The organism is Burkholderia sp. JP2-270, from assembly GCF_003233675.1.
Taxonomy (GTDB): Bacteria; Pseudomonadota; Gammaproteobacteria; order Burkholderiales; family Burkholderiaceae; genus Burkholderia; species Burkholderia pyrrocinia_C.
Window position 1 is genome coordinate 796190 of the sequence record NZ_CP029824.1, and the last position, 114719, is coordinate 910908.

101 protein-coding genes, 3 tRNA genes, 3 rRNA genes and 2 pseudogenes (2 of these 109 running past the window's edge) are annotated in these 114719 nt (G+C 65.1%); 61 read left to right on the forward strand and 48 right to left on the reverse strand.

Translation table 11 applies throughout. From position 1 onward, the window contains the following. From DM992_RS03790 to DM992_RS03810, 5 genes are all read left to right on the forward strand, one after another. On the forward strand, positions 1-335 hold the 3' portion of the coding sequence (locus DM992_RS03790) for a sensor histidine kinase (RefSeq protein WP_111017790.1). Its footprint begins 1033 nt before the window's first position; only the last 335 of its 1368 coding nucleotides appear in the window; its start codon lies beyond the left edge, outside the window; its stop codon occupies positions 333-335. Positions 336-347: 12 nt separating this feature from the next. Continuing rightward, a complete protein-coding gene (locus DM992_RS03795; RefSeq protein WP_072442557.1) occupies positions 348-1025 on the forward strand; it encodes a response regulator in 678 nt (225 codons plus the stop codon). Between the two features lie 271 nt (positions 1026-1296). Beyond that, positions 1297-2427: a porin gene (locus DM992_RS03800; protein WP_105390337.1), complete on the forward strand. Its 1131-nt coding sequence runs from the start codon at positions 1297-1299 to the stop codon at positions 2425-2427. A 312-nt stretch (positions 2428-2739) separates the two neighbouring features. Further along, positions 2740-4758 carry a site-specific DNA-methyltransferase gene (locus DM992_RS03805; protein ID WP_111015734.1) on the forward strand — a complete coding sequence of 673 codons (2019 nt, stop codon included), beginning with the start codon at positions 2740-2742 and terminating at the stop codon, positions 4756-4758. Further along, positions 4758-7784 carry a DEAD/DEAH box helicase family protein gene (locus DM992_RS03810; RefSeq protein ID WP_111015735.1) on the forward strand — a complete coding sequence of 1009 codons (3027 nt, stop codon included), beginning with the start codon at positions 4758-4760 and terminating at the stop codon, positions 7782-7784. Before DM992_RS03805 ends, DM992_RS03810 begins: the two co-directional genes overlap by 1 nt. 375 nt (positions 7785-8159) lie before the next feature. Here DM992_RS03810 and DM992_RS03815 read toward each other — a convergent pair whose 3' ends face one another. The 5 genes from DM992_RS03815 to egtB form a co-directional block, all read right to left on the reverse strand. Then, positions 8160-8522, reverse strand: a complete 363-nt coding sequence (locus tag DM992_RS03815; RefSeq protein ID WP_111015737.1) for a hypothetical protein — start codon at positions 8520-8522, stop codon at positions 8160-8162. Between the two features lie 203 nt (positions 8523-8725). Then, positions 8726-8980: a hypothetical protein gene (locus DM992_RS03820; protein WP_111015739.1), complete on the reverse strand. Its 255-nt coding sequence runs from the start codon at positions 8978-8980 to the stop codon at positions 8726-8728. 37 nt (positions 8981-9017) lie between these two features. After that, positions 9018-9335, reverse strand: coding sequence for a hypothetical protein (locus tag DM992_RS03825; protein ID WP_034183773.1), 318 nt, complete (start codon positions 9333-9335; stop codon positions 9018-9020). Between the two features lie 305 nt (positions 9336-9640). Next, complete coding sequence (gene egtD / locus DM992_RS03830; protein WP_111015741.1) at positions 9641-10654, reverse strand: L-histidine N(alpha)-methyltransferase; 1014 nt, start codon at positions 10652-10654, stop codon at positions 9641-9643. Further along, positions 10638-11870, reverse strand: a complete 1233-nt coding sequence (gene egtB, locus DM992_RS03835) for an ergothioneine biosynthesis protein EgtB (RefSeq protein WP_111015743.1) — start codon at positions 11868-11870, stop codon at positions 10638-10640. Before egtB ends, egtD begins: the two co-directional genes overlap by 17 nt. A 546-nt stretch (positions 11871-12416) precedes the next feature. Between egtB and DM992_RS03840 the strand changes: the two genes are divergently transcribed. Both DM992_RS03840 and DM992_RS03845 read left to right on the forward strand, forming a co-directional pair. Continuing rightward, positions 12417-12893, forward strand: coding sequence for a carboxymuconolactone decarboxylase family protein (locus DM992_RS03840; protein ID WP_111015745.1), 477 nt, complete (start codon positions 12417-12419; stop codon positions 12891-12893). After that, complete coding sequence (locus tag DM992_RS03845; protein ID WP_111015747.1) at positions 12893-13774, forward strand: sigma-70 family RNA polymerase sigma factor; 882 nt, start codon at positions 12893-12895, stop codon at positions 13772-13774. The genes DM992_RS03840 and DM992_RS03845 overlap by 1 nt, the downstream gene beginning before the upstream one ends. Positions 13775-13892: 118 nt before the next feature. Here the strand turns inward: DM992_RS03845 and DM992_RS03850 are convergent, their stop codons facing one another. Further along, entirely contained in the window at positions 13893-14408 is a 516-nt protein-coding gene (locus tag DM992_RS03850; protein WP_111015749.1) for a DUF2628 domain-containing protein, read from the reverse strand. Positions 14409-14714: 306 nt separating this feature from the next. Continuing rightward, positions 14715-14791 (reverse strand) — tRNA-Val (locus DM992_RS03855). A gap of 564 nt (positions 14792-15355) precedes the next feature. Between DM992_RS03855 and DM992_RS03860 the strand changes: the two genes are divergently transcribed. Together DM992_RS03860 and DM992_RS03865 are read left to right on the forward strand one after the other, a co-directional pair. Continuing rightward, positions 15356-15637 (forward strand): hypothetical protein, encoded by a 282-nt coding sequence (locus DM992_RS03860; protein ID WP_111015751.1) that lies wholly within the window; start codon positions 15356-15358, stop codon positions 15635-15637. After that, entirely contained in the window at positions 15618-15944 is a 327-nt protein-coding gene (locus tag DM992_RS03865) for a hypothetical protein (RefSeq protein ID WP_111015753.1), read from the forward strand. Before DM992_RS03860 ends, DM992_RS03865 begins: the two co-directional genes overlap by 20 nt. 53 nt (positions 15945-15997) lie before the next feature. Here the strand turns inward: DM992_RS03865 and DM992_RS03870 are convergent, their stop codons facing one another. From DM992_RS03870 to DM992_RS03880, 3 genes are all read right to left on the reverse strand, one after another. Beyond that, positions 15998-16192 (reverse strand): hypothetical protein, encoded by a 195-nt coding sequence (locus tag DM992_RS03870; RefSeq protein WP_111015755.1) that lies wholly within the window; start codon positions 16190-16192, stop codon positions 15998-16000. Between the two features lie 566 nt (positions 16193-16758). Continuing rightward, positions 16759-17517: an anti-sigma factor gene (locus tag DM992_RS03875; RefSeq protein ID WP_111015757.1), complete on the reverse strand. Its 759-nt coding sequence runs from the start codon at positions 17515-17517 to the stop codon at positions 16759-16761. After that, positions 17514-18035 (reverse strand): sigma-70 family RNA polymerase sigma factor, encoded by a 522-nt coding sequence (locus DM992_RS03880; protein WP_034183763.1) that lies wholly within the window; start codon positions 18033-18035, stop codon positions 17514-17516. The genes DM992_RS03875 and DM992_RS03880 overlap by 4 nt, the downstream gene beginning before the upstream one ends. A 157-nt stretch (positions 18036-18192) precedes the next feature. Between DM992_RS03880 and DM992_RS03885 the strand changes: the two genes are divergently transcribed. The 5 genes from DM992_RS03885 (at position 18193) to rrf (ending at position 25489) form a co-directional block, all read left to right on the forward strand. After that, positions 18193-19281, forward strand: coding sequence for a catalase family peroxidase (locus DM992_RS03885; RefSeq protein ID WP_111015759.1), 1089 nt, complete (start codon positions 18193-18195; stop codon positions 19279-19281). Next, the gene (locus tag DM992_RS03890) at positions 19281-19811 is read left to right on the forward strand and encodes a cytochrome b (protein ID WP_204356100.1); all 531 of its coding nucleotides are present in this window, start codon (positions 19281-19283) and stop codon (positions 19809-19811) included. The genes DM992_RS03885 and DM992_RS03890 overlap by 1 nt, the downstream gene beginning before the upstream one ends. Positions 19812-20386: 575 nt before the next feature. Beyond that, a 16S ribosomal RNA gene (locus DM992_RS03900) occupies positions 20387-21919 on the forward strand. A 393-nt stretch (positions 21920-22312) separates the two neighbouring features. Continuing rightward, a 23S ribosomal RNA gene (locus tag DM992_RS03910) occupies positions 22313-25194 on the forward strand. A gap of 182 nt (positions 25195-25376) precedes the next feature. Beyond that, positions 25377-25489: ribosomal RNA gene (gene rrf, locus DM992_RS03915) — 5S ribosomal RNA — on the forward strand. The 16S, 23S and 5S rRNA genes sit together here, the layout of an rRNA operon. A 931-nt stretch (positions 25490-26420) precedes the next feature. On the opposite strand, the gene DM992_RS41470 is transcribed toward rrf, so the two are convergent. From DM992_RS41470 to dnaA, 6 genes are all read right to left on the reverse strand, one after another. Continuing rightward, entirely contained in the window at positions 26421-27086 is a 666-nt protein-coding gene (locus DM992_RS41470; RefSeq protein ID WP_162631582.1) for a hypothetical protein, read from the reverse strand. 214 nt (positions 27087-27300) lie between these two features. Further along, positions 27301-27945, reverse strand: a complete 645-nt coding sequence (locus DM992_RS03920) for a hypothetical protein (RefSeq protein WP_111015763.1) — start codon at positions 27943-27945, stop codon at positions 27301-27303. 240 nt (positions 27946-28185) lie between these two features. Further along, positions 28186-29306, reverse strand: a protein-coding gene (locus DM992_RS03925; RefSeq protein ID WP_111015765.1) for an IS3-like element IS407 family transposase whose coding sequence is annotated in 2 segments (ribosomal slippage) — positions 28186-29048 and positions 29048-29306 — 1122 coding nt in all. Because the reading frame shifts where the segments join, the coding sequence is not laid out codon by codon here. 259 nt (positions 29307-29565) lie between these two features. Continuing rightward, entirely contained in the window at positions 29566-32040 is a 2475-nt protein-coding gene (gene gyrB / locus DM992_RS03930; RefSeq protein ID WP_111015766.1) for a DNA topoisomerase (ATP-hydrolyzing) subunit B, read from the reverse strand. A gap of 193 nt (positions 32041-32233) precedes the next feature. Beyond that, positions 32234-33340, reverse strand: a complete 1107-nt coding sequence (dnaN, locus tag DM992_RS03935; protein WP_059605245.1) for a DNA polymerase III subunit beta — start codon at positions 33338-33340, stop codon at positions 32234-32236. A 169-nt stretch (positions 33341-33509) separates the two neighbouring features. Continuing rightward, the gene (gene dnaA / locus DM992_RS03940; protein WP_239511308.1) at positions 33510-35087 is read right to left on the reverse strand and encodes a chromosomal replication initiator protein DnaA; all 1578 of its coding nucleotides are present in this window, start codon (positions 35085-35087) and stop codon (positions 33510-33512) included. Positions 35088-35508: 421 nt separating this feature from the next. On the opposite strand from dnaA, the gene rpmH reads away from it, so the two are divergent. The 4 genes from rpmH to yidC all read left to right on the forward strand — a co-directional run bounded on the left by rpmH (position 35509) and on the right by yidC (position 38135). Next, positions 35509-35643 carry a 50S ribosomal protein L34 gene (gene rpmH, locus DM992_RS03945; protein ID WP_004198824.1) on the forward strand — a complete coding sequence of 45 codons (135 nt, stop codon included), beginning with the start codon at positions 35509-35511 and terminating at the stop codon, positions 35641-35643. Between the two features lie 15 nt (positions 35644-35658). After that, positions 35659-36120 carry a ribonuclease P protein component gene (gene rnpA / locus DM992_RS03950; protein ID WP_021157986.1) on the forward strand — a complete coding sequence of 154 codons (462 nt, stop codon included), beginning with the start codon at positions 35659-35661 and terminating at the stop codon, positions 36118-36120. Positions 36121-36195: 75 nt separating this feature from the next. After that, positions 36196-36462, forward strand: coding sequence for a membrane protein insertion efficiency factor YidD (gene yidD / locus DM992_RS03955; RefSeq protein WP_009694594.1), 267 nt, complete (start codon positions 36196-36198; stop codon positions 36460-36462). A gap of 8 nt (positions 36463-36470) precedes the next feature. Next, complete coding sequence (gene yidC, locus DM992_RS03960) at positions 36471-38135, forward strand: membrane protein insertase YidC (protein WP_111015770.1); 1665 nt, start codon at positions 36471-36473, stop codon at positions 38133-38135. Positions 38136-38260: 125 nt separating this feature from the next. Here yidC and DM992_RS03965 read toward each other — a convergent pair whose 3' ends face one another. After that, entirely contained in the window at positions 38261-38695 is a 435-nt protein-coding gene (locus tag DM992_RS03965; RefSeq protein WP_111015772.1) for a transcriptional regulator, read from the reverse strand. Positions 38696-39033: 338 nt separating this feature from the next. Between DM992_RS03965 and mnmE the strand changes: the two genes are divergently transcribed. Next, positions 39034-40428 (forward strand): tRNA uridine-5-carboxymethylaminomethyl(34) synthesis GTPase MnmE, encoded by a 1395-nt coding sequence (mnmE, locus tag DM992_RS03970; protein ID WP_111015774.1) that lies wholly within the window; start codon positions 39034-39036, stop codon positions 40426-40428. Positions 40429-40937: 509 nt separating this feature from the next. On the opposite strand, the pseudogene DM992_RS41475 reads toward mnmE, so the two are convergent. Then, positions 40938-41795, reverse strand: a pseudogene (locus tag DM992_RS41475) (DUF6402 family protein). Positions 41796-42712: 917 nt separating this feature from the next. Between DM992_RS41475 and DM992_RS41480 the strand changes: the two are divergent. After that, positions 42713-43129: a DUF6402 family protein gene (locus DM992_RS41480; RefSeq protein ID WP_162631584.1), complete on the forward strand. Its 417-nt coding sequence runs from the start codon at positions 42713-42715 to the stop codon at positions 43127-43129. A 523-nt stretch (positions 43130-43652) separates the two neighbouring features. Then, positions 43653-43820 carry a hypothetical protein gene (locus DM992_RS41485; protein ID WP_162631559.1) on the forward strand — a complete coding sequence of 56 codons (168 nt, stop codon included), beginning with the start codon at positions 43653-43655 and terminating at the stop codon, positions 43818-43820. Positions 43821-43893: 73 nt separating this feature from the next. Here DM992_RS41485 and DM992_RS43350 read toward each other — a convergent pair whose 3' ends face one another. The 4 genes from DM992_RS43350 to DM992_RS42225 form a co-directional block, all read right to left on the reverse strand. Continuing rightward, positions 43894-44016 (reverse strand): hypothetical protein, encoded by a 123-nt coding sequence (locus DM992_RS43350; protein WP_256260617.1) that lies wholly within the window; start codon positions 44014-44016, stop codon positions 43894-43896. A 151-nt stretch (positions 44017-44167) separates the two neighbouring features. Continuing rightward, entirely contained in the window at positions 44168-45526 is a 1359-nt protein-coding gene (locus tag DM992_RS03985) for a sensor domain-containing diguanylate cyclase (RefSeq protein WP_111015780.1), read from the reverse strand. A 110-nt stretch (positions 45527-45636) separates the two neighbouring features. After that, positions 45637-45885: a DUF2795 domain-containing protein gene (locus tag DM992_RS03990; RefSeq protein WP_034179394.1), complete on the reverse strand. Its 249-nt coding sequence runs from the start codon at positions 45883-45885 to the stop codon at positions 45637-45639. Positions 45886-46000: 115 nt separating this feature from the next. Continuing rightward, the gene (locus DM992_RS42225) at positions 46001-46171 is read right to left on the reverse strand and encodes a hypothetical protein (RefSeq protein WP_006489933.1); all 171 of its coding nucleotides are present in this window, start codon (positions 46169-46171) and stop codon (positions 46001-46003) included. 150 nt (positions 46172-46321) lie between these two features. On the opposite strand from DM992_RS42225, the gene speG reads away from it, so the two are divergent. From speG to DM992_RS04005, 3 genes are all read left to right on the forward strand, one after another. Beyond that, on the forward strand, positions 46322-46864 hold the full coding sequence (gene speG, locus DM992_RS03995) for a spermidine N1-acetyltransferase (RefSeq protein WP_034179469.1): 543 nt from the start codon (positions 46322-46324) through the stop codon (positions 46862-46864). Between the two features lie 502 nt (positions 46865-47366). Then, positions 47367-47714: a hypothetical protein gene (locus tag DM992_RS04000; RefSeq protein ID WP_034179393.1), complete on the forward strand. Its 348-nt coding sequence runs from the start codon at positions 47367-47369 to the stop codon at positions 47712-47714. 181 nt (positions 47715-47895) lie between these two features. Next, positions 47896-48450, forward strand: coding sequence for a YaeQ family protein (locus DM992_RS04005; RefSeq protein WP_085043242.1), 555 nt, complete (start codon positions 47896-47898; stop codon positions 48448-48450). 21 nt (positions 48451-48471) lie between these two features. Here the strand turns inward: DM992_RS04005 and DM992_RS04010 are convergent, their stop codons facing one another. Next, entirely contained in the window at positions 48472-48885 is a 414-nt protein-coding gene (locus DM992_RS04010; RefSeq protein WP_034179392.1) for a VOC family protein, read from the reverse strand. Between the two features lie 431 nt (positions 48886-49316). On the opposite strand from DM992_RS04010, the gene ada reads away from it, so the two are divergent. The 3 genes from ada (at position 49317) to gshA (ending at position 53430) form a co-directional block, all read left to right on the forward strand. Beyond that, on the forward strand, positions 49317-50408 hold the full coding sequence (ada, locus tag DM992_RS04020) for a bifunctional DNA-binding transcriptional regulator/O6-methylguanine-DNA methyltransferase Ada (RefSeq protein WP_111015782.1): 1092 nt from the start codon (positions 49317-49319) through the stop codon (positions 50406-50408). Then, complete coding sequence (locus DM992_RS04025) at positions 50405-51364, forward strand: AlkA N-terminal domain-containing protein (RefSeq protein ID WP_111015784.1); 960 nt, start codon at positions 50405-50407, stop codon at positions 51362-51364. Before ada ends, DM992_RS04025 begins: the two co-directional genes overlap by 4 nt. A 452-nt stretch (positions 51365-51816) precedes the next feature. Continuing rightward, the gene (gene gshA, locus DM992_RS04035) at positions 51817-53430 is read left to right on the forward strand and encodes a glutamate--cysteine ligase (RefSeq protein ID WP_162631585.1); all 1614 of its coding nucleotides are present in this window, start codon (positions 51817-51819) and stop codon (positions 53428-53430) included. Positions 53431-53516: 86 nt separating this feature from the next. Here gshA and DM992_RS04040 read toward each other — a convergent pair whose 3' ends face one another. Next, a complete protein-coding gene (locus DM992_RS04040; protein WP_111015787.1) occupies positions 53517-53828 on the reverse strand; it encodes a DUF4148 domain-containing protein in 312 nt (103 codons plus the stop codon). Positions 53829-54266: 438 nt separating this feature from the next. Here DM992_RS04040 and DM992_RS04045 point away from each other — a divergent pair, with 438 nt between their 5' ends. Then, positions 54267-55907 (forward strand): L-lactate permease, encoded by a 1641-nt coding sequence (locus DM992_RS04045; RefSeq protein WP_111015789.1) that lies wholly within the window; start codon positions 54267-54269, stop codon positions 55905-55907. A 114-nt stretch (positions 55908-56021) separates the two neighbouring features. On the opposite strand, the gene DM992_RS04050 is transcribed toward DM992_RS04045, so the two are convergent. Continuing rightward, entirely contained in the window at positions 56022-56906 is an 885-nt protein-coding gene (locus DM992_RS04050; RefSeq protein ID WP_111015791.1) for a LysR family transcriptional regulator, read from the reverse strand. Between the two features lie 232 nt (positions 56907-57138). On the opposite strand from DM992_RS04050, the gene DM992_RS04055 reads away from it, so the two are divergent. Both DM992_RS04055 and DM992_RS04060 read left to right on the forward strand, forming a co-directional pair. Next, a complete protein-coding gene (locus DM992_RS04055) occupies positions 57139-59310 on the forward strand; it encodes a phospholipase C, phosphocholine-specific (RefSeq protein ID WP_111015793.1) in 2172 nt (723 codons plus the stop codon). A 195-nt stretch (positions 59311-59505) separates the two neighbouring features. Continuing rightward, a complete protein-coding gene (locus DM992_RS04060; protein ID WP_111015795.1) occupies positions 59506-60234 on the forward strand; it encodes a phosphonate utilization associated transcriptional regulator in 729 nt (242 codons plus the stop codon). 85 nt (positions 60235-60319) lie between these two features. Here DM992_RS04060 and DM992_RS04065 read toward each other — a convergent pair whose 3' ends face one another. Continuing rightward, on the reverse strand, positions 60320-61708 hold the full coding sequence (locus DM992_RS04065; RefSeq protein ID WP_111017792.1) for an FAD-dependent oxidoreductase: 1389 nt from the start codon (positions 61706-61708) through the stop codon (positions 60320-60322). Between the two features lie 11 nt (positions 61709-61719). Further along, positions 61720-61969: pseudogene (locus DM992_RS04070) on the reverse strand (hypothetical protein); the annotation flags it as partial. A 200-nt stretch (positions 61970-62169) separates the two neighbouring features. On the opposite strand from DM992_RS04070, the gene phnA reads away from it, so the two are divergent. Beyond that, positions 62170-63408, forward strand: a complete 1239-nt coding sequence (gene phnA / locus DM992_RS04075) for a phosphonoacetate hydrolase (protein ID WP_111017793.1) — start codon at positions 62170-62172, stop codon at positions 63406-63408. Positions 63409-63437: 29 nt separating this feature from the next. After that, complete coding sequence (phnY, locus tag DM992_RS04080) at positions 63438-64892, forward strand: phosphonoacetaldehyde dehydrogenase (protein WP_111015797.1); 1455 nt, start codon at positions 63438-63440, stop codon at positions 64890-64892. A gap of 89 nt (positions 64893-64981) precedes the next feature. Here the strand turns inward: phnY and DM992_RS04085 are convergent, their stop codons facing one another. After that, a complete protein-coding gene (locus DM992_RS04085) occupies positions 64982-65260 on the reverse strand; it encodes a hypothetical protein (protein WP_111015799.1) in 279 nt (92 codons plus the stop codon). A gap of 324 nt (positions 65261-65584) precedes the next feature. Between DM992_RS04085 and DM992_RS04090 the strand changes: the two genes are divergently transcribed. Genes DM992_RS04090 through DM992_RS04100 form a run of 3 tightly spaced genes read left to right on the forward strand, consistent with a single transcriptional unit; the run spans position 65585 to position 67817 of the window. After that, positions 65585-66367: an amino acid ABC transporter substrate-binding protein gene (locus DM992_RS04090; RefSeq protein ID WP_111015801.1), complete on the forward strand. Its 783-nt coding sequence runs from the start codon at positions 65585-65587 to the stop codon at positions 66365-66367. Between the two features lie 14 nt (positions 66368-66381). Next, entirely contained in the window at positions 66382-67062 is a 681-nt protein-coding gene (locus DM992_RS04095) for an amino acid ABC transporter permease (protein ID WP_111015803.1), read from the forward strand. Then, the gene (locus DM992_RS04100; protein WP_111015805.1) at positions 67059-67817 is read left to right on the forward strand and encodes an amino acid ABC transporter ATP-binding protein; all 759 of its coding nucleotides are present in this window, start codon (positions 67059-67061) and stop codon (positions 67815-67817) included. The genes DM992_RS04095 and DM992_RS04100 overlap by 4 nt, the downstream gene beginning before the upstream one ends. 24 nt (positions 67818-67841) lie before the next feature. Here DM992_RS04100 and DM992_RS04105 read toward each other — a convergent pair whose 3' ends face one another. After that, on the reverse strand, positions 67842-68657 hold the full coding sequence (locus DM992_RS04105) for an alpha/beta hydrolase (RefSeq protein ID WP_111017794.1): 816 nt from the start codon (positions 68655-68657) through the stop codon (positions 67842-67844). 81 nt (positions 68658-68738) lie between these two features. On the opposite strand from DM992_RS04105, the gene DM992_RS04110 reads away from it, so the two are divergent. After that, the gene (locus DM992_RS04110) at positions 68739-69353 is read left to right on the forward strand and encodes a CGNR zinc finger domain-containing protein (protein ID WP_111015807.1); all 615 of its coding nucleotides are present in this window, start codon (positions 68739-68741) and stop codon (positions 69351-69353) included. A 49-nt stretch (positions 69354-69402) separates the two neighbouring features. Here DM992_RS04110 and DM992_RS04115 read toward each other — a convergent pair whose 3' ends face one another. Beyond that, positions 69403-70452: a DUF3592 domain-containing protein gene (locus DM992_RS04115; protein WP_111015809.1), complete on the reverse strand. Its 1050-nt coding sequence runs from the start codon at positions 70450-70452 to the stop codon at positions 69403-69405. A 188-nt stretch (positions 70453-70640) separates the two neighbouring features. Beyond that, a tRNA-Lys gene (locus DM992_RS04120) sits at positions 70641-70716 on the reverse strand. 190 nt (positions 70717-70906) lie between these two features. On the opposite strand from DM992_RS04120, the gene DM992_RS04125 reads away from it, so the two are divergent. Together DM992_RS04125 and DM992_RS04130 are read left to right on the forward strand one after the other, a co-directional pair. Beyond that, positions 70907-71311, forward strand: coding sequence for a PaaI family thioesterase (locus DM992_RS04125; protein WP_044847342.1), 405 nt, complete (start codon positions 70907-70909; stop codon positions 71309-71311). Between the two features lie 8 nt (positions 71312-71319). Continuing rightward, positions 71320-72186: a patatin-like phospholipase family protein gene (locus DM992_RS04130; RefSeq protein WP_111015811.1), complete on the forward strand. Its 867-nt coding sequence runs from the start codon at positions 71320-71322 to the stop codon at positions 72184-72186. Positions 72187-72234: 48 nt separating this feature from the next. On the opposite strand, the gene DM992_RS04135 is transcribed toward DM992_RS04130, so the two are convergent. Next, complete coding sequence (locus tag DM992_RS04135) at positions 72235-73248, reverse strand: D-2-hydroxyacid dehydrogenase family protein (protein ID WP_111017795.1); 1014 nt, start codon at positions 73246-73248, stop codon at positions 72235-72237. A 425-nt stretch (positions 73249-73673) separates the two neighbouring features. Between DM992_RS04135 and DM992_RS04140 the strand changes: the two genes are divergently transcribed. Next, positions 73674-74723, forward strand: coding sequence for a LysR family transcriptional regulator (locus tag DM992_RS04140; RefSeq protein ID WP_111015813.1), 1050 nt, complete (start codon positions 73674-73676; stop codon positions 74721-74723). A 127-nt stretch (positions 74724-74850) separates the two neighbouring features. On the opposite strand, the gene DM992_RS04145 is transcribed toward DM992_RS04140, so the two are convergent. The 3 genes from DM992_RS04145 to dprA form a co-directional block, all read right to left on the reverse strand. Next, positions 74851-77475 carry a DNA topoisomerase III gene (locus DM992_RS04145; protein ID WP_111015815.1) on the reverse strand — a complete coding sequence of 875 codons (2625 nt, stop codon included), beginning with the start codon at positions 77473-77475 and terminating at the stop codon, positions 74851-74853. Positions 77476-77668: 193 nt separating this feature from the next. Continuing rightward, entirely contained in the window at positions 77669-78049 is a 381-nt protein-coding gene (locus DM992_RS04150) for a thioredoxin family protein (RefSeq protein WP_111015817.1), read from the reverse strand. 36 nt (positions 78050-78085) lie between these two features. Next, a complete protein-coding gene (dprA, locus tag DM992_RS04155) occupies positions 78086-79414 on the reverse strand; it encodes a DNA-processing protein DprA (RefSeq protein ID WP_239511309.1) in 1329 nt (442 codons plus the stop codon). A gap of 184 nt (positions 79415-79598) precedes the next feature. Between dprA and def the strand changes: the two genes are divergently transcribed. The 14 genes from def to DM992_RS04225 all read left to right on the forward strand — a co-directional run bounded on the left by def (position 79599) and on the right by DM992_RS04225 (position 92401). After that, positions 79599-80102 carry a peptide deformylase gene (def, locus tag DM992_RS04160; protein WP_059534915.1) on the forward strand — a complete coding sequence of 168 codons (504 nt, stop codon included), beginning with the start codon at positions 79599-79601 and terminating at the stop codon, positions 80100-80102. Positions 80103-80136: 34 nt separating this feature from the next. Continuing rightward, positions 80137-81120 carry a methionyl-tRNA formyltransferase gene (gene fmt, locus DM992_RS04165; RefSeq protein ID WP_111015819.1) on the forward strand — a complete coding sequence of 328 codons (984 nt, stop codon included), beginning with the start codon at positions 80137-80139 and terminating at the stop codon, positions 81118-81120. Positions 81121-81245: 125 nt separating this feature from the next. Further along, positions 81246-81881 (forward strand): LysE family translocator, encoded by a 636-nt coding sequence (locus DM992_RS04170; protein ID WP_111015821.1) that lies wholly within the window; start codon positions 81246-81248, stop codon positions 81879-81881. Between the two features lie 100 nt (positions 81882-81981). Beyond that, entirely contained in the window at positions 81982-82839 is an 858-nt protein-coding gene (gene htpX, locus DM992_RS04175) for a zinc metalloprotease HtpX (RefSeq protein ID WP_111015823.1), read from the forward strand. A gap of 220 nt (positions 82840-83059) precedes the next feature. Further along, positions 83060-84451, forward strand: a complete 1392-nt coding sequence (gene rsmB, locus DM992_RS04180; protein WP_111017797.1) for a 16S rRNA (cytosine(967)-C(5))-methyltransferase RsmB — start codon at positions 83060-83062, stop codon at positions 84449-84451. Then, positions 84448-85038 carry a DUF4390 domain-containing protein gene (locus tag DM992_RS04185; protein WP_034179354.1) on the forward strand — a complete coding sequence of 197 codons (591 nt, stop codon included), beginning with the start codon at positions 84448-84450 and terminating at the stop codon, positions 85036-85038. The genes rsmB and DM992_RS04185 overlap by 4 nt, the downstream gene beginning before the upstream one ends. Then, complete coding sequence (esaS, locus tag DM992_RS04190; RefSeq protein WP_111015825.1) at positions 85028-87442, forward strand: sensor histidine kinase EsaS; 2415 nt, start codon at positions 85028-85030, stop codon at positions 87440-87442. The genes DM992_RS04185 and esaS overlap by 11 nt, the downstream gene beginning before the upstream one ends. Beyond that, the gene (gene esaR, locus DM992_RS04195) at positions 87443-88144 is read left to right on the forward strand and encodes a response regulator transcription factor EsaR (protein ID WP_111015827.1); all 702 of its coding nucleotides are present in this window, start codon (positions 87443-87445) and stop codon (positions 88142-88144) included. 60 nt (positions 88145-88204) lie between these two features. Continuing rightward, positions 88205-88280, forward strand: a tRNA-Phe gene (locus DM992_RS04200). A 337-nt stretch (positions 88281-88617) separates the two neighbouring features. Then, a complete protein-coding gene (gene queC, locus DM992_RS04205) occupies positions 88618-89352 on the forward strand; it encodes a 7-cyano-7-deazaguanine synthase QueC (RefSeq protein ID WP_111015829.1) in 735 nt (244 codons plus the stop codon). Between the two features lie 74 nt (positions 89353-89426). Further along, positions 89427-90059 (forward strand): 7-carboxy-7-deazaguanine synthase, encoded by a 633-nt coding sequence (queE, locus tag DM992_RS04210; RefSeq protein ID WP_111015831.1) that lies wholly within the window; start codon positions 89427-89429, stop codon positions 90057-90059. Positions 90060-90077: 18 nt separating this feature from the next. Next, a complete protein-coding gene (gene queD / locus DM992_RS04215) occupies positions 90078-90530 on the forward strand; it encodes a 6-carboxytetrahydropterin synthase QueD (protein WP_006477472.1) in 453 nt (150 codons plus the stop codon). 312 nt (positions 90531-90842) lie between these two features. Further along, positions 90843-91628: an aldolase/citrate lyase family protein gene (locus DM992_RS04220; protein ID WP_111015833.1), complete on the forward strand. Its 786-nt coding sequence runs from the start codon at positions 90843-90845 to the stop codon at positions 91626-91628. Further along, entirely contained in the window at positions 91625-92401 is a 777-nt protein-coding gene (locus DM992_RS04225; protein WP_111015835.1) for a tetratricopeptide repeat protein, read from the forward strand. Before DM992_RS04220 ends, DM992_RS04225 begins: the two co-directional genes overlap by 4 nt. A 96-nt stretch (positions 92402-92497) precedes the next feature. Here DM992_RS04225 and rodA read toward each other — a convergent pair whose 3' ends face one another. The 5 genes from rodA to DM992_RS04250 all read right to left on the reverse strand — a co-directional run bounded on the left by rodA (position 92498) and on the right by DM992_RS04250 (position 98792). Next, positions 92498-93646 carry a rod shape-determining protein RodA gene (gene rodA, locus DM992_RS04230; RefSeq protein ID WP_111015837.1) on the reverse strand — a complete coding sequence of 383 codons (1149 nt, stop codon included), beginning with the start codon at positions 93644-93646 and terminating at the stop codon, positions 92498-92500. 11 nt (positions 93647-93657) lie between these two features. After that, positions 93658-95943, reverse strand: coding sequence for a penicillin-binding protein 2 (gene mrdA / locus DM992_RS04235; protein ID WP_111015839.1), 2286 nt, complete (start codon positions 95941-95943; stop codon positions 93658-93660). Between the two features lie 103 nt (positions 95944-96046). Further along, a complete protein-coding gene (gene mreD / locus DM992_RS04240) occupies positions 96047-96559 on the reverse strand; it encodes a rod shape-determining protein MreD (RefSeq protein ID WP_009687274.1) in 513 nt (170 codons plus the stop codon). After that, complete coding sequence (mreC, locus tag DM992_RS04245) at positions 96556-97623, reverse strand: rod shape-determining protein MreC (protein WP_111015841.1); 1068 nt, start codon at positions 97621-97623, stop codon at positions 96556-96558. Before mreC ends, mreD begins: the two co-directional genes overlap by 4 nt. Positions 97624-97748: 125 nt before the next feature. Further along, entirely contained in the window at positions 97749-98792 is a 1044-nt protein-coding gene (locus tag DM992_RS04250; protein WP_004189550.1) for a rod shape-determining protein, read from the reverse strand. A 367-nt stretch (positions 98793-99159) separates the two neighbouring features. Here DM992_RS04250 and gatC point away from each other — a divergent pair, with 367 nt between their 5' ends. From gatC to DM992_RS04275, 5 genes are all read left to right on the forward strand, one after another. Beyond that, positions 99160-99459, forward strand: a complete 300-nt coding sequence (gene gatC, locus DM992_RS04255) for an Asp-tRNA(Asn)/Glu-tRNA(Gln) amidotransferase subunit GatC (protein WP_006477478.1) — start codon at positions 99160-99162, stop codon at positions 99457-99459. A 65-nt stretch (positions 99460-99524) separates the two neighbouring features. After that, positions 99525-101015 (forward strand): Asp-tRNA(Asn)/Glu-tRNA(Gln) amidotransferase subunit GatA, encoded by a 1491-nt coding sequence (gene gatA / locus DM992_RS04260; RefSeq protein ID WP_111015843.1) that lies wholly within the window; start codon positions 99525-99527, stop codon positions 101013-101015. Positions 101016-101020: 5 nt separating this feature from the next. Continuing rightward, positions 101021-102493 carry an Asp-tRNA(Asn)/Glu-tRNA(Gln) amidotransferase subunit GatB gene (gatB, locus tag DM992_RS04265; RefSeq protein ID WP_111015845.1) on the forward strand — a complete coding sequence of 491 codons (1473 nt, stop codon included), beginning with the start codon at positions 101021-101023 and terminating at the stop codon, positions 102491-102493. A 118-nt stretch (positions 102494-102611) separates the two neighbouring features. Then, entirely contained in the window at positions 102612-103451 is an 840-nt protein-coding gene (locus DM992_RS04270) for a polyphosphate kinase 2 family protein (RefSeq protein WP_111015847.1), read from the forward strand. 40 nt (positions 103452-103491) lie between these two features. Beyond that, positions 103492-104265, forward strand: coding sequence for an exodeoxyribonuclease III (locus tag DM992_RS04275; protein ID WP_034179341.1), 774 nt, complete (start codon positions 103492-103494; stop codon positions 104263-104265). Between the two features lie 132 nt (positions 104266-104397). Here DM992_RS04275 and DM992_RS04280 read toward each other — a convergent pair whose 3' ends face one another. Further along, the gene (locus tag DM992_RS04280) at positions 104398-105450 is read right to left on the reverse strand and encodes an NAD(P)-dependent alcohol dehydrogenase (protein WP_111015849.1); all 1053 of its coding nucleotides are present in this window, start codon (positions 105448-105450) and stop codon (positions 104398-104400) included. A gap of 228 nt (positions 105451-105678) precedes the next feature. Between DM992_RS04280 and DM992_RS04285 the strand changes: the two genes are divergently transcribed. Further along, a complete protein-coding gene (locus DM992_RS04285) occupies positions 105679-106647 on the forward strand; it encodes an AraC family transcriptional regulator (RefSeq protein WP_111015851.1) in 969 nt (322 codons plus the stop codon). A 20-nt stretch (positions 106648-106667) separates the two neighbouring features. Here the strand turns inward: DM992_RS04285 and DM992_RS04290 are convergent, their stop codons facing one another. From DM992_RS04290 to argB, 7 genes are all read right to left on the reverse strand, one after another. Further along, the gene (locus DM992_RS04290) at positions 106668-107720 is read right to left on the reverse strand and encodes a M48 family metallopeptidase (protein ID WP_111017798.1); all 1053 of its coding nucleotides are present in this window, start codon (positions 107718-107720) and stop codon (positions 106668-106670) included. Continuing rightward, positions 107710-109131: an AmpG family muropeptide MFS transporter gene (locus DM992_RS04295; RefSeq protein ID WP_111015852.1), complete on the reverse strand. Its 1422-nt coding sequence runs from the start codon at positions 109129-109131 to the stop codon at positions 107710-107712. Before DM992_RS04295 ends, DM992_RS04290 begins: the two co-directional genes overlap by 11 nt. A 96-nt stretch (positions 109132-109227) precedes the next feature. Then, the gene (metW, locus tag DM992_RS04300) at positions 109228-109836 is read right to left on the reverse strand and encodes a methionine biosynthesis protein MetW (RefSeq protein WP_111015854.1); all 609 of its coding nucleotides are present in this window, start codon (positions 109834-109836) and stop codon (positions 109228-109230) included. Next, complete coding sequence (locus tag DM992_RS04305) at positions 109833-110978, reverse strand: homoserine O-acetyltransferase (RefSeq protein WP_111015856.1); 1146 nt, start codon at positions 110976-110978, stop codon at positions 109833-109835. Before DM992_RS04305 ends, metW begins: the two co-directional genes overlap by 4 nt. Before the next feature lie 368 nt (positions 110979-111346). Next, the gene (gene slmA / locus DM992_RS04315; RefSeq protein WP_111015858.1) at positions 111347-112012 is read right to left on the reverse strand and encodes a nucleoid occlusion factor SlmA; all 666 of its coding nucleotides are present in this window, start codon (positions 112010-112012) and stop codon (positions 111347-111349) included. Further along, entirely contained in the window at positions 111979-112770 is a 792-nt protein-coding gene (locus tag DM992_RS04320) for a pyrimidine 5'-nucleotidase (RefSeq protein ID WP_111015860.1), read from the reverse strand. The genes slmA and DM992_RS04320 overlap by 34 nt, the downstream gene beginning before the upstream one ends. Next, positions 112767-113666 carry an acetylglutamate kinase gene (gene argB, locus DM992_RS04325; RefSeq protein ID WP_006490510.1) on the reverse strand — a complete coding sequence of 300 codons (900 nt, stop codon included), beginning with the start codon at positions 113664-113666 and terminating at the stop codon, positions 112767-112769. The genes DM992_RS04320 and argB overlap by 4 nt, the downstream gene beginning before the upstream one ends. A gap of 293 nt (positions 113667-113959) precedes the next feature. Here argB and DM992_RS04335 point away from each other — a divergent pair, with 293 nt between their 5' ends. Then, on the forward strand, positions 113960-114184 hold the full coding sequence (locus tag DM992_RS04335) for a cysteine-rich CWC family protein (RefSeq protein ID WP_111015863.1): 225 nt from the start codon (positions 113960-113962) through the stop codon (positions 114182-114184). 91 nt (positions 114185-114275) lie between these two features. Further along, positions 114276-114719: the 5' end (the start) of an ATP-binding protein gene (locus tag DM992_RS04340; protein ID WP_111015864.1), read on the forward strand. 975 nt of this gene lie beyond the right edge of the window; the window shows 444 of its 1419 coding nt (coding positions 1-444); it begins with the start codon at positions 114276-114278; its stop codon lies beyond the right edge, outside the window.

A 114719-nucleotide genomic window follows, 5' to 3' on the forward strand; every position in this document is an offset into this window, starting at 1 on the left:
CGGGCAGCGACAGCCTGCTGACCGCGCTGGTGATGAACCTCGTCGACAACGCGGTGCGCTACACGCAGCCGGGCGGCTGCGTGACGGTCGCCGCGCGGCGCGATGGCGACGCGATCGTGCTCGACGTGGTCGACAACGGCCCCGGCATTCCGGCCGAAGCGCGGCCGCACGTGTTCAAGCGCTTCTACCGCGTGTCGTCCGACACCGAGGGCTCGGGCCTCGGGCTCGCGATCGTCCGCGAGATCGCGCAGGCGCACGGCGGCAGCGCGTCGCTCGCGCCGGGGCCCGGCAATCGCGGTATCGTCGTGACTGTACGGCTGCCCGCCTATGATTGACGAGATGTCCCCATGAAACTCCTGCTGGTCGAAGACAACGCCGAACTCGCGCACTGGATCGTGAACCTGCTGCGCGGCGAGGATTTCGCGGTCGACAGTGTCGGCGACGGCGAGCGCGCCGACACGGTGCTGAAGACCGAACGCTACGACGCGGTGCTGCTCGACATGCGGTTGCCCGGCATCAGCGGCAAGGAAGTGCTCGCGCGGCTGCGGCGCCGCAACGACAACGTGCCGGTGCTGATGCTGACCGCGCACGGCTCGGTCGACGACAAGGTCGACTGCTTCGGCGCGGGCGCCGACGATTACGTCGTGAAGCCGTTCGAGTCGCGCGAGCTGGTTGCGCGGATTCGCGCGCTGATCCGCAGGCAGGCCGGCGTCGGCACGACGCAGCTCGTGTGCGGCGATCTCGTCTATGCGTTCGGCACGCGCGAATTCCGCTGCGGCGAAACCGTGCTCGCGCTGCGCCGCCGCGAGCATGCAATCCTCGAAACGCTGATGCTGCAGCAGAACAAGACGGTGTCGAAGGCGCGGCTGATGGACAGCGTGTTCGCGCTCGACGACGAGCCGAGCGCCGACGCGATCGACATCTACATCCACCGGCTGCGCAAGCATCTCGCGGGCAGCACGGCCGAGATCATCACGCTGCGCGGGCTCGGTTACATCCTGCGCGCGAAAAGCGCGCACGACTGACGGGCGTTCTTCCTCGTCCCCGAACATCGATTCGTAGCACGAAACGTCTCCGGAAACCCGGCTGGCTCGTCTCCGCACGCCTGCACCATCCGCGATTGTTGCGCGTTCGGTGTTTTCACCGATCCGATTCTTGCGTCGGGGAAAGCGTCGTGAAGGATTGCCCCCTCTACGATGCTACGCGTCGGCCCTCTCGCTGTGGCCGGCAAGAGTCGGCATACATTGCGTACTGCCAACGACCGGATTTCAATGCGGCAGCTCGGAGGAGACGATCTTGAAACGAAAAACCCTTGCCCTTTCCATCGCGGCGGCAGGCCTGTGCGCCGGCACCCAAGCGCATGCGCAGTCGAGCGTGCAGCTCTACGGCCTGATGGACCTGAGCTTTCCGACCTACCGGACCCACGCCGACGCGAACGGCAAGCACGTGATCGGCATGGGCAACGAAGGCGAGCCGTGGTTCAGCGGCAGCCGCTGGGGCCTGCGAGGCGCCGAAGACATCGGCGGCGGCACGAAGATCATCTTCCGCCTCGAAAGCGAATTCGTGGTCGCGAACGGCCAGATGGAAGACGAAGGCCAGATCTTCGACCGCGACGCGTGGGTCGGTGTCGAGGACGAACGTTTCGGCAAGCTGACGGCCGGCTTCCAGAACACCATCGCGCGCGACTCGGCGGCGATCTACGGCGACCCGTACGGCTCCGCGAAGCTGTCGACCGAGGAAGGCGGCTGGACCAACTCGAACAACTTCAAGCAGATGATCTTCTACGCGGCCGGCCCCACCGGCACGCGCTACAACAACGGCATCGCGTGGAAGAAGCTGTTCGGCAACGGCATCTTCGCGAGCGCCGGCTACCAGTTCAGCAACTCGACGCAGTTCGCGACCGGCTCCGCGTACCAGGTCGCGCTCGGCTACAACGGCGGCCCGTTCAACGTGTCGGGCTTCTACAACCACGTGAATCACGGCGGCTTCAGGAACCAGACGTTCTCGGTCGGCGGCAACTACACGTTCGACATCGTGCGCCTGAATGCAGGCTACTTCCGCTACAACGGCGACCAGGGCTCGCTCGGCCAGCGCCACGACGATTCGTGGACGGTGTCGATGAAGATCGCGCCGAAGGGCGCGCTCGACTACGAGCTCGGCTACCAGCAGATGCGCGTCAAGAACGCCGCGAACAACGCGGACGGCTTCACGCCGAACGCGAACCTCGGCGCGTTCAGCCTGACCAACGGCGTCGCCAACGGCTTCAAGGAGACGATCTACGGGTCGGTGTTCTACCACCTGAGCAAGCGCACCGAGGTGTACCTGGCCGGCGACTACATGAAGCTGCATGGCGGCTACACGGCGGCGTCGACGTTCGGCGCGAAGAACCAGCTCGAACTGACTTCGGGCATCCGTACGCGTTTTTGACCTCGAGCGGGGCCCATCAGGCCCCGCCGTACCCTCCGGCCGGGATTCTCCATGCGGGCACGCCGGCGCTTTGCGCCGACCGCGCCCTTTTTTCGTCCTTTCCGCGGTGCCGCCGGCCGGCTGTGCGACAACCGGCCGGAAACCGCTTGCGGCCCGTCCGGCGGGCGATCGCGGCCGATGCACGCGCGCTCGGCCTACATCGGCGCTTGACCTGCGCCGACCGACTCGCTAGCGTTTCGGGTTTGCCCGGGCGGCCATTGCCGCCGGTGCCGTGAGCGCGCCCGACGTCCTGGCGCGCGCGGCCGGGCTCCGATGGAAAAGACGATGCAGAAACTCGATGCGGCCAGCCCGCAGGCGATGTCGACGGATTTCACCGCCGACAACGTCGCGCGCCTGAAGGCGCTGTTCCCCGAACTCGTGACCGAAGGCCCCGACGGCGCGTCGGTCGACGTCGACGTGCTGAAGGCGCTGATCGGCGAGCGCACGGTCGGCGACGCCGACGAGCGCTACGGCTTCCATTGGCACGGCAAGCGCAGCGCGCGCCAGGCCGCGCTGACGCCGTCGACGGGCACGCTGCGCCCCTGCCCCGACGACAGCGTCGCATGGGACGACACGCGCCATCTCGTGATCGAGGGCGACAACCTCGACGTGATGAAGCTGCTGCACAAGAGCTACGCGGGCAAGGTGAAGCTCGTCTACATCGACCCGCCGTACAACACGGGCAGCGATTTCGTCTATCCGGACGACTTCAGCGACAGCATCCGCCACTACCTGGCGATGACCGGGCAGACCCAGGGCGGCGCAAAGCGCAGCACCAACACCGAGGCGAACGGCCGGTTCCACACCGACTGGCTGAACATGATGTATCCGCGCCTGAAGCTCGCGCATGCGCTGTTGTCCGACGAAGGGCTGATCGCCGTGCACATCGACGAGCACGAAGTGCATGCGCTGGTGCTGATGCTGCGCGAGATCTTCGGCGAGGAGAACGAGCTCGGCGTCGCCGTATGGGACAAGCGCAACCCGAAGGGCGACGCGCGCGGCGTCGCGTACCAGCACGAATCGCTGGTGCTGTTCGCGCGCAATGCCGAGACGCTGCTCGAACAGGCGCCGCTCAAGCGCCCGAAGCGCAATGCGCAGCGCATGCTCGACGCCGCGCACGACGCGGTGTACCGCAGCGGCAACGCGAAGGATGCGCAGAAGGCATACCGCGCGTGGATGAAGGCGCAGACCAACCTGTCCGGCGGCGAAGTGATGTACGACCGGCTGTCGGAAGACGGGCGCGTGTACCGCCTCGTGTCGATGGCGTGGCCGAACAAGAAGAAGGCGCCGGAAGAATATTTCACGCCGCTGATCCACCCGGTCACCGGCAAGCCGTGCGCGATGCCGGCGCGCGGCTGGCGCAACCCGCCCGCAACGATGCAGGCGCTGATCGAGCGCGGCCAGATCGAATTCGGCGCGGACGAAAGCACGCAGCCGCAGCGGATCTACTACCTCGACGAGAACATGTACGAGAACGTGCCGTCGGTGCTGCCGTTCGCCGGCTCCGATGACGCGCTGCTGAAGACGCTCGGAATCCCGTTCGACCAGCCGAAGCCGGTCGATTTCGCGGCGGCCGTGATCGGCTGGTGCACGCGCGGCGACGACATCGTGCTCGACTGCTTCGCGGGCTCCGGCTCGACCGGCCACGCGGTGATGCAGGTGAACGCGACCGACGGCGGCGCACGCCGCTACGTGCTCGTGCAACTGCCCGAAGCGCTCGACCGCCGCGACAAGACGCAGCAGAGCGCCGCCGATTTCTGCACGAAGCTGAAGAAGCCCGCGACGCTCGCCGAAATCACCAAGGAGCGCCTGCGCCGCGCCGCGCAGCAGGTCGCGCGCGACTATCCGGAAAGCTATGGCGACCTCGGCTTCCGCGTGTATCGGCTCGACACGACCAACGTGATCGAATGGGACCCGCGCCGCGACGATTTCGACCATGCGCTGTTCGCATCCGTCGAGCACGTGAAGACCGGCCGCACCGAGGACGACCTGCTTGCCGAGCTGACGCTGAAGCTCGGCCTCGACCTGTGCACGCCGGTCGAGCATCACCAGATCGCCGGCAAGGCCGTGCACCTTATCGGCCGCTCGATCGTCGCGTGCTTCGACGCGCGCATCTCGCGCGACGACGCAGGCCCGCTCGCCGACGGCATCATCGAGTTGCTCGACGCGACCGGCGCGTCGCATGACGTGACGTGCCTGTTCCGCGACAGCGGCTTCGTCGACGACGTCGCGAAGCTCAATCTCGCCGCGCTGCTCGAACAGCACGGCGTGAAGCGCGTGCGGAGCCTGTGATGCGGCTGCATTTCGAAGCGGATCTCGACTACCAGCGCGACGCGATCGATGCCGTCTGCGACCTGTTTCGCGGCCAGGAATCGTATCGCGGCGACTTCAGCGTGCTCGCGAACGCGGCGCCCGGCACTACGGCGGCGGCTCAAGGCTCGCTCGGCTTCGCGGTATCCGAACAGGGCGTCGGCAACCGGCTGTCGCTGACCGACGACGCGCTCGCACGCAATCTGGCCGATGTGCAGTTGCGCGGCGGGCTGCCGCCGTCCGGCCTGCCCGGCTCGCGCGACTTCACCGTCGAGATGGAGACCGGCACCGGCAAGACCTACGTGTACCTGCGCACGATCTTCGAGCTGAACCGCCGCTACGGCTTCACGAAATTCGTGATCGTCGTGCCGTCGATCGCGATCAAGGAAGGCGTGCACAAGACGCTCTCGATCACCGAGGATCACTTCCGCGCGCTGTACGCGGGCGTGCCGTACGACTACTTCCTGTACGACTCCGCGAAGCTCGGCCAGGTGCGCCACTTCGCGGCGAGCGCGGCGATCCAGATCATGGTGATGACGGTTGCCGCGATCAACAAGAAGGAAATCAACAACCTCTACAAGGACAGCGAAAAGACCGGCGGCGAGAAGCCGATCGACCTGATCCGCGCGACGCGGCCGATCGTGATCGTCGACGAGCCGCAGAGCGTCGACGGCGGGCTCGAAGGGCGCGGCCGCGAAGCACTGGCCGCGATGGCGCCGCTCTGCACGCTGCGCTATTCGGCGACGCACGTCGACCGTCACCACATGGTGTACCGGCTCGACGCGGTCGACGCGTACGAGCGCAAGCTCGTCAAGCAGATCGAGATCGCGTCGGCGATCGTCGAGGATGCGCACAACAAGCCGTACGTGCGGCTCGTCGGCGTGTCGAACCGGCGCGGCGCGATCAGCGCGCGCGTCGAGCTCGACGTCGCGACGGCGGCCGGCGTGAAGCGCCAGATCGTGTCGGCCACCGACGGCGACGATCTCGAACGCCTGACCAGGCGCGCGCTGTACGCGGGGCTGCGGATCGGCGAAGTGCATGCGCTGAAGGGCGCCGAATACGTCGAGCTGCGCCATCCGGAAGGCGAGGCGTTCCTGTCGCTCGGCGAGGCGTTCGGCGACATCGACACGCTCGCCGTGCAGCGCGAGATGATCCGCCGCACGATCCGTGAGCATCTCGACAAGGAGCTGCGCCTCGCGGAGCGCGGCGTGAAGGTGCTGTCGCTGTTCTTCGTCGATTCGGTCGAGCGCTATCGCCGCTACGACGAGAACGGGATGCCCGTGAAGGGCGACTACGCGCTGATCTTCGAAGAGGAATATGCGCGCGCGGCGCGCGTGCCGGCCTACCGGGCGCTGTTCGACGGTGTCGACGTCGCGCTCGAAGTCGGGCGCGCGCACAACGGCTACTTCTCGATCGACCGCAAGGGCGGCTGGACCGACACGAGCGAGAGCAGCGCCGCGGCCCGCGAGAACGCCGAGCGCGCGTACGGCCTCATCATGCGCGAGAAGGAAGCGCTGCTGTCGTTCGACACGCCGCTGAAGTTCATCTTCTCGCACTCGGCGCTGAAGGAAGGCTGGGACAACCCGAACGTGTTCCAGATCTGCACGCTGCGCGACATCCAGACCGAACGCGAGCGCCGCCAGACGCTCGGCCGCGGGCTGCGCCTCGCCGTCGACCAGGACGGCGAACGGGTGCGCGACGCGGGCGTGAACACGCTCACCGTGATCGCGACCGAAAGCTACGAGTCGTTCGCGGAGAACCTGCAGAAGGAAATCGAAGCCGATACGGGCATCCGTTTCGGGATCGTCGAGCAGCACCAGTTCGCGGCGCTGCCCGTGCAGGAAGGCGACGGGCCCGCGCATGCGCTCGGCATCGAGCTGTCGCGCGTGCTGTGGAACCATCTGCACGAACAGGGCTACGTCGACGCGCAGGGCAAGGTGCTCGACCGGCTGAAGGATGCGCTGCGCCAGAGCGCGCTCGTGCTGCCCGACGCGTTCGAGATGCTGCGCGCGCCGATCGTCGCGACGCTGCGCAAGCTGTCGGGCCGCTTCGCGGTGCGCAACGCGGACGAGCGCCGCGCGATCGCGCTGCGGCGCGATGCGTCGGGCAAGGCCGTGGTGTTCGGCGAGGATTTCCGCGCGCTGTGGGACCGTATCCGTCATCGCACCGTGTACCGCGTCGAGTTCGACAACGCGAAGCTCGTGCGCGACTGCGCAGCTGCGTTGCACGACGCGCCGGACATCGCGCGCGCGCGGCTGCAGTGGCGCAAGGCCGAGATCGACATCGGCAAGGCCGGCATCGAGGCGATCGAGGTCGCCGGCGCCGGCACGGTGCTGATCGACGAAGGCGAGCTGCCGCTGCCCGACCTGCTCACCGAACTGCAGGACCGCACGCAACTGACGCGCCGTTCGCTCGCGACGATCCTGGCCGACAGCGGCCGGCTCGACGATTTCCGCGTGAATCCGCAGCAGTTCATCGCGGTCGCGGCCGATGCGATCAACCGCTGCAAGCGGCTCGCGCTCGTCGCGGGCATCGCGTACCGCAAGCTCGGCGAGCGCCACGTGCATGCGCTCGAGTCGTTCGAGAGCGAGGCGCTGACCGGCTATCTGCGCAACCTGCGGCCCGATGCGCGGAAGTCGATCCACGAAGCGGTCGTGTGCGAGACGGATGCGGAGCGCGCGTTCGCCGATGCGCTCGAAGCGCACGACGGCGTGAAGCTGTACGCGAAGCTGCCCGCGTGGTTCCGCGTGCCGACGCCGCTCGGCAGCTATCACCCGGACTGGGCCGTGCTCGCGGAACAGGACGGCGGCGAGCGGCTGTACTTCGTCGTCGATACGCCAAATGCGGACGGCAACGTGCCGAGCGAGCACGAGCGCGCGAAGCTCGCGTGCGGCGAAGCGCATTTCCGTGCGCTGGTGGACGGAGACGACGCGGCGCGCTTCGTGCGCGTCAGGCAGGCGGACGCGTTGTTCGAACCTGCGGCACCGCTGGCGGGCGCCGGGCGCTGAAACGAAGGACGGCGATGAAGCCGCCCCGGACTGCTGACGAACCCCACGTTTTTCGGAGCGTGGGGTTTTGTTTTTCCGGGAACGGGCTCGGAGGGTCGCGCAGAGCGAGCAGATCGATCTGCTGCGCAAACGGCTCACGAGGCGGGTTTTTTCATGGATCGGGCTGTGCGCCGGCAACCGTGCAATGCCCGCTACCGGCGTCGATTTCCCGTTTGTTATCCGCGTGAAAGGGATTCGTATTCTCGCGCGTTTGCGGCGCGGTTACGGCTGGTTGCAAATCGGGTCGGCACGATGTTTTCGCGCGACAGCGTCGTGGCGTTGCCGCCATGAAAAAAGGGCGCCGAAGCGCCCTTCCATTGCATTTGCGTGCCGTGCTTACAGCGTGCGGCCGAATGCGTTGCGATGCGAATGATGCGTGGACGTCGACGCATGCGCGGTATGGCCATGCTTATGACCGTGGCCCGGCTGCACGCCGGCGCGATCGGCGATCGTATCGGAGCGGTCGGCCGCGCGCGCCAGGCCCTTGTCGCGGTCGCCCGCATGAATGCTGTTCGAGTTGCTGAGCGCCGAACTGCTCATGTGACCGCCGGACATGCCGCCCGCGTTGCCACCGGAGCCGCCTGCGCCATGACCGCCACCGTTGCCACCGCCATTGCCGCCGGCGGCCGCATGCGCGGACACCGTGCCGAGCGCGAGCAGCGCGGCCGTCAGTACGGACAGATATCGTCGAGTTTTCATCTTGTACTCCCTGGAGCGCGTTTGTGTGATTGCATTCTAGGAACGCGCACGATTCGCGCCACACCACGTTGTAAATGATCGTAACGATGCGCGTGGCATGCATTCATCAGATCAACCCGGGTGGCGCCCCATCCTGTCATGCGTGAACGGGAAACGAAGCAGGCAGGCGCGGCGCCACAGCGCCGCCCCGGTAACGATTGCGCTTACTGCGCCGGCTGCATGCCCTGCGCGGCAGCCTTGTGTTGCGCGGCCTGCTCTTGCGCGTGCTTCTTCGCCATGTGGTGGCCGACGATACAGCCGCCGACCGCACCGACGACGGCGTGGTGCCCGGCGTAGTGGCCGGCAACGCCGCCGACCACCGCGCCCTTCATGCAGCCCGCCGCATGCGCGCTGCCGATCGTTGCGAACGCAACGACGGCGGCGGTTGCGCACAGCCTGATATGTCGACTGGGCATCATGTGTTCACCCTCCTCTTGTCGTAATCAGTCGAATCGCTCAATCCCAGCGGCCGCCGCGCCAGCCGCCACGATCGCGCCACTCGTGCTCTCGCCATTCACGGCGACGCCACTCGTGTTCGCGCCATTCGCGCTCACGCCAGCCGTCGCCGCGCCAACCATCGCGCCAACCGTCGCCGCGATAGCCGACCGGCGCATACATGACCGGCGGAGGCGGAGCCACGTAGACGGGCGCCGGCGCCGCGTAGACGCCCGGCACGCCGATGCCGACCGACAGGTCGACGTGGGCCGATGCGACGCCCGAAGCTGCCAGCGCCGCTACACCGAGAACTGCACCGAGAATAAGTTTCTTGCTCATCTCGCGACTCCCTGCACGTGTCGTGCTTCATGTGAATACGGTTCGGAGTCTAGGCACGGTGCGCCGACACAGGTGAAACGGGTATGCGAGACCGGTAACGGGCGTTTACGGCCATCCGCAAAGCCTTGCGGGACAAGGGAGAGGCTGCATTCCAGGCACCGTTGCAACGGCGCATCGATCCGGTAAAAAGGGGATTTTCGGCACGAAACCGGGCGATCGGAACGCGACGAAGTGCACCGGAGTGCTCGGTGTGCCCGCAGTACGAACCGCCCGCACCGTGCGCGAGCGGTTCGCCGGAGCGGGCGTTACGCGCGGATATCGTCGACGCTGCGCAGCCAGTGCACGCTGAACAGGTTGTCCGCGTCGGTCCACACGGTATCGGGCTCGAATCCTGCACGGCGCGCGATCGCATGGAAGCCGTCGATCGTGAACTTGTGCGAGTTCTCCGTGTGGATGCGCTCGCCGGCCTCGAAGCGGAACGCGTGGCCGCGCACGTGCACCGTCTGCGCGATGTCGCTGACCAGATGCATCTCGATGCGCTGACGCTCGCGATCGTAGAACGCGCAATGCGAGAACGCGTCGAGATCGAAGTCCGCGCCGAGCTCGGTGTTCGCGCGCACGAGCAGGTTCAGGTTGAACTGCGCAGTCACGCCCTGCGCGTCGTTGTACGCGTGATGCAACGTGCGCTCGTCCTTCACGAGATCGGCGCCAACCAGCAAGCCGCCGCCGCGCAGCAGCCGCGCGGCATCGCGCAGGAACGCGTCGGCCTCTTCCGGCGAGAAGTTGCCGATCGTCGAGCCGGGAAAGAAGCCGATGCGCCGCCGCGGCGTCGCGCTCAGCTCGGCCAGCTGCTCGGCCTTCGTGTAGTCGGCCGCGATCGGCGCGACGTCGAGCCACGGATAGGCCGACCGCAGCCGTGCAGCCGCGCCGTGCAGGTAGTCGGCCGAGATGTCGACCGGCACGTAGCGCGCCGGCGCATTCGCGTAATTGCCCGCGAACGCATCGAGCAGCACGCGGATCTTCTCGAGCGAGCCCGCGCCAAATTCGACGATGTCCGCATGCGGGCCGACGCGCCGCACGATCTCCGCCGCGCGATCGCGCAGGATGCCGAGCTCGGTGCGTGTCGGGTAGTACTCGGGCAGCTCGCAAATGCGGTCGAACAGCGCGGAGCCGGCCGCATCGTAGAAGTATTTCGGCGAAATGCTGCGCGGCGTGCACGACAGTCCGTCGATCAGGTCGCGCTCGAACGCGCTGGGCCGCGAATCGCGGGCGGGTTGCTGGCCACCGCTCTTGGCCGTCAGGTCAGACGTCTCGCGCAAGTCGCACTCCCGTGAATTGCCAGCGCGCGGCCGGCGGAAAGAAATTGCGGTACGTCGGCCGTTCGTGCCCGGGCGGCGTCGCGATGCTGCTGCCGCGCAGGACCTGCTGGCCGACCATGAACTTGCCGTTGTATTCGGCCGCGACACCCGCGAGCGGCCGAAAGCCCGGATACGGCTCGTAGGACGAACGCGTCCATTGCCACACATGCCCGAGCATCTGCCTGATGCCGTTCGCGGCGAACGCGGCTTCCCATTCGAATTCGGTCGGCAGCCGCGCGCCGGCCCATTCCGCATACGCGGCCGCTTCGTAGAAGCTCACGTGACACACCGGTGCGTCAGGCGCGAGCGGTTCGACGCCGTGCAGGCCGAACGTGCGTCGTACGCGCGTGGCGGCCGCGTCGTCGTCGTCGGGCATCCAGTACGCGGGCCCTTGCCACCCTTCCCGCTGCACCGTGGCCCAGCCGTCGGACAGCCAGTATTCGGGGCGCGCGTAGCCGCCGTCGGCGACGAACGCCGCGAATTCCGCATTCGTCACGAGCCGGTTCGCGATCTCGTATGGCCGTATGAGCGCTGTATGGCGCGGCCGTTCGTTGTCGAACGAGAACGCATCGCCGTCGTGGCCGATCTCGACGAGCCCGCCGGGCTGGTGCAGCCAGTGCTGCGCACCGGCATCGCCCGCGGCCAATGCGCTCCCTTCGATTCGGTCGACCCCGTTGCGCGGCCGGAACGCCGGCTTCAGCGGGTTGCACGAGAACGCATGCAGCATGTCCGTGACGATCAGCTCCTGGTGCTGCTGCTCGTGATGCAGGCCGAGCTCGATCTCGGGCGCGATCGCGTCGAGCAGCTCCACGTCCGCACCGGCCAGCGCGCGCAGCATCGCTGCGTCGACGTGCTGCCGGTACGCGTGCACCTCGTCGAGCGACGGCCGCGTGAGCAGCCCGCGCTGCGGCCGCGGATGGCGCGGGCCGAGCGCTTCGTAATAGGAATTGAAGAGGAACTGGAAGGCGTCGTTGAACGGCGCGTAGCCGGGCACGCGGCGCATCAGCACGACGGTTTCGAAGAACCAGGTCGTATGCGCGAGGTGCCATTTCGTCGGGCTCGCGTCAGGCATCGACTGCACGGCCTGGTCTTCGGCGGACAGCGTCGCGGTCAACGCGACGCTATGGGCGCGCACGTCCTGGAAACGGCGCTGAAGCTGTGATGCAAGGAGGCTCATCGGTTTACCGTTCACGTCGCGATTCGCTGCGTTGCGTTGCCGGAAAAGGGAAAGCCTTGCGCGTGATGCGCGCGGCTGACGTGCGACCTGCTGCTGCGTCGTCGGGCAGCCGGCGCGCGCGCCGGGCCGCTGATGCGGCGTCACTTCATCTGCCCGTGCAGAACAGTATGGTCCAGAAATGTGAATGCTGCGAATCGGGATGCGGATGAAACGCGATCGAAAGATAACTGAAAGCATTGACCGTGCGCGTGTCGCACGCGTGACAGACCGTCGATGCGTGCCGGAGCGCGGCGTTGCGGGGGTGCGCAACGTGCATGCCGGCTGTTGCAGCTACTGACGGCCCATGACATCCGTGCCGCGATCGTGATGGCCCGGCAACGCGTGGGGCTCTCGTCTGACAAACGCCTTCACGTCGTTCGTTCGTGGTCGTCGGCGCCCTGCTGCCCCGCGTTCCCGCGCGCTTCTAAAAATTTTTTGCGTCGATGTCACACGCGCGGTGGGCTCGCTCGTCATATCGCCGGAACCCACACGAAAGGAGAAGGAACCATGACTGCGAAACTCAATCCGTTTGCCGCTGCGCCCGCGCTGATGAAGAACTGGATGACCGTGTCGGTCGCCGCCGCCGGGAGCCTCGAGCCGACGCTGATCGAGCTGGTCAAGATCCGCGCATCGCAGATCAACGCGTGCGCGAACTGCATTAACATGCACACCGCCGAGGCGCGCGAGCAAGGCGAGACCGAGCAGCGCATCTACCTGCTGTCCGCGTGGCGCGAAGCGCCCTGCTACACCGACCGCGAACGCGCGGCGCTCGGCTGGACCGACGCGCTCACGCGGCTGTCCGAGGGCCACGCTGCGCACGAAGCGGCCTATGCGGCGCTGAACGACCACTTCAGCCAGGAGGAACAGGTGAAACTCACGCTGATGATCAACGTGATCAACGGCTGGAACCGGCTCGCGGTCGGCTTCGGGCTGTGGATCGAGCCGGCCGACGCGAAGGCCGCTGCCGCGAAGATGGTGGCCTGATGACGAACCTCGATCCGGCCAAGAGCAGCGCCGAAGAGCGGGCCGACGCGGCCGCGAGCTTCGACCCGCTGCGCCGCACGCTGATCCGCGTCGCGTACCGGATGCTCGGTTCCGTCGCGGACGCCGAGGACACGGTGCAGGAGGCGTTCATCCGCTGGATGGACGTCGACCGCACCGAAGTGCGCGTGCCCGAGGCGTTCCTGCGCCGCATGGTGATGCGCATGTGCCTCGACCAGCTGAAGTCCGCGCGGCGCCAGCGCGAGACCTATATCGGCCCGTGGCTGCCCGAGCCGGTCGTCGAGGAAGACGAACAGGAAGACGTCACGCTGCCGCTGATGCTCGCGCTCGAACGGCTCTCGCCGCTCGAACGCGCGGCGTTCCTGCTGCACGACGTATTCGGCCTCGAGTTCGATGAAGTTGCGACGACGATCCAGCGCGACCCGGCCGCGTGCCGGCAGCTCGCCGCGCGGGCCCGCACGCACGTGCGCGAGGCGCGGCCGCGGTTTCATGTCGAGAAGCAGCGCGGGATCGAATTGGCCGAGGCGTTCTTCGCGGCATCGCGCAGCGGCGACATGCGCGCGCTCGGCGCGATGCTCGCCGAGGACGTGAGCCTGCATTCGGACGGCGGCGGCAAGCGTACGGCCGCAGGCAAGCCGGTGTTCGGCTTCGAGCACGTGATGAAGGTTCACGAATACCTGGCCGGGCTGTTCGCCACGCATGCGTCGAAGCTCGTGCGGGCCGGGTTCATCAACGGGCTGCCGGGTTTCGTTACGCTGGAATCGGATGGTGAGCTGCAGACGACGGCGCTCGAGATCGAGGACGGGAAGATCGTCGCGATCTATGTCGTGCGGAATCCTGACAAGTTGAAGCATTTGCATTGAGTGTGGCGCGGGGGCGCATCGCGTATCGTGCGCGATGGCGCCCGCGCTTCTCGCCCGCCTCTTCCTGCTTCTCCGCCCTGCTTCTCCGCCCTGCTTTGCCGATCGTCGGTTGTCGCTGTTACTGCGTCGCGACCACGACGTTGTGGATCATGACCATCAGTAAACCGAGCAGCGGCGTCGCGATGGCGAACCCGGTCGCCGCAAGCCAGTTCGTGCCGCCTTGCGCCTCCAGCAGCGCGAGAAACGATGGGTTCGACGTCGCGTTCAGGCGCAGCTTTTCGATGTTGCGTTCGACGTGCGTCTTGTAAATGCCGTTCCCGCACCAGCCGAGCGCAACTGCGATCCCGATGGTGACCGGATCGAGCGTGCTCGATTCGAAGTATTTAGGGAAGTACAGCAACTCGACCAGCGTGATGCCGAGCGTGACGCCCAGCACGGCGGCCGCCTGCCAATACATGCATCGATACGCCATCCAGACCGGGCCCAGGAAACAGGCTGCCCAGTTCCAGGACTGCCGGTTCTTGCGCGATGCGGCGATCTCCCATTTCCGCTCGAACCACGCGGCTTTCTTGCCGACGTAAGCGGCGATTTCGTCGTTGCTCGCAGACGATGCGGTGGTCGTGACCTCGGACATGATCGTTTACTCTCGGTCGCGCGGATCGCGCGTTGTTGTTTTGATGCGGTTTGGGTGCGCTGGAAATCGAGCGGCTTGCGCTGCAGCGCGCTTCGATGCGCACACGATTCTACTCGGTGCGTATTGCGGGTCGGGATGCCGGTGAGGATGCGATGCCGTGGATCGCGCAACGCATCGGGGCGACATGCATTGTTTCGGCCGGAAAAAGAAAAACGCCACGCGAAGTTGCCGCGTGGCGTTTGTATGTTTGGCGAGCCGCATTGCCTGTAGGCAATTTGCGCTGCCAGACCCCTTCATTTTGTTCGTTGGTAGGCTCGATTGGATTCGAACCAACGACCCCCACCATGTCAAGGTGGTGCTCTAACCAACTGAGCTACGAGCCTAAGAAGCCGCGAATTATAGAGACGGTTTTCGCAGAGCACAAGCCCCTTCGTGAAAATTTTTTGAATCGAGAGACGTGTGGTCTTGCTGGTTGCTGCGCGTGCCTGATGCCTGGTGTCACAGCGAAACACGTCGGCGCCGCGAGGTTATCCACACGCCCCTCTGGATAACCGTCCTGCAAGCCTCTGGATTCACAGTGGAGCGATTGAGGATATGTCGTCGCGGCTGTGAATCAACGAAAAGTTGTTCTGTGCTCCGCGGAGCTGTTCACGTGACGCGCCCATGGTTATGCATCCTGCTTCGTGTTGAAAATTCAGTGCGTTACGGAGGTTATCCACTGTGAGGCACAGGGCTTGTTAACTATCACTACGTATGTATACGAACCCTGTTAACACCTTTGGATAAGCACAGTCCGGAGACTGTGATCCGCTCAGGATATGCACTGCGTGCGGTGAATGGATGAACGAAGCAACAGGCTGTGGGGGCATGCGACGGATATGCGACTGCCATGTCTGTAGAATCGCCAGCATTCAGGATGCAACGGCCTGGCGGACAGGTTCACGGCGATGACCGATTCTTCGTTGACCCGGCTCGACGCGCTCGATATCGATGCCGTCGTACACCGATTGCAGCAATTCCCGGGCGACATCGTGTTCGAGCAGCGCGTGTCGATACCCGAAGCCGATGTCTTGTGCTGCCGCTACAAAGGCGAGCGATTCAACGTGAAGTTCGATCTGGACTACGGGGTGTTTGTCGATCGTGTCGGCGAGTTGTCCGGTGAAGACATCGCAGAGATCGTCAGATGGCTCACTCTGGGCGAGGCGATCGATGAAGACACCCGTCAATGAGACGCTTGTGATGGATATTGCCGGCCATGTCGCTGTTGTCGTGACGGATGTGGCGGCCGTCGTCGAGGCGCTTGTGCGGCTGGGTTTCGCTCGACATCCCGATCGCTGGGAACGCGCGATCGTGGACGATGACGATCGCCGTTCGCTCGTTGCCGCGCTTGTTGATCTCGACGCATTGTTTTCCGCAGGCCGCGACTGGAGCCCGCAAGCGCTCGTCGAGTATTACCGCGAGATCGGTGTCGTGCGACGTGGGTACCGTTCGATTGCGTGGCGCAGTCCGGAGCAATACGTCATCGAACAGCATTGATGCGATGCTCATATCACGGCAATACCGATGATGTGCTCGTGACGCGAACGTGCTCAGCCTTCGTGTGTGGATAACCGGCGCGCGAAACGATTCGGAACGCTGTGCGCCAGGTTGGTGAGCGTGCGTTCGGATCGCAAGCTGGGCTCGGATTCCGGCGAACTCGAATGACTGCTGATCGCGTTGTTTTCCAAGACGTAATCGAGCGCTGAAAGTCCGTCACCGTTCTTGCCGCTGTCGGCAGGCGGCATGTGGACAACCTGCACGCCAATCCACTCGAATCTCTGTGCATCGGACGAGTGAGATCTTGTTTTCGACAAGGAGGATCACACCGAATGCCTTGGTTGGCGGGCTTTTTGTCCGAATCGATCGGATGACGTGGAGAATTCGCGGGCGACGCCCCAAGGTTGAATGCGTTGTGGATATCCGGGAACCAACGAACTCGAAACCCAGTGCATTCAACCGGTGAGAGCAATCGAACCCGGCGCAGGCATTCGGTTCACCGCCAGGGTTGTGGATATCGAAGCCCCAAAACAACCCGAAATGCTGTGCCGACCAAAGGTGAGCGATTCGATCGAAGACAGTCCGCGGCATCGTCACGATCGATGTGGATATCCCGCTCCACGACGACTCTAAACCCTGTGATTTTAAAGGTGAGGGCGTCGACCGCGTGTCGATGTGGACAACCAACCAGCAAAGTCACTCGAAACGCTGTGCATTCGAGCGGTGAGCGTGAGCACGCTCAAGCCAGTCGAGCGGCGTCATTAGAGGCGCTGGCAGTCGTCGAGGCCCCCCAGCGCGGCGCGCATCGTACCACTCAAGTCTGCTGATCGAGCGCCTGCGCGACTGCTTTTTCCCCAAGACTCCCGGCCGGCCCGACTACCGCATAGTTGAGCCCGTTCGCCGACCCATACCGCGCCAGCAACGCGCCGTCCACGCGTTGCCCGGCCGGCAGCAGCCGATGTGCCGATTCCGCCGGCCGGAGATAGAAGCTCAGCGTTCGCCCGGCACCGTCCTCATAGAGCACCATCGCAGCCGTGCCCCCACTGTCCGTCGTGAACAACCGTCCGCCGACCGGCCTGAACCCCGCCGCGCTCAAATCCGGCAGCTTCGCCGACGCGCCGACGCGCCGGGTGAGCCACCCCTGCAAATCGCCCGCACCCGTCGGCCGATAATCGACCTTTGCGGTTTGATCGACCACCATCATCTTGTAAGCCTCGACCGCATCGCTCATCGGCGCGACAGCCGGCGCCGCGTTCCACCCGCGCGCCTGCCACCCGCCGAACGTCCCGAGCCCGACGCAGAACACGAACGAAGCCGCCATCGCAAACCGCATTCGCGTGCGTTCCGCGCGCCGTGCCCGAATCGCGGCCGGATCGAGCGCCGGGTTGTCCGCCGGCATCCGCACGCTCTCCAGCGCCGCCCTCAACCGCTGCGCATCCTGCTGCCATTGCTTCACCTGTTCCGCACGCTCCGGATGCAGCGCGAGATAACGCTCGACCGCGGCGCGCGCATTGTCGTCGAGCTGGCCGTCGACATAGGCCTGAAGGTCGTGTTCGTTCGGAGGGGTGTTCATTTTTTCATCAAGCGCAAAGAAGGAGCGGGAAGCTCGCCGTCGCTGAGCTGGCGCAGCGCCTGGCGCGCGCGGGAGAGCCGCGACATCACGGTGCCGATCGGCACGTCGAGCAGGTCGGCGACTTCCTGATAGGTGAAGCCCTCGACCGCGACGAGCAGCAGCAGGCTGCGCTGCTCGTCGGAGAGCCGGCCGAATGCTTCGAGCGTCGCGCGCGCCGCGAATTCGCGTTCGGCGGACGGCCAGTGCGCTTCGTCGTCATCCCGGATGCGGCCGAGCAGCCACGCGTAGCGCTTCGCGCTGCGTTTGCCGTCGAGAAACTGCCGGTAAAGGATCGTGAAGAGCCAGCTGCGCAGCGACGCGTCGTCGCGGCGGCTCGTCCAGCGCGACAGCGCGCGCTCGAGCGTCGACTGGACGAGATCGTCGGCCGCGTGGACGTCGCGCGCCAGCCAGAGCGCGAAGCGTCGCAGCCTGGGGAGGAGTTCGCGCAACGCTTCGTCGTCGAGGGCGGTGGAGGGCATGGCCGGGCCGGTTGGCGAAGGGGTCGAGATGCCGCGTAGGACGTCGGTCCGCGTCGATTATTCCACCAAGCATAGGAAAAAATTTTTCGTGGAATAAAGCGGCGCGGGTGGCGTCCTACGCGGGTTCGACAATAATCTGACGATCGGGAGTGCATCCATGAAGCAATCTTCCTCTTCTTCGCCGCAGCGCGAGCCCGGGCGCGGGTGGTGGCGCTGGGCCGCGATCGGCGGCGCGGTGGCCGGCGTGGCTGTCGCGTTCGGGTATGCCGGCGGGTGGTTCGCGCCGGCGCGTCTGACCCCGCAGCGGCTCGTCGACGCGTTGCAGACCAACAGCGGCATCCATCCGGGCTACCGGCGCAATCACGCGAAGGGCGTGTGCGTGACCGGTTACTTCGAAGGCAACGGGGCCGCGAGCGCGTATTCGGTCGCGCCGTTCTTCAAGGCGGTGCGCACGCCGGTGGTCGGGCGGTTCGCACTGCCGGGCGGGAATCCATATGCGCCCGACAGCAGCGTGCCGATCCGCAGCCTCGCGCTGAAGCTCACCGCGCCCGACGGCGAGCAATGGCGGACCGGGATGAACGCGATGCCCGTGTTTCCGGTGGCGACGCCGCAGGTGTTTTATCAGCTGACGGTGGCGACCCGGCCCGATCCGAAGACGGGCAAGCCCGATCCGGCGAAGGCGAAGGCGTTTTTCGGCGCACATCCGGAGACGGCCGCGTTCCTGCAGTGGGTGAAGGGTGCGAAACCGAGCGCGAGTTACGTCACCGAGAGCTATTACGGGCTGAACGCGTTTTACTTCGTCGACGCGGCGGGCAAGCGGCAGGCGGTGAGGTGGCGCGTCGTGCCGGAGCAGACGGCCGGCGCCGGGGACGTCGCGACGGCCGCGGATCCGAACGTGTTGCAGCAGGACGTGACGCAGCGCATTGCGGCGGGTGCGCAGAAGTGGAAGCTGCTGGTCACCCTGGCGGAGCCCGGCGATCCGGTGGACGACGCGACGAAGGTCTGGCCCGCGCAGCGGACGACGATCGATGCGGGCACGCTCGTGCTCGATCGCGTGGAGGCGCAGGACAGCGGGCCGTGCCGCGACGTGAATTACGACCCGACGGTGCTGCCGCAGGGGATTCAGGTGTCGGGGGATCCGTTGCTGGCGGCGCGCTCGGCGGCTTATGCGGATTCGTATCTGCGGCGGACCAGTGAAGAGGCTGGCGTGGCGGGGGTGGCCAAGTTGAGTTCGGAGGGGCGGTGATGAAGATTTCTACGACGTTTAGTCTGCCGGCGAGGGTGCTGCATTGGGTGATGGCCGCGATGATCGTCGCGATGCTGTTCATCGGGGTGGGGATGGTTTCGTCCGTCTCCGAGCGGCATGCGGTTCTGGTGGCGATTCATAAGCCGTTGGGTGTCGCCGTGCTGGTGCTGGTTTGCGTGCGGATCGTGGTGCGGTTTTTGTCGAAGCCGCCGGCGTTGCCTGAGGATCTGCCGTGGTGGCAGAAGGTTGCCGCACATGGGTCGCATCTCGTGCTGTATGCGCTGATGGTTGCGATGCCGCTGATCGGGTGGGCGATGCTTTCGGCGGGCGGGTATCCGGTGACGCTGGGCGATGGCGTGCAGTTGCCGGCTCTGGTTTCGGCTGATCCCGTGACGTTTGCGTGGCTCAGGGTCGCGCATCGGGTGCTGGCTTACCTGTTCTTCGCTACGTTCCTCGCGCACTTCGCGGCCGCCCTGTATCACGGGTTGATTCGTAGGGATGGCGTGGTGAGGGCGATGGTGGGGCGGTGAGCGACGGAGGGTTTGGTTCGATACGGCGGGACTGTTCACGGGCGACCGAGGCGACTCCTGCCGTGTCGCTTATATATGACCACCAGGGAGGCTCAGCGGCCCCCGGCACTGCATGTCAAAAATATTTCACAAAGGGGGTTGCGGAGATCGGGGCAGGTGCTTAGAATCTCGCCTCTTTCGCGCTAACGGAAACACGGCGCGGGGGAAGAAGGGAAGCGGTGCTGTTGAGGTCGGTTATAGCGACCCTGGCGCACACGAAATTAAATCGCAGTCGTCGTAACGAAGTAGTTAAAAAAAGTTATTGACGAGTTTTAAAAAAACGGTTAATAATCTCGCTTCTCTGCTGCTGAAAACGCAGCGCTGCTGAGAAACGCGAAGTTTCTCGCAGAAATGCTCTTTAAAAATTAACAGCCGATAAGTGTGGGCGCTTGATGGAAGCGAGCTGATCCTCGGATCAGATAGCGAAAGTATCAAGAGTCTCACACTAAAGTAAGTCAGGTTTATGAAGTGATTCATATTCCTGTCAGCTTTGAGTGAGCGACCGGTTCGAAAGAACCGAAAACAGTAACAGGTTTAAACTGAAGAGTTTGATCCTGGCTCAGATTGAACGCTGGCGGCATGCCTTACACATGCAAGTCGAACGGCAGCACGGGTGCTTGCACCTGGTGGCGAGTGGCGAACGGGTGAGTAATACATCGGAACATGTCCTGTAGTGGGGGATAGCCCGGCGAAAGCCGGATTAATACCGCATACGATCTACGGATGAAAGCGGGGGACCTTCGGGCCTCGCGCTATAGGGTTGGCCGATGGCTGATTAGCTAGTTGGTGGGGTAAAGGCCTACCAAGGCGACGATCAGTAGCTGGTCTGAGAGGACGACCAGCCACACTGGGACTGAGACACGGCCCAGACTCCTACGGGAGGCAGCAGTGGGGAATTTTGGACAATGGGCGAAAGCCTGATCCAGCAATGCCGCGTGTGTGAAGAAGGCCTTCGGGTTGTAAAGCACTTTTGTCCGGAAAGAAATCCTTGGCTCTAATACAGTCGGGGGATGACGGTACCGGAAGAATAAGCACCGGCTAACTACGTGCCAGCAGCCGCGGTAATACGTAGGGTGCGAGCGTTAATCGGAATTACTGGGCGTAAAGCGTGCGCAGGCGGTTTGCTAAGACCGATGTGAAATCCCCGGGCTCAACCTGGGAACTGCATTGGTGACTGGCAGGCTAGAGTATGGCAGAGGGGGGTAGAATTCCACGTGTAGCAGTGAAATGCGTAGAGATGTGGAGGAATACCGATGGCGAAGGCAGCCCCCTGGGCCAATACTGACGCTCATGCACGAAAGCGTGGGGAGCAAACAGGATTAGATACCCTGGTAGTCCACGCCCTAAACGATGTCAACTAGTTGTTGGGGATTCATTTCCTTAGTAACGTAGCTAACGCGTGAAGTTGACCGCCTGGGGAGTACGGTCGCAAGATTAAAACTCAAAGGAATTGACGGGGACCCGCACAAGCGGTGGATGATGTGGATTAATTCGATGCAACGCGAAAAACCTTACCTACCCTTGACATGGTCGGAATCCTGCTGAGAGGCGGGAGTGCTCGAAAGAGAACCGGCGCACAGGTGCTGCATGGCTGTCGTCAGCTCGTGTCGTGAGATGTTGGGTTAAGTCCCGCAACGAGCGCAACCCTTGTCCTTAGTTGCTACGCAAGAGCACTCTAAGGAGACTGCCGGTGACAAACCGGAGGAAGGTGGGGATGACGTCAAGTCCTCATGGCCCTTATGGGTAGGGCTTCACACGTCATACAATGGTCGGAACAGAGGGTTGCCAACCCGCGAGGGGGAGCTAATCCCAGAAAACCGATCGTAGTCCGGATTGCACTCTGCAACTCGAGTGCATGAAGCTGGAATCGCTAGTAATCGCGGATCAGCATGCCGCGGTGAATACGTTCCCGGGTCTTGTACACACCGCCCGTCACACCATGGGAGTGGGTTTTACCAGAAGTGGCTAGTCTAACCGCAAGGAGGACGGTCACCACGGTAGGATTCATGACTGGGGTGAAGTCGTAACAAGGTAGCCGTATCGGAAGGTGCGGCTGGATCACCTCCTTTCCCGAGCTTCTCGCAAAATTGAGCGCTCACGCTTATCGGCTGTTGATAAAGACAGGCTAGCTGTCTGCGGTTAAACCGGTTAAAATGCCGGCCGCTTTCAATAATCTTCAATGACAAACATTCGAATGAAGTTTGGTTCGAGTTTTTCTCATTGGCGATTGAGCCAGTCAGAGTGATACGTAGTAGGTATCGGCTGTCGTTCTTTAACAATCTGGAAGAAGTAAGTAATTTGGATAGCGGAAGCGTCTTGAGATGGACGTGGAAGTTATCCGGGTTGTGATTGTATCGATGTATCTCAAGATGATTCGAACTCTAAGTTTGACTCAATTTGGAATACGGCACAACGCGAGAACTCAACCTGTAGCGACTGTCGACGAGACAGACTCGTTATAGGGTCAAGCGAACAAGTGCATGTGGTGGATGCCTTGGCGATCACAGGCGATGAAGGACGCGGTAGCCTGCGAAAAGCTACGGGGAGCTGGCAAACGAGCTTTGATCCGTAGATGTCCGAATGGGGAAACCCGGCCCTTTTGGGTCATCCTGGACTGAATACATAGGTCCAGTGAAGCGAACGCGGTGAACTGAAACATCTAAGTAACCGCAGGAAAAGAAATCAACCGAGATTCCCAAAGTAGTGGCGAGCGAAATGGGATGAGCCTTGCACTCTTTATTTGTATTGTTAGCCGAACGCTCTGGAAAGTGCGGCCATAGCAGGTGATAGCCCTGTAGGCGAAAACAGTATGAAAGAACTAGGTGTGCGACAAGTAGGGCGGGACACGTGAAATCCTGTCTGAAGATGGGGGGACCATCCTCCAAGGCTAAATACTCGTGATCGACCGATAGTGAACCAGTACCGTGAGGGAAAGGCGAAAAGAACCCCGGGAGGGGAGTGAAATAGATCCTGAAACCGCATGCATACAAACAGTCGGAGCCTCGTAAGGGGTGACGGCGTACCTTTTGTATAATGGGTCAGCGACTTACGTTCAGTAGCAAGCTTAACCGTATAGGGCAGGCGTAGCGAAAGCGAGTCCGAATAGGGCGTTCAGTTGCTGGGCGTAGACCCGAAACCAAGTGATCTATCCATGGCCAGGATGAAGGTGCGGTAACACGTACTGGAGGTCCGAACCCACTAACGTTGAAAAGTTAGGGGATGAGCTGTGGATAGGGGTGAAAGGCTAAACAAACTTGGAAATAGCTGGTTCTCTCCGAAAACTATTTAGGTAGTGCCTCGTGTCTCACCTTCGGGGGTAGAGCACTGTCATGGTTGGGGGGTCTATTGCAGATTACCCCGCCATAGCAAACTCCGAATACCGAAGAGTGCAATCACGGGAGACAGACATCGGGTGCTAACGTCCGGTGTCAAGAGGGAAACAACCCAGACCGCCAGCTAAGGTCCCCAAATATAGCTAAGTGGGAAACGAAGTGGGAAGGCTAAAACAGTCAGGAGGTTGGCTTAGAAGCAGCCACCCTTTAAAGAAAGCGTAATAGCTCACTGATCGAGTCGTCCTGCGCGGAAGATGTAACGGGGCTAAGCTATATACCGAAGCTGCGGATGCGTGCTTTGCACGCATGGTAGGAGAGCGTTCCGTAAGCCTGCGAAGGTGCGTTGAAAAGCGTGCTGGAGGTATCGGAAGTGCGAATGCTGACATGAGTAGCGATAAAGGGGGTGAAAGGCCCCCTCGCCGTAAGCCCAAGGTTTCCTACGCAACGTTCATCGGCGTAGGGTGAGTCGGCCCCTAAGGCGAGGCAGAAATGCGTAGCTGATGGGAAGCAGGTCAATATTCCTGCACCATTGTTAGATGCGATGGGGGGACGGATCGCGGAAGGTTGTCCGGGTGTTGGAAGTCCCGGTCGCTGCATTGGAGAAGGCGCTTAGGCAAATCCGGGCGCGTAATTCAAGGGTGTGGCGCGAGCTCCTTAGGGAGCGAAGCAATTGGAAGTGGTTCCAAGAAAAGCCTCTAAGCTTCAGTCTAACGATGACCGTACCGCAAACCGACACAGGTGGGCGAGATGAGTATTCTAAGGCGCTTGAGAGAACTCGGGAGAAGGAACTCGGCAAATTGGTACCGTAACTTCGGGATAAGGTACGCCCTTGTAGCTTGACTGGCCTGCGCCAGGAGGGTGAAGGGGTTGCAATAAACTGGTGGCTGCGACTGTTTAATAAAAACACAGCACTCTGCAAACACGAAAGTGGACGTATAGGGTGTGACGCCTGCCCGGTGCCGGAAGATTAAATGATGGGGTGCAAGCTCTTGATTGAAGTCCCGGTAAACGGCGGCCGTAACTATAACGGTCCTAAGGTAGCGAAATTCCTTGTCGGGTAAGTTCCGACCTGCACGAATGGCGTAACGATGGCCACACTGTCTCCTCCCGAGACTCAGCGAAGTTGAAGTGTTTGTGATGATGCAATCTACCCGCGGCTAGACGGAAAGACCCCATGAACCTTTACTGTAGCTTTGCATTGGACTTTGAACCGATCTGTGTAGGATAGGTGGGAGGCTATGAAACCGGAACGCTAGTTTCGGTGGAGCCGTCCTTGAAATACCACCCTGGTTTGTTTGAGGTTCTAACCTTGGCCCGTGATCCGGGTCGGGGACAGTGCATGGTAGGCAGTTTGACTGGGGCGGTCTCCTCCCAAAGCGTAACGGAGGAGTACGAAGGTACGCTAGGTACGGTCGGAAATCGTGCTGATAGTGCAATGGCATAAGCGTGCTTAACTGCGAGACCGACAAGTCGAGCAGGTGCGAAAGCAGGTCATAGTGATCCGGTGGTTCTGTATGGAAGGGCCATCGCTCAACGGATAAAAGGTACTCTGGGGATAACAGGCTGATACCGCCCAAGAGTTCATATCGACGGCGGTGTTTGGCACCTCGATGTCGGCTCATCTCATCCTGGGGCTGTAGCCGGTCCCAAGGGTATGGCTGTTCGCCATTTAAAGAGGTACGTGAGCTGGGTTTAAAACGTCGTGAGACAGTTTGGTCCCTATCTGCCGTGGGCGTTGGATATTTGAAGGGGGCTGCTCCTAGTACGAGAGGACCGGAGTGGACGAACCTCTGGTGTACCGGTTGTCACGCCAGTGGCATCGCCGGGTAGCTATGTTCGGAAGAGATAACCGCTGAAAGCATCTAAGCGGGAAACTCGCCTTAAGATGAGATATCCCTGGGGACTAGATCCCCTTGAAGGGTCGTTCGAGACCAGGACGTTGATAGGTCAGGTGTGTAAGCGCAGTAATGCGTTCAGCTAACTGATACTAATTGCCCGTAAGGCTTGATCCTATAACAAGTCTGTCTCGATAGCCGTTAGCGCTTCAGCGCTTACGGATATCGAGCGTCGAGTGCGAGGCACTCGACGTACGACGGTTGAAGTGCCGCGTACGTGTGAGATACAACCTCACAACCCAAGATTACTGCTTCTTCCCGATTGGTCGCGCTGCGAAGCAACGCGACAACCCTCTTTGCCTGATGACCATAGCGAGTCGGTCCCACCCCTTCCCATCCCGAACAGGACCGTGAAACGACTCTACGCCGATGATAGTGCGGATTCCCGTGTGAAAGTAGGTAATCGTCAGGCTCCCTAAGCCAAAAACCCCCGCCCAAAAGGCGGGGGTTTTTGCATTTCAGCGACGGAAATGTGCGCGGAGTATTCGGCATGACTGCATGTCGTGCTGCACGCACTGAGGCTTGTAATGCCGTCGGATGCGGAGAGGACGGAACGCAACTTTTCGTCTGTTGTGACGATTGTTGAAGTTATCCCTGATCAATTCCCCGCCATAGTTTAACTCACACGAATTAAGCGCTCATGTACCGCATTCTTTGAGTGCGTGCTGGCTATGAAAGTGCGACGAGATGCAGCGTGCGTGGCGCCATGATCGAGGCAATCCGCCAAAGGGGTTGGCCATAGCGTTAACGTGTCGACCGCGAAGTAGTGTCGCCGCGTCCGATGCGCTACGCCGCCAGGTGTATTCCCGATCGACTTGTTTGGACCGAAGGTACAAGCGAGCTTTTCCGGGACGAGCAAGGACGCGATTGCGAGTTACTGGGATTATTTGCAGTCCGACAACAATGCGGCATAAAATATCGTTTCGCCGATACATTGGATGGACCGCACGTTGTCAATCGGCCTTCGTACCGCACAGTCTCGTCCTGCGAGAGCGTCTATGTAACGTCAGTTCACGAGAGCTTATTGACGGTAATTTGATCCACACAGATTGAGGTGGAAGTCAGAAGAAATAGAAGTCACAAAGTGCGAGGCCGCCGACGAGACGTCAGGAATTTCACGAATGAATTTCGAATATAGGTGGTGGCGGAAACACTGAACCCGAGACACTTACAGACGGAAGTGGTGCGCTTTTATGGCCTGAATGTGAATTGCGTGTCGACGTGGTGGTGAGGTCAGGAGCGAGCTAGGACGTTCGCGCTCGCGCCAGTCGAATTATTTCTTCGTGTTCAGAAGGCGTTGCCGTTTGATGTCGGACTACTCAGATCGGCCAGATTGCAGAGGGCTACTTTGTGACGACTGCTGCGGAACCCATGATTCCATTCGTTATCGCACCCACTGCCTGTCCGGTTAATTGCGCATAATGTAACGACTGAGGTGTAGGGTGATACGAGTCTATGACTGTGGGAAGGTCTGAAAATTTTAATTCTAATGTGACGGTCGCCCAGTCGACCAGAGGCTTGGGCACCATTGAGGGATAGGTTGCCTCTGCCATCAGGATGTCCCGTGAGATCGTCTGCAGTTGATCAAACGCAGACCTCGACTTGATAAGCTCTGAACGCAGCACGTCAGAAGCCATGGTTTGCCAGTCTGGAGTGGCTGCAGCCTCAGCTGACGACGCTCTTGCAGCCTCGTGATTCAGATAATTTTTCGTTGTTGTCGAGTGCGTCAGAAGCCATACAAAATCATCGAGTATCTGAACGCGGTAGTCGGATAAACTCGTGAGGACAGTAAGCCGAAGTTGTTCGGCACGCAGTGCACTAGCCTGCTGGCGCGCATAGTACTGGTTAAAGAGAGCAACTACCACGACGATGCACGATGCCAGTGCTGAAATTCTAATGGCCTTAAGAATGCGCGGATTGTGACCGTCCTTTAGACGATCTTTGTGCAAGCTGGCAAAGCATGCGAGAATCGCTGATATCGCAGAGATGATTAGTAGTATGGTAGGCATCTTATTCTTGAGAATTTAGAAGTCTCGGATAGATTCGGGTGCGATTTTTCTGACACAAACATCTGATTCTGATGTAGAAAATAGTCTGTTTTAAAATTAGAAAAATTAAGCATGACGTGTTCATGCGAAAACGCAGTCGAGCGCTCCGGAGAGTCGCCACGTGAGGCGCTGTGTTGGGATATTGAAGCTGGCCTGCCTAATAGAGTTGTGAGTGTTACTTCGGAAGGAAGAGGTCCAAGTAGACCTTGACGATTCCAGCGCATACGGACGCATATATAAAGCCGAGCACTTGGACGGACAGTTCGAAGTGCGCGAAGGTGAAAAAGTTGTCCGTTACGTACTTCCGTTGAAGCACCAATCGCTTGAGCAAGCGTTTCGGTAAATCAAAAATGAGTTCACCCAGTTTAAGGTCGCGCCAAACCTTCACTGCTGCGATGGGGGCGGCGATAAGAAGCATGCCCAGCATGACGTTGGCAACGATTGGGTCAGGGCGATGACGGAGTGGTGCGACTTCCGTCGCGTAGGTTTGGAATACCCCGCTCAGAAACGCAATGCCGAAGTAGAGCAACCCGAGGACTGTCGTGCCGGTGCTGCCAAGAAAGACAACTGCCCCGAGGAGACGCTTCCGTACGGTCTCGCTGTACTTCCGGAAGGAGCGTTGACTCCGAAGGATAATGAGTGGCGTAAATCCCGCGAATGCTCCGATCGCCCAATCGATGGCGGTTACGCCTGTCTTCGTAACGAACAAGGCAAGAACGATGGCCAACATCCTCGTGAACAGCTCCCAGCCAAGCTTTCGGTCCTCGCTCATGAGGCCCCAGTACTCTTCAGTGATGCCTTGTTTTACGATTGCGGTCATTGGTCGCTGCTCCAGTTTTCACGACGTAAGTACTTCGTTGACAGGACGTCGTAAGTCTACATCGATGGCCTCCGATGCCTGGCGATGTCGATCGCTTAACCATCGGGAACTACCCTCCAGCAGCCGTTCGGCGCGGCAGGTCAGCCCGTAGTGATGTAACAGGTCATTGACCGTTTCGATATGCCCGACGAGGTGACCTGCCCCCTTCAATAGAGCCAATGGGCTTCTAGCAAAGTCCCTTTAAACCAGCTCCTGGAAAGCGGCAGGAGCATCCGCGGTTGCCCGATGTTTCGCCGCAAACTCTGACGGCGCAAGGTAGTTCAGTGCGCTGTGCGGCCTTTGCTCGTTGTAGTCCTGACGCCATGCCGCGATGACAGCCCGAGCGTGCGCGAGCGTCGTGAACCAGTGCTCGTTAAGGCATTCGTCGCGGAACTTGCCGTTGAACGATTCGATGTACGCATTCTGCGTTGGCTTGCCCGCCTGAATCAACTTCAGCGTGACGCCGTTCGCATACGCCCACTGGTCAAGCGCGCGGCTCGTAAATTCGGGTCCCTGGTCTGTTCGCACCGCCTTGGGATAGCCACGGAAGCGAGCTGCACGGTCCAATGCCCGAGCGACATACAAACCTGAGATGCCATGGTCGACGACGATGTCGACAGCCTCTTTCGTGAAGTCGTCGACGACGGTCAGGCACTTCACGCGCCGGCCGTTGGAAAGCGCATCCATCACGAAATCGATTGACCACACCTCATTGGGCGCGCCCGGCAATGCCAGTTGCTCGCGTTCAATCATTACGCCGTGGCGCTTGCGACGGCGTCGCACAGCCAGCCCTGCCTCACGGTACAGACGATAGATGCGCTTGTGATTGGCGTGCGTGCCTTCGCGTTCCACCAGGGCGTGCAGTCGGCGATAGCCGAATCGACGACGTTCGTGCGCCAACTCCACCAGACGCGCCGCTAACACCTCATTCTCGTGGTCCGGCTTCGCGTCGTAATGCAGCACGCTGCGAGAAAGCCCGACAAGCCGGCAGGCGCGGCGCTCGGAGATGTTGACCTTCTCCCGAATCGCCGACACTGCTTCGCGTTTGGCTTGCGGGCTCAGGGCTTTCCCTTGACGACGACCTTCAACGCTTCCATATCGAGCATTGCTTCGGCCAGCAGTTTCTTCAGCCGGGCATTCTCCACCTCGAGGTCCTTGAGCCGGCGGGCTTCCGAGACTTCCATGCCGCCGAACTTTGCGCGCCACGTGTAGAACGACGCGTCACTGAACCCGTGCTTCCTGCACAGTTCCTTGACCGGCATGCCGGCTTCAGCTTCCTTCAGAAACCCGATGATTTGCTGTTCCGTAAAGCGCTTCTTCATGTTCGTCTTCTTCTCCGAAAACGAACTTGACTAGACTCCGGCTGGCCCTGTTTGTAGGGGGCAGGTCAGAGGCGCAACGCGTTCAACACGTGAACCGCACCGAATTTTGTGGAGGCTCGTTTGTGGTGCCAAGAAATTAAAAAGCCCGGAGGACATGGGGAGTCGACCGGGCTACAGCAGTGACCAAGTTTTCACGAACACTGAGGAATTTTTTTCATCTCAGTGATACGTTTTTCACGATCTCTGACGACCTACAGAGTTAGACATCAATATTCCCCGCCCGCAACGCATTGCTCTCAATAAACGCCCGCCGCGGCTCAACCTCATCCCCCATCAGCGTAGTAAAGATCCCATCCGCAGCAATCGCGTCCTCGATCTGCACACGCAGCAGTCGCCGCACCGTCGGATCCATCGTCGTTTCCCACAGCTGCCCGGGGTTCATTTCGCCCAGCCCCTTATACCGCTGCTTCGACACGTTCCGCTCGGCATCCGCAAGCAGCCACTTCATCGCGCTCTTGAAGTCGGTAACAGCCATGCTGCGCTCACCACGCTTGATAACAGCACCTTCCCCAATAAGCCCCGTGAACGTATTCGCGGTGGCCACGAGCTGCTGATAATCCGCCGTGTGCTGGAATTCCTGATCGATGACCGAAACCCGCACGTTCCCGTGATGGGTGCGTTCGACATGCAGCGACCGCTGTTCGCGCACCGGATCATACGAAGGCACCACGCGCACTTCGTTCTTCAAAGCGTCGTCATGCAACGCAGCGTGCAGCGCCTTCGCCGAAGCCTCCGTCGAAGCCTCATTGGAGAGGTCGATCGCAACCCCGTCCATGATCGCTTCCAGCGCGGCCGGGTCATACAACCGGCTCAACCGGTCGATCACGCTCTTCGACAGCAGATACGACCGCGCCAGCTCCCCAAGCGCATCGCCGGAAATCACGGCCGCATTCTCGCCGGGCACCAGCTCCGAGCCTTGCAGCGCCAACCGCAGCATGTGCGCATTGAGCTCGGTATCGTCCTTCAGATACCGCTCGTCCTTGCCCGCCTTGATCTTGTAAAGCGGCGGCTGCGCGATATACACATACCCGCGCTCGATCATGTCCGGCATTTGCCGATAGAGGAACGTGAGCAGCAGCGTCCGGATGTGCGCACCGTCGACGTCCGCGTCGGTCATGATGATGATGCGGTGATAGCGCAGCTTGTCGAGGTTGTAATCGTCCTTGCCGATGCCGCAGCCGAGCGCGGTCACGAGCGTGACGATCTGCTCCGACGACAGCAGCTTGTCGTAACGCGCCTTCTCGACGTTCAGCACCTTGCCGCGCAGCGGCAGGATTGCCTGGAACTTGCGGTCACGCCCTTGCTTGGCCGAGCCGCCTGCCGAGTCGCCCTCGACGATGTAGATTTCGCACTTCGCCGGGTCTTTCTCCTGGCAGTCCGCGAGCTTGCCCGGCAGGCCGACGCCGTCGAGCACGCCCTTGCGTCGCGTCATCTCACGCGCCTTGCGCGCAGCATCGCGCGCACGCGCGGCTTCGACGATCTTCCCGCAAATGATCTTCGCGTCGAGCGGCGTTTCGAGCAGGAACTCTTCCAGTGCCTTCGCGACGACTTCTTCAACCGGCGCCCGCACTTCGGACGAAACCAGCTTGTCCTTCGTCTGCGAGCTGAACTTCGGCTCCGGCACCTTCACCGACAGCACGCACGACAAGCCTTCGCGCATGTCGTCGCCGGTCGTCTCGACCTTGGCCTTCTTCGCGATTTCGTTATCGGTGATGTACTTGTTGATGACGCGCGTCATCGCGGCCCGCAGGCCGGTCAGGTGCGTGCCGCCGTCGCGCTGCGGAATGTTGTTCGTGAAGCACAGCACGTTCTCGTTGTAGCTGTCGTTCCACTGCATCGCGACTTCGACGCCCACGCCATCCTTCTCGCCGTTGGCGAAGAAAATCGTCGGGTGCAGGTTGGTCTTCGTCTTGTTGATGTATTCGACGAAGCCCTTCACACCGCCGGCGAACGCGAAATCGTCTTCCTTGCCCGAACGCAGGTCGGTCAGGCGAATCCGCACGCCGTTGTTCAGGAACGAAAGCTCGCGCATCCGCTTCGCGAGGATGTCGTAGTGATATTCGACCGTGCCGAAAATGGTCGGATCGGCCATGAAGTGCACTTCGGTGCCGCGGTTCTCGGTATCGCCGGTCACCAGCATCGGCGACACTTCCACGCCGTCCATCATCTCGAGCACGCGATCCTGCGCGATGCCGCGATGGAACTCCATGAAACGCTTCTTGCCGCCGCGGCGCACGGTGAGGCGCAGCCAGCTCGACAGCGCGTTCACGCACGACACGCCCACGCCGTGCAGGCCGCCGGACACCTTGTAGCTGTTCTGGTCGAACTTGCCGCCGGCGTGCAGCTCGGTCATCACGATCTCGGCGGCGCTGCGCTTCGGCTCGTGCTTGTCGTTCATCTTCACGTCGGTCGGAATCCCGCGGCCGTTGTCGGTCACGGAAATCGAGTTGTCGGCGTGAATCGTCACGTGGATGTCGTTGCAGTACCCGGCCAACGCTTCGTCGATCGAGTTGTCGAGCACCTCGAACACGAGGTGATGCAGACCGGTGCCGTCCGACGTGTCGCCGATGTACATCCCGGGGCGCTTGCGCACCGCTTCCAGACCTTCGAGGATCTGGATCGACGAGGCGCCGTAGCTGCTGTTATCGGGTTGCGAATTGTGCTGTTCACTCATGGATATCTTCCGGTTCTGCGAGGCCACTCTAGTGGCGGCGCGGTGCGTTTCAGCGAAGGAAATCGCCGGGCCGCTCCAGTTTCCTGGCTCGTCCACGGTGCCGGTCAGGCACCGAAAGGACGGGTTGTCGGTTCGCCATAAAAACGCCAAAGGGGCTTGCCGCCCCCTGGTGTGTGTCTTGATGTCGCGCGCGTCAGATGCGCATCGGCATCACGACATACTTGAACTCGTCGTTCTCGGGCACCGTGATCAGCGCGCTCGAGCTGGCGTCGCCGAGGCTCACCTGCACGGTGTCGACCTTCAGGTTCGCGAGCACGTCGAGCAGATACGTGACGTTGAAGCCGATGTCGACGGTGTCGCCCTGGTACGCGATTTCCAGTTCTTCCTGCGCCTCTTCCTGGTCGGCGTTGGTCGACATGATCTTCAGCTGGCCCGGCGCGATGATGCAGCGCACGCCCTTGAACTTGTCCGAGGTCAGGATCGCCGCACGTTGCAGCGAGCGCTGCAGTTCTTCACGGCCGATCTCGAACGTGTTCTTGTGCGCCTTCGGGATCACGCGCTGGAAGTCGGGGAACTTGCCCTCGACGAGTTTCGACACGAGCTCGACCTGGCCGAACGTGAACTTGGCCTGGGTTTGCGCGATGTCGATGGTGACGGTGTCGTCGATGTCCTCGAGCAGGCGCTGCAGCTCGAGAATCGTCTTGCGCGGGACGATCACTTCCTGGCGGCCGAACGTGCCGCCTTCGATCTTCATCGACGAGAACGCGAGGCGGTGGCCGTCGGTGGCCACGGCCATCAGCTGGTCGCCGTCGACGACGAGCAGCATGCCGTTCAGGTAGTAGCGGATGTCCTGCTGCGCCATCGCGAAGTGCACCATGCCGAGCAGCTGGCGGAACGACTTCTGCGGGACGGTGAGGGTCGCGCCGAAATCCTTCGCCTGCGCGACGGTCGGGAACTCGTCGGCCGCGAGCGTCTGCAGTGCGAAACGGCTCTTGCCCGATTGAACGGTGAGGCGCTTGTCGGCGAGCGACAGCGTGACCTGGCCGTCAGGCATCGCGCGCAGGATGTCGAGCAGCTTGCGGGCCGCGACGGTGGTGGCCACCTGGTCGCCGCCGACGCCGAAATCGGCGCGCGTGGTGATCTGCAGCTCCAGGTCGGTCGACAGGAATGAAACGTCCGGGCCGTTCTTGGTGATCAGCAGGTTGGCGAGGATCGGCAACGTATGGCGGCGTTCGACGATGCCGCTGACCGTTTGCAGCGGCCTGAGGAGGGTGTCTCGTTCGGTCTTGACCAGTTGCATAGAGTTCCTTCGTTGAGTAACGGCCTGCAGCGCAGCAGCCACGCAGCGCCCCGCCGGCCGGGCTCTTGGCCCGCCACCGCCGGGGCGGTCAAACCAGTATTGTGCCTCAAAACCGAACCGCCCCCCTTAAATTGGGGCGGAGGCCGAATTATCAAGCGCGCCCGCGCGCTCAGCCTTTCAGCGTCTGTTCCAGCACGTGCAGCTCGTGGTTGAGCTGCGCGTCCTTGCTGCGCTCGTCGGCGATCTTGCGCACGGCGTGCAGCACGGTGGTGTGATCGCGCCCGCCGAACAGCTCGCCGATTTCCGGCAGGCTCTTCTGCGTGAGTTCCTTCGCCAGGTACATCGCGATCTGCCGCGGCCGCGCGATGTTCGCCGGACGCTTCTTCGAATACATGTCGGCGACCTTGATGTTGTAGAAGTCGGCGACGGTCTTCTGGATGTTCTCGACCGAAATCTGCCGGTTCTGCACGGTCAGCAAGTCCTTCAGCGCTTCCTTGGTCAGCTCGATCGAGATCTCGCGGCCGTGGAACTTCGAATACGCGAGGATCTTGCGCAGCGCGCCTTCGAGTTCGCGCACGTTCGAGCGCAGGTGCTTCGCGACGAAGAACGCGACGTCTTCCGACAGGTTCACGCCTTCCGACTGCGCCTTGCGCATCAGGATCGCGACGCGCATTTCCAGCTCGGGCGGCTCGATCGCGACGGTGAGGCCGGAGTCGAAGCGCGAGATCAGGCGATCGTCGATCCCCGAGATTTCCTTCGGATACGTATCGCTGGTGATGATCACCTGCGCCTTGTTCGCGACCAGCGCCTCGAACGCATAGAAGAATTCCTCTTGCGTGCGCGACTTGCCGGAGAAGAACTGGATATCGTCGATCAGCAGCAGGTCGAGCGAATGGTAGTAGCGCTTGAAGTCGTCGAACGCCTTGCGCTGGTATGCCTTCACCACGTCGGACACGTATTGCTCGGCGTGGATGTAGCGGATCCGCGCGCCGGCCTTGTCGAGCAGCAGCTGGTTGCCGATCGCGTGGATCAGGTGGGTCTTGCCGAGGCCGACGCCGCCGTACAGGAACAGCGGGTTGTACGAGATGCCCGGGTTGTCCGCCACCTGGATCGCGGCGGCACGTGCCAACTGGTTCGCCTTGCCGGTCACGAAGTTGTCGAACGTGAGCACGGGGTTCAGCTTCGAGCGCTCGTACATCGAATCGGCTTCGCCGCCGTTGGCGGGCGCGGCACCAGGGCCCGGGCGCCACGTGCGGCGGCCGGCGGCCGCTTCGTGCGCGGGCAGGCTCGGCAGGTCGATGTCGGCGTCGTCGGCGTTCAGGTGGTGCGCGGCGGCCGCCGACGGCGTCATCGGCACGTCGGCCGGCGCGGCGGGCGCAGCTGCGGCATGCGCGGTCAGGTTGGCGGCGATCGCGGCTACCGTGGCGGCCGGGCCGCCCGGCTGCAGCGGCGCGCGCGGGGCGGCCGACGCGGCGCCGGCAGCGGCGCTGCGCATGCCGGCCTTCGGATCGAGGACGAACTGGACTTCGATCGGCGCGTTCCAGAAATCCCGGGCCAGATCGGAGATCCGGCCCGAAAACTGGCTCTTGACCCAGTCCAGCTTGAAGCGGTTCGGCGCGGCGATGGACAGCGTGTTCGCCGACGCATCGAAGGCCACCGGGGCCAAGGGTTTGATCCACGTCACGTACTGCTGGGGCGTCAGCTCGCGCTCCAGCAGTGCGGAACAGTGTTGCCAGAAATCGTTCATCAAGTAGCTGTCGTTTTTTGCATGCACAGCGCGGCTCGCCGGCGCCCTTGTCGCGATGGCGCAACAAGGCCCGAAGCGGTCGTGCGAGCGTGCCTCGGACGCCTGCGTCACAGTCGTGCAGAGGCAGGCGGGAGCCGGGGCGGCGTGCGGGATTCTTGGAGATAAGGCGAGATTCTAACGCCAAACGCGGCCACAGCGGGACTTATCCACAGGCCGGATTTGTGGGTCGCGGGGCCGGATCGGCGCGAGCCGGCACAGGCGCGTGACTCGTAAAGTATTGACCGTCAAGAGAAAAACGGTTTAAATAGCGGGTTCCGCGAAAACCAATCCTGTATTCCCGGCGATTGCGTTCGCCCGAATGCCTCCGGTTAAGGGCACGCGGTCCCCTGAATTTCGACATTCTCGAACAAGTGAGAACATCATGAAACGTACTTACCAACCGTCCGTGACGCGCCGCAAGCGCACCCATGGCTTCCGTGTCCGCATGAAGACGGCAGGTGGCCGCAAGGTCATCAACGCTCGCCGCGCGAAGGGCCGCAAGCGCCTCGCCATCTAAGGCAGGTTGCGCGCTGTGTCCGCCGTCCGCAGTCCTGCGGAAGGTGCCGTCGAGCCGGGTGCGAATCCGTCGCAGACGAAAGCCGCCTTCCCGAAAGCTGCGCGACTTCTGAAAACGGATGAATTTTCATCCGTTTTTCGTTTGCGCCCCTGGCGGCGTTCCGCGCACTTCGTGATTTACGGCAAGCCGACCGGTCAGCCCGCGCGTCTGGGGCTCGTCGTCGGCAAGAAGTATGCGCCGCGTGCAGTCACGCGTAACCTCGTGAAGCGGCTGGCGCGCGACGCGTTTCGCTTGCGCCGGGCCGAATTCGCCGGTTACGACCTGCTGCTGCGGCAGCACACGCGCTTCGACAAGAAAGCGCTGCCGAGCGCGGCTTCCGCCCCGCTCGCGGCGATGTGTGCGGCCGAAATCCGCGAACTGCTCGACAGGGCAGTCCGGGAAATCGCCCGCCGTGCGTCGAAGCCCGCGTCCGAGTGACGCATCCGTGCCCGGTGCGGCGTTCGCGCCTGCCCGGCCGGTTTTGACGCGGCGCCGAACGGCGCCGCCCAAGGTATGGAAACGGTCTTGATCGCGTTGCTGCGCTTCTACAAGGTTGCCGTGAGCCCCCTGCTCGGCAACCGTTGCCGTTTTTATCCTTCCTGTTCGGATTACGCGCGCGAGGCAATCCAGTATCATGGCGCCGCGCGCGGCACGTATCTCGCCGTCAGGCGCGTGTGCCGATGCCATCCGTTTTCCGCGGGCGGCATCGACCTCGTCCCGCCGCCCAACTCCGACACTCGCGCTCGCGGCGAAGCCGACGCGCGGTCCCATCGACTCTGAGACAACGCATGGATATCAAACGCACCGTCCTATGGGTGATCTTCTTCATGTCAGCTGTCATGCTGTACGACAACTGGCAGCGTTCCCATGGACGCCCGTCGATGTTCTTCCCGAGCGCCACGCAGACGGCCCCCGCGGCCGCTGCCGGCGGCGCATCGGGCACGGGCGCGACGACGACCGCAGGTGAAGTGCCTGCCGCCGCAGCCGGCGCCGCACCGTCGACGACGGCTCCGGCCGCCCAGGCGCAGCTCGTGAAGTTCTCGACCGACGTGTACGACGGCGAAATCGACACGCGCGGCGGCACGCTCGCGAAGCTGACGCTGAAGAAGCAGGGCGACGGCAAGCAGCCCGACCTGTACATCACGCTGTTCGACCACACGGCCGGCCACACGTACCTCGCGCGCTCGGGCCTGCTCGGCGGCGACTTCCCGAACCACAACGACGTCTACACGCAGGTGAACGCCGGCTCGACGTCGCTGACGGGCGACCAGAACACGCTGAAGCTGTCGTTCGAATCGCCGGTGAAGGGCGGCGTGAAGGTCATCAAGACCTACACGTTCACGCGCGGCAGCTACGTGATCGGCGTCGATACCAAGATCGACAACGTCGGCACGGCGCCCGTCACGCCGACGGTCTACATGGAACTCGTCCGCGACAATACGGCGGTCGAAACGCCGATGTTCTCGCACACGTTCCTCGGGCCGGCGGTCTACACGGACGCGAAGCACTTCCAGAAGATCAACTTCAGCGACCTCGACAAGAACAAGGCCGACTACGTGACCTCCGCCGACAACGGCTGGGTCGCGATGGTGCAGCACTACTTCGCGTCGGCATGGATTCCGCAGCAGGGCACGAAGCGCGACATCTACGCTGAGAAGATCGATCCGGCGCTGTACCGCGTCGGCGTGAAGCAGCCGGTCGCCGCGATCGCGCCGGGCCAGTCGGCCGACGTGCAGGCGCGCCTGTTCGCCGGTCCGGAAGAAGAGCGCATGCTCGAAGGCATCGCGCCGGGCCTGGAGCTCGTGAAGGACTACGGCTGGGTAACGATCATCGCGAAGCCGCTGTTCTGGCTGCTCGAGAAGATCCACGGCTACGTCGGCAACTGGGGCTGGGCGATCGTGCTGCTGACGGTGCTGATCAAGGCCGTGTTCTTCCCGCTGTCGGCCGCGAGCTACAAGTCGATGGCGCGCATGAAGGAAATCACGCCGCGCATGCAGGCGCTGCGCGAACGCTTCAAGAGCGATCCGCAGAAGATGAACTCCGCGCTGATGGAGCTGTACAAGACCGAGAAGGTCAATCCGTTCGGCGGCTGCCTGCCGGTCGTGATCCAGATCCCGGTGTTCATCTCGCTGTACTGGGTGCTGCTCGCGTCGGTCGAAATGCGCGGCGCGCCGTGGATTCTGTGGATTCATGACCTGTCGCAGCGCGATCCGTTCTTCATCCTGCCGGTGCTGATGGCCGTGTCGATGTTCGTGCAGACGAGCCTGAACCCGACGCCGCCGGACCCTGTCCAGGCGAAGATGATGAAGTTCATGCCGATCGCGTTCTCGGTCATGTTCTTCTTCTTCCCGGCCGGCCTCGTGCTGTACTACGTCGTGAACAACGTGCTGTCGATCGCGCAGCAGTACTACATCACGCGCAAGCTCGGCGGGGTCAAGAAGAAACCGGCCTGACGCCCGTCGCACCCGCGGGCGGCGAGCCGCCCGCGATGCACGCAAAAAAGCCGCATGGTTCGCCCATGCGGCTTTTTTGTTTCTCGGCGGCGGTGCGCGGTGTGCGATGCGCGTGCCGTTCCCCGTCAGGATTTCTTCGCTTCGATTTTCGGTTCGCCGTAGAACTGCTCGACCAGTTCCTGAACGAGGTAGCGGTGATGCGGGGACAGTGCCTCGATCTTCGACGCGAGTTCGATCGTTTCGGGCGTCGGCGGATAGCGTTCGTCGCGCGGCAGCGGTTGCGGCGTCGGGTGTTCGATCACGCTCGGCGACGGCCCGTAGTGCAGCCAGTGCAGTTCGACGCGCAGCCATTCGGCGAGCGTTTCGAGTTTGTCCGACGTCGGAATCGTGCGGCCCGTCAGCCACTTGTGCGCGGTTTGCGGCGAAACGGGATGCGTTCCGCGGTGGCGCAGATTGAACTTGTTCGCAAGCTCCGTCGCGCCGGTAACCTTCTCCGGACTGCGCCGCAGGGCGAATTTCAGGCGTTCCGAGAACGCGGCTTTTTCTTCGGATGTCGGCATGGGGGAGATTGTGCAATTCCACCGACGTCTTTCAGACAACCATGTGGGATAAACGTATCTTATTCGGACTAATCACGTAATTGCGCAGGATGAGCAGCGGAATTGAGGGACGCAGTGTCAGCCGGCTCCGGCAGGCATACTCATCCGAAACGGTGGCTGTGTCATCGCGCTGGATTGATACTCGACTTATCCCTGGTGGGATAAATTCGGGCGAGTCAGAATCCCGCGCGGCGTCCGGTGGCGTATGAGCCGGCACGCTACAATGCCGGCGTTCCGATGCCCGAACTGTTGTGCGGGCGCACCACTCATTGCCTGATCACCCGATTCATCCGATTCCCATGCTCGCTACCGATTCCGATCCGATCGTCGCCATTGCCACTGCTGCCGGCCGGGGCGGCATCGGCGTCGTCCGCGTGTCGTTCGGGCGCGGCGGCGAGGCGGCCGCGCTGCCGCTGATCGACGCGTTGTGCGGGCAGAAGCTCGCGCCGCGCCATGCGAGCTACGTGCCGTTCCTGGACGAGCACGGCGCGCCGCTCGACCGCGGGATCGCACTGTATTTCCCTGCGCCGCATTCGTACACCGGCGAGCACGTGCTCGAACTACAGGGGCATGGCGGGCCGATCGTGATGCAACTGCTGCTGCAGCGCTGCCTGGATGCGGGGCGCGGCTTTGGCTTGCGGCTTGCGGAGCCGGGCGAGTTCACGCGACGCGCGTTCCTGAACGACAAGCTCGACCTCGCGCAGGCCGAGGCCGTTGCTGACTTGATCGAGGCAAGCACCGAGGCCGCCGCGCGGTCGGCCGGCCGTTCGCTCGATGGCGCGTTCTCGCGGCAGATCCATGCGCTCGTCGAAGACGTGATCACGCTGCGGATGCTGGTCGAGGCGACGCTCGATTTTCCGGAAGAGGAAATCGACTTCCTGGAGGCCGCCGACGCACGCGGCAAGCTCGCGAAGATCCGTGCGCAGCTCGCGCACGTGCTTGGCGATGCGCGGCAGGGGGCGCTGCTGCGCGAGGGGCTGTCGGTCGTGCTTGCCGGGCAGCCGAACGTCGGCAAGTCGTCGCTGCTGAACGCGCTGGCCGGCGCGGAACTGGCGATCGTCACGCCGATCGCGGGCACGACGCGCGACAAGGTCGCGCAGACGATCCAGGTCGAAGGAATTCCGCTGCACATCATCGATACGGCCGGGTTGCGCGAGACGGAGGATGAAGTCGAGCGGATCGGGATTGCGCGCACGTGGAGCGAGATCGAGCGCGCGGACGTCGTGCTGCATCTGCTCGATTCGCGCACGGGGCTGACTCCGGATGACCAGGTGATCGCCGCGCGGTTTCCGGGCAGCGTGCCGGTGGTGCGCGTGCTGAACAAGACGGACCTGACCGGCGTGCCGGCCTGCGTCGAGCATCCGGCCGCGGAAGGCGATCTGACCGAGGTGCATCTGTCGGCGAAGCGCGGCGACGGGATCGATATGCTGCGTGCGGAGCTGCTGCGAATTGCAGGATGGCAGGCGGGGGCCGAAGGCGTGTATCTGGCGCGCGAGCGGCATCTGATCGCGCTGCGAGCGGCGCAGGAGCATCTGGCGCAGGCAGCGGATCATGCGGAGCAACGGGCGCAGTCGCTGGATCTGTTTGCCGAAGAACTTCGGCTCGCGCAGGAGCAGCTCAACGCGATTACCGGGGAGTTCACTTCCGATGATCTGCTGGGGGTGATTTTCAGCAGGTTTTGTATCGGGAAATGAGCGGTCGCAAAAAGTTGCAGGCCGAGAATGGTCTGCCGTTGCCTGGACGGCCGTCGGCGTGGCGATCATCAAGCGGGCAGGTGCAGAGTCGTTTTACAAGCGTGGACGCACTGCTAATAGTCTGTCGATAAGCGATGGAGGCAGCGATATATAAACAGAGTTATCGCCGCCGTCACCCCTTGAAAAGGATACGTATACGTCACTATAGCTATGCCAGGAAATTTCCGGAACAGGCGTGCTAAACGTATGTTGAGCCAGCAATTTTCCGGTTTGCGCACTGTATACGCGACCAGCGTACTGGGAATTTCCACCCGGAACCCGGGTTAGCAGGCATAGATTGGCAATATATATTTCGTCCGGAGATGTCGACATTCTGCATTCTTCTCCGCGCGGCGTACGATCAAGAGCAAAGAAGCCAATCAATGCAATGAAGGGTAGTGTACGGATAAATTTTGAAAAAATGGCCACGATTTTTGATGGTTTTATATTCAGTTTGTTGCGCGTTGCGATCATAAGTGAATTTTTGTCGGAGGGGAAATTGGAACGTATTTCTTGTCGGAATAGATGACAAAATCCCCGCCTCTGCGATGTACCTCAGCCCATTTTCGAAAGTCGCTGTTATGCACTGGATAGTAGACATTTCATTTGATAAGTGGGTTGCCTCTGGCCACGGCATATTTAACATACGGAATATACTCTGAATTCAAAAATGTAGCGGCTGCGTTGTATGGAACGACAATGACATCACTGGTGCTCCAGTGACCCAAATATTGAGATAATTCACCGAATTTGTCTGTGAATGTATAGTTGTCTTTCACATACACCCACACTCCGGTGACTTCTGCTGTTGTTTTTCGTGAATTCACATCCCACGAAAAGCGTACGCTTCCGAGTGCTGCATATATGTTGAACGAGCCGAGCGCGCCGGATAGATCATCCGGGACGCCATTGGTGCGAAGGCGCGCATCCAATTGAGTGCGTATTTTTTGCTCAAATGTGCCATCGACTCTTGAGTATTGAAATTGAAATCGACGGTGCATCTCACGCAGATCATCCCCGCAAATATCATCCGTATAGAGCCTTGTTGCGCAATCTTTGTACGGAATCAGAATTTTGTAGAGTCCGTCCCTGGACTTCGGCGATCGAATGGCCTCGTTTACAAGACGGTCAAATTGCTCCTTTGCGCGTGGAAAGCGAAGGATCCAATTCAATTTAACGGTAGACGTATCGTACATATCGGCAGCATAAGGTTGCCCGTCTTGATTGATTTCGACCTGCTCGGCCGAAGTGGTTGGCGAATAATTTAATCTTCCAGAAAACCACCTGTCCATAAGCGCAGCCGATACTGGGAGATGTAACCTGCGCATTGCCCCGGGGATCTCTTGGATGTCGAATGGTGGCGCAGCTGGGTCTTTTTCAGCTTTACCGCTACGGGCTTCGGCGGATTAGGGGTATTGATCCATGCTTGGAGGCGAGATAGAGCTCTCCCAGCTCGTTCCAAATCATCGACCATTTTATCCAGCGAATCGCGCTTGGAAGGCGCTGGCGCGGGTTTGGGTGCACTCGTCTTTGGCTTTGACTGCATTGGGAGCGGTGGCGGGGATTTGTCCATAGATAACGCAGTATTTGGAATAATCGTGCATCCATCCACGCCATCACAAAGCTTCCATTTCCAAAAAATTTATTGATTGTGAAGTAAGGGATATTCCCTTTGTTTGATGGCATGGTAAATATGGTTCCATTGGTATCAGGTGGCGTGCAAAATATCTACGACGCTAGCGCAACTCTCTCGCAAGAATCAATCGGACAAATCCGAAAAATTTCGCTTAAACTGTTGCTAACATTCTTCGGCTCAACCTATCGATTGTGCGTTTAGTGTTTTCTCCGGAGAAGGGGGGATTTATCGCGCTCGTATATCACTGATGCTTGGAGGCCTGGGGCCTCTGGTCGGTGCCATAATGCAAGCAATGAGTAGCGCGTGCCGCTCTCCCCCGCGTCACTGGTGAAATGTGACGGCCCATTCTTTGCTATATGCAATATATTGAGATCGGGGCGGAGGGTTGTTCGGATTCGCCGCGCGCATCCTTGTGATATCAAATCGACTCTGTAATCTTGAAATGATTTCACTCACTCGGAAGTGGCGGGAGCGCTTACCCTTAATGAGTTATATTTCGAATGAAACATGTTGGATCATAAGCACTACGTTCCAGCATTGAAATGACGTCAAGGAGAGCTCAGTCAAAAAATTGATACATTCATTGCTCAGCGAGTGCGTAGTGGTGGAATGCCAAATGATCTGACTGGCGCACTTGGTTCATTTGGTTTTTGTGCTGCAATCGATTGTGCGCGCTTCAATCAAGATGGTAGTCATGTGACGATCACCTATATTATGATTTGCATCAATGGAAATTACACATTCACCACAGAAAAGGGCCAGCCGTCGCAGTATCTCGGACATTGGAACCGAAACGGTGCCGTCATCGCGCCAGCTTCAGTGGCCGCTGGGGCGGTGGGCATCCCATGGATAGATTATCCCATTGCGGTTGGCGACATGCGAGTACCAGGGAACGTTTATTACCCTGTTCGGAACAACTCCTTTCGTCAATGGCAGCAGCGCTATCGTCGTGGTGGTGATTTCGTTATTTTTTCCGACTACCGGTACGTCAGGTTGTGGGAACCTATTAAACTTCGATTTGCATGAGCGCGACCATCAACGAAGCCGGTATCGCCCTGATGGTAATTCTTCTGGCTGTAATATTGCCCGTCGTCGCGCTTGCTTTTCTGGTGCGATTGCTGCTTCGATCTTATCCAGGCCAGGCGATTGGGGGGGCGCTATTGCGGAGGAGGTCGGGATTTTGATTCGACGAACCTTCGCGGTAATTTCTATCGTTGTTGTCCTTGGCATCACTTGGAGCTACTGGAAGGATGCACAACTGCGTGCGATTTGCGATCCGAGTCAGCGAAACAGCGAGCGCTCTCCGCATGGCGGTTATTGGGCTCGATACTGCTATTTCGGAGATACGATCGTTCTTCGACTGTACGATGAGGGAGGTGAGCGCCTTATTGTCGAGCGAACGTATCGGGACACATCGGGCATACCCGTTAAGCTCCATTGGGGAAAGGAGGCATTGATGTACCGCGAAGAGCGAGATCTCGGTGAAATCAGTTTACCGCCGACCTTTCTTGACACGATGCTTGCGCGACTCCCGTAGCAGATCACGTCGATGTCGACGATTCACGAACTGCTGGGCGACCCGTACCAACTGGAGGATGCCGAGCGCAACCTGATCGAAGACGCTGAAAAGGATGCGCGCCTCGAGCGTCTTCACTACGAAATGCTCGCCGCGCTACAGGTATTTCTGATGCATGCCGAGCTGACCACGCCGGCCTGATTGCGTGGCGGTCCGGATCGTCGATCCCGCATCGGCACGCATGCCGATCGACGCATCCGGAAGCTCACCCGCCTCAATCCCAATGCCGATGATGATGGTAATACCCGCCACCACCGTAATACCCGCCGTCCGGCACGACGATACAGCCGCTCAGCAACACGGCGACGCCGGCAATCAGCAAAAGGGTTTTCTTCATGGCGCTCACCTGCTCGGGTTCGATATGAAACCGAGCATAACGAGCGCCCGCAACACGGGCTGTAAGCATTGGTATCCCTGCCCCGCTTTGCGTAACGGCGCATTATTCCGGTCAAAATGACCGTAACAACTGCCCCAAACAGCAGACGTATTCAGGCGACGACGACCCTGTTTCGCCCCGCATCCTTCGCAAGATACAGCGCGGCGTCGGCGGCTTCGATCAACGCGTCGGGTGTCGACAGATCGTCGGCCGATACGGTCGCGCAGCCGACGCTGACGCTCACGCGCCCTGCCGGCGAAGCAGGCATCGCTAGATCGAGCCGCAACACGGCTTCGCGCGCCTCTTCTGCAACGACCCGCGCACCGCGCGCACCCGTATTCGGCAGCACGATCGCGAATTCCTCGCCGCCGTAGCGCGCGACGATATCCGCTGGCCGCCTCACCGCGCCGGCCAGCGCATTCGCGACCGCGATCAGGCACGCATCGCCCTTCACGTGACCGAACGCGTCGTTGTATGCCTTGAAGCGATCGACGTCGACCATCAGCAGCGACAGCGGTTCGCCTTGGCGCCGCGCCTGCAGGAACAGCGTGTGGAAATGATCGTTGAAGTGGCTGCGGTTGAACGCGCCCGTCAGCCCGTCGCGCGCGGATGAGCGGATCAGCATCGCATGCGCCTCGAACAACTGCTGGTACAGCATCGTCACTTCCCATGCGAGCACGCATACGAGCACGCCGGGCGTGAACATGCTGAACACGCGCGCGACATACCAGCCGACCGTGAAGCGGTTCGTGGTCAGCAGGTTCAGCGTCGTGTCGGTGAGGCACGCGAGCACCGCGATCGCGAGCCACAGGTCGAGCGTCGTGCGCAGCCGTCCGCTGGCCAGCACGGCCACGAGCGCAAGCGCATTGAGTATCCACACGACGAGTGCGACGCCGTTGAAGGGCAGCACGGCCGCGTCGCCGGGCGGATGGAACGCGGGCGGCAGCGACACGTTCAGCGCGAGCGCGCACAGCAGCGCGGCCGCGATGGCCGGCCCGCCGACGAGCGCGATCGTCCACCGGCGCGTCTGCTTCGCGCTGACCGGTGCGCGCGTCAGCCGCTCGCGCGCGAGCAGCGCGACCATCACGAAGCACGGGAAGCCCGCATGCCAGAAGATCCACATCCACGCGGCGCTTTGCGGGCGCGCGCCGAGCAGGCCATGCGGCGCGAATACGCCGGGAAAGGTGAGCAACTGCAGCGCGACGGCGAGCGCGGTGAACGCATAGGCGCCGCCGAGCGCGCCGAGCACGGGCTGGCGCGTCACGGTGAACTGCGCACCGAGGAAGAACGCGGCGATGCTCGCGGTCGTGAACACGGTGAGCGCGCACATCGGCATGAACGGTTCGACGGCCGGCAGCGTGACGTTCGCGTGCGGCGCGGCGATTCCGAGCGCGAGCAGGATGACGAGCGCCGTCAGCGCGCCGAACCAGAGCTGACGACGCGTCGTGTGCTGGATCAGGATGCCTTCCATGGAGTCCCCCGGACACGCGTGCGCAAACGCCCGGTCTTGCGCCAGGCGGCGCGCATCCCGGCCGCGGTGCGACCGGTGCGGCCCGATCCTATCGCGTTATTGGCGCGCGCTCAAATGCCGAGCCCCGGGCCGAAGTTGCCGGCGACCCAGTGCGTGACGGCGTCGACGTCCGCGTAGTCCTGTTCGGGCAGGCCGTCGAGCATCGACAGCACCTCGTTGCTGGCGCCGGCGTCGCGCGCGGCATCGACGATCGCATCCTTGTTCGCCGGGTAGCGGACGGCCGCGAGCACGTCGGCGATCTGCAGGTCGATCGTTTCGTTGGGAATATCGTGCGGAGGGAGGGCGGGCTTGTCGTTCACGTCGGTGTCTCGCGGGTTGGGCGGGAATCGGATCGAAGCGGAATAAGGGCGCACCACGCAGTGTCCGACCCGGGGCGGCCCGGCCGGCGCGTGCCGCGGAGCGACGGCGATCGGCTCAATGCCCGCGTCGCACGCGGCGCCACGGATGCTTCCAGTCGATGTGCGGGGCGTTTTCGTCGCGCGGATGCTGGCGCCGATGTTCCTGCCAAAGCTCGTCGGAAAACAGCGCCGCGACGATCACGAGCGGCAGCACGAGAAAAATACCGAGTATGACTTGCTCGATCACGATAGCCTCCTTGCGGTGGCAGGAACCCCTGCTCACATTCTAGGCTCTGAACTTCACCCGCGTTCAACTTCTTACAGTGCGGAGCGGGCCCGAACGCGGCCGCGCCGCGCGGGCGTTCCGCACGTGCGCCGGCATCAAAAAGGACATGACATGCAACTTCAGAACGATACCAACACGCTTGCGCTGCGGCCGCTGGAGCGCCAGGACCTGCGCTTCGTCCACGAGCTGAACAACGACGCGAAGATCATGCGCTACTGGTTCGAGGAGCCGTACGAAACCTTCTCGGAACTGTCGCAACTGTACGACCGCCACGTGCACGACCAGCGCGAGCGCCGTTTCGTCGCGGTCGATGCGCAAGGCGAACTGGTCGGTCTCGTCGAATTGATCGAGCTCGACTACATCCATCGCCGCGGCGAGTTTCAGATCATCATCGCGCCGCAATGCCAGGGGCGCGGCTATGCAGGCCAGGCGACGCGCCTCGCGATCAAGTACGCATTCAACGTACTGAACATGCGCAAGCTGTACCTGATCGTCGATACGACGAATGCGGCGGCGATTCACGTGTACGAAAAATGCGGATTTCAGCACGAGGCCGAATTGAAGGAAGAATTTTTCGGCAACGGTGCGTATCACAACGCTTATCGCATGTGCATCTTCCAGCGCGATTATTTCGAGCGCCAGCAATCGGCCTGAATAAAGCAGGGTAAACACGCTGACGAAAGACGCCCGCTGCACGGCCTCCGTGGGCGCAGGATGCATGCGGGGAAACACGGATAAATACGGATGCGCTTATGCCTGGCATTTTTCTTGTATCAGGTAAATGCGATTCCGCGCTGCGGTAAAGTCGGATCGTTTCGGATGACTTTATGTGCAGCGCATCAAAATGATCCGGATATCGAAATGGATTATCCAAACCGTTCAATCGCCGCATTGTAACTTTGCTGAAAGTCTTGCCGGGTAATGCTTTCCGTCCGGCGCCGCGGGCCCGTCCGCCACGCGGCAGGCTTGGCCCCGCGCGCGCATCGCGCGGAAAACGGGCTGCGCACGGGGTGCGACAATCCGCCGCTATTGCGGTCGCACAACAAATGTGCTTGCTATCGCTTGCCGGTCTTCTAAAGTGAAAAACGCGGGCTCACGATCACCTTTAAACACATAGCTAACCCAAGCCTGGTGCCCGCAAGCCTGGAGACAAAAAATGATGAAGCGTACCGGTATCCTTTTCGCCCTCGTCGGCGCATTTTGCGCGGTGTCGATTGCCCAGGCCGGCGGCGATTCGGCCGTCAAGCCGAAGCAGGAAATCCAGCTGACGAAGAATGCCTGGGGCTGCCTGTCGAAAGACAATCTGGATTCCGTACTGAATCACGAGCGCGACGGCAAGTCGCAGGCGAAGCAGCAGTATTTCGACGACTACCGCTGCCTGTCGGTGCCGGAAGGCCAGCGCTTCCGCGTGGTGTCGGTCGACCAGGGCGACGTGCAGTTCGTCAGCGCCGACAACAGCGACCAGCAGGGTCTCTGGGCCGATTCGCGCTTCGTCAAGCAATAACCCGCGCAGTCGCACGACGCGCGAGCGCGCCGGCCGGATGAGGCCGGCGGCGCGAACCGAACACGGCCCGGCCCATGCCGGGCCGTTGCGCTGTGGGGGCGCACATGACACGCGCCTGACGGCGCGCATTCGGTATCATCACGGCCCGACCGAACCGAATGCCCGCCCGGGCCGCATCCGCATGGCGCTGAAATCCACGATCTACAAAGCCGAACTGCAAATCGCCGACATGGATCGGCATTACTACGCCGATCACGCGCTGACGGTGGCGCGCCATCCGTCGGAAACCGACGACCGGATGATGGTGCGCATCGTCGCGTTTGCGCTGTTCGCGCACGAGCGGCTCGAATTCTGCAAGGGGCTGTCGGACGTCGACGAGCCCGATCTGTGGCAGAAGGACCTGACGGGCGCGATCGACGTGTGGATCGAGGCCGGCCAGCCCGACGAACGGCGCATTTCGAAGGCGGCCGGCCGCGCCGGGCAGGTCACGGTGATCGCGTACGGCGGCAAGACGTCGGATATCTGGTGGCAGGGCGTGCGCAGCAAGGTCGAGCGGCTGCGCAACGTGCAGGTGCTGTCGCTCGCCGACGGCGTCGCGGCCGCGCTCGGGCAGCTCGCGGAGCGCACGATGCGCCTGCAGTGCACGGTGCAGGACGGCGCGGCGTGGATCTCGAGCGCCGACCACGATCCGGTCGCGGTCGAATGGACGGTGCTGAAGGCGCGCGCGGACGCGTGACGGCCCGCGCACCGGCCGTGCTCAGCCGATCGCGGCCGGCGGCCCCTTGAATTCCAGCATGTTGCCTTCGGGATCGAACAGGTAGATCGACGGCCCGTAGCCGCCGGCGCCGTAGCGCTCCGCGGGGGCGCCCGGCCGCGCGCCATGCGCGGCGAAATGCGCGATCAGCGCGTCGGGGTCGAACGGCTCGACGCGCAGACACAGGTGATCGAGGTTGCGTCCCGTGCCGGGCGGGCCGCTGTCGGGACGGTCGATCGGGCCGCCGACCGACAGCAGGTCGATCAGCGCATCGCCGGCGCGCAACTGCACGAGGCCCAGATCGGGCTGTTCCTTCTCCACGTGGCAGCCGACGGCGTCGCAGTAAAAGCGCGTCATCGCGGCCATGTCGGTCACGCGCAGCACGATGTGATCGATCGCGCGGATGGTGGGTTTCATGGCAAAGACTCCCTTCGCAGTCGACGAGCATCGAGTGTAGACGCAACGCGCCTGCGGCGCCGGCCGGAACGCGGCACAATCGACAGACGAAAAAAAGCCCGTTCACGCAGAGCGGAACGGGCTTAATCCATATCAGGAGGAGACATGGAGGAGACAGTTCCAACTATACACACGGCGATGGTGCGACGCAATATTCAGAATGCAAAAAAACGTCAGGACGGCGGTTTGTCGCATCCGCACTGCAGCAAATTGGTGACGGGACGATGACGAAAACCGCTCCGGATCAGCCGGAGCGGGCGTTTTGTCCGATTTCTTTGGGGGTGATCCGCACCCGGTTCGCCGGCGCGAATCACAGAGCAAGATTCAGGGCGCGACGGCACGTGCCGATGTCTAGAGTAGGCACCATCTACACTAAAGAGTGCGAGGTTCAGATGAAAACCGCCTATCCGACCGACGATGCCCGCTGGGGCGCCGTGACCGAGCGCGATCCGCATGCGGACGGCGCGTTCTTCTATGCCGTGAGCACGACCGGCGTGTTTTGCCGCCCGACCTGCGCGTCGCGGCTGCCGCGCCGCGAGCATGTGTCCTTCTTCGTCGATCCGGCGGCCGCGCGTGCGGCAGGTTTCCGGCCCTGCAAGCGGTGCCAGCCGGAAGGGCTGCCGCGCGAGCTCGAGATCGTCAACCGCGCGTGCGCGGTGCTCGACGCGCATGCCGAGCGGCTCACGCTGCAGCAACTGAGCGACGCCGTGCACGTGAGCCCGTTCCACCTTCAGCGGCTCTTCAAGCGCGTGGTCGGCGTGTCGCCGCGGCAGTACCAGGCCGCGCAGCGCGGCGCCGCGCTGCGGCAGGCGCTGCAAAGCGGGCAGCCGGTCACGCGGGCGGCCGTCGATGCGGGCTTCAACTCACCGTCGCGGCTCTATGCGTCGGTGCCGCGCGAGCTCGGGATGGCGCCGTCCGCGTTCCGCCGCCAGGGCGCCGGCCTGCGGATCGACTATGCGACCGCGTCGACGTCGCTCGGCACGGTGCTCGTTGCCGCGACCGAACAGGGCATCTGCCGGATCGCGTTCGGCGACGAACCGGCGTTGCTGGTCGGAGAGCTGAAGGACGCGTTCGCGCGCGCCGAACTGGTCGAATCGTCCGCGCGGCTCGCGCCGTTCGTCACGCAGATCCGCGCGTACCTGGACGGCACGCGGCACGCATTCGACCTGCCGCTCGACATCGCGCCGACCGCGTTCCAGCAGCGCGTGTGGGAAGCGCTGACGCATATTCCGTACGGCGAAACGCGCAGCTACTCGGAGATCGCCGAGGCGCTCGGCTCGCCGCGCGCGGTGCGCGCCGTCGCGTCCGCGTGCGCGTCGAACCCGGTCGCGCTCGCGATCCCGTGCCACCGCGTCGTGCAAAAGGGCGGCGCGCTCGCCGGGTATCGCTGGGGCGTGCGCCGCAAGGCGACGCTGCTCGCGGCCGAGGCGCGTCATGCGCATCACGATGAAAACGAAGCTGTGACGGAGGGAAGTGCGGTTTGAGCGTCGCGAAAACAACGATCACGTCAATCGTGAACGGCGGCCATGTGCCGCCGTCCGCGCAGATGGAACTGCGCTTCAACGCGCCCTACGACTGGGCGCGCGTGCTGCGCTTCTTCAGCGGGCGCGCGATTCCGGGCGTCGAGCAGGTTGCGGACGGCGTGTATCGCCGCATCGTCGACCTGCATGGCGACTCGGGCCGGCTCACCGTCACGAAACATCCGCGCAAGCATTGCCTGATCGCGACGGTCGAAGGGGCGGTCGCGCGTCATGTCGACGATGCATTCGCCGCGCGCGTCGCGACGATGTTCGACCTCGGCGCCGATCCGGCCGTGATCGGCGGCGGGCTCGCGCGCGATCCGTGGTTCGCGCCGCTCGTCGAGGCCGCGCCAGGGCTGCGCGTGCCGGGCGCGTGGTCGGGGTTCGAGCTGGCAGTGCGCGCGATCGTCGGCCAGCAGGTGAGCGTGAAGGCCGCGACGACGATCGTCGGCCGGCTCGTCGAACGCGCCGGCGAGCGCGTGGTGCATATCGACGACGGCGCGCCCGCATGGCGTTTCCCGACGCCCGACGCGCTGGCCGCATGCGATCTCGACAAGATCGGGATGCCCGGCAAGCGCGTTGCCGCGCTGACGGGCGTGGCGCGCGCGGTGGCGGCCGGCGACGTGCCGGTCGATCGCGCGCATGCCGACCTCGCGACGCTGCGCGGCGCGTGGCTCGATCTGCCCGGCATCGGCCCGTGGACCGTCGAATACATCGCGATGCGCGCGTGGCGCGACCCGGACGCGTGGCCGGCATCCGATCTCGTGCTGATGCAGTCGATCGCCGCGCGCGATCCGTCGCTCGACCGGCTGGCGAGCCAGAAGCGCCGCACCGAAGGCTGGCGGCCGTGGCGCGCGTATGCGGCGCTGCATTTGTGGAACGAAGTGGCCGACCGGGCGGGCGGCGCGCGCGGCGGGTGATGGTGGCGGCCCGCGTCGGGTGCGACCGGACGAGGCCGCGATGCAACCCGTTGAGCAGGCCGTGCCGCCGTTCGTCGGCTGCGGGCCGCCACGACGATTCGGCGAATCCGGTGCCTGCCGGATGCCGGGCGCGCAACGCGCGCGCACGCCGCTTTCGCCGGCCCGTTCGGCGGCACGGTTGCACCTGCCGCCGCCTGTCCGCACCTCACGATCCGTCGGACGAATTCACGTGACCGACGTGCCGATCGGTGCTGCGTGAAACCGGTGGCACGAGCCGCGACGGCCGCGATCGGCCCGTCCGGCGGCCCGCTCCGGCCCGCGAGCCATGCCCGCGGCCACCTCAAGCGCGTGTTCCGGCGAGATGTTAAAGTGCCCGCTACCAACGAAGCGACCAACAATCCAGCCGGCCGCGCGCGGCGTTCTGCGCGCGGCCGTCACGCACTTGCGTCTCCATGTCGAACACCATGACTCACCGCCAGTCCGAACTGCTGCTGAATCGCCTCGAAGCACTGAGCTCGGGCCCGACGCGGCAGCATCTGCCCGACGGCCTGCGCGGCATCGAAAAGGAAAGCCTGCGCGTGACGCGCGACGGGATGATCGCGTTCACGCCGCATCCGCGCGCGCTCGGTTCGGCACTCACGCACCCGGCGCTGACGACCGACTACTCCGAAGCGCTGATCGAGCTGATCACGCCCGCGGAACGCGACGCCGCGATCACGCTCGAACGCCTCGACGAGCTGCATCGCTACGTCTATGCGTCGCTCGGCGACGAGATGCTGTGGAACGACTCGATGCCGGGCCTGCTGCCGGCCGACGACCAGATTCCGATCGCCGACTACGGTACGTCGAACATCGGCCGCCTGAAGACGGTGTACCGGCGCGGCCTCGCGTACCGCTACGGCCGCACGATGCAGTGCATCGCCGGCATCCACTACAACTACTCGCTGCACGAGGAAGTGTGGCGGCGCCTGCACGCGGAAGAAGGGTCGACTGCCACGCTCGTCGATTACCAGTCGGAGCGCTATCTTGCGCAGATCCGCAACTTCCGCCGCCGCAGCTGGCTGCTGATGTACCTGTTCGGCGCGTCGCCCGCGCTCGACACGAAGTTCCTGCGCGGCAAGCCGCACAAGCTCGATACGTTCGACGCCGATACGCTGTACCAGCCGTATGCGACCAGCCTGCGGATGAGCGATCTCGGCTACTCGAACACGACGGCCCAGGCCGCGCTGCACGTCGACTACAACACGCTGCCCGGCTATCTCGACGCGCTGTCGAAGGCCGTGAGCGAGCCGTATCCCGAATACGAGGCGATCGGCACGCATCGCGACGGCGAGTGGATCCAGATCAACACGAACGTGCTGCAGATCGAGAACGAGTTCTACTCGACGATCCGGCCGAAGCGCGTCACGTATTCGGGCGAACGCCCGCTGCATGCGCTCGCATCGCGCGGCGTGCAGTACATCGAGGTGCGCTGCCTCGACATCGATCCGTTCGAGCCGACCGGCATCGCACTGGAGACCGCGCGCTTCATCGACGCGTTCCTGCTCGCATGCGCGCTCGACGACAGCGCGCCGCTCGACTGCGACGCGTACAAGGAAGCGAACGCGAACTTCGGCAGCGTGACGATGGAAGGCCGCAAGCCGGGGCTCATGCTGTCGCGCGACGGGCAGCCGATCACGCTGCAGGCGTGGGCGGACGACCTGATGGCCGATATCGAAACCGTCGGCCGCCGTCTCGACGAAATCCGCGGCGGCGACGAGCATGCGCGTGCGATCGCCGCGCAGCGCGAGAAGCTCGCCGATCCGGAGCGCACGCCGTCCGCGCGCGTGCTGCGCACGATGCGCGAGAACGGGCAGTCGTTCCTCGCGTTCGCGCTGGCGCAGAGCGAAGCGCATGCCGCGTATTTCCGCGCGCATCCGCCGTCGGCCGATACGCTGCGCACCGAGCAGGCGCTCGCCGCGAAGTCGCTGGCCGAGCAGGCCGAGCTCGAAGCGAAGGAGGCCGGATCGTTCGACGCGTTCGTCGCGGCCTATCGCGCGTATACGCTGAACCGCTTCAGCGTCTGAGGATCGCGCGCGGCCGCGTGCGTTGGCGTGCCGGCCGGCGCTGGTCGCGCCGCGCCGTTATCCGTTCAATCCGGTTCGGTCGGCAATCAGTGATGCGCGTACGTGCCGCGATCGATCGCGTGCGGCAGCGCCGGCTTGTCCGATTCCACATGCGCCCGGCCGTCGTTGCCGTAGCCGGCATCGTCGCCGCGCGCCTGCGCGGCGCGCCGCATGATCGCCTGCATGTTCTCCGGAAAGTCGGGACTGCTCGCGAGGCTCGTCCGGTAGCCGGCGGCCTCCAGTTCCGCGAGTTCCTGGCGGACCTCCGCGCGCGTCAGCGTCGATGCGGCCTGCGCGTGGGCGGCGAAAGCCGCGCCGATCAGCAGGAATGCGCATGCCGCCTGTTTCATCGTCTTCATCGTGTTCACTCCGTGAGGTTCCGGTGCCGCGCCGTCGTCGGCGCGGGCGGAATCGATGCGGCCAGTCTAGGCTTCGGACGCCAAACGAAACATCCCGCCGGCCGGTAGTCTCCTTTGTCGCGCGCGCAACATTGCACAGGTGATGACGTCGCGCGCTCCGGTGGGCCGTTCGCGACAGGTTTCCTGTCGGGTGCGACAGCGGCCCGCCAACTGCCGGTCATCGTGCGGCGGATGGTCCGGATCGGGGCGCTGCATTTCGGGCTTGTCCCCCTTGTACAAGCGCCGTGCGCCTCCTAACCTCTTTTAAGCGACCGATCGGTTGGCCGTGCAACGTCGTTGCGTGCACAAGTGCCAGATCGTTGTCGCGACTGCAGAACGTCGCTTTGCACCGAATCCGGGGGCGCTGACGCGCCAACCCGGGTCGCCTTTGGAGACACGATGAATCCCACCGACGCCCTACCGCCCGGCATCGTCTTCGCGCAGCCGCTGACGCCGGTCGCCAACTCGCTGTTCCTGTCCTTCCTCGTCGCCGTGATCCCGATCGCAGTTGCGCTGATCGCGCTCGGCGTGCTGCGCCGCCCCGCGTGGCAGGCGTCGCTCGCCGGGCTCGTCGCCGGTCTCGCGGTCGCGATCGGCGCGTGGGGCATGCCGGCCGGGCTCGCGTTCAACGCGGTCGGCGCGGGCATGGCGCTCGCGGTCGTGCCCGTGATGTGGATCGTCTTCAACGCGCTGCTGCTGTACAACATCGCGGTGAAATCGGGCCGCTTCGACCAGTTCCGGCAGTGGATGCTCGACAACCTGCCCGACGACCGCCGCCTCGTGCTGCTCGTCGTCGCGTTCTCGTTCGGCTGCCTGCTCGAAGGGATCTCCGGATTCGGCACGCCGGTCGCGATCACGAGCGCACTGTTGATCGCGCTCGGCTTCCCCGCGCTCGAAGCGCTCACCTACACGCTGCTGTTCAACACGGCACCGGTCGCGTTCGGCGCGCTCGGCGTGCCGATCACCGTGCTCGGCGCGGTGACGTCGCTGCCGCCCGCGACGCTCGCGCAGATGGTCGGCCGCCAGCTGCCGTTCTTCGCGCTGCTGCTGCCGTTCTACGTGGTCGGCGCGTATGGCGGGCTGCGTTCGATCAAGCAGCTGTGGCCCGCGCTGCTCGTGTCGGGCGGCAGCTTCGCGCTCGCGCAGTTCGTCACGTCGAACTTCCTCGGCTACCAGCTCACCGACGTGCTGTCGTCGCTCACATCGCTGATCGTCACGATCGGCTTCCTGCAGTTGTGGAAGCCGCATCCCGATCCGCAATACGCGCTCGCGCGCAGCGTGCCCGCGGCAGCCGGCGCCGCGCGCGCTGGCTTCGGCGGCTGGCTGCCGTGGCTCGTCGTGTCGGTGGTCGTGATCGTGTGGGTGCATGCGAACATCGCGGCGATCGGCGACGTGAAGATCAAGTGGCCGGGCCTGCACAATGCGGTGTTCGTGTCGCTGTACCACAAGCCGTATGCGGCGATCTGGGATTTCCAGCCGCTCGGCACGGGCACCGCGATCCTGCTCTCCGCGATCGTCACGGCCGTGCTGACGCGCACCGGTGCCGGCGCGTTCCTCGAATGCGTGGTCAAGACGTGGCGGCAGACGTGGATCGCGATCGTCACGGTGATGATGATCGTCGGGCTGGCGTACCTGCTGAACTACTCGGGGATCAGCTACACGCTCGGCACCGGCGTCGCGTCGACGGGCGCGCTGTTCCCGCTGGTGTCCGCATCGCTCGGCTGGATCGCCGTGTTCCTGTCCGGCAGCGACACGTCGGGCAATGCGCTGTTCGGCAACCTGCAGGTCGTGGCCGCCAGGCAGCTCGGCTTCGATCCGGTGCTGATGGCCGCGACCAACTCGTCGGGCGGCGTGATGGGCAAGATGATCTCGCCGCAGAACATCGCGACGGGCGTGTCGACGACGGACCTGAAGGGGCAGGAAGGCGTCGTGTTCGCGCGCACCTTCTGGCACAGCGTGATCCTCACCCTGCTGCTCGGCGTGCTCGTGTTCTTGCAGCAGCACGTGTTCACGTGGATGATTCCGGCGCTGCCGAAGTGAAGCGTGGCTGGACGCGAGAAGGACGGCACGAGGAAATAACGACGGAAGGCACGACGAAAAGCGCCGGGAAATGCGCAAAAACGGTGAACGCGCGACCACTCAGCGCGCGTTCGCCTACCGCGTCGTGTCGCGCGTTGCGTGCTCCGCGGGCAGGATGCACGCGAGGAACGCGTCGATCGCCGGGCTCTGGCGGCGCGCCTTCAGGTAGTACACGTACTCGTCGATCGTCGTGTCGATGCCGCGCAGCGCGATCACGCGCAGGTCCGGATGGCGCTCGGCCTCGCCGAGCGGAAACAGGCTTCCGCCCACGCCATGCAGGATCGCCTCGCGGATCGCTTCGCGGCTGCCGATCTCGGCGACCGACGCGGTCGCGACGCCGGCCGTCGCGAGGATCGTCTCCGTGCAGCGGCGCGTGACCGAGCCTTCCTCGCGAATCAGCAGCCGCACGTCGGCGAGCTGCACCGGGTCGATCGCGTCGAAACGTGCGAGCGGATGGGTGCGATACACGACGAGCACGAGCGGATCGGTCGAGATCACCTTGCGTTCGAGGCCGTCGGCGTCGTTGCGCTGCGACGAGACGGCGAGATCGATGCGGAATTCCTGCAGCGCCTGCAGGATTTCCTCGGAGTTGCCGATCCGGCAGGTGAGCGCGATCGACGGATGCGCGTTCGAGAACCGGCCGACCGCGTCCATGATGTAGTACGGGCCCGTCGCGCCGATCCGCAGGTGGCCTTCGAACAGGCCGCCGACGTTGCGCAGCATGATGTCGGCCTGCGCCTCGAGCGCGATCATCTTCTCGACGAGCGGCAACAGCTCGATGCCGGTCTCGGTGACTTCGAGCTTGCGGCCGCTGCGGTAGAACAACTCGACGCCGTACACCTGCTCGACCTGCCGGATCTGCGCGGCAATCGTCGGCTGGCTCACACCCAGGTGGCGTGCGGCGCGCGTGATGCTGCCCTGCCGGACGGTCGCGTGGAACGCCTTCAGCTGATCGAACACGACTCGGCTTCTCCCCCCTCTTCATCGCGCGTCAGCGTAGCGCGTGCGTGTGTCGGCTGCATGAAAGGCGCGTCGTATGCCGCTTCGAAAAAAAGCTGGGGGTAACCGCAAGAAACCTGCTGGAACCGGTCACGGCCGGGACATGCCGGTGCGGGGTAATAACGGCAACGCACCGACCGCCGGCCCCCGCTCGACCGGCGACCCCACTCCTACCGACCACAGGGTCCTCTTCATGTCCTCGAACAATCGACGCGATTTCCTGCGCCTCGCCGCGCAATCGGCCGGCGCGATGGCCGCCTACGCGGGCTTCCCGCCCGCGATCCGCAATGCGCTGGCGATGCCGGCCGCCTATCGTACCGGCACGATCCGCGACGTCGAACACGTCGTGATCTTCATGCAGGAAAACCGTTCGTTCGACCATTACTTCGGCGGGCTGCGCGGCGTGCGCGGCTTCAACGACCCGCGCCCGCACCTGCTGCCGAGCGGCGCACCGGTGTGGCAGCAGCCGCCGGCGTCGGTGTTCACGAAGAACTACCATTCGCGCGGCCTCGACCCGTCGGCGCCGTACGTGCTGCCGTTCTACCTCGACCCGAAGCAGACGACCGAATTTCAGCCGGGTACCAACCACGGCTGGAGCAGCGGCCACCTTGCCTGGAACAACGGCCAGTGGGACCAGTGGGTGAACCAGAAGCAGGACGTGCTGACGATGGGCTACCTGAAGCGCCAGGATCTCACGTACCACTACGCATTGGCCGACGCGTTCACGATCTGCGATTCGTACTTCTGCTCCGCGCACGCCGACACGGCGCCGAACCGCATCTACCTGTGGACCGGCACGGTCGACCCGCGCAACATCTACGGCAACCCGCCGAACGGCCCGGGCATCGGCGAGCGCGACGACGTGAACGGCTACACGTGGACGACCTATGCCGAGCGCCTCGAGAACGCCAAGATCAGCTGGAAGGTGTACCAGGGCGGCACGGGCATCCCGGGCGACCCGACCGACAACTACACCGACAACTCGCTGATGTTCTTCAAGCGCTTCCAGGTGAAGGAAGGCGCGAGCGGCCCGCTGGTCGACAAGGGCGCGTCGGACCACACGCTTGCCGAGCTGAAGGCCGACGTTCAGGCGAACCGGCTGCCGCAGGTGTCGTGGATCGTGTCGCCGTACAAGTACAGCGAGCACCCGCAGGCATCGCCGACCGACGGCGCGTTCTACATCAACATGGTGCTCGAGGCGCTGACGTCGAACCCCGAGGTGTGGGCGAAGACGGTGTTCATCCTCAACTACGACGAGAACGACGGGCTGTTCGACCACGTCGTGCCGCCGGTGCCGCCGGTGACGAGCGGCGTGGGCGGCCAGGGCATCGTGTCGTCGAACCTGCTGTCGAACCTCGGCGACGAGCTGCTCGACCTGAACAAGTACCCGGGCGAGATGAGCCCGCTCGTGCCGGGTGCCGACCCGGGCGGCATCCAGCCGATCGGCCTCGGGCCGCGCGTGCCGCTGATCATCATCTCGCCGTGGACGAAGGGCGGCTGGGTCTGCTCGGAAACGTTCGACCATACGTCGGTGCTGCGTTTCCTCGAAGCGCGCTTCGGCGTGAAGGAGCCGAACATCAGCGCGTGGCGCCGGTCGATCTGCGGCGACCTCACGTCGGCATTCGACTTCTCCGCGCGCCCCGACACGCGCACGGTGAGCTTCACGGTGCCGCAGCATATCGCGACGGCCGGCCACGCGTACCAGGTGCCCGCGCAGCAGTCGATGCCGGCGCAGGAGCCCGGCACGCGTCCCGCGCGGGCGCTGCCGTACGAGCTGTACGTGCACAGCCGCGTGAGCGGACACGACGACAGCGTGTCGCTCGACTTCGCGAACTCGGGCGACGCGGGCGCGGCGTTCTACGTGTACGACCGCCGCAACCCGGCGACGCCGCCGCGTCGTTATGCGGTGTCCGCGCACGACCGCTTCGTCGATACGTGGAGCACGTCGGCCGCGCACGGCGAGTACCATCTCGCCGCATACGGCCCGAACGGCTATCTGTGCGAGTTCCAGGGCAACACGCGGCTCGCCGCGGACGGCCGCCACGCGAACCCCGAGGCGAAGATCGGCTACGACGTGCGCAACCGCCACGTATACCTGCAACTGCGCAACAGCGGGCGCGCGACGTGCCGCGTGACGGTCGACAACGCTTACAGCCATGCGCATGCGCGCACCTACACGCTGGAGCCGGGCGAGCGCGTCGAGGATCACTTCGAGCTGTCGTCGAGCCACGGCTGGTACGATCTGACGATCACCGCGACGACGCTGCGCGGTGGCGACGACAAGGTCGTGCGCCGCTTCGCGGGCCACGTAGAAACGGGCCGGCCGAGCCACAGCGATCCGGGGCCGGTGAAGCATACGGCCTGACGGTCGGCACACGTCGCGCGGTTCGGGCGAGCTTCGCCCGCCGTGCGACGGGCGCCTGCCGGATGCATCCCGGCAGGTGGAATTGGTTTTTGGAAACTGAAGACTGTTGACGATGTGTCGGGCCGAGGGTATAGAAGGAGCATTCGCCGATATGGCGCCCTCGTTTTCACCCGCAGCCCCGCTGCCTGCCCGACCATGACTGCCCCGAACACGCTCAGTGCCATCGAACTCCTGCAAAGCCAGTCGCTCGCGATGATCGTCCAGGACATGCTCGAGCGCGCGATCGTCTCCGGCGAATACGTACCCGGCGAGAAGCTCAACGAAGTCGAGATCGCGACGAAGCTGAACGTGTCGCGCGGCCCGGTGCGCGAAGCGTTCCGCGCGCTGGAGCAGGCCGGACTGCTGCGCAACGAGAAGAACCGCGGCGTGACCGTGCGCGTCGTGCCGCTGCGCGAGGCCGAGGAGATCTACGAAGTGCGCGCGATGCTCGACGAGTCGGTCGCGCGCGCGCTCGCGAAGCGCATCTCGCCCGACACGCTGAAAGTGCTGAAGGGCATTATCCAGTCGATGAAGGGCGCCGCGAAGTCGCACGACGTCACGCGCTATACCGAGCTGAACGTGCAGTTCCACGACGCGATGGTCGTGGGCGTCGGCAATACGCACCTGACCGATACCTACCGCCGGCTCGTGCGTCAGCTCGGGCTGCTGCGCCAGGCCGCGATCGAGGCCGAGGAAGATGCGATCGCGGTGTCGGCGGCCGAGCACGACAAGATCGTGCAGGCGCTCGCGAGCGGCGACGAGGAGAAGGCCGTCGCGCTGGTGCGCGAACACGTCGCGCATGGCCTTGCGCGGATGCGCCGCACGCATGAGCAGGGGCTGCCGGTAGCGGGCAAGGCGGCGCGGGAGAAAACTGTGCGCGCGTAACGCAGCCGCACGAATCGCCGGATAAAAAGCAAAGGGGCGCCTCGCAGCGTCCCTTTTTCATTGCGACGTTACCGTCAACGCATCGTCACGCCTTGTCGGCCTTCCCGGCCGCGCTCGCGAACTTCGCGAGCCACGTATCGATGGCCGACGGCTGCCGGTTCTCGTCCTCCGCGCGCTCCTTGCGGCGGATCGCATTGCGCACGACGTGCGCGCCGACATAGCGGATCGGCTCCGGCGGGAAATGGCCGAGCGGGCCGCGCGCGATCGGGCTACGCGTCCACGCGTTGTCGAGGCCGAGTACGAGCGACGACAGGATCTGCCCGCCCATGTAGGTCGGCCCGACGCCGTTGCCCGAATAGCCGAAACCGTAGAACACGTTCGGCGCGCCGTCGAGGCGGCCGAAGAACGGGAAGCCTGTCACCGAGCGGTCCGACGGGCCGTTCCAGCTCGCGGTGACCGGCACGCCCGCGAGCGACGGGAAGAACTCGCGCAGGCTTTGCGTGAGCTGCGCCTCGTACGGCGAGCGCCGGTCGAACACCGGTGCGATGCGGCTGCGCCACGAGAACGTGTTGCCGCCCTTGCCGAGCATCAGCCGCCCGTCGGCCGTCGTGCGGTAGTAGTAGACGAAGATTCGCGAATCGAGCACCGACACGCCGTCCACGAGCCCGGTCTTCTCGAGCAGTTCCGGGCATTTCTCGGTGATGACCATGTCGCTCGACACGACCGCGATCGTGCGCTCGAACTGCGGGAAGCGGCTCGCCATCCACGCGTTGATCGCGAACACGAGCTGGCCCGCCGTGACGCTGCCGGACGGCGTGCGCACGACGGCCGGCTGCCCGGGCGTGAAGTCGAGCATCGGCGTGCGTTCATGGATCCGGATGCCCATCGCGAGCGCCACGCGGCGCAGCCCGCGCACGAGTTTGCCGGGATGCACGGTCGCGGCGATCGGCGAGTAGACGCCGTCGAGATTGCGCGCGGAGCCCGAGCGGCGTGCGACTTCGGCGGGCGGCAGCGGCTCGTAGCTGTGGATGCCGCATGCGGCGAGCGCGTCGAGCACCGGCGCGAGCGTGCCGACCTGCGCGTGTGACGTCGCGGTGTACAGCGTGCCGTCGAGCCGCAATTCGGCGTCGATGCCGTGCGCGCGGCAGAAATCAGCGATGTGCCGGACGGCGGCTTCCGATGCCTTCACGAGCCGGATCGCCTCGGCTTCGCCGAACAGGCGCCGCAGCGTCAGGAATTTCGCGGACCACGTGAGCAGGCAGCCGCCGTTGCGGCCGCTCGCGCCGGCGCCGCACAGGTCGGATTCGAGGATCGCGATGTCGAGCGCCGGGTTCTGCTGCTTCGCCTGGATCGCGGTCCAGAGCCCGGTGAAGCCGCCGCCGACGATGCAGACGTCGGCCTGCGTTGCGCCCTGCAGCGCGGGGGCGAGATCGCCGTCGTTGAATAGCGCTTGTTCGATCCAGAAGGGTCGCATCGGATGGTTCTTCAATAAGGGTCGGGTGTCTGCACGGCCGGAAAACTCGCCGCCGCTCCGGCCGACACACGGCTCGCGCCCATCGCCCGCAGCGTGTCGGCGATCGCGACGACGGCGCCCGGAATGCCGGCCTCGTCGACGTCGCCGAGCAGCCGACGCGGAACGTCTCGACTTCGGTCAGCTTGCCCGGATACGGAATGTAGCCGTGCTTTTTGACCTCCTGATAAACCGCTTGAAGTCGTAGTTCGGTTCATCTTCGGACCTTGACTGAGACGCCGCGGCACGCGGTGGATGAGTTGAGACCAGCCCTCTTTTCACTGCGCCACTTTGCTTTCTGTTCTCTGCATGTTGTTGACAATCTACAAATCATCAACTTTAATGTCAAGCATCGAAAACACCTCCCTTCGGCGCGGTGCGGGCGCCGGCGGCTCAACCGCGTCGAACTGAAAGGAATGAACGTCATGACTGGAACGCCTGTTTCCGTGGAAGTGAACGGCCGCCGCTACAACTGGATGAGCCGGCCCGTGGTGGTCGTCTGCGTCGATGGCTGCGCATACGAATATCTGGAAGAAGCGGCCGGGGCCGGCGTCGCGCCGTTCCTGCGCACGCTGCTGAAGCCCGGCACGGCGCTCAAGGGCGAATGCGTGGTGCCGAGCTTCACGAACCCGAACAACCTGTCGATCGTCACCGGCGTGCCGCCGGCGATCCACGGGATCAGCGGCAACTACTTCTACGATCGCGACACCGGCGCCGAGGTGCTGATGAACGATCCGAAGTACCTGGTCGCGCCCACCGTGCTCGCGACCTTCGCCGAACAGGGCGCGCGCGTCGCGGTCGTCACCGCGAAGGACAAGCTGCGCCGCCTGCTCGGCAAGGGGCTGGAGGGCATCTGCTTCTCGTCGGAAAAGGCCGACGAAGCGAGCCTCGAGGAAAACGGCATCGACCACGTGCTGGAGCTCGTCGGCAAGCCGGTGCCGAGCGTTTACAGCGCGGATCTGTCGGAATTCGTGTTCGCGGCCGGCGTGCGCCTGCTCGAGACGCGGCCGATCGACCTGATGTACCTGTCGACGACCGACTACGTGCAGCACAAGTGCGCACCCGGCACGCCCGGCGCGAACGCGTTCTACGCAATGATGGACAAGTACCTGCGGCGCCTCGACGCGCTCGGCGCGATCGTCGCGATCACGGCCGACCACGGGATGAACGCGAAGCACGACGCCACCACCGGCGAGCCGAACGTGATCTATCTGCAGGAACGGTTCGACGAATGGCTCGGCCACGACGCGGCGCGCGTGATCCTGCCGATCACCGATCCATACGTCGTGCACCACGGCGCGCTCGGCTCGTTCGCGACCGTCTACGTGCCGGCGTCGGCCGATGCCGATGCGCTGCGCGCGCGTCTTGCGGCGGTGGACGGCATCGAGCTCGTGCTGACGGGCGCCGAGGGTTGCGCGCGCTTCGAGCTGCCGCCGGCGCGGATGGGCGACCTGATCGTGATCTCGAAGCAGGACGTCGTGCTCGGCACGCGCCGCATCAAGCATGACCTGTCGGGCCTCGACGTGCCGCTGCGCTCGCACGGAGGGATCTCCGAGCAGATCGTGCCGCTGATCTTCAGCAAGCCGGTCGCCGCCGACGTCACGGGCCGCGCGCGGCTGCGCAACTTCGACATCATCGATATCGCGCTCAACCATCTGCAGTGATGCGCACGCATCCGCAAGGGGACACTCTCATGAACGCCATTGCAGCCTCGACGGCCGTCCGCGAGATTCGTCGCGAAGCACTGCGAATCGATGGCGAACGGATTCAACGGGACGCGGTGATCGACGTGCGCAACCCGTACGACGGCTCGCTGGTCGGCACGGTGCCGAAGGCGACGCCGGAAGACGTGCGGCGCGCGTTCGCGGTCGCGCGCGCGTATCGGCCGACGCTCACGCGCCACGATCGCGCGGCGATCCTGCGCCGCGCGGCCGACATCGTGCGCTCGCGCACCGCCGGGATCGCGGCGCTGATCACGGCCGAGGCCGGGTTGTGCATCAAGGATTCGACGTACGAAGCGGGCCGCGTGGCCGACGTGCTGACGTTCGGCGCCGGTGAAGTGCTGAAGGACGACGGGCAGATCTTCTCGTGCGATCTGACGCCGCACGGCAAGAAGCGCCGCGTGTATACGCAGCGCGAACCGCTGCTCGGCGTGATCTCCGCGATCACGCCGTTCAACCACCCGATGAACCAGGTCGCGCACAAGATCGTGCCGTCGGTCGCGACCAACAACCGGATCGTCGTCAAGCCGTCGGAGAAGGTGCCGCTGTCGTGCTACCTGTTCGCCGACATCCTGTATGAAGCCGGCCTGCCGCCGCAGATGCTGCAGGTGCTCACCGGCGATCCGAAGGAGATCGCGGACGAACTGATCACGAACCCGGCGATCGACCTGATCACGTTCACCGGCGGCGTATCGATCGGCAAGTCGATCGCAGCGCGGATGGGTTACCGGCGCGCGGTGCTCGAACTCGGCGGCAACGATCCGATCATCGTGATGGAAGACGCCGATCTCGACGAAGCGAGCACGCTCGCGGTGTCGGGCTCGTACAAGAACTCGGGGCAGCGCTGCACGGCGATCAAGCGGATGCTCGTGCACGAAGCGGTGGCCGATCGTTTCACCGAACTGGTCGTCGAGAAGACGCGCGCGTGGTCGTACGGGAATCCGTCGGATCCGTCGGTCGACATGGGCACCGTGATCGACGAAGCGGCCGCGAAGTTCTGCGAGCAGCAGGTGAACGACGCGATCGCGCGCGGTGCGCGGCTGCTGGTCGGCAACGTGCGCGACGGCGCGCTGTATTCGCCGACGGTGATCGATCGCGTGACGCCCGACATGCCGCTGGTGAAGCATGAAACCTTCGGCCCCGTGTCGCCGATCATGCGCTTTCGCGACATCGACGAAGCGATCCGGATGTCGAACAGTACCGACTATGCGCTGTCGTCGTCGGTCTGCACGAACCGCTTCGACAACATCACGCGCTTCATCACCGAGCTGGAGGTCGGCAGCGTGAACGTGCGCGAGGTGCCGGGCTACCGGCTCGAGCTGACGCCGTTCGGCGGCGTGAAGGATTCGGGGCTCGGCTACAAGGAAGGCGTGCAGGAAGCGATGAAGAGCTTCACGAATACGAAGACGTATTCGCTGCCGTGGTAAGCGGCGCGTGATGCGGACGCGCCGGCTCGAAGGCCGGCGCGCGAAATTTCCCCGGGCGGGACGCGGCCGCGACGGCTGCCACGCGACGGTCAATCGCCTTCGTCGTGGTGGTGATGACGCCAGCCGCGATGCCAGCCGTTGTCATGCCGGTAGTAGCGGTAACGGTAGTCGCCGTAGTACGGGCCGTAATAGACGGGTGCCGGCTCGTACACGACGGGCGGCGGCGGCGCGTAGTAGACAGGCGGCGGCGCTTCGATCACGGGCCCCGGCACGCCGAAATACACGCCGATGTCGGCACGTGCGAACGCGCTTGCCGACAGGCAGGCGGCCGCGATGCCGAGGGCGCAGGACAACAGGATGCGTTTCATTTGCCGTTCCCTCCGTTCGCGGACGGCAAGGCCCGCGAGCAATCGGTTCACCTGTCTTCATGGTATGTAGCGCGTGCCGAATGGGTGATACCGCGTTGTCGTTTCTGTAACCGCCGGTAACGAAACGTCGGACGATTGCCGTGCCGCATCGCGACGGATTTCGTCTGCGCAATGCGTGGCTGGCCGGCGCGTTATTCGACGCGCTCATATCGTTAGCGGATTTGCGTTTTTGCCGGACATCGGCGCGTCGGTAGAATTCGCGGACCTCTCGCGCGGCCGCTCGGGCCGGCGGGTTACTCCCTTCCATCGTTCGGGGTCCGCACCATGAAATTCATCCGCTCCATTCTGCTCGTCGCGCTGCTGCAGGCCGTCGCGGCGACGAGCGCATTCGCCGCCGACGATCTCGCGCAGATCAAGTCGTCCGGCGTGTTCCGGGTCGGCACCGAAGGCACGTACGCGCCGTTCACGTACCACGACGAGACCGGCAAGCTGACGGGCTTCGACGTCGACATCGCCACCGCGATCGCGCAGCGTCTCGGCGTGAAGCCGCAATTCGTCGAAGGAAAGTGGGACGGGCTGATCGCGGGCCTCGACGTGAACCGCTACGACGCGGTCGTCAACGAAGTGTCGATCACCGACGCGCGCAAGGCGAAATACGCTTTCTCGTCGCCGTACATCACGTCGCACGCGGTGCTGATCGTGCGCACGGACAACACGACGATCCGCTCGTTCGACGACCTGAAGGGCAAGAAATCCGCGAACACGCTGACGAGCAATTTCGGCAAGCTCGCGGCCGCCCATGGCGCGGACGTGGTGCCCGTGCAGGGCTTCAACGAATCGATCGACCTGCTGACGTCCGGGCGTGTCGACGCGACGATCAACGATTCGCTGTCGTACCTCGATTTCCGCAAGCACAAGCCCGACGCGAAACTGAAGATTGCGGCGACCGATACGACCGGCGCCGGCGACGCATCGGGCGTGCTGCTGCGCAAAGGCAGCCCCGAGCTGGTGGCCGCGATCGACAAGGCGCTCGCGGACATCAAGTCGGACGGCACCTACGCGAAGATCTCGCAGAAGTACTTCGGCCGCGACGTGTCGCAGCCGTGACGCGAGGCTGAACGATGCCGCCCTGGCTGCACCTGATGGCGGAATCGCTGCGGCCCCTGCTTTATGCGGGGCTCGTGTTCACGGTTCCGCTCACGCTCGCGTCGTTCGCGATCGGCCTGCTGCTCGCGTTCGGCGCGGCACTCGCGCGGCTGTTCGGGCCGCGCTGGGCGCAGGCCGTCGTGCGTTTCTATATCTGGCTGTTTCGCGGCTCGCCGTTGCTCGTGCAACTGTTCGTGATCTTCTACGGGCTGCCGAGCGTCGGCATCGTGCTCGATCCGCTGACGGCCGCCGTGATCGGCTTCTCGCTGAATGTCGGCGCGTACAACGCCGAGGTGATCCGCGGCGTGATCGAATCGATCCCGAAGGGGCAGTGGGAAGCCGCGTACTCGATGGCGATGACGCGCGCGCAGGCGCTGCGCCGCGCGATCCTGCCGCAGGCCGTGCGCGTCGCGCTGCCCGCGCTGTCGAATTCGTTCATCTCGCTCGTGAAGGACACGTCGCTCGCGGCCGTGCTGACCGTGCCCGAGATCTTCCAGGCCGCGCAGCGCATCGCGGCCGTGACCTACGAGCCGCTGATCCTCTATACCGAAGCCGCGCTGATCTACCTGCTGTTCAGTTCGGTGCTCTCTACGCTGCAACGTCGCCTCGAAATCCGTTTCGGCCGTCATGCGTTGTTCCAGGCGGAGTTGCGATGATTCGTCTCGAACGCATCGACAAGTCGTTCGGCGCGCATCGCGTGCTGAGCGCGATCGACCTCGCATTGCAGCCGGGCAGCGTGACCGCGCTGATCGGGCCGTCCGGCAGCGGCAAGAGCACGCTGCTGCGCTGCGTGAACCTGCTCGAAGTGCCCGAAGCGGGCGCGCTCACGGTGGGCGACGCGCGCGTCGACTTTGCACCGGCGCGCCGGCCGTCGCGCGACGCCGTGTTCGCGGTGCGCCGGCAGACCGGCATGGTGTTCCAGAACTTCCAGTTGTTTCCGCACCTGAGCGTCGTGCAGAACGTGATGGAAGGGCTCGTGGCCGTGCAGCGCTGGCCGCGCGAGCGCGCACGCGAACGGGCGCTCGCGCTGCTCGACAAGGTCGGTATCGCGGACAAGGCCGATGCATGGCCCGCGACGCTGTCGGGCGGCCAGCAGCAGCGCGTGGCCATCGCGCGCGCACTCGCGCCGTCGCCGCAGGTGCTGCTGTGCGACGAGCCGACGTCGGCGCTCGATCCCGAGCTGTCCATCGAGGTGGTCGAGGTGCTGCGCCAGCTCGCACGCGAAGGCACGACGATGCTGATGGCCACGCACGACCTGCGCCTGGCCGCGTCGATCGCGCACGACGCGGTGTTTCTCGCCGATGGCCGCATCGTCGAGGCCGGTGCATCGCGCGACCTGTTCGGCCAGCCGCGCGACCCGCGCACCGCGAAGTTCATCGCGACGCTCGCGCAAGGCGTGCCGGCTTTCTGACGCGATACACGATTCCTGCGGTGCTCAGCCCGGCGCTTGCCCGTCGAGCACCGCTGCGACGATCGCCTCCGGCGCATCTTCCTGCACGAGATGGCCCGCGCGCGGCACCCGGATCAATTCGCCGTTCGCGATGCGATCGGCGAGCGCCTGCCCCTGTTCGAGCGGAATCCACGCATCGTCCTCGCCCCACACGATGCGCACCGGAAAGTCCGGTGGCGCGTAGCGAGCCTCCGCTTCCTCGATGTAGCGCTGGCGCATCTGCGCGATCTGGCGATAGAACGCGGACTGGCCGGCCGACGTGAGCCACGGCGAACGGTAGATCGACAGCGCATCGTCGCTCAATGGCCGTGTCACGGCATTGCCGATGTAGGCCGATACGAGCGCGTGGTGCGCATACGCCGGCAATCCGGTGAACGCGGCTTCATGCTGCGCGACGTGGCGCACGAACGGTGAACCCTGCGGCGCGATCGCGACCGGGTTCACGAGAGTGAGGTCCGCGTACGCGATGCCGTCGAGGAAGTGCGCGCGCAGCACGGTCGCACCGCCGTAGTCATGCGCGAGCACACGCGGGCACGCAATTTTCCATTCATCCAGCATCGAGCCGAACAGTACGTTCTGGCGGCCGAGCGACACATCCGCGTCAGGCATGTCGGACTGGCCGTAGCCGAGCAGGTCGTAGAAGTACACGCGATGACGCCGCGCGAGCCATGGCGCGATCCGGCGCCACACCTGCGACGAAAACGGCGTGCCATGAACGAGCACGAGCGGCGGGCCTTCACCGAGCGTGCCCCACGCAATCCGGTGGCCTTCGAACATGAAGCGGTTGGCGAGTTCGAGCATCGGCATCTCCGTGATAACCTGTTTTGGCTGTAAACAGGTTACTCCGGATTGCCCGGACATGAAACCGATAGGTGAAAATAAATGGTTACTCGACACGAGCCTGCGCGACACGCGCACGAATGGGGCGCGGCCGATTTCGTCGGCGGCCATCCGGCGCTCGACTTCCTGAACACGGTGGCCGATACGGGCAAGACGCGCGACGAGGACAAGCTCGTCGACTGGCCGGCCGTGCGCGCATGGGCCGAGCAAGCGGGATTGCTGGCGCCGGCCGATCTGGCGCGGCTTCTGCGTCATGCGCGGCAGGACGGCCCGGACGAGCTGGTGGCGCTGCATCGCTTTCGTGAGGATGCATACGCCGCGATCGCGCACCTGACGGCCGGAGGCGGCGGCAGCGCCGGTGTGCGCGCGGCGGACCGGCTCGCCGTCGCGATCCGCGATGCGATCGGGCGCAGCGCGTTCGACGCGGTCGACGGCCGGTTCGCGTGGCGGCCCGACGCGCGCGCCGCGTCGCGCTGGATCGATGCGGTCGCGCTTGGTTTCGAGCATCTGCTGCGCAGCGACGATTTCGCGCGCGTGCGGCAGTGCGGCCGCTGTACGTGGTTCTTCGTCGATCGGGGCCGCGGCGTCGGGCGGCGCTGGTGCGACATGCGCACGTGCGGGAATCGCGCGAAGGTGGAGGCGTTCAGGGAACGGTGAAGCGCGCGCCGTTACGGTTACCGCGCCGCGCGCGGCCGGCGCGCGAGCGTCATTGAGCGGCTTCGTGCGGCCGATGGTCCGGCCACAGCGTCGCGGCGACGAACAGTCCCGCCGCGAGGAACGGCGCGCCGATCGCGAACAGGATGGCCGTGAGGCCCCAGCGATCCCAGAAGCGGTCGACGACCGCGCGCTCGGGTGTGACGGGGTCGTACAGCACGTTGACCGCTTCGCCTTCACGCAGCCCCGGATGCGACGACGCCGCGCCCTGGGCGAACGTGATCTGGCGCCCGCTGTCGGTCGTGAACGCGACGATTGCCGAATACAGCGACGTGCGCGCGCGGGACGACCGCGCGTTTTTCGCGATATCGACGACATGGCCGGTCGACTGCGCATAGTGGCGGACGAGCTGCCACTGACGCAGGCCGGCCGCGCCGGCGCCGGCGAGGAAGCCCGTGCCGATCGCGATCGGGATCAGCACGATCGCGATATCCCAGCGGCGCCGCGCCTGCTTGCGGGCGGCGCGGGCCGGCGGCGGGTCGGACGGTCGGCGGCGGCGCTCGCCGGCGATCAGCAGGCCGCCGATCGCGAACGACGCGACGGCGAGCAGCGCCGGCACCGCAACCGGAAACCAGCGCTGCGCGAAATCGTCGATCAGTGCGGGGCGGTCGGGATGGGCAGGGTCGAGCAGGATGTCGACGCTCTCGCCGATGTCGTACGCGGGGACGGTCGACGCGGTATTGCCGGCGATTTCGCGGCGCTGGCCGTCGTTCGCGAGGTAGGCGACGATCGGCCGGTACGCGCGCATCGCGTCGCTGTCCTGCACGATGCGCACGACCGTGCCCGGCGCGCGGACCAGATGGCCGGTCGCGCGGCCGGTCGTGGCCGCGAGTACGGCTGCGAGCACGAGCAGCACGACGCCGAGCGCCAGCGCGGCGAGCGCATCCTTACCCGGCATGACCGGATCCGGCTGGTGCGTCGCGCGGCGGATTCGGATGCGATCGGGTGAATGGCGTGTCCCGACGGACAGGCCGATATCGGCGCAACCAGGCCCTCTGAATGGTCGCGTCTCGTTCACATGCTTCCATGTATGACGTCCCATGTTCTCTCAGTGCCGGCGGGGCAAACGACGGTACCTGCGCCGGTCGTGTGATATTTGTCGGACGATTCTAGCGGAAACGGCGCGGAAGGGGCGTGCGGATGTGTACCGCAGGAGGGAGCGCGCCACGAACGTGGCGCGCGGAAATGAAAAAGGCCGGTCAGCTTTCGCTGACCGGCCTTTTGAAATCCTGGTGGGGCGTGAGTGACTCGAACACTCGACCTACGGATTAAGAGTCCGCTGCTCTACCAACTGAGCTAACGCCCCCAACAGAAGAAAGATTATGCATGGGTATTTCAGGCTTGGCAAGAACTTTGTGCAAATTTCCTGAAAATATTTCGTCACGCCAATGGCAGCTGTCGACGCGGTAACGAGCGGTCGCAGTTTGCGCGCTCCCGGTATGATGACGCCACACGCGTTGCGCGGCGGTCGCGCAACGTTTTCTGGACATTCCAAGATGGACGAAAACGCAGTCCGCGAATTGCTGGATCGCCTGCTGGCCCCGTGGGTCCGCTCGCTCGGTCTGGTCCCCGTGTCGATCGGCGACGACAGCGTCACGATGCGCCTGCCGTTTTCCGGCGAATTCCGCCATTCGGGCGGCGTGATCTGCGGCCAGGTGTTCACGGCGGCCGCCGATACCGCGATGGTGGTCGCGATCTCGGCCGCGCTCGGCGAGTTCCGGCCGATGACGACCGTATCGCTGAACACGAACTTCATGCGCCCCGTGCGCAAGGGCGACGTGCTCGTCACCGCGCGCGTGCTGCGGATGGGCCGCAACCTCGTGTTCGGCGAAGTCGAGCTGTTCGACGAGGACGGCAAGATGGCCGTCCACGCGACGTCGACCTACGCACTCGTCAGCTGAGCGGCGCGATGTTCGACCAGATCGTTTTTGCGGGCGGCGGCAATCGCTGCTGGTGGCAGGCCGGCTTCTGGGACGTCGCGCAGCCGGCCCTCGGGCTGCGCCCGCGTGTGATCACCGGCATCTCGGCCGGCGCGGCGACCGCGTGCATGCTGTATACGCGTGACGCCGCGTGGGTGATGCGCTATTACGAAGAGGCGCTGCGCCACAACCGGAAGAACGCATACTGGGGCAACCTGTTCGGGCGCGAGCCCGTGTTTCCGCATTACCGCATCTACCGGCAGGCATTGCTCGACATCTACGGCGAGCCGTTCGCCAAGCTTGCAGAGGCGCCGGAGATCCGCATCGGCGTGTCGCACGTGCCGCGCTGGCTCGGTGCGCGCAGTGCGGTTGCTGCCGGCCTCGTCGCGTACAACATCGAGAAGTACGTGCGCAAGACGCTGCACCCGACGCTCGGGCGCACGCTCGGCTTTCGGCCTGAATTCGTGCGGGCGCAGGCCTGCACGCAAGTCGACGAACTTGCCGACCTGATCCTGCAGTCGTCCTGCACGCCGCCGTTCACGCCGGTGCTGCGTCGCGGCGGCCGGCCCGTGCTCGACGGCGGGATGGTCGACAACGTGCCGGTCGACGCGCTCGACCCGTCGCCGGGCGACGTGCTGGTGCTCGTCACGCGGCTGTATCCGCGCCCGCAGATGTTCACGGTCGCGCACGGCGACCAGCGGCGGCTGTACGTACAGCCGTCGAGCAAGGTGCCGATTTCAAGCTGGGATTACACGAGCCCGTCGCAGATGCGGCATGCGTACGACCTCGGGCGGCGCGACGGCGAGCATTTCCTCACGCGCGTCGGTGCGATGACAGGCGGCCGCGTGGCCGCCTGATGGCGGGGAATGGAGCAGCGGGGCCGCGCGGGTGCGCCGCCCGCGCGATCAGCGCTTGCGGATCGGCGTCAGCGCTTCCGGATTGGCGACGCTCGACATGTCGCCCTCGTCGAACGCGAGGATGTTCCTGAACGCCGCGCTGAAATAGAGCTCGTAGCTCTCGCGCTCGACATAGCCGATGTGCGGCGTGCAGATCACGTTCTCCATCCGCAGCAGGCTGTAGCCCTGCAGGATCGGCTCGCTCTCGAACACGTCGATTGCCACCATCCCCGGACGGTTGTGCGACAGCGCGTTGACGAGCGCGTTTTCCTCGAGCAGCTCCGCGCGGCTCGTATTGACGAGCAGCGACGTCGGCTTCATCCGCATCAGGTCTTCCTGCTTGACGATCCCGCGCGTGTCGTCGTGCATGCGCAGGTGCAGCGACAGCACGTCGCTCTGCTCGAACAGCGCCTCGCGGCTCTCGGCGGCCGTGTAGCCGTCGGCGCGCGCGGCCTCGAGCGAATGCTCGCGGCCCCAGATCAGCACGTTCATCCCGAACGCCTTGCCGTAGCCGGCGACGAGCCGGCCGATCTTGCCGTAGCCCCAGATGCCGAGCGTCTGGCCGCGCAGCACCTGGCCGAGGCCGAAGTTCGGCGGCAGCGCCGACGTCTTCAGGCCCGACTGCTGCCATGCGCCCTGCTTCAGGTTCGCGACGTACTGCGGAATGCGGCGCTGGGCGGCCATCACGAGCGCCCAGGTCAGCTCGGCGGGCGCAACCGGCGAACCCGTGCCTTCGAGCACCGCGATGCCGCGGTCGGTACACGCTTCGAGGTCGATATGGCTCGAGACGCGGCCGGTCTGGCTGATCATGCGCAGGTTCGGCAGCTTGGCGAGCAGTTGCGACGAAATCGGGGTCCGTTCACGAATCAGCACGAGCGCCTCGACTTCCGCCAGACGGCTTGCGAGCTGTCCCAGGCCGCGCACCGTATTGTTGAAGACCTTCACGTCGTGGTCGGCAAGCATCTCGAAGCAGTTCAGCTTGCGGACGGCGTCCTGGTAGTCGTCGAGGATGGCAATTTTCATGATGAACGGGTGTCGCGCGTTGAAAGCGGCAGTGGCGGCGGCGCAGTCGCGCACCCGTCCCGCCCGGCCGGGGCCGACATGATGCTACGCCGGCCGCGTTCATGGTGTCTTTTTAACAGGTTGTTACGCTCCGCCGCAATTGGCGGCAGCCACACCCGGCGCCGCTCGCGTGCGGTGCGCAAGGGTGCGCTGTTGTGTCGCATCAAATACGTCCTTCCTGATTCGGCCGCCTACTCGACGAGGTTCACCCAATTGTTGCTCCAATCAGAATAGTTGGATCAACTATCCGCAGAGGGCGAGGATTTTTGACTATTTTTATCGTCAACCGGCGCCTTGTTGAGCAACTCTGCATCATTTCCGCTGTCGTAGGAGAATTACGCATTTGCTTCATCTTTTTGAAGTTGTAACAGCGGCAGGAGTCGTTTATGGATCATTTGCAGTCGATGCGCGTGTTCGTCAAGGTTGCAGATCTCGGCAGTTTTGCGCGGGCCGCGAGTGCAATGGATATTTCCAACGCGGTTGCGACGCGTCACGTCGCCGATCTGGAAGGCCGGCTCGGCACGCGTTTGCTGAACCGCACCACGCGCAGCCTTTCCCTGACGGAGTCGGGCCAGGTCTATCTGGAGCGTGCTCGCCAGATCCTCGACGAGCTCGAGGATGTCGAGCAGATGGTCGTCGCGCGCAATCACGAGCCGGTCGGCACGCTGCGGATCGTCGCGCCGGTCGTGTTCGGCCTGCATAACCTCGCGCCCGTGTTGCAGACGTACACGGAGAATTTCCCGAAAGTGGTGCCGGATCTCACGCTGGTCGACCGGCAGGTCGATCTCGTCGAGGAAGGCTTCGACGTCGGCATCGTCGTCACGCGCCAGATGCGCAGCGCGAGCATCGTCACGCGGCGGCTGACCACGGGCTGCATGACCGTGTGCGCGACGCCGAGCTATCTGGAGAAGCACGGCGTGCCGACTCATCCGGAGCAGCTCGTCGCGCACCCGAGCCTGAGCCTGCCGGCCGAATACTGGGGCGACGAGCGCGTGTTCACGGGGCCGGACGGCGAAGTGCGCGTGCGCCCGACCAACGTGATCGTCGCGAACAACACCGCGATGCTGCGCCAGTTCGCGCTGCTCGGAATGGGCGTCGCGATCCTGCCGAGCTACCTGATCGGCAGCGACATCGCGCGCGGCGCGCTGGTGCGGCTGCTGCCGGATTTCCGGCTGCCGCAGGTCGAGATCAACATCGCTTACCCGAGCCGGCGCCATTTGCCCGCGAAGGTGCGCACGTTCATCGACCACCTCGTCGAGTATTTCAGTCACTCGACCGATGCGACGATCGGCGAGCAGTGGGCCGCGCAGGGTGCGACGCTTGCGCCGATCGGCGTCGAGACGCGTGCCGAGCAACCCGAATCGGCCGACCCGAACCTGTCGCCGCGCCTGCCGCGTTCGTCGCGTACGCGCGTCGCGGTGCCGTCGCCCCTGTAACGGCGCGACGGCTGGGCGGTCGTTGCCGCCGGCACAAAGAAAAAACGCGGATCGATCGCTCGATCCGCGTTTTTTTCGGCTGCCTGCAGCGCCCGGTACGCCGGGGGAAGCCCCGGCGGCCCGGCTGTTACGAGCCGGTCTTGCGCGCCGTCGTCTTGCGGGCGGCAGTCTTGGTCGCGGTGGTCTTGGCGGCGGTCTTGCGGGCCGGTGCCGGTTTCTCTTCGGCGCCTTCCGTCACGGTTTCGGCATCCTTCGTCGCCGATTTCGCCGTCTTCTTCGCAGCAGCGGCCTTCGGTTCCTTCTTCTCGAACTCGAAGCCGATCTTGCCGTCCGGCTGCTTCACGAGGAACGCCTTGAAGTTGCGGCCCGTGCGCGACGACTTGAAGTTCGGCAGCAGGTCCGTACGGCCGTCGGCGAGCAGCTTGCCCATCTGCTCGCGCGTGATTTCCTGCTGCAGGATCACCTTGCCCGAGCGGAAGTCGCAGGTCTTCGGGTTCGCAACCGAGTGCTCGCACACGTAGCTCATCCCGTGCTCGAACACGCGGCCCTTGCACTTCGGGCACGCGCCGACCGGCTCCTGCGCGGAGAAGTCGGGCGCTTCGCCTTCCTCGCCGCCCTGGTCCTGGCCGAAATCGAACTCGAGCTTGTAGTTCTTCGTCTCGTCGTCGAAGGACAGCTTGAGGATCGCCGAGAACGGGCGCCCCATCTTGCTGCGGAACCCGGACAGCGGACCGATTTCCTTCTTCTGCAGCAGCTCCTCGACTTCGGGGATCTCGAACTGCCGGCTGCCCGGGATCTTCGAGATCGAGAACTCGCACTTCGTGCACGCGAAGCGGCGATAGTTTTCCTTCACCTGGCCGCCGCAGTTCGGGCACGGCGTCTCGAGCGTCGCGTAGTCGCCGGGGATCGTGTCGGAATCGTATTCCTTCGCGCGCTTGACGATCTGCTGCGTCATGCGGGCGATTTCCTGCATGAACGCGTCGCGCCCGAGGTTGCCGCGCTCCATCTGCGACAGCTTGTATTCCCATTCGCCGGTGAGTTCCGGCGCGGTCAGTTCCTTCACGCCGAGCCCGCGCAACAGCGTCATCAGCTGGAATGCCTTCGCGGTCGGGATCAGCTCGCGGCCTTCGCGCAACAGGTATTTCTCGCCGAGCAGGCCTTCGATGATCGCCGCTCGAGTGGCCGGCGTGCCGAGGCCCTTCGCGGCCATCGCCTCGCGCAGCTCGTCGTCCTCGACGAGTTTGCCCGCGCCTTCCATCGCGGACAGCAGCGTCGCTTCCGAGTAGCGTGCGGGCGGCTTCGTCACGAGCGCGACGGCGGCGATTTCGTCCGTCTTCACCTTCTCGTCCTTCTGCACCGGCACGAGGTTCGCGTCCGCGCCTTCGGCGTCGCGGCCGTACACCTGCAGCCAGCCCGGCTCGACGAGCACCTTGCCTTCGGTCTTGAAATGATGGCCGGCGACTTCGGTGATCCGCGTCGTGACGCGGAATTCGGCCGCCGGGAAGAACACGGCGAGGAAGCGTTTCACGACCATGTCGTACAGCTTCTGCTCCGGCTCGGACAGCGACTTCGGCGCCTGCAGCGTCGGGATGATTGCAAAGTGGTCGCTGATCTTCGAGTTGTCGAAGATCCGCTTGTTCGGCTTCACCCAGCCCTTGTCGAGCACCTGCTTCGCGTGCGGCAGGTAGTTGTTGCTCTCCTTGAGCATCTCGAGCGTGGACTGGACCGTCGAAAGGTAGTCTTCCGGCAGCGCGCGTGCGTCGGTACGCGGGTAGGTCAGCACCTTGTGCTTTTCATACAGCGCCTGCGCGAGGCCGAGCGTGTTCTTCGCGGAGAAGCCGAAGCGGCTGTTCGCCTCGCGCTGCAGGCTCGTCAGGTCGAACAGCAGCGGCGACAGTTGCGTCGACGGCTTCGATTCCTCGGAGACCGTGCCGACCTGGTCGCGGCATGCGGCGACGATCGTTTCGGCTGCCGGCAGGCTCCACAGGCGGGAGTCGCGTTTCTCCGGATCGAATTCGTCGCGCTTGAATTTCGGGTCGTACCACTTGCCTTCATAGAAGCCGCCCGCGCACGCGAATGCGGCCTTCACTTCCCAGTAGTCGCGCGGGACGAAGCGGCGGATTTTCTCTTCGCGTTCGACGACGATCGACAGCGTTGGTGTCTGAACGCGGCCGACTGTCGTCAGGAAGAAGCCGCCGCCCTTGCTGTTGAACGCGGTCATCGCTCGGGTGCCATTGATCCCGACGAGCCAGTCGGCTTCCGAGCGGCAGCGAGCGGCGTCGGCGAGCGGCTGCATGTCCGTGTCGCTGCGCAGGTTCGCGAAGCCGTCGCGGATCGCCTGCGGCGTCATCGACTGCAGCCACAGGCGCTGGACCGGCTGCTTCGCTTTCGCGTGCTGCGCGATCAGTCGGAAAATCAGCTCGCCCTCGCGCCCCGCGTCACATGCGTTGATCAGGCGGTCGACGTCCTTGCGCTTCATCAGCTTGGTGAGCACCTTGAGGCGCGACTCGCTTTTTGCGATCGGGTTCAGGTCGAAATGCGGGGGGATGACGGGCAGATGCGCGAAGCTCCATTTCCCGCGCTTGACCTCGTACTCTTCCGGAGCGGCGATTTCCAGCAGGTGGCCGACAGCGGACGAAAGGACGAATTCGTCGCTTTCGTAATACTCGTCATGCTTGGTAAAGCCGCCCAAAGCGCGTGCGATGTCGTTCGCGACAGAAGGCTTTTCCGCAATGATCAGTGCTTTGGACATGACAGGTGTGTGATGGTAGACCGGGTTCGCCGGTTGTAGGTCCCTTTAACGACCGCTTTATAGCACACGCCGAAGCGACGGCGGCTCGGCGAGTAAAAAGCGGCCCATCATAGAGGGGGGGCGCAACGGCGGCAAGCGCCCGGCGCCGCGGGGCGCGCAAACGCGCGAAAAATCGCCGGGCGGGCTCGCGAATTCAGGCTTCGACGTTCAGGATGTTGCGCAATTTCGGTGCGTGCGGCGCACCGGGTACCGCGCTCAGGTCGGACAGCATTCGTTCGACGATCGCCGCGTGCGGCAGCACCGTGCCGAAGAAGCGCGCGGTGTTGGCATCCTCGATCAGGATCGTCGGGAAGTTCTCGACGTCGAGCTCGTCGAGCCGGTCGGCATGCGTTTCGATGTCGATCCAGGCGAAGCAGGCGTCCGGATGCGCGTCGGCGAGCTGGTCGAAGGCCGTCCGGTAGTCGCGGCACGTGCCGCACCACTCGGCGCACAGGCAGGCGACGAGCAACGTGCCGGGATCGGCGAGGCGCTCGGCGATCCGATCCGCATCGGTGTCGAGATTCAGCGCGGGCATGGATTTCCTTGGGTATCGTCGGCGGCGTGGCCGCCCCTATTTGGGGAAATGTAGCACGCCGCGCGCGGGCGGGGTGGGGGCCGCGTCAAGCCGCGTGAAGCGTCCGCCGGGGAGACTCGCGACGCGACCGGCCAGTTCGAGCGCGAGCAGCGCGCGGTGCAGCACGTCGTCGGACAGGCCGCTGTGTTCGGCGAGCCATTCGTATGTGACGGGGCCGTATCCCAGTGCAGCGAGCACGGCCAGTTCGGACGGGGTGCTGGGCGACGGAGGCGGTGATGCTTCGATGCGCGCTGGCGCGGTGGCCGGACCTGAGGGGGCCGCTTCGATGATGCCGGCGCAGGCACGCTGGCCGGAGGCTTCGGTTCCGCGAACCGCGTCGGGATTGGCGCCCCGAATTCCGGGGCACGCCGCCCCGGTCGTCGGTTCGCCCAGCCCGTATTCCTCGAGAATGTCGAGCGGCGCCGCCGTGAGCTTCGCGCCGTCGCGGATCAGTGCGTGGCAGCCCTGCGCGAGCGGTGCGTGGATCGAGCCCGGCATCGCGAACACATCGCGCCCTAGTTCGTTCGCGAGCCGCGCGGTGATCAGCGAGCCGGAGCGCGGAGCGGCCTCGACGACGAGCGCACCGACCGCCAGCGCCGCGATCAGCCGGTTGCGCTGCGGGAAATGCGCTGCGCGGGCCGGCGTGCCGAGCGGCCATTCCGACAGCATCGCACCGTGCGCGGCGATCTCGTGGGCGAGTGCGCGGTGCCGCGCCGGATAGACGAGATCGGCCCCCGTCGCGATTACCGCGACCGTGCCCGACCGGCCGTCGAGCCCGCCGCGATGCGCAGCGCCGTCGATCCCGAGCGCGAGGCCCGACACGATCGGGAGCCCCGCGTCGGACAGCGCGCGTGCGAAGCGCGTCGCGTCGGCGAGCCCCTGCGGCGTCGCGTGGCGGCTGCCGACCACGGCGACGCTGCGGGCGTGCAGCAGGTCGAGCCGGCCCTTTACATATAGCAGCGGCGGCGGGTCGTGCAGGTCGCGCAGCCGCGGCGGGTAGGCCGGATCGCTGAGCGTGACGAGCACGTTGCCCGGCGCATCGAGCCACGCCAGTACGGCATCGGTGCGTGCATCGAGATCGTCGTGTTCGCTTGCGCGCACGGCCTGCGCGGCGGCGGGGCTGCTCACGGCGGCAATGGCCTGGTCGGACGCGCGCAGCAGCGCCGCCGGCGAGCCGAACGTGTCGAGCAGCGCCTGCAGTACGGCGGGCGCGAGGCCGGGCGCATGCGCGAGCTGCAGCCATGCGCGCAACGCGGAGGTGGTCAGCGCTTGAGGTGACATGAGGCTGCCCTCGAACGCGGCGGCCAGCGGACCGCGTGGCGCCATGATAAAATTTTCATCATCCGAAATACTCGACAGGGCCGCGCGCGCAGGCGCCCGGCCAATTGCAGGAGGCGCGATCCGCGGCATTGATACGCCGCGCATCCGCCTCATCTTCATTGCATCGCGGCGGCGGCGCCAGCCGGCCGGATGGCCGATGGGCACCCTGCTCCACCGAATACCGAACACCATGGCTTTGCTCAACATTCTTCATTACCCCGACAAGCGGCTGCACAAGGTCGCCAAGCCCGTCGACAAGGTCGACGACCGGATCCGCAAGCTCGTCGCCGACATGGCCGAGACCATGTACGCGGCGCCCGGCATCGGCCTTGCAGCCACGCAGGTCGACGTGCACGAGCGCGTGATCGTGATCGACGTTTCCGAGGAAAAGAACGAGCTGCGCGCGTTCATCAACCCCGAGATCGTCTGGTCGAGCGACGTGAAGCAGATCTATGAAGAGGGTTGCCTGTCGGTGCCCGGCATCTACGACGAAGTCGAGCGTCCCGACCACGTGCGCGTGCGCGCGCTCAACGAGCAGGGCGAGACCTTCGAACTCGACTGCGAGGGCCTGCTTGCCGTGTGCGTCCAGCACGAGATGGATCACCTGATGGGGCGCGTGTTCGTCGAATACCTGTCGCCGCTCAAGCAGACGCGCATCAAGACGAAGATGAAGAAACTCGAACGCGCGATGTGACGCGCGTTCATCCTGCCCGACCCCGAACGCTGTCATGACCCATACGTTGCGCGTGATTTTTGCCGGCACGCCGGAATTCGCCGCGGCTGCCCTCGCCGCGATCCACGAGGCCGGTTTTCCGGTGCCGCTCGTGCTCACCCAGCCCGATCGCCCGGCCGGCCGCGGGATGAAACTGCAGGCGAGCGCCGTGAAGCGCTACGCCGTCGAGCATGGCATGCCCGTCGCGCAGCCGCCGTCGCTGCGCCGCGCGGGCAAGTACCCCGCGGAGGCGGCCGACGCGATCGAGCTGCTGCGCTCGACCCCGCACGACGTGATGGTGGTCGCCGCGTACGGCCTGCTGCTGCCGCAGGAGGTGCTCGACATTCCACGCAGCGGCTGCATCAACATCCATGCGTCGCTGCTGCCGCGCTGGCGCGGCGCCGCGCCGATTCACCGCGCGATCGAGGCCGGCGACGCCGAGACAGGCGTCACGCTGATGCAGATGGACGTCGGCCTCGACACCGGCGCGATGATCGACGAGGCGCGCATCGCGATCGCGCCCGACGACACGACCGCGACGCTGCACGACCGGCTGGCCGCCGACGGCGCGCGGCTGATCGTCGACGCGCTCGTGCGGCTCGAGCGCGACGGCACGCTGCCGGCGACGCCGCAGCCGGCCGACGGCGTGACCTATGCGGAAAAGATCGGCAAGCACGAAGCGGCGCTCGACTGGCGCAAGCCTGCCGACGTGCTCGCGCGCCAGGTGCGTGCGTTCGATCCGTTTCCCGGCGGCGTCGCGACGCTCGACGGCGCGGCAATCAAGCTGTGGGCTGCCGAGCCGGTGGCGGCGCGCGGCGACGCGGCGCCCGGCACGATCGTCGAAGCTGCGCCGGAAGGCGTGGTCGTCGCATGTGGCGGTGGCGCGCTGCGCGTCACGCAGTTGCAGAAGCCGGGCGGCAAGCGGCTGTCCGCGCGCGAATTCCTCGCCGGCTCGCCGCTCGCCGCGGGCCAGCGTTTCGCACTGACCGACGTTGCGTAACGTGACCTGACCTGACCGCCATTCGACACGGCCTGCCGGCCCTGCGCAATCGGCCGAACGGCCGAGTCGCGCAGTGCGGCAGGCGCGCGTAGAATTTCCCTGCGCTCTCCGGCTTCGAGGTTTTCATGTTCGGCATCACCCATTTCGGCTTCTTCGTGCTGGCAGTTTTCCTGCTGAACGTCACGCCCGGCCCCGACACGGCCTACATCGTCGGCCGCAGCGTCGCGCAGGGCCGCGGCGCGGGGCTGATGTCGGCGCTTGGCATTTCGGCCGGCTGCTGCGTACACGCACTTGCGTGCGCATTCGGCCTCACGGCGCTGCTCGCGGCGTCGGCTGCCGCGTTCACGGTGATCAAGCTGGTCGGCGCCGCTTACCTGATCTACCTTGGCGTGCGCATGATCGTCGCGAAGCAGGCCGGCACACCGCCGGGCGCCGAGGCTGCCACGGCAGCAAAGCCGCTGCGCGAGCTGTTCATGCAGGGCTTCTGGACCAACGTGCTGAACCCGAAGGTCGTGCTGTTCTTCGTGTCGTTCTTCCCGCAGTTCGTGTCGGCCGACAGCCCGCACAAGGCCTTCGCGTTCCTGACCCTCGGCGCGGTGTTCGTCGCGATGAGCACGGTCTGGACCAGCCTGGTCGCATGGGTCGCGGGCAGCGTCACGCAGCGCTTTTCCGGCAAGCCGGGCGTCAGGAAGTGGCTCGACCGTACGGTCGGCAGCGCTTTCGTCGGCCTCGGCCTGCGTCTTGCAACTTCGCAACGCTGAGATTGAATTTTTCCGGCAAGACCTTATCTAACAAATCGCTTACAATTTTCCGCCGCGCCCTGTGTTGCGCTGCGGGTCCCCTGACGGATAAGGAGTGGGTATGTTCAATTGGGTCAAAACGGCGATGCTGATGGCCGCGATCACGGCCCTGTTCATCGTGATCGGCGGAATGATCGGCGGCTCGCGCGGCATGACGATCGCGCTGCTGTTCGCGCTCGGCATGAATTTCTTCTCGTACTGGTTCTCCGACAAGATGGTGCTGCGCATGTACAACGCGCAGGAAGTCGACGAGAACACGGCGCCGCAGTTCTACCGGATGGTGCGCGAGCTGGCCACGCGCGCGAACCTGCCGATGCCGCGCGTCTACCTGATCAACGAGGATGCGCCGAACGCGTTCGCGACGGGCCGCAATCCCGAGCACGCGGCGGTCGCCGCGACGACGGGCATTCTGCGCGTGCTGTCGGAGCGTGAGATGCGCGGGGTGATGGCGCACGAGCTCGCGCACGTGAAGCACCGCGACATCCTGATCTCGACGATCACCGCGACGATGGCGGGCGCGATCTCGGCACTCGCGAACTTCGCGATGTTCTTCGGCGGGCGCGACGAGAACGGCCGGCCGGCCAACCCGATCGCGGGTATTGTGGTCGCGCTGCTCGCGCCGATTGCCGGCGCGCTGATCCAGATGGCGATTTCGCGGGCACGCGAGTTCGAGGCCGACCGCGGCGGTGCGCAGATTTCCGGCGATCCGCAGTCGCTCGCGACCGCGCTCGACAAGATCCATCGCTATGCGGCCGGCATCCCGTTCCAGGCGGCCGAAGCGCATCCGGCCACCGCGCAGATGATGATCATGAACCCGCTGCACGGCGGCGGCCTGCAGAACCTGTTCTCGACGCACCCGGCCACCGAGGAGCGCATCGCGCGCCTGATGGAGATGGCGCGTACCGGCCGCTTCGATTAAACCTCGGCGCACCGCGCGGCCGTTGCCGCGCGGCGGACGCCGCGCCACCCCGCACGCTTCGCGCTGCGGGGTGTTTCATTTGTGCGCGCCGTAAAGGGGCCAAAGGGGCCGCATGGCCGCACGCTACAATGCGCGGTTTGGGATCGCAGGGCCGCACGGCCGCCGCAATCCCGCCGTTTGCCGCATTTGTTTGCTGCGCTTGTTTGCCGATTCCGCTCCGATGACCCGAACCCGTTCTTCCGCTCCGTCTTCTTCCGGCCGCCCGGCGCGCCTGTCCGCGCCGCATCTTGCGCCCGATTCGCTCGGCTTCGCACTCGACGCGGCCGCGCAGGCGGTCGATGCGGTACGGCGCGGTACCGCGCTGCCGGCGGCGCTCTCCGCGGTATTCGCGCAGATGGCGTCCGGTGCGCAGGCACTCGCGCGCGGCGCGACGCAGGACGTCGCGTACCGGACGATGCGTCGCCTCGGCAGCGTGGACTGGCTGATCGGCCGGCTCGTCAGCAAGGCGCCGCCCGCGCACGTGAACGCGGTGCTCGCCGGCGCGCTCGCGCTGTTGCTCGATCCGGTGGACGATGCCGCATACTCGGCGTTCACGGTGGTTGACCAGGCCGTGACCGTGATCGGCGCGCGCCGCGAATACGCATTCGCGAAGGGGTTGGTCAACGCGGTGCTGCGTCGTTTCCTGCGCGAGCGCGACGTGCTCGTCGCGGCGATGCAGGACGACGCCGTTGCGCGCTGGAATTACCGCGCATGGTGGGTCGATGCGGTGAAGCGCGCATGGCCCGACGCATGGCAGGCGATCCTCGCGGCCGGCGAGCGCCAGGGGCCGCTGACGCTGCGCGTGAATGCGCGTCGCGCGAGCGTCGACGCGTATCTCGACACGCTGCGCGCGAGCGGGATCGACGCGACCGCGATCGGCCGGCATGCGGTGCGGCTCGCATCGGCGCTGCCGGTCGAGCGCATTCCGGGATTCGCCGACGGCGTGGTGTCGGTGCAGGACGCCGGCGCGCAGCTCGCGGCCGAATGGCTCGGCGCGCGCGACGGCATGCGCGTGCTCGACGCGTGCGCGGCGCCCGGCGGCAAGACCGGCCATATTCTCGAACTGGCCGATGCGGAAGTCGTCGCGCTCGAAAGCGACGCGACGCGCGCGGCGCGCATCGGCGAGAACCTCGTGCGCCTGTCGCTCACAGCGGACGTGCGTGTCGGCGATGCGGGGGTGCCCGGCGCGTGGTACGACGGGCGCCCGTTCGACCGCGTCCTGGCCGACGTGCCGTGCTCGGCATCGGGCATCGTGCGGCGGCATCCCGACATTCGCTGGCTGCGCCGCGAGGCCGACATCCCGGCGCTCGTCGCGGAACAGCGCCGCATCCTGTCGGCGCTGTGGCCGCTCGTGAAGCCGGGCGGCGAACTGCTTTACGTGACCTGCTCGATCTTCCCCGAAGAAGGCGAGTCGCAGGCCCGCTGGTTTGAAGCGGTCTGCGAAGATGCGGTACGATTGGACGCCCCCGGCCAGCTGCTGCCGGGCGGAGTGCAGGGAGGGGCTGCCGCCGGCGCACTCGACCAGAACACCGATCACGACGGATTTTTCTACGCGCGGTTTCAGAAACGGTGACGATCAAACACCTTTTTCCACTTCGGCTCGCGGCCGTCCTGATGGTCGCGTTGACGCTGTGCCTGGCCGTCGTCCGGCCGGCGCATGCCCAGTCGATCGCCGTGCAGCGCGCGTCGCTCCAGGCCGATGGAAGCGGCTGGAGCCTCGATGCCCGCTTCGATTTCGAGCTGAATCCGAACCTCGAGGATGCCGTCAACAAGGGCATCCCGCTTTACTTCACGACCGACTTCGAGCTGAGCCGAGCACGCTGGTACTGGTTCGACGAGCAGCCGGTGTCGGTGACGCAGACGATCCGCCTGTCGTTCCAGCCGCTCACGCGCGAGTACCGCGTGTCGACGGGTGGTCTGCAGCTCGGCTTCCCGTCGCTGAAGGACGCGCTCGCGGTCGTCCGGCACATCACGTCGTGGCACGTGATCGATCGCAACCAGGTGCGCCTGGGGGAAACCTACATGGCATCGGTGCGGATGCAGCTCGATACGGCGCTGATGCCGAAGCCGTTCCAGGTCGACGCCGTGAACAATCGCGACTGGACGCTCGGGTCGGACTGGAAGCGCTTCAACTTCACGGTGACCGAACGTGCTAAATAAAGTGCGCCGCGCGGCCAGCGGGAAGAGCCTCCTCGTTCGCGTGATCGTCTCGACCGTCGCGTTCACCGCGCTGCTGCTGCTCGTGCTGCTCGCGGCCGCGAGCGCGAATACCGAATTCTTCGATCGCTACTACTCGTGGCTGTACGCGACCAACATCGTCGTCGCGCTCGTGTTCCTGCTCGTGGTGCTCGGGCTGATCGGGATGATCGTCGTGCGCCTGAGGAAGGGCAAGTTCGGCACGCGGCTGCTCGCGAAGCTCGCGGTGTTCTTCGCGCTCGTCGGCGTGGTGCCGGGCGGGATCATCTACATCGTGTCGTACCAGTTCGTGTCGCGCAGCATCGAGTCGTGGTTCGACGTGAACGTCGAGACGGCGCTGACGGCCGGTCTGAACCTCGGCCGCGGGATGCTCGATGCGTCGCTGTCCGATCTGCAGACGAAGGCGCGACTGATGTCCGACCAGCTCGCGAGCGTCGACGCGAACACGAACGGCACGACGCTCACGCTGCTGCGGCTGCGCGACCAGTTCGGCGTGCAGGACGCGACGATCGTCGAGCCGAGCCGCGGCGGTTCGGGCGCGGCGCCCGACCTGCACATCGTCGCGCAGGCGTCGGGCAATTTCGCGGCGCTGATTCCGGACGACCTGCCGACGCCGCTGATGCTGAGCCAGGCGCGCGAACACGGCGCGTACGCGGCGATCGAAGGCGAGGTCGACGGCGATCCGCGCGCGCACGGCGCGAAGGGCGCGCTGCGGCTGCGCGTCGTGCGGCCGATTCCCGATGCGACGACGTCGCTGCTGCAGCCGGCCGAACGCTTCCTGCAGCTCACACAGCCGGTGCCGCCGACGCTCGCGCACAACGCGGACGCCGTGCAGCGCGCGTACCGCGAGTATCAGGAAAAGGCGCTCGGCCGCACGGGCCTGCGCAAGATGTACATCGGCACGCTGACGCTCGCGCTGTTTCTCGCGACCTTCATCGCGATGATGCTCGCGCTCGCGCTCGGCCAGCAGCTCGCGCGGCCGCTGTTCCTGCTCGCGCAGGGCACCAAGGAGATCACGGAAGGCGACTACACGCCGAAGCGCGAGATCAAGACGCGCGACGAGCTCGGCTTCCTCACGCAGTCGTTCAACGCGATGACGCGCCAGTTGTCCGAGGCGCGTCTCGCGGTCGAGAAGAACCGCATCGCGCTCGAGCATTCGAAGACGTATCTCGAGAGCATCCTCGCGAACCTGACGGCCGGCGTGTTCGTGCTCGACCGCCAGTTCCGGCTGACGACGGCCAACCGCGGCGCCGAGCGGATCTTCCGGCAGCCGTTCAACGCGCTGATCGGCACGACGCTCGACCGGATCGGCGTTGCGGCGGGATTCGGCGCGATGGTGCGCAAGGCGTTCGCCGATCGCGAGGCGGCGTCCGACGGCGGCAGCGGCGATCGCGGCCACTGGCAGCAGCAGTTTGCGATCGAGATGCCGGGCGAAACCGAACCGCTGACGCTGCTCGTGCGCGGTGCGCGCCTCGTGTCGACGGTCGAGGGGCAGGCCGACGATCCGCAGACGTCCGGTTACGTCGTCGTGTTCGACGACATTTCCGACGTGATTTCCGCGCAGCGCTCGGTCGCGTGGGGCGAGGTCGCGCGGCGGCTCGCGCACGAGATCAAGAATCCGCTGACGCCCATCCAGCTGTCGGCCGAGCGGCTGCAGATGAAGCTGTCCGACAAGCTCGCGCCGTCCGACGCGGATGTGCTCAAGCGCGGCGCGACGATGATCGTCAACCAGGTGGCCGCGATGAAGCGGATGGTCGACGATTTCCGCGAATACGCGCGCACGCCGCCGGCGGTGCTCGCGAACCTGCAGTTGAACGAACTGGCGAGCGAGGTGCTCGGGCTGTACGGCGTCGGCGAAGGCAAGAGCCCGATCGTCGCCGAGCTCGCGCCGTCGCTGCCGGTGATTCGCGGCGACGCGACGCAATTGCGCCAGGTGATACACAACCTGCTGCAGAATGCGCAGGATTCGGTCGCGGAAGCCGCGCATCCGCGTGTGTTGATCGAAACCAAGACAGTAGAATATGGCGATCCCGACGCCGAGGGCAAAACGCGCGTCGCGGTACGTCTTACCGTGTCCGACAACGGGCCCGGTTTTCCGGCACGCATCCTGACCCGCGCGTTCGAGCCTTACGTGACGACGAAGGCGAAGGGCACGGGGCTCGGGCTGGCCACGGTCAAGAAGATCGTCGACGAGCACGGTGCGCGGATCGATCTGCGCAATCGCATGCACGGCGAGACCGTCGAGGGTGCGCAGGTGTCGATCCTGTTCCTGCAGATGGCGAGCGATGCGCCAGGCGCCGAACCGGGCGCGCAGGGCGGGACGACCCCCGCTAAGACAAAAGCAAGTGAGCAGACAAGGGCAGCGTAAATGGCAACCATCCTGGTGGTAGATGATGAAATGGGCATCCGGGAATTGCTCTCGGAGATCCTCAGCGATGAAGGACATGTCGTCGAGGCGGCGGAGAACGCGCAGGCCGCGCGGGAATACCGGCTGAATCAGGCGCCCGATCTCGTGCTGCTCGATATCTGGATGCCCGATACCGACGGCGTCACGTTGCTCAAGGAATGGGCGGCGCAGGGGCTGCTGACGATGCCCGTGATCATGATGTCCGGGCACGCGACGATCGACACGGCCGTCGAGGCGACGAAGATCGGCGCGCTCGATTTCCTCGAGAAGCCGATCGCGCTGCAGAAGCTGCTGAAGTCCGTCGAGCACGGTCTCGCACGCGGCGCGGCGCCGGTGTCCGCCAACGCGGCGGCGAAGGGCGGCGCCGGACAGGCTGCGGGGCCCGCGGCGATCGCGTCCGCGGCGGCGCTGCCGACGCTCGGCGACGACATGGCGGCGGCGCTCGGCCTCGCGGGGCAGACGGCCGCGATCCCGTTCGACATCCCGTTGCGCGAAGCGCGTGATGCGTTCGAGCGCGCGTACTTCGAATATCACCTCGCACGCGAGAACGGCAGCATGACGCGCGTCGCGGAGAAGACGGGCCTCGAGCGCACGCACCTGTATCGCAAGCTGAAGCAGCTCGGTGTCGAGCTCGGCAAGAAGCCGTCCGAAGGCGCGGTATAAAATTTTTTGCGAAAACGCTTGAGCAGGCGAGAAAAGCTCGATATACTTTCATTCTTCGTTGGCCCGGTAGCTCAGTTGGTAGAGCAGCGGATTGAAAATCCGCGTGTCGATGGTTCGATTCCGTCCCAGGCCACCAGCAGTTCCAACCCCAAGAATCGGAAGGTTCTTGGGGTTTTTCGTTTGTGGTGGGCATCGCGTGCGCGGCAGCATTCGCGGGGGCATGATAAAATCCGTGCCCGCTCAATGACTTAGCGCATCGCTTCATGCGCACGGCAGGCCGCCAGCAACGCGCCGCCGTGATGCGCGGCAACGATGTCGCGCGATGGGCGGTATAAGCGCTCCGCCGCGTTCGCGGCCGACCGCGCTGCCTATACTGGTCGAGCCGGCGCAGGCCGGTACGCGTCGGGCCGCCCGGCGGCAGCCGGCCCCGGGGCGCAGCGCGACGCGAGCCTATACATTCACGGAGTATCACGGTGATTCGGACAGACGCTAAAGACGGCGCGCTCGTGTTGTTTTCCGGCGGGCAGGACTCGGCCACGTGCGTGGCGTGGGCCCTCGAACGCTACCAGACGGTCGAGACCCTCGGCTTCGATTACGGCCAGCGCCATCGTGTCGAGCTCGAATGCCGCGAAGGCGTGCGCGAAGCGCTGAAGCGCGATTTTTCCGCGTGGACGGACCGGCTCGGCGACGATCACATGATCGACCTGTCGGTGCTCGGCGCGATCAGCGATACCGCGATGACGCGCACGATCGAGATCGAGACGACGGCGAACGGCCTGCCGAACACGTTCGTGCCGGGCCGCAACCTGCTGTTCATGACGATCGCAGCGGCGATCGCGTATCGCCGCGGGCTGCGCGTGCTGGTCGGCGGGATGTGCGAGACCGACTTTTCGGGCTACCCCGACTGCCGCGACGACACGATGAAGGCGCTGCAGGTCGCGCTGAATCTCGGGATGGACACGCGCATCGTGCTCGAGACGCCGCTGATGTGGCTCGACAAGGCGCAGACGTGGCAGCTCGCCGAGCAGCTCGGCGGCGAAGCGCTCGTCGAACTGATCCGCGTCGAGACGCACACGTGCTACGTGGGCGAGCGCGCGGAACTGCACGACTGGGGCTTCGGCTGCGGCGAGTGCCCGGCCTGCAAGCTGCGCAAGCGCGGCTACGAGGCCTACCAGAAGGGCGAGCGGGTGACCGAAGCGCCGCTGTGACGCGGCTGCGCCGGCAGCGCTTGATGAATACGGATTCTGATCGACAACGAGCGGCGCGAGCCGGACGACGGACGATGACTTACGCGGTCAAGGAAATTTTCTACACGTTGCAGGGCGAGGGCGCGAACGCGGGCCGGCCGGCCGTGTTCTGCCGGTTCGCCGGCTGCAACCTGTGGTCGGGCCGCGAAGAGGATCGCGAGGAGGCCGTGTGCCGCTTCTGCGATACGGACTTCGTCGGCACCGACGGCGAGAACGGCGGCAAGTTCAAGGACGCCGAAGCGCTCGTCGCGACGATCGCCGGCCTGTGGCCGGACGGCGAAGCGCACCGCTTCGTCGTCTGCACGGGCGGCGAGCCGATGCTGCAGCTCGACCAGCCGCTCGTCGATGCGCTGCACGCGGCCGGCTTCGAGATCGCGATCGAGACCAACGGCTCGCTGCCGGTGCTCGAGTCGATCGACTGGATCTGCGTGAGCCCGAAGGCCGACGCGCCGCTCGTCGTCACGAAGGGCAACGAACTGAAGGTCGTGATCCCGCAGGACAACCAGCGGCTGGCCGATTATGCGAAGCTCGACTTCGAGTATTTCCTCGTCCAGCCGATGGACGGCCCGTCGCGCGAGCTCAATACGAAGCTCGCGATCGACTGGTGCAAGCGTCATCCGCAGTGGCGCCTGTCGATGCAGACCCACAAATATCTGAACATTCCCTGAGCCACGGCTTTTGACATCGTGCTGATTACCCGAAAACTCGAATTCGACGCGGGCCACCGCATTCCCGATCACCGCAGCCAGTGCCGGAACCTGCACGGCCATCGCTACGTGCTCGAAATCACGTTGCGCGGCGATCTCGTCGATACCGAGGGCGCTCCCGACCGCGGCATGGTGATGGATTTCGCCGACGTGAAGGCGCTCGCGATGGAGCACCTCGTCAGCAAGTGGGACCATGCATTCCTGGTCTATGCGCGCGACGACGTCGTGCGCTCGTTCCTCGAACAGATGGCCGACCACAAGACCGTCGTGATCGACCGGATCCCGACCGTCGAGAACCTCGCGGCGATCGCGTTCGACCTCCTCGCGAACGTGTACGACGCGCACTACGGCGTGAACCTGCGCCTCGAGCGCGTGCGCCTGTACGAAACGCCGAACTGCTGGGCCGACGTCGAGCGCCAGCCCGGCCGCTGATCCTGCCTTCCCTGCAGCCCCGCCGGCCTGCGCGGGCTGCCCGTCGCCGTGCCTCGCGGCCTCGTCCCTGCCGGCGCTGCTCCCCGTCCGTTCCCACATTCCGCGTAACGCCGCGCTATGATCGTTGCGTGGCACCGTAAAACGCACCCGTGCGCGTTCGCGCGGCCCGCGCTGTCAGATTGGCCGCCCACGGCCGACCGACGTTGACCGGCGCGGTCTGGCGCCGCCGCGCTGCGCCGCCCGGCGTGCTGCGTCCGGCTTCGCCTGTTGCTTGTCCCGTTCGATTGCCGTTCCGTCCAGGAGGCCGTATCGATGAGCACGCTCACCAATTCCCTCAAACTACGCCTGCGCGACGGCGACGAGCCGCTGTATGGCCTGTGGCTGTCGCTCGGCAGCGACTCGGCCGCGGAAGCGCTCGCGCACGCCGGCTATGACTGGCTCTGCATCGACATGGAGCACGCGCCGAACGACAGCCGCGACGTCGTGTCGCAATTGCGCGCGATCGCTGCCGCGCACCTGCCGAGCGAGCCCGTCGTGCGCGTGCCGGCGCGCGAGCCGTGGCGCGTGAAGCGCGCGCTCGACGCCGGCGCGCGCACGCTGATGTTTCCGTGCATCGAGACGCCCGACGACGCCGCGCACGCAGTGCGGCTCACGCGCTTCCCGTCGCCGGAATCGCCTGACGGGCTGCGCGGCGTCGCGGGCATGGTGCGCGCGGCGGCGTTCGGCATGCGCCGCGATTACGTGCAGACGGCGAACGCGCAGGTCGCGGTGGTTGTGCAGATCGAATCGGCGCGCGGCGTCGACGAAGTCGAGCGGATCGCGGCGACGCCCGGCGTCGACTGCCTGTTCATCGGCCCGGCCGATCTCGCGGCGAGCCTCGGGCATCTCGCCGACATCCGCCACCCGGACGTCGAAACCGCGATGGCGCGCGTGCTTGCGGCCGGCAAGCAGGCCGGCGTCGCGGTCGGCATCTTCGCGGGCGACGCGGTGGGCGCGCGGCAGTACCGCGAGGCCGGCTACCGGATGATCACGCTGTCGGCCGACGTGAGCTGGCTGCTGCGTGCGACGCGGCAAGCGCTGCAGGAGGTACGGTCATGAACGGCGGCGACGGCGCGTCTTGCAGGCGCGCGCAGGGTGCGGCCGGTGCGCGCGGGCGGTTCGGCGCGATGCTCGGCCTGTGGGCCGTGTGTGTCGCGGCGGCCGCGCAGGGCGCGCCGCAAGCGAAGCCCGATCCGTCGCGCGAGACGCAATCGGCGGTCGCCGACTACAACGCCGGCGACTATCGCGCGGCGCTGGTGCAGTTCCACGACGCGGCCGAGCGCGGCGATCGTCTTGCGCAGTTCAACTACGCAATGATGCTGCTGACGGGCGAAGGTGTGACGGCGAACGTCGACGAAGGGCTGCGCTGGCTGAAGCGCGCGGCCGACGCGAACATGTCGCACGCGCAGTATGTGTACGGCCGGATGTTCGACGACGGCGAGTTCGTCGCGCGCAATCCGGCCGAAGCGCATCGCTGGTTCCTGCGGGCGGCGAAGCAGGGGCACGTGCAGGCCGAGCTGTCGCTCGCGAACCAGTTCCTCGACGGGCGCGGCACGCCGCGCGACAACCGGCAGGCGTTCGCGTGGTACAAGCAGGCCGCCGATGCGGGCGAGCCGACCGCGCAGTACGTGACCGCGTCGTTCTACGAGCGCGGCGGCGACGGCGTTGCGCAGAACCTGAACATCGCGCGGGCCTATTACGCGGCGGCGGCCGCGCAGGGCGACGAGACGGCCGGATTGAAATTCAAGGAGTTGAGTGCGCGGCTGAAGGCGCAGGGGCCGGCGTCGGGCATCGGTGCGGAGCCGGGGAGCCCGCGCGCGGCACCGCAGTGAGCGGGCGACGCGCCGCGTTGCATGGCCGCGCTCGGATGTCCAATGAAAAGCGGCGCCCCGGGGCGCCGTTTTCTTTCCGCGGTGCAGGCAGCGCGGTCAGCTCTTCATCAGCCGCCGCTGTCGCCCGACGCTCATGATCATCCCGATCGCGATGCCGAGCGTCGTGAGCGCGGTGCCGCCGTAGCTCATGAACGGCAACGGCACGCCGACGACCGGCAGCACGCCGCTCACCATCCCGATGTTGACGAACGCATAGACGAAGAACGCGAGCGTGAGCGAGCCCGCGAGCAGGCGGCCGAACAGCGTCGCGCCCTGCGCGGCGATATAGAGCCCGCGCGCGATCAGCGCCATGTATAGCGTCAGCAGCACGATTCCGCCGACGAGCCCCCATTCCTCCGAGAACACCGCGAAGATGAAGTCGGTGTGCTTCTCCGGAATGAATTCGAGGTGCGCCTGCGTGCCTTTCAGGTAGCCTTTGCCGAGCACGCCGCCCGAGCCGATCGCGATCACGGCCTGGATCGTGTGGAAGCCCTTGCCGAGCGGGTCGGAGGTCGGGTCGAGCAGCGTGCACACGCGGTGCTTCTGGTAGTCGTGCATCAGCGGCCACTGCACTTCGGGCTGGCAGATGCGCTCCTCGAACACGGCGATCGACCCGACCGCGATCACGCCCGCGACGAGCACCGGCACGATCAGCTTGAACGACAGGCCGGCGAGGTAGATCACGAAGAAGCCGGCCGCGAACACGAGCAGGCCCGTGCCGAGGTCGGGCTGTTTCGCGATCAGCCCGACCGGCACCATCAGGATCCCGAATGCGGCGACGAAGTCGTACCAGCGCAGCCCGCCTTCGCGGCGCTGGTAGTACCACGCGAGCATCAGCGGCGTCGCGATCTTGAGGATCTCCGACGGCTGGATCACGACGCCGACGTTCAGCCAGCGCTTCGCGCCCTTCTTCGTCATCCCGAACAGCGCGACCGCGATCAGCAGCGCGACCCCGAACGTATAGAGCGGGACCGCGAAGCGCATCAGCGTGGTGGGCGGGATGTTGGCGATCACCCACATCAGCACGAACGTCAGCAGGATGTTGCGCAACTGGTCCTCGACGCGGCCCGGCATGTCGATCGCCGCGCTATACAGCGTGACGATGCCGACGCACAGCAGCAGGAACACGATGAGGGCGAGCGGGCGGTCGAAGCCCGCGAACATCTGCTTGATCTTGTCGAGCCAGGCGCGCTTGTCGAATTGCATGCCTTTCTCCGTTAATGAGCGGTGCCGGCGTCCGCCGCTTTCGCGGGGGCCGTCGCACGGTGGTTGTCGTCCCGCGGCGTGGCGACGAGCGGCTGCGCATCGCTGGCGGGCCGGCGCGGCCGGTGCGGGCGCCGGATCGGCGGCAGGCTCGCGGCCATCGGCGCCGCGGCGCTCGCGTTGGCCGGCTGCGCTGCGTTTGCACCGGCCGCACCCGACGCATCGGGCGCCGACGCGGCCGATGCCGCGTCCGCCGCGCTGGCCGCGGTCGGCACGACGGGCTGCGGCAGCGCCTTGAAGCCGGCGGCGACGGCGGCAGGCTTGTTCGCATCGCCGATCACCGGCGCATTCACGGGTTCGGTCGCCGACGCCGCGGCAGCCACGGCCGCGGCTTCGTTCTGCGGGTTCTGGCGCTCGACGAGGAAGAAGTCGAGCACGCGGCGCGCGATCGGGCCCGCGGCCTGCGCGCCCCAGCCGCCGTTCTCGACGACCAGCGCCAAGGCGATCTGCGGATGGTCGACCGGCGCGTACGCGATGAACAGCGCGTGGTCGCGCAGGTGCTCGGCGAGCAGGTGGCCCTTGTAGTTGGAGCCCTGCAGCGAGAACACCTGCGCGGTACCGGTCTTGCCGGCGGCGAGGTACGGTGCACCCCGGAACACCTTGTACGCAGTGCCGGACGGGTTCTCGATCACGTTCTCCATCCCGCGCTTCACGACGTCGATGTCGGCCTGCTTGAGCGGGATCGTTTCACTTTCCTTCGGCACGGTCAGGCGGCGCCCGCGCGTGATCGGATCCTCGACTTCCTTCACGAGGTGGGGCTTCATCACGATGCCGTTGTTCGCGAGCGTCGCGGTCGCGTGCGCGAGCTGCAGGATCGTGAACGAGTTGTAGCCCTGGCCGATCCCGAGGCTGATCGTCTCGCCGTCGAACCACTTCTGCTGCGCGGCCTTCTTGAATGCCTTCTTCTTCCAGTCGGTCGACGGCAGGATCCCGCGCGCCTCGCCCTGGATGTCGATCCCGGTGATCTGGCCGAAGCCGAACGGCTTCATGAAGTTCGCGATCGCGTTCACGCCGAGGTCGCGCGCGAGCATGTAGAAGTAGGTGTCGTTCGACACCATGATCGCCTTGTTCATGTCGACCCAGCCCTGGCCCGAGCGCACGTCGTTGCGGAACGTGTGGCCGCCGAACGTGAAGTAGCCGGGATCCTGGAAACCCCAGCCCGGCGAGCGCTTGCCGAGCGTCAGGCCCGCGAGCGCCATGAACGGCTTGTACGTCGAGCCGGGCGGATAGGTGCCGTGCAGCGGACGGTTCAGCAGCGGCTTGTCGGTCGAGTTGTTCAGCTCGTCCCAGGTCTGCTGGTCGATGCCGTCGACGAACGAATTCGGGTCGAAGCTCGGCGACGACACGAACGCGAGCACGTCGCCCGTTTTCGGCTCGATCGCGACGAGCGCGCCGCGCTTGCCGGCGAACGCCTGCTCGGCAACCTGCTGCAGCCCGATGTCGAGCGACAGCACGAGGTTGTTGCCGGGCGTCGCCTGCGTGCGCGACAGCGTGCGCACGGGCCGGCCGCCGGCCGTCACCTCGACTTCCTCGAAGCCGGTCAGCCCGTGCAGCTCGGTCTCGTAGCTCTGCTCGACGCCGATCTTGCCGATGTAGTCGGTGCCCTTGTAGTTGTTCGCGTCGCGGCGCGGATCGTAGTTTTCCTGGTCGCTGTCGTTGTCGTCGCTGATCGCGTCGATACGATCCTGGTCGCGCTTCGAGATCCGGCCGATGTAGCCGATCACGTGTGCGGCGGTCGTGCCGAGCGGATATTGGCGGAACAGCCGCGCGCGCACGTCGACGCCGGGGAAGCGGAAGCGCTGCGCGGTGAAGCGCGCGACTTCCGCGTCGGTGAGCCGCGTACGGATCGGCAGGCTCTCGAAGTTCTTCGAGTCTTCCTGCAGCTTCTTGAAGCGGCGGCGGTCGCGTGCGTCGATCGGGACGATCTCGGACAGCTTGTCGATCGTGTTGTCGAGCGTGTCGTCGAGCTTCGATGGCGTGATCTCGAGCGTGTACGCCGAATAGTTCTTCGCGAGGATCACGCCGTTGCGGTCGGTGATGATCCCGCGGTTCGGCACGATCGGCGCAACCGAGATGCGGTTTTCCTCGGCCTGCAGCGCGTACTTGCCGTGCTGCATCAGCTGCAGGTAGAAGAAGCGGCTCGCGAGCAGCCCGAAGCAGACGAACACGAACACGCCCGCCGCCGCGACGCGCAGGCGGAACTTCGAGAGCTGCTGTTGGGTGTCGTTGAATTCGGTCATGCGGTTGAGCGTCTATCCGACCCGCGCGCGGGCGGGCGAGGTGCCGCCCCGGAGCGCGGCGCGCGGCGGGTTTGGGGGCGGCGGGTATTCAAGGTCGTCCGGCTCAGATGGGGCGCGTATCGTCCGGATCGACCGGACGGCGTTGCGGCATCAGCAGCAGGTGGCTCGCGATCGGCCACAGCGCGGCCTCGACGAAACCGTCGACCAGGTAGCGCCAGCCGGGGAACGCGGCGCCCATCACGAGCCGGATCACGAACGGCACGAGTTGCGCGACGACGAGCAGCGGCGTGACATACAGCACCTGCACGCCGATCGGCATCCACAGCACGCGGCGGTGGATCGTGATCGCGCCGTACGACAGCAGCGTATAGGCGAGCGCGTGCTCGCCGAGCAGCCCCGCGTCATGCACGTCCATCAGGATGCCGAGCGCGAACGCGACGCCCATCCCGACCTTGCGCGGCTGGTGGATGTTCCAGAACAGCAGCACGAGCGCGACGAAGTCGGGCACGCCGGGCAGGCGGCCCCACGGCATCAGGTTCAGCAGGAACGCGGCGGCGAGGCTGAAGACGATGAAGTACGGATTGACCGGCTGCAGGATGTATTGCGGGCGATTCATCGCTGGGCTCCTGGTTGCCCGGTCGAGGGCTTCGCGGGCGCGGCGGCGGGCTTGCCGGGGGCGGCGGGCGCGGCCGGCGCGGGCTTCGCGGCGGGCTGGGCCGCGGCGGCCGGCTTCGCGTTCGCGTCGGCCTTGTCGGCTTTCTCACCCTTCGCGGCTTTCGCGCCCTTCTTGCCGCCCTTCGCGTTCTTGTCGGCGACCGGTTCGAGCTCGACCGGGCGCGGCGGGATGTCGTTCTGGTAATGCAGCACGAGCATCTGGCGCGCGCCGCGCACGGCCGCGACCGGCGCGCAGGTCACGCGCGCGAATGCGGTATCGGCGAGCTTGTCGACGCGAGCGACCTTCGCGACCGGCAGGCCGGGCGGATAGACGCCGTCGAGGCCGCTCGTGACGAGTTCGTCGCCGACGACGAGATCCGCGCTCGTCGGCACGAAGCGCAGGTCGAGCGAATCGCCCTTCGGCGTGCCGTAGATCACGCTGCGCAGGCCGGTGCGCAGCACCTGCACCGGAATCGCGAGATCGCGGTCGGTGACCAGCGTGACTTCCGACTGCAGCGGGAACACGCGCGTGACCTGACCGACCACGCCGTCCTCGCTGACGACGGGCGCGCCGTTCTGGATGCCCTGCTGCGAACCTTGCCCGACCACGATCTTCTGCGTGAACGGATCGCTCGTGTCGTACTGGATCTCGACCGGCGTCGATTGCGTCGCGATGTGCTGGCGCAGCTCGAGCACCGCGCGCAGGTGCATGTTTTCCTGCGCGAGCACGGCGGCCTGGTTGGCCTGCGTCGACAGTTGCAGGTTGCGCTTGCGGAGGTCGTCGTTCTCGTGGCGCAGCGACGCGCCGGTGACGGCGATGTCGGCCGCGCCCATGAACAGGTCGCGCGGCACGAGCGCTGCGCGCTGCAGCGGATAGAGCACGGTGCCGAGCACGCCGCGAACGATTTCGAGCGTGCTGAAGCGCGCGTCCGACACGAGGAGCGCGATGGCGAGGGCAACGAAGAAGATGAGCCGCGCGAGCGCGGGCGGACCTTGCTTGAAGAGGGGCGGCGGACTGTATTCCATGGTCGGCGCCGGGCGCGTGTGATCGGTTAAATGATGCTCAGACGCGCAAACGGCGCGGCGGTTCGTTCTAAACGAGCGATCCGGCCACGCCGCGGGTGCGTCATGTCAAGGAACTGCCTAGACGATCACTCGTACGAGAAGATGCTGCCCAGCTTGTCCATGCGCTCGAGCGCCATGCCCGAACCGCGCACGACGCAGGTGAGCGGATCTTCCGCGACGAGCACCGGCAGGCCGGTTTCTTCCGCGAGCAGGCGGTCGAGGTCGCGCAGCAGCGCGCCGCCGCCCGTCAGCATCATCCCGCGTTCGGCGATGTCGGCGCCGAGTTCCGGCGGCGTCTGTTCGAGCGCGATCTTCACCGACGACACGATCTGGTTCAGCGGATCGGTCAGCGCTTCGAGGATTTCGTTGCTGGAGATCGTGAAGCTGCGCGGAATGCCTTCCGACAGGTTGCGGCCCTTCACTTCCATTTCCTTGACTTCGGAGCCCGGGAACGCGGAGCCGATTTCCTTCTTGATCGCCTCGGCTGTTTGTTCGCCGATCAGCATCCCGTAGTTGCGGCGGATGTAGTTGACGATCGCTTCGTCGAACTTGTCGCCGCCGACGCGCACCGAGCCCTTGTACACGATGCCGCCGAGCGAGATCACGCCGACTTCCGTCGTGCCGCCGCCGATGTCGACGACCATCGAGCCGGTGGCTTCCGACACCGGCAGGCCCGCGCCGATCGCGGCCGCCATCGGCTCCTCGATCAGGTAGACCTGCGATGCGCCGGCGCCGTGCGCGGCTTCCTTGATCGCGCGGCGCTCGACCTGGGTTGAGCCGCACGGCACGCAGATGATGATGCGCGGCGACGGCGAGAACATGCGCGACTCGTGCGCCGTCTTGATGAACTGCTTGATCATCTGCTCGGTGACGGTGAAGTCGGCGATCACGCCGTCCTTCATCGGGCGGATCGCCTCGATGTTGCCAGGCACCTTGCCGAGCATCTGCTTGGCTTCCTTGCCGACCGCCTGGATCGTCTTCTTGCCGTTGGGGCCGCCTTCCTGACGAATCGACACGACGGACGGCTCATCGAGCACGATGCCCTTGCCGCGCATGTAGATCAGGGTGTTTGCGGTGCCGAGGTCGATCGCGAGATCGTTGGAGAAGTAGCTGCGCAAAAAACCGAACATTCAGAATCCTGTTTCGCTCTGGGCCGGCCCTGCACAGCGAGCGCTGAGGGCGGCAGCGGAAAAAATAACAGCCTCGGGAAGCGTGGCGGAAGCGGCCGCCGCGGCGCACGAAGCTGCGAGTGATGTCTACCGGGGATCGCACGAAGCACGCACGGCTTGCCGAAGCGGGGCGAAACGGTGCGGGAAAAGGCTGCCGGGTTTGGGTCGAACGCGTAATGATACCTTATAATTTCACGGTATTTGAATCGAAACGGGCGGTATTTTTGCCGCTTCGGTCCCGATTTTTGAGGGTGGGATCGCACCCTCCAACCCCCCGCCGCGGCGCTGCTTTCGATGCGCCGCGCAGTCTTGTTTTTCCGGTGATCGCATGGCCCTGACCCTGACCGATGTGAAACGCATCGCGCACCTGGCGCGACTCGAAATGGCCGACGCCGACGCCGAGCACATGCTCGGCCAGCTCAATGAATTCTTCGGCCTCGTCGAGCAGATGCAGGCGGTCGACACCGCCGGCATCGCGCCGCTCGCCCACCCGATCGAACAGATCCAGGAAGTCGCGCAGCGCCTGCGCGACGACGCCGTGACGGAAGTCGTCAATCGCGACGACAACCAGCGTCCGGCGCCGGCCGTCCAGGACGGCCTCTATCTCGTGCCGAAGGTGATCGAGTAAGCATTCGACGACACGCGCGCCGGCCAGCGCCGCGCGCCACCCAGAATTCCCAGGAAAACCACTCAATGCACGCAAAAAGCCTGACCGAACTGCGCGCCGCGCTCGCCGCCAAGGAATGCTCGGCCGTCGAGCTCGCGCAGCTCTACCTGAAACGGATCGACGCCGCGCGCGACCTGAACGCGTTCGTCCATGTCGACGCCGATCTGACCCTCGCGCAGGCGAAAGCCGCCGATGCCGAACTCGCGCGCGGCGCGGGCGGCGCGCTGACCGGCCTGCCGATCGCGCACAAGGATGTCTTCGTCACGCGCGGCTGGCGCTCGACCGCCGGCTCGAAGATGCTCGCGAACTACGAGAGCCCGTTCGACGCGACCGTCGTCGCCCGCCTGCAGGCGGCCGGCATGGTCACGCTCGGCAAGACCAACATGGACGAGTTCGCGATGGGCTCGTCGAACGAGAATTCGGCGTTCGGCGCGGTCAAGAACCCGTGGGACACCAACGCGGTGCCGGGCGGCAGCTCGGGCGGCAGCTCGGCCGCCGTCGCCGCGCGCCTTGCGCCGGCCGCGACCGGCACCGACACCGGCGGCTCGATCCGCCAGCCCGCGTCGTTCGCGGGCGTGACGGGCATCAAGCCGACCTACGGCCGCGTGTCGCGCTACGGGATGATCGCGTTCGCGTCGTCGCTCGACCAGGGCGGCCCGATGGCGCAGAGCGCGTCCGACTGCGCGCTGCTGCTCAATGCGATGGCCGGCTTCGACGAGCGCGACTCGACGAGCCTCGAGCGCGACGACGAGGATTTCACGCGCCACCTCGGCCAGCCGTGGGCGGCCGGCAACGATGCGGGCAAGCCGCTCGCGGGCCTGCGCATCGGCTTGCCGAACGAGTATTTCGGCGACGGTCTCGCCGACGACGTGCGCGCGACGATCGACGCGGCGCTTAAAGCTTATGAAGCGCTCGGCGCGACGCTCGTGCCCGTGTCGCTGCCGAAGACGGAACTGTCGATTCCCGTGTACTACGTGATCGCGCCGGCCGAGGCGTCGTCGAACCTGTCGCGTTTCGACGGCGTGCGCTTCGGCCATCGCGCCGCGCAGTACGGCGACCTGCTCGACATGTACAAGAAGTCGCGCGCCGAAGGCTTCGGCCCCGAGGTGAAGCGCCGGATTCTCGTCGGCGCGTACGTGCTGTCGCACGGCTACTACGACGCGTACTACCTGCAGGCGCAGAAGATCCGCCGCATCATCGCGCAGGATTTCCAGGAAGCGTTCAAGTCCTGCGACGTGATCATGGGCCCGGCATCGCCGACGGTCGCATGGGATCTCGGCGCGAAGGGCGACGATCCGGTGCAGATGTATCTCGCGGATATCTACACGCTGTCGGTGAGCCTCGCCGGCCTGCCCGGCATGAGCGTGCCGTGCGGCTTCGGCGCGGGCGCGAATGCGAAGCGCCCGGTCGGCCTGCAGATCATCGGCAACTATTTCAACGAAGCCCGGATGCTGCAGGTCGCCGACGCGTTCCAGCGCGCGACCGACTGGCACAAGCAAGTTCCGGCGGGAGTGTAACCACCATGACTCAATGGGAAGTCGTTATCGGTCTCGAGACGCACGCGCAACTGTCGACCGTCTCGAAGATTTTCTCGGGCGCGTCGACGCAGTTCGGCGCCGAGCCGAACACGCAGGCCTGCCCGGTCGACCTGGCGCTGCCGGGCGTGCTGCCGGTGCTGAACCGCGGCGCGGTCGAACGCGCGATCCGCTTCGGCCTCGCGATCGGCTCGACCATCGCGCCGCGCAGCATCTTCGCGCGCAAGAATTATTTCTACCCCGATCTGCCGAAGGGCTATCAGATCAGCCAGTACGAGATTCCGGTCGTGCAGGGCGGCCAGATCACGATCCAGGTGCCCGCCAACGAAAAGGCCGGCAAGGAAGCGTACGAGAAGACGGTCAACCTGACCCGCGCGCACCTCGAGGAAGACGCGGGCAAGTCGCTGCATGAAGACTTCGCCGGGATGACGGGGATCGACCTGAACCGCGCGGGCACGCCGCTGCTCGAGATCGTCACCGAGCCGGAAATGCGCAGCGCGGCCGAGGCCGTGGCCTATGCGAAGGCGCTGCACGGCCTCGTCGTGTGGCTCGGCATCTGCGACGGCAACATGCAGGAAGGCTCGTTCCGCTGCGATGCGAACGTGTCGGTCCGGCCGGTCGGCCAGGAGAAGTTCGGCACGCGCGCGGAAATCAAGAACCTGAACTCGTTCCGGTTCCTCGAGGAAGCGATCAACTACGAAGTGCGCCGCCAGATCGAGCTGATCGAGGACGGCGGCGAGGTCGTGCAGGAAACCCGGCTCTACGATCCGGACAAGCGCGAGACGCGTTCGATGCGCAGCAAGGAAGACGCGCACGACTACCGCTACTTCCCCGACCCCGACCTGATGCCGCTCGTGATCGGCCAGGACTGGATCGAGCGCGTGCAGTCCGGGATGCCCGAGCTGCCGGCCGCGATGCAGCAGCGCTTCGTCGAGCAGTACGGCGTGTCCGCGTACGACGCGGGCGTGCTGACGTCGAGCAAGGCGATGGCCGCGTATTTCGAGGCCGTGGTCGCGAAGGCTGGCGCCGCGAACGCGAAGATCGCCGCGAACTGGCTGATGGGCGACGTGTCGTCGCAACTGAATCGCGACGGCATCGAGATCGACGCGATTCCGGTGTCGGCGGCCCAGCTTGCACTCGTGCTGCAGCGCATTGCCGACGGCACGATCTCGAACAAGATCGCGAAGGAAATCTTCTCGACGATCTGGGACGAGAAGGCGGACGACGAAGGCGCGGCCGACCGCATCATCGACGCGAAGGGGCTGAAGCAGATCTCCGACACCGGCGCGCTGGAAGCGATCATCGACGAGGTGCTCGCCGCGAACGCGAAGTCGGTCGAGGAATTCCGCGCGGGCAAGGAAAAGGCGTTCAACGCGCTGATCGGCCAGGCGATGAAGGCGACGAAGGGCAAGGCCAATCCGCAGCAGGTCAACGAACTGCTGAAGAAGAAGCTCGGCTGAGCATGATCGCGCGCCTGAACCGCGCTTGACGACGGGCCGCCCCGAACCAGTTCGGGGCGGCCCGTCGCGTTTGGTGGGTGCGTTATCGTATGCACCACACCGCCCAACGGAGGAACGAATGGCGAAACAACCGTCGCTCGACGATTTCCGCGTGCCGTACAGCACGCGCGAGAAGGAAGCCGCCGCATTCAAGCTCGATGCGTTCGATCCGGCCGCGAAGCCGTTCTCGTCCGGTTCGAAGGATGCCGACCGCGAACGGCTGTCGGCCGTGTCGATCGAACTCGACACGCAGCAGGAGCGCCTGCACACGCAGCAGAAGAAGCGCGTGCTGCTCGTGCTGCAGGGGATGGATACCAGCGGCAAGGACGGCACCGTGCGCGCGGTGTTCCGCGAGGTCGACCCGCTCGGCCTGCGTGTCGTGTCGTTCAAGGCGCCGACGCCGATCGAAGCCGTGCACGATTTCCTGTGGCGCGTACACGCGCAGGCGCCGGCCGCGGGCGAGCTCGCGATCTTCAACCGCAGCCATTACGAAGACGTGCTCGTGCCGCGCGTGCTCGACGCGATCGACAGCAAGGAGTGCGAGCGCCGCTACCGGCAGATCCGCGATTTCGAGACGATGCTCTTCGAGAACGGCACGACGATCGTCAAGTGCTTCCTGCACATCTCGAAGGACGAGCAGCGCGCGCGGCTGCAGGCGCGCATCGACGATCCGACCAAGCACTGGAAGTTCGACATCTCCGATCTCGACGCGCGCAAGCACTGGGACGCGTACCAGTCCGCGTACCGCGACGCGCTCGCCGCGACGTCGGCCGAGCATGCGCCGTGGTACGTGATCCCGGCGGACTCGAAGACGCACCGCAACGTGATGATCGCCGAGCTGCTGCTGCGCACGATGACCGACATGAAGCTGGAATTCCCGCCGCCGAAGCCCGAGCTCGAAGGCGTGAAGATCCGTTAAGCTGCCACCCTGTAAAACATCGAACTGAACGGAACCCGACATGATGCGAGTGATTACCGCCAACCTGAACGGCATCCGCTCCGCCGCGAAGAAGGGCTTCTTCGACTGGCTCGGCGAACAGAATGCCGATTGCGTGTGCGTGCAGGAAATCAAGGTATCGGCCGACGACCTGCCGGCCGAATTCGTCGAGCCGCACGGCTTCAGGAGCTATTTCCACCACGCCGAGAAGAAGGGCTACAGCGGCGCGGGCGTGTACAGCCGCCATGAGCCCGACGACGTGATCATCGGCTTCGGCAGCAGCGAATTCGATTCCGAGGGGCGCTACGTCGAGGCGCGCTACGGCAAGCTGTCGGTCGTGTCGGTGTACGTGCCGTCCGGCTCGAGCGGCGAAGAGCGCCAGCAGGCGAAGTACCGCTTCATGGACGAATTCATGCCGCACCTCGCCCAGCTCAAGAAGAAGCGCGAAGTGATCCTGTGCGGCGACGTGAACATCGTCCACAAGGAAATCGACATCAAGAACTGGAAGAGCAACCAGAAGAACTCGGGCTGCCTGCCGGAAGAGCGCGAGTGGCTCACGAAGCTGTTCGACGATGTCGGGTATGTCGACGTGTTCCGCACGCTCGACCAGCGCCCCGAGCAGTACACGTGGTGGAGCAACCGCGGCCAGGCGTACGCGAAGAACGTCGGGTGGCGGATCGACTACCAGATCGCGACGCCGGGCGTGGCCGGCACCGCGAAGAGCACGTCGATCTTCAAGGACATCAAGTTCAGCGATCATGCGCCGCTGACGGTGGACTACGACTACAAGAAGTGAGCGCCGGCGCTACGCAGCGCGCGTAGCGGTCGACCCATCCGGCCGCCGGATGCAAAACGGGCCGCATGTCGAACATGCGGCCCGTTTCATTTTTGCTTCGGCGCGGCGATCGTGCATGCCGCCCGGCGACGCTCACTGCTTGATGGACGCCATGTCGATCACGAACCGGTACTTCACGTCGCTCTTCAGCATCCGCTCGTAGGCCGCATTGATCTGCTGCATCGGAATCGTTTCGATATCCGACGTGATCCCGTGCTCCGCGCAGAAGTCGAGCATTTCCTGCGTTTCCGCGATCCCGCCGATCAGCGAGCCCGCGAGTCGGCGGCGCTTGAAGATCAGGTTGAACACCTGCGGCGACGGATGGTCGTGCTCCGGCGCGCCGACGAGCGTCATCGTGCCGTCGCGCTTCAGCAGGTTCAGGAACGGGTTCAGGTCGTGCTGCGCGGCGACCGTGTTCAGGATGAAGTCGAAGCTGTTCAGGTGCGCGTTCATCTGCGCTTCGTCCTTCGAGATCACGACTTCGTGCGCGCCGACGCGCTTGCCGTCGTCGATCTTCGACGGCGACGTCGTGAACAGCACGACGTGCGCGCCCATCGCACGCGCCAGCTTCACGCCCATGTGGCCGAGCCCGCCGAGGCCGACGATGCCGACCTTCTTGCCGGGGCCGACGTTCCACTGCCGCAGCGGCGAGTAGGTCGTGATCCCCGCGCACAGCAGCGGCGCTGCGCCGGCCGGGTCGAGCGTCTCCGGCACGCGCAGCACGAACGCCTCGTCGACGACGAGTTGCGTCGAATAGCCGCCGTACGTGATGTCGCCCGTCACGCGATCCTGGCCGTTGTAGGTGCCGACGAAGCCGTTCTCGCAATACTGCTCGAGGCCGTCGGCGCAGCTCGCGCAGGTGCGGCACGAATCGACGAGGCAGCCGACGCCGACCAGCTCGCCGACCTTGAAGCGCGATACCTGCGAGCCGGTCGCGGTCACGCGGCCGACGATTTCATGGCCCGGCACGACCGGATAGATCGTGTTGCGCCATTCGTTGCGGGCCTGATGCAGGTCCGAGTGGCAGACGCCGCAGTAGAGGACGTCGATCTGGACGTCGAGATCGCGCAGCGCGCGACGCTGGAATTCGAACGGGGCGAGCGGCGATTGCGAATCGGTCGCCGCGTAAGCGTAAGTGGTGCTCATGCAGGGGGCTCCTTGTCCGGGAAAACATCCGGCGAAACAGACTGCCGTCGCATCATGTGGCGATGCGGCGAGGCAGGACGTCATCGTAAGGAGCGCGGCGCCGCGGCGAAATACACGAAGGTCTGGAAGATTTGCCTATTCCTCTCGAATTGCACGCGAACGGCCGTCAAAACACATTCAAGGTGCTACATTTCGAGCCAGATTCTCTTGCCGTACAGGACCACGCCGATGAGCTTCCAGCCCCTTTTCGCCGACACGGGCGAGCGCGTGCGGCGCCGCATGATCGAACTGCACACGCGCCTGGCTCCAAACGAGGGCGACACGCTCGCGGCGCTCGACGGCGTGCGCTTCATCCGCGTGAGCCGTCCCGTGCCGCGCATGCCCGTGCTGTACGAACCGAGCATCATCGTCGTGTGCCAGGGGCGCAAGCTCGGCTATCTCGGCGACCGCTCGTTCGTCTACGACGCGCAGCAGTATCTCGTGCTGTCGGTGCCGCTGCCGTTCGAATGCGAGACCTTCGCGAGCAAGGACGAGCCGTTTCTCGCGATCTCGATCCGCGTCGATCTCGCGGTGATCGCCGAGCTCGCGATCCTGCTCGACGAGACGCTCGGCGCGGCCGCCAGCGAGCCGCTCGGCGTCTATTCGACGCCGCTCGACGCGTCGCTGGCCGATGCGGTGGTGCGGCTGCTCGAAGCGCTCGCGTCGCCGCACGACACGCGCGTGCTGGGGCCGGCGATCATGCGCGAGATTGCGTATCGCGTGCTGACGGGCGCGCAGGGCGACGCGATCCGCGCGGCGCTCGTGCAGCAGCATCATTTCGGCCGTATCGCGAAGGCGCTGCGGCGCATTCACGTCGACCTGAAGGCCGACCTCGACGTCGAGACGCTCGCGCGCGAGGCCGGGATGAGCCTCGCGGTGTTCCACGCGCAGTTCAAGCACGTGACGGCGACGTCGCCGATGCAGTACGTGAAAGCCGCGCGGTTGCACCAGGCACGGCTGATGATGGTGCAGGACGGAGTCGGTGCCGGCACGGCCGCTGCCCGAGTCGGTTACGCGAGCGCGTCGCAGTTCAGCCGCGAATTCAAGCGGCTGTTCGGCCGCAGCCCGGGTGACGAAGTGCGCTGGATGCGCGAGAGCGGCAGCCGTCCGGCAGGCGAGGCGTCGGCCAAGCCGGCCGCGGCAGATGTCGGCGCATGACGATCGGTGTCGCGCGCCGCTCAGCGTCGCGCGACCTTGCGCCGTTGCGCGCTGATGCCCGCGTAGTCGGGCAGCGTGTCGACGCGTTTGCCGATCGCCTTCGCGTACAGCGGCATCAGGTCCGGCAGGCGGTTCAGCAGATCCTGGCGCCGGGCCGTGCTGTACGGGTGCGTGTAGATGAAGCCCGTCGCCTTGTTCGCGCGCGTCGCTACCGCGAGCTTGTCCCACAGCGTGATCGCCGCGCGCGGATCGAAGCCTGCGCGTGCGGCGATGTCGCCGCCGATCACGTCGGCTTCGGTCTCGTCGGTCGGATCGTAGTGGAGCGCCTGCAGGCGCTCGCCGAGGTTCAGTGCCTGCGGCAGCGGATCGCCGACGCCGAACAGCGGCGGCAGCGTGGCCGCGCGCAGCGACGTCTGCGAGGTTGCGCTGAAGTTGCTGCGCGCGTGTTCGCGCAGCGCGTGTGCGATGCCGTGCGCGAGCAGCACGCCGAGCTCGTCGTCGTTCAGGCGGATGCGGTCGAGCAGGCCGCCGTACACGAGCATCTTGCCGCCCGGCAGGCAAGTCAGGCGGATGTCGCGCGAGCGGATCGCGTTGACGTCCCACGCCCAGTTCTTCACGCGATCGTTCCACTTCACCGAATACGGCGCGAGCTTCGCGACGATCGCGCGCAGGCGCTTCACGCGCGGCTGGTTCGCGCCCAGCAGGCGGTTGCCGTCGGCGGCCGCCTGCACGATCTGCGCGTATTCGTTGCCGGTGAGCTGCTCGAGCAGCGGCGACGGAAGCAGCGTGCGGAATGCGATCTCGTTGCCGTAGCGGACCTGCTGCGGCGTCGGCGTATAGGCCTTCGCCGACACGGCGGCGCCGGTCGGCTGCGCGGCTTCGGCGGCGGACGGCGTGGCGGGCGTGGCGGAAGTCGCCGGCGTGGATGGCGTTGCCTGCGCAGCGGCCGGCGCGGAGCCCGCCGCGGTCGCGCCGGCGTCGGCCGCGTGCGCGGACCCCGCGGCGAGTGCCGCGGCACCGACGCTCAACGAAGCCGCAACGCGCGCGACGCGGTGCAGGCGGTTACTGAGCACGGCTGGCCTCGCCGTTGCGCGCGGCACCGTTCCACGGCGCGATCCTGAACAGCAGCAGCATGCCGGGAATCGCGAGCGCGGTGCACACGATGAAGTAGTCGAACCAGCCGATCTTCGCGACGATGAAGCCGCTCGCGGCCGACGCGAGCGTGCGCGGCACCGATGCGAGGCTCGTGAACAGCGCGAACTGCGTGGCCGTGTAGCGCGGGTCGGTCGTGCTGGCGATATACGCGACGAACGCGGCCATCGTCAGGCCCGTGGTGAAGGTTTCGACGCCGTAGACGATCGCGAGCGCGACCGTCATCGGGCTGAATTGCGGCGCGACGGCTATGCCAAAGATCGACAGCGCCGATGCGACCGCATGGCTCGTCGAAACGGTGAAGTCGTAGAGCACCGCGAGCACGGGCGAGCCGGGGCCGAGCTGAGCGAGCCAGGCAAAGCCGAGCGTCGACACCATCTGCAGCGCGCCGAAGATCCACAGCCCGCGGCCGATGCCGATCTTCACGAGCCAGATGCCGCCGATGATGCCGCCGGCGACGCTCGCGACGAGCGCGGTGGTTTTCGCGACGATGCCGATCTCGGTGCGCGTGAAGCCGATGTCGAGGAAGAACGACGTCGACAGCGTGGTGGCCATCGTGTCGCCGATCTTGAACAGGAAGATGAACGCAATGACGAGCAGCGCGCCGGTCCAGCCGTCGCGCTGGATGAATTCGCGGAACGGCAGCACGATCGCGTCGCGCAGGTTGCGCGGCGGTGCGCCGACCACTTCGGGCTCGCGCACGACGAGCGTCATCAGGATGCCCGGCAGCATGAACGCGCCGGTGATCGCGAACACGACGTCCCACGGCATGTGGTCGGACAGGATCAGCGCCAGCGAGCCGGGGATCAGCGCGGCGAGCTTGTACGCGTTCACGTGCACCGCATTGCCGAGGCCCTGCTCGGTGTCGCGCAGCAGTTCGCGGCGGTACGCGTCGATCACGATGTCGGAGCTCGCGCCGAAGAACGCGACGAGCGTCGTGAGCGCAGCAACCGTCCAGATCGAATCGCGCGGCGACACGAAGCCGAGCGCGGCGATCGCGCCCGCGACCAGCACCTGCGTGAGCAGCATCCAGCCGCGCCGGCGGCCCGGCTGCCAGCCGGGCAGGCGCGGCAGGTAGCGGTCCATCAGCGGCGCCCACAGGAACTTCCACGTATACGGGAACTGGATCAGCGCGAACAGGCCGATTTCCTTCAGGTTCACGCCCTCGGAGCGCAGCCATGCCTGCACGAGGTAGACGAGCGTGAACAGGGGCAGGCCCGACGTGAAGCCCAGGAACACGCAGATCAGCATGTGCGTGTTCAGATAGGCTCGCCAGCCGGGGTGATCCTCGTGAGCGGTGAGTGCGGGCGCCTCGTGTGGCGTTTTCGACATGGACTGGAACTGGGTAGCGTTGACTGATTGCGGCGGCAGCGCGCGGCGGGGGGAGCGGCGCGGGCCGGGCCCGGCGTCCGTCAACGGCCCCCCGGCTCAGCTGCGCTTGACGCGGTAGACAGCAAGACTACCACGCCAGTTCGCTCCCCATCGAATCGGCAGGCCTTCGTGCAGCACGACGCGGTCGAGGATCGTGACGCCGACTTCGGGCGCGAGCGCCTCGAAATCCTTGATCGTCAGCACGCGCACGTTCGGCGTGTTGTGCCACTGGTACGGCAGCGATTTCGACACGGGCATCCGGCCGTGCAGCACCGACAGCCGGTGCGGCCAGTAGCCGAAGTTCGGGAACGACACGATGCACTCGCGGCCGACGCGCGCCGTTTCGCGCAGGATCGCGGCTGTCTGGTGGATCGTCTGCAGCGTTTGCGACAGGATCGCGATGTCGAAGCTGTGGTCCTCGAACAGGCGCAGGCCGTCCTCGAGGTTCTGCTGGATCACGTTGATGCCGTTCTTCGCGCTCGCGAGCACGCCCGCGTCGTTCAGCTCGATGCCGTAGCCGGTGACGTCCAGCTCTTCCATCAGCAGCGCGAGCAGCGAGCCGTCGCCGCAGCCGAGGTCGAGCACGGTCGAGCGCGGCTCGACCCAGCGAGCGATCGTGCGGAAGTCCGCGCGCGCGGACAGGGAATTCAGCGCTTGCTGGTTCATGCACCCACCTCGTTGGCGATTCGTTCGTAATACGCGCGGATCAGGTTGTGATAGCGCGCGTCGTCGAGCAGGAACGCGTCGTGGCCGTGCGGCGCGTCGATCTCCGCGTAGCTGACCGTGCGCTTGTTGTCGAGCAGCGCCTTCACGATTTCGCGCGAACGCGCGGGCGCGAAACGCCAGTCGGTCGAGAAGCTTGCGATCAGGTATTTCGCCTGCGTGTGCGCGAGTGCGGCCGTCAGGTTGCCGTCGAACGCCTTCGCCGGGTCGAAGTAGTCGAGCGCGCGCGTGATCAGCAGGTAGGTGTTCGCGTCGAAGTAGTCGGCGAACTTGTCGCCCTGGTAGCGCAGGTACGACTCGACCTCGAACTCGACGTCGAAGCTGAAGTTGTACGCATCGAGCGCGCCGTCGGCGCGGCGCAGCGCGCGGCCGAATTTCTCGGCCATGTCGTCGTCCGAAAGATACGTGATGTGGCCGATCATCCGCGCGACGCGCAGGCCGCGCTTCGGCTTCACGCCGTGCGCGTAGTAGTCGCCGCCGTGGAAGTCGGGGTCGGACAGGATCGCCGAGCGCGCGACCTCGTTGAACGCGATGTTCTGCGCGGACAGCTTCGGCGTCGACGCGATGTCGATGCAGTGCGCGACGCGCTCCGGATACATCAGGCTCCACGCGAGCGCCTGCATCCCGCCGAGGCTGCCGCCCATCACCGCGGCGAAGCGCTCGATGCCGAACGCATCGGCGACGCGCGCCTGCGCGTGCACCCAGTCCTCGACGGTGACGACCGGATAGCGCGCGCCGTACGGCTTGCCGGTCGACGGATCGGTGCTCATCGGGCCGGTCGAGCCGAAGCACGAGCCGAGGTTGTTCACGCCGATCACGAAGAAGCGGTTGGTGTCGAGCGGCTTGCCGGGGCCGACCATGTTGTCCCACCAGCCGGTGCTGCGCGGATCGTCCGCATAGACGCCGGCGACGTGATGCGACGCGTTGAGCGCGTGGCAGACGAGCACCGCGTTCGAGCGCGCGGCGTTGAGTTCGCCGTACGTCTCGACGACGAGTTGATAGTTGCCGATCGCGCTGCCGCTTTGCAAGCGCAGCGGTTCGGCGAAGTGCATGGTCTGTGGAGCGACGATGCCGATCGATTCCATTCGTTCCGCCTTATGACTGGGCAGCTAAATGGTGTCGGCAATGCGCGGAGTCGGAGATGCGCGGCTGACGACCTCTTTAGCCGCATTTATAGTGAACCGCCGGGGCAAAGACAAAATCAAGGCCCCGGCCGGTTCGCGCGCCCGCAATCGAGTCAGCAAATCGGCGCGCTTCCGACCTGCCGCCAAGGAGGCGGCAGGTCGGCAAAGTATAGCGGAAATCCGCAGGGCACGGATTTCGCGGCGCAGCCGTCGGCTTGCAGGCGCGGATCGTCCAGTATCGAGGGGGCGGCGCCCGGCATGCACAGAGGCGACGCGCAGTCGCCAAGTCGTGCCGGAGCGGCGAGGGAGGCTGTCGGCGAACGCTTCGCTTACTGCAGGATCAGCCGCAAATGCGCGTCGGCCTGCTCGCCGGGCGGCTTCTGGAACCCGCCCTTCGCAAAGCGGTGCCACCTGCCGATCACGTAGCTGACGAGCAGGCTCGCGCGCGCGGCCGGATCGTAGTCGGCCGGCAGCGCGAACGGCGCCGCGCCGTCCGGCGGCGCATTTGCTTCGGTGCGCGCGACCCGCAGGCACTGCTTGACGGTCGCTTCGATGCGGTCGAGCAACTGGTTCACGCGCTCGGTGAGCCGCTCGTCTTCGCCGACCAGCGCCTCGCCCGTCAGCACGCGCGTCATCCCCGGGTTCTTCGCGGCGAAATTGAGCATCGTCAGTGCGATCGTGCGCGCCTGCAGCACGCCGTTCGGCTCCTTCGCGACGATCTGGTTGACGAGCCCGAACAGCGACTGCTCGATGAACTCGATCAGCCCTTCGTACATCTTCGCCTTGCTGGGGAAATGGCGGTACAGCGCTGCTTCCGACACGTCGAGCCGGGCCGCGAGCGCGGCCGTCGTGATCTTCTCGCGCTTCGGTGCCTCGAGCATCGTCGCGAGCGTCTGCAGGATCATCACGCGGCGCTCGCCCGGCTTCGGGCGCGGGCGGGAGGGTGTGGCCTGGCCTTCCGTTACGGCTTGGTCCTGCGGGTAAGTCGGCTGCATTTCTGTCGCCCCGATCGTGTGCCCAGTCGCAGCGATTTTAACGAACGAATCCGCTGGTCGACATAATGCGGGCGGCCGGTACCCGGCAGGTGGCCGGGAAGATGGCCGGTAATCCATACCGTGCCGATGCCGAGGCGCTTGTAGCGCTTCAGGTGGCCGCGCGTATCCTCGACGAGGATCGCATCCGAAAAGCGAGCATGCGCGGCGCGCAGCGTCCGGCGCAGCATCGTGTGGTCGGGCTTCGCGCGCCACGTGCGGCGGTCGCGCATGTGCTCGATCGCGATCACGCGCTCGAACAGCCGTTCGATGCGCAGTTCGCGCAGCACCGCGCGCGCGTAGTTCTCCGGCGCGTTGGTCAGCACGAACTTGCGGCCCGGCAGCGCGGCGACGATGCGCGCAAGGCCGCGCTCGGCGCGCACCATCGCGGGAAGATCGGTGAACGTGTGGACCGCGCGCAGGAAGTCGTGCGGATCGATCGGGTGATGGCGCGTGAGGCCGAGGAGCGCGGCGCCGTAGCGCTGCGTGTAGCCGGTGCGCAAGCGGTCGGCTTCGGCGCGCTCGACGTTGAGTGTGTCGACGATGTACTGCGTCATCGCGCGGTTGATCTCGGGAAAGATCGCGTGCGACGCGTGGTGCAGTGTGTTGTCGAGATCGAACAGCCAGACGGGCGCGCCGGCGCGCGGCCGGCTGCGCGAGATGCGCCGGCGCCGCAGCGGGGCCGGCAGGTCGGGGCTGGCGGTCTTGCGGCGCGTGCTCAATGCGAGCGGATCATCGTGCCGAACGGCTGCTCGGTCAGGATTTCCAGCAGCACCGAGTGCTCGATCCGGCCGTCGACGATGTGCACCGACTTCACGCCGCTCTTCGCGGCGTCGAGTGCCGACGAGATCTTCGGCAGCATGCCGCCCGAGATCGTGCCGTCCTCGAACAGCGCGTCGATCTCGCGCGCGGACAGATCGGTCAGCAGGTTGCCGTCCTTGTCCATCACGCCCGGGATGTTGGTCATCATCAGCAGCTTCTCGGCGTTCAGCACCGTGGCGAGCTTGCCCGCGACGAGGTCTGCGTTGATGTTGTACGACAGGCCGTCTTCGCCGAAGCCGATCGGCGAGATCACCGGGATGAACGCGTCGTCCTGCAGTGCCTTCACGACTGCCGGGTTGATCGCCTCGACTTCGCCGACCTGGCCGATGTCGATGTACTGGCCCGGGTTGTCGCGGTCCGGCATCAGCAGCTTGCGTGCGTGGATCAGGCCGCCGTCCTTGCCCGTCAGGCCCACCGCGTGGCCGCCGAAGTGGTTGATCAGCATCACGATGTCCTGCTGCACTTCGCCGCCCAGCACCCATTCGACGACTTCCATCGTCTCTTCGTCGGTGACGCGCATGCCCTGGATGAAAGTGCCTGCCTTGCCGATCTTCTTCAGCGCGTGATCGATCTGCGGACCGCCGCCGTGGACGATCACCGGATTGATGCCGACCAGTTTCAGCAGGATCACGTCGCGCGCGAAGCCTTGCTTGAGCCGCTCTTCCGTCATCGCGTTGCCGCCGTATTTGATGACCACGGTCTTGCCGTGGTAGCGGCGGATGTACGGCAGCGCCTCGGCGAGGATTTCTGCTTTCAGCGTGGGGGCGATCTGCGAGAGGTCGATGGGCTCGGACATGGCGGCGGCTCAGGCTGGGAACGGTTGAAACACGGCGAATTGTACAGGAGTGGCGCAGCGCAGCATCGGTTTTTGGGCTGGCCGGAAGGTGATCGGCGCGGCTCGGACACCATACGCAGCGGCCCGCCGGCTATGGCGCTGCGCGATGCGGGCGGCGGTGCGCGGGCAGCGGCGGCGGGTTCGTTCGCGTGTGTTTGCGGCGAACTTCGGCCGGCAGACCGCCGTGCAAGATCCTTCCGCCGCGCTATGCTTGTCGCGTGGGGCGACTTCACGCCCGTTTCCGCGATTGCGCCATGACCGATTCCGCCGCCGACGCCCGTTCCGCGCCGCGCCGCGCACGCTGCCCGCACTGCGGGCGCGGCTTCGACTGCGGCGCGCACACGCAGCCGTTCGACTGCTGGTGCGCGTCGATGCCGGCGCTGCCCGGCGGCACGCAGCCCGCGGCCGGCATGCGCTGCCGGTGCCCCGAGTGCCTGGCCGACGAGATCGCGCGGCGCATGGCCGGCGCGACCCGCTGACGGCGCCGGCCGGGCACGCGGTGCGTCCCGTTCGCCCGCTCCGATCCGGCCCCGCTGGAGGCGCCGCACGCTAAACGGGTAAACTGCCCGGATGCAACGAATCACCACCACCGGGCGCGTCAACCTCAGTCACCTGTTCTGGCTCCGTAATCTCGCGATCGTCGGCCAGCTCGTGACGATCGGCGTCGTGCAGACCTATTTCGGCGTGCATCTGCCGCTGCCGGCGATGCTGATGGTCATCGCGCTCGAAATCGTTTTCAACGCGTTGACCTGGGTGCGCGTGCTGCGCGCGCGGCCCGAGACCAATTTCGAGTTGCTCGGCCAGCTGTGGGTCGACCTCGGTGCGCTGTCCGCACTGCTGTTCCTGTCGGGCGGCACGACCAACCCGTTCGTGTCGCTGTACCTGCCGTCGCTCGCGATCGCGGCGGCCGTGCTGCCGTGGCACCTGATGATCTGGCTCGCGGCGTTCGCGGTCGCGTGCTACGCGGCGCTCGGCTTCGATTCGGTGCCGCTCAACATGGACAATCCCGCGAAC

Excerpts from the sequence above, each read along its gene's own strand:
- DM992_RS03795 (WP_072442557.1), top strand. The coding sequence starts at position 348 with ATGAAACTCCTGCTGGTCGAAGACAACGCCGAACTCGCGCACTGGATC.
- DM992_RS03805 (WP_111015734.1), top strand. The coding sequence starts at position 2,740 with ATGGAAAAGACGATGCAGAAACTCGATGCGGCCAGCCCGCAGGCGATG.
- DM992_RS03810 (WP_111015735.1), top strand. The coding sequence starts at position 4,758 with ATGCGGCTGCATTTCGAAGCGGATCTCGACTACCAGCGCGACGCGATC.
- DM992_RS03815 (WP_111015737.1), bottom strand. The coding sequence starts at position 8,522 with ATGAAAACTCGACGATATCTGTCCGTACTGACGGCCGCGCTGCTCGCG.
- DM992_RS03820 (WP_111015739.1), bottom strand. The coding sequence starts at position 8,980 with ATGATGCCCAGTCGACATATCAGGCTGTGCGCAACCGCCGCCGTCGTT.
- DM992_RS03825 (WP_034183773.1), bottom strand. The coding sequence starts at position 9,335 with ATGAGCAAGAAACTTATTCTCGGTGCAGTTCTCGGTGTAGCGGCGCTG.
- egtB (WP_111015743.1), bottom strand. The coding sequence starts at position 11,870 with ATGAGCCTCCTTGCATCACAGCTTCAGCGCCGTTTCCAGGACGTGCGC.
- DM992_RS03840 (WP_111015745.1), top strand. The coding sequence starts at position 12,417 with ATGACTGCGAAACTCAATCCGTTTGCCGCTGCGCCCGCGCTGATGAAG.
- DM992_RS03845 (WP_111015747.1), top strand. The coding sequence starts at position 12,893 with ATGACGAACCTCGATCCGGCCAAGAGCAGCGCCGAAGAGCGGGCCGAC.
- DM992_RS03850 (WP_111015749.1), bottom strand. The coding sequence starts at position 14,408 with ATGTCCGAGGTCACGACCACCGCATCGTCTGCGAGCAACGACGAAATC.
- DM992_RS03860 (WP_111015751.1), top strand. The coding sequence starts at position 15,356 with ATGACCGATTCTTCGTTGACCCGGCTCGACGCGCTCGATATCGATGCC.
- DM992_RS03865 (WP_111015753.1), top strand. The coding sequence starts at position 15,618 with ATGAAGACACCCGTCAATGAGACGCTTGTGATGGATATTGCCGGCCAT.
- DM992_RS03870 (WP_111015755.1), bottom strand. The coding sequence starts at position 16,192 with ATGCCGCCTGCCGACAGCGGCAAGAACGGTGACGGACTTTCAGCGCTC.
- DM992_RS03875 (WP_111015757.1), bottom strand. The coding sequence starts at position 17,517 with ATGAACACCCCTCCGAACGAACACGACCTTCAGGCCTATGTCGACGGC.
- DM992_RS03880 (WP_034183763.1), bottom strand. The coding sequence starts at position 18,035 with ATGCCCTCCACCGCCCTCGACGACGAAGCGTTGCGCGAACTCCTCCCC.
- DM992_RS03885 (WP_111015759.1), top strand. The coding sequence starts at position 18,193 with ATGAAGCAATCTTCCTCTTCTTCGCCGCAGCGCGAGCCCGGGCGCGGG.
- DM992_RS03890 (WP_204356100.1), top strand. The coding sequence starts at position 19,281 with ATGAAGATTTCTACGACGTTTAGTCTGCCGGCGAGGGTGCTGCATTGG.
- DM992_RS41470 (WP_162631582.1), bottom strand. The coding sequence starts at position 27,086 with ATGCCTACCATACTACTAATCATCTCTGCGATATCAGCGATTCTCGCA.
- DM992_RS03920 (WP_111015763.1), bottom strand. The coding sequence starts at position 27,945 with ATGACCGCAATCGTAAAACAAGGCATCACTGAAGAGTACTGGGGCCTC.
- gyrB (WP_111015766.1), bottom strand. The coding sequence starts at position 32,040 with ATGAGTGAACAGCACAATTCGCAACCCGATAACAGCAGCTACGGCGCC.
- dnaN (WP_059605245.1), bottom strand. The coding sequence starts at position 33,340 with ATGCAACTGGTCAAGACCGAACGAGACACCCTCCTCAGGCCGCTGCAA.
- dnaA (WP_239511308.1), bottom strand. The coding sequence starts at position 35,087 with ATGAACGATTTCTGGCAACACTGTTCCGCACTGCTGGAGCGCGAGCTG.
- rpmH (WP_004198824.1), top strand. The coding sequence starts at position 35,509 with ATGAAACGTACTTACCAACCGTCCGTGACGCGCCGCAAGCGCACCCAT.
- yidD (WP_009694594.1), top strand. The coding sequence starts at position 36,196 with ATGGAAACGGTCTTGATCGCGTTGCTGCGCTTCTACAAGGTTGCCGTG.
- yidC (WP_111015770.1), top strand. The coding sequence starts at position 36,471 with ATGGATATCAAACGCACCGTCCTATGGGTGATCTTCTTCATGTCAGCT.
- DM992_RS03965 (WP_111015772.1), bottom strand. The coding sequence starts at position 38,695 with ATGCCGACATCCGAAGAAAAAGCCGCGTTCTCGGAACGCCTGAAATTC.
- mnmE (WP_111015774.1), top strand. The coding sequence starts at position 39,034 with ATGCTCGCTACCGATTCCGATCCGATCGTCGCCATTGCCACTGCTGCC.
- DM992_RS41480 (WP_162631584.1), top strand. The coding sequence starts at position 42,713 with ATGCCAAATGATCTGACTGGCGCACTTGGTTCATTTGGTTTTTGTGCT.
- DM992_RS41485 (WP_162631559.1), top strand. The coding sequence starts at position 43,653 with ATGTCGACGATTCACGAACTGCTGGGCGACCCGTACCAACTGGAGGAT.
- DM992_RS43350 (WP_256260617.1), bottom strand. The coding sequence starts at position 44,016 with ATGAAGAAAACCCTTTTGCTGATTGCCGGCGTCGCCGTGTTGCTGAGC.
- DM992_RS03985 (WP_111015780.1), bottom strand. The coding sequence starts at position 45,526 with ATGGAAGGCATCCTGATCCAGCACACGACGCGTCGTCAGCTCTGGTTC.
- speG (WP_034179469.1), top strand. The coding sequence starts at position 46,322 with ATGCAACTTCAGAACGATACCAACACGCTTGCGCTGCGGCCGCTGGAG.
- DM992_RS04000 (WP_034179393.1), top strand. The coding sequence starts at position 47,367 with ATGATGAAGCGTACCGGTATCCTTTTCGCCCTCGTCGGCGCATTTTGC.
- DM992_RS04005 (WP_085043242.1), top strand. The coding sequence starts at position 47,896 with ATGGCGCTGAAATCCACGATCTACAAAGCCGAACTGCAAATCGCCGAC.
- DM992_RS04010 (WP_034179392.1), bottom strand. The coding sequence starts at position 48,885 with ATGAAACCCACCATCCGCGCGATCGATCACATCGTGCTGCGCGTGACC.
- ada (WP_111015782.1), top strand. The coding sequence starts at position 49,317 with ATGAAAACCGCCTATCCGACCGACGATGCCCGCTGGGGCGCCGTGACC.
- gshA (WP_162631585.1), top strand. The coding sequence starts at position 51,817 with ATGTCGAACACCATGACTCACCGCCAGTCCGAACTGCTGCTGAATCGC.
- DM992_RS04040 (WP_111015787.1), bottom strand. The coding sequence starts at position 53,828 with ATGAAGACGATGAAACAGGCGGCATGCGCATTCCTGCTGATCGGCGCG.
- DM992_RS04045 (WP_111015789.1), top strand. The coding sequence starts at position 54,267 with ATGAATCCCACCGACGCCCTACCGCCCGGCATCGTCTTCGCGCAGCCG.
- DM992_RS04055 (WP_111015793.1), top strand. The coding sequence starts at position 57,139 with ATGTCCTCGAACAATCGACGCGATTTCCTGCGCCTCGCCGCGCAATCG.
- DM992_RS04060 (WP_111015795.1), top strand. The coding sequence starts at position 59,506 with ATGACTGCCCCGAACACGCTCAGTGCCATCGAACTCCTGCAAAGCCAG.
- DM992_RS04065 (WP_111017792.1), bottom strand. The coding sequence starts at position 61,708 with ATGCGACCCTTCTGGATCGAACAAGCGCTATTCAACGACGGCGATCTC.
- phnA (WP_111017793.1), top strand. The coding sequence starts at position 62,170 with ATGACTGGAACGCCTGTTTCCGTGGAAGTGAACGGCCGCCGCTACAAC.
- phnY (WP_111015797.1), top strand. The coding sequence starts at position 63,438 with ATGAACGCCATTGCAGCCTCGACGGCCGTCCGCGAGATTCGTCGCGAA.
- DM992_RS04085 (WP_111015799.1), bottom strand. The coding sequence starts at position 65,260 with ATGAAACGCATCCTGTTGTCCTGCGCCCTCGGCATCGCGGCCGCCTGC.
- DM992_RS04090 (WP_111015801.1), top strand. The coding sequence starts at position 65,585 with ATGAAATTCATCCGCTCCATTCTGCTCGTCGCGCTGCTGCAGGCCGTC.
- DM992_RS04095 (WP_111015803.1), top strand. The coding sequence starts at position 66,382 with ATGCCGCCCTGGCTGCACCTGATGGCGGAATCGCTGCGGCCCCTGCTT.
- DM992_RS04100 (WP_111015805.1), top strand. The coding sequence starts at position 67,059 with ATGATTCGTCTCGAACGCATCGACAAGTCGTTCGGCGCGCATCGCGTG.
- DM992_RS04105 (WP_111017794.1), bottom strand. The coding sequence starts at position 68,657 with ATGCTCGAACTCGCCAACCGCTTCATGTTCGAAGGCCACCGGATTGCG.
- DM992_RS04110 (WP_111015807.1), top strand. The coding sequence starts at position 68,739 with ATGGTTACTCGACACGAGCCTGCGCGACACGCGCACGAATGGGGCGCG.
- DM992_RS04115 (WP_111015809.1), bottom strand. The coding sequence starts at position 70,452 with ATGGGACGTCATACATGGAAGCATGTGAACGAGACGCGACCATTCAGA.
- DM992_RS04125 (WP_044847342.1), top strand. The coding sequence starts at position 70,907 with ATGGACGAAAACGCAGTCCGCGAATTGCTGGATCGCCTGCTGGCCCCG.
- DM992_RS04130 (WP_111015811.1), top strand. The coding sequence starts at position 71,320 with ATGTTCGACCAGATCGTTTTTGCGGGCGGCGGCAATCGCTGCTGGTGG.
- DM992_RS04135 (WP_111017795.1), bottom strand. The coding sequence starts at position 73,248 with ATGAAAATTGCCATCCTCGACGACTACCAGGACGCCGTCCGCAAGCTG.
- DM992_RS04140 (WP_111015813.1), top strand. The coding sequence starts at position 73,674 with ATGGATCATTTGCAGTCGATGCGCGTGTTCGTCAAGGTTGCAGATCTC.
- DM992_RS04145 (WP_111015815.1), bottom strand. The coding sequence starts at position 77,475 with ATGTCCAAAGCACTGATCATTGCGGAAAAGCCTTCTGTCGCGAACGAC.
- DM992_RS04150 (WP_111015817.1), bottom strand. The coding sequence starts at position 78,049 with ATGCCCGCGCTGAATCTCGACACCGATGCGGATCGGATCGCCGAGCGC.
- dprA (WP_239511309.1), bottom strand. The coding sequence starts at position 79,414 with ATGGCGCCACGCGGTCCGCTGGCCGCCGCGTTCGAGGGCAGCCTCATG.
- def (WP_059534915.1), top strand. The coding sequence starts at position 79,599 with ATGGCTTTGCTCAACATTCTTCATTACCCCGACAAGCGGCTGCACAAG.
- fmt (WP_111015819.1), top strand. The coding sequence starts at position 80,137 with ATGACCCATACGTTGCGCGTGATTTTTGCCGGCACGCCGGAATTCGCC.
- DM992_RS04170 (WP_111015821.1), top strand. The coding sequence starts at position 81,246 with ATGTTCGGCATCACCCATTTCGGCTTCTTCGTGCTGGCAGTTTTCCTG.
- htpX (WP_111015823.1), top strand. The coding sequence starts at position 81,982 with ATGTTCAATTGGGTCAAAACGGCGATGCTGATGGCCGCGATCACGGCC.
- rsmB (WP_111017797.1), top strand. The coding sequence starts at position 83,060 with ATGACCCGAACCCGTTCTTCCGCTCCGTCTTCTTCCGGCCGCCCGGCG.
- esaR (WP_111015827.1), top strand. The coding sequence starts at position 87,443 with ATGGCAACCATCCTGGTGGTAGATGATGAAATGGGCATCCGGGAATTG.
- queE (WP_111015831.1), top strand. The coding sequence starts at position 89,427 with ATGACTTACGCGGTCAAGGAAATTTTCTACACGTTGCAGGGCGAGGGC.
- DM992_RS04220 (WP_111015833.1), top strand. The coding sequence starts at position 90,843 with ATGAGCACGCTCACCAATTCCCTCAAACTACGCCTGCGCGACGGCGAC.
- DM992_RS04225 (WP_111015835.1), top strand. The coding sequence starts at position 91,625 with ATGAACGGCGGCGACGGCGCGTCTTGCAGGCGCGCGCAGGGTGCGGCC.
- rodA (WP_111015837.1), bottom strand. The coding sequence starts at position 93,646 with ATGCAATTCGACAAGCGCGCCTGGCTCGACAAGATCAAGCAGATGTTC.
- mrdA (WP_111015839.1), bottom strand. The coding sequence starts at position 95,943 with ATGACCGAATTCAACGACACCCAACAGCAGCTCTCGAAGTTCCGCCTG.
- mreD (WP_009687274.1), bottom strand. The coding sequence starts at position 96,559 with ATGAATCGCCCGCAATACATCCTGCAGCCGGTCAATCCGTACTTCATC.
- mreC (WP_111015841.1), bottom strand. The coding sequence starts at position 97,623 with ATGGAATACAGTCCGCCGCCCCTCTTCAAGCAAGGTCCGCCCGCGCTC.
- DM992_RS04250 (WP_004189550.1), bottom strand. The coding sequence starts at position 98,792 with ATGTTCGGTTTTTTGCGCAGCTACTTCTCCAACGATCTCGCGATCGAC.
- gatC (WP_006477478.1), top strand. The coding sequence starts at position 99,160 with ATGGCCCTGACCCTGACCGATGTGAAACGCATCGCGCACCTGGCGCGA.
- gatA (WP_111015843.1), top strand. The coding sequence starts at position 99,525 with ATGCACGCAAAAAGCCTGACCGAACTGCGCGCCGCGCTCGCCGCCAAG.
- gatB (WP_111015845.1), top strand. The coding sequence starts at position 101,021 with ATGACTCAATGGGAAGTCGTTATCGGTCTCGAGACGCACGCGCAACTG.
- DM992_RS04270 (WP_111015847.1), top strand. The coding sequence starts at position 102,612 with ATGGCGAAACAACCGTCGCTCGACGATTTCCGCGTGCCGTACAGCACG.
- DM992_RS04275 (WP_034179341.1), top strand. The coding sequence starts at position 103,492 with ATGATGCGAGTGATTACCGCCAACCTGAACGGCATCCGCTCCGCCGCG.
- DM992_RS04280 (WP_111015849.1), bottom strand. The coding sequence starts at position 105,450 with ATGAGCACCACTTACGCTTACGCGGCGACCGATTCGCAATCGCCGCTC.
- DM992_RS04285 (WP_111015851.1), top strand. The coding sequence starts at position 105,679 with ATGAGCTTCCAGCCCCTTTTCGCCGACACGGGCGAGCGCGTGCGGCGC.
- DM992_RS04295 (WP_111015852.1), bottom strand. The coding sequence starts at position 109,131 with ATGTCGAAAACGCCACACGAGGCGCCCGCACTCACCGCTCACGAGGAT.
- metW (WP_111015854.1), bottom strand. The coding sequence starts at position 109,836 with ATGAACCAGCAAGCGCTGAATTCCCTGTCCGCGCGCGCGGACTTCCGC.
- DM992_RS04305 (WP_111015856.1), bottom strand. The coding sequence starts at position 110,978 with ATGGAATCGATCGGCATCGTCGCTCCACAGACCATGCACTTCGCCGAA.
- slmA (WP_111015858.1), bottom strand. The coding sequence starts at position 112,012 with ATGCAGCCGACTTACCCGCAGGACCAAGCCGTAACGGAAGGCCAGGCC.
- argB (WP_006490510.1), bottom strand. The coding sequence starts at position 113,666 with ATGTCCGAGCCCATCGACCTCTCGCAGATCGCCCCCACGCTGAAAGCA.
- DM992_RS04335 (WP_111015863.1), top strand. The coding sequence starts at position 113,960 with ATGACCGATTCCGCCGCCGACGCCCGTTCCGCGCCGCGCCGCGCACGC.